At 33.4% G+C, this 91,428-nt stretch carries 72 protein-coding genes and 2 pseudogenes; 14 read left to right on the top strand and 60 right to left on the bottom strand.

Annotated elements, in window-relative coordinates; all coding sequences use genetic code 11:
- From LC457_RS23185 to LC457_RS23165, 5 genes are all read right to left on the bottom strand, one after another.
- The coding region (locus LC457_RS23185) for a DUF6443 domain-containing protein (protein ID WP_223601906.1) at nucleotides 1–1,643 on the bottom strand (1,643 nt) is incomplete at its 3' end.
- Between the two features lie 5 nt (nucleotides 1,644–1,648).
- Nucleotides 1,649–5,104 (bottom strand): hypothetical protein, encoded by a 3,456-nt coding sequence (locus tag LC457_RS23180; protein ID WP_209785005.1) that lies wholly within the window; start codon nucleotides 5,102–5,104, stop codon nucleotides 1,649–1,651.
- 2 nt (nucleotides 5,105–5,106) lie between these two features.
- Entirely contained in the window at nucleotides 5,107–6,657 is a 1,551-nt protein-coding gene (locus tag LC457_RS23175) for a T9SS type A sorting domain-containing protein (RefSeq protein WP_209785006.1), read from the bottom strand.
- A gap of 1,002 nt (nucleotides 6,658–7,659) precedes the next feature.
- Nucleotides 7,660–7,872: an alpha-ketoglutarate-dependent dioxygenase AlkB gene (locus LC457_RS23170; protein WP_223601905.1), complete on the bottom strand. Its 213-nt coding sequence runs from the start codon at nucleotides 7,870–7,872 to the stop codon at nucleotides 7,660–7,662.
- A 312-nt stretch (nucleotides 7,873–8,184) separates the two neighbouring features.
- Complete coding sequence (locus tag LC457_RS23165) at nucleotides 8,185–8,781, bottom strand: Crp/Fnr family transcriptional regulator (RefSeq protein ID WP_209785007.1); 597 nt, start codon at nucleotides 8,779–8,781, stop codon at nucleotides 8,185–8,187.
- 481 nt (nucleotides 8,782–9,262) lie between these two features.
- Between LC457_RS23165 and LC457_RS23160 the strand changes: the two genes are divergently transcribed.
- On the top strand, nucleotides 9,263–9,811 hold the full coding sequence (locus LC457_RS23160) for a hypothetical protein (RefSeq protein ID WP_209785008.1): 549 nt from the start codon (nucleotides 9,263–9,265) through the stop codon (nucleotides 9,809–9,811).
- A gap of 179 nt (nucleotides 9,812–9,990) precedes the next feature.
- Here LC457_RS23160 and LC457_RS23550 read toward each other — a convergent pair.
- The 3 genes and pseudogenes from LC457_RS23550 to LC457_RS23150 all read right to left on the bottom strand — a co-directional run.
- Nucleotides 9,991–10,265: pseudogene (locus LC457_RS23550) on the bottom strand (IS481 family transposase); the annotation flags it as partial.
- A 98-nt stretch (nucleotides 10,266–10,363) separates the two neighbouring features.
- A complete protein-coding gene (locus LC457_RS23155) occupies nucleotides 10,364–11,452 on the bottom strand; it encodes a DUF3667 domain-containing protein (RefSeq protein WP_209785009.1) in 1,089 nt (362 codons plus the stop codon).
- A gap of 150 nt (nucleotides 11,453–11,602) precedes the next feature.
- Nucleotides 11,603–13,549 (bottom strand): M1 family metallopeptidase, encoded by a 1,947-nt coding sequence (locus LC457_RS23150; RefSeq protein WP_209785010.1) that lies wholly within the window; start codon nucleotides 13,547–13,549, stop codon nucleotides 11,603–11,605.
- 905 nt (nucleotides 13,550–14,454) lie between these two features.
- Here LC457_RS23150 and LC457_RS23145 point away from each other — a divergent pair.
- On the top strand, nucleotides 14,455–14,709 hold the full coding sequence (locus tag LC457_RS23145; protein WP_209785011.1) for a hypothetical protein: 255 nt from the start codon (nucleotides 14,455–14,457) through the stop codon (nucleotides 14,707–14,709).
- A 92-nt stretch (nucleotides 14,710–14,801) separates the two neighbouring features.
- On the opposite strand, the gene LC457_RS23140 is transcribed toward LC457_RS23145, so the two are convergent.
- The 3 genes from LC457_RS23140 to LC457_RS23130 form a co-directional block, all read right to left on the bottom strand.
- Nucleotides 14,802–16,907 carry a type IA DNA topoisomerase gene (locus tag LC457_RS23140; RefSeq protein ID WP_209785012.1) on the bottom strand — a complete coding sequence of 702 codons (2,106 nt, stop codon included), beginning with the start codon at nucleotides 16,905–16,907 and terminating at the stop codon, nucleotides 14,802–14,804.
- Between the two features lie 18 nt (nucleotides 16,908–16,925).
- Nucleotides 16,926–18,386 (bottom strand): DUF3945 domain-containing protein, encoded by a 1,461-nt coding sequence (locus tag LC457_RS23135; protein ID WP_209785013.1) that lies wholly within the window; start codon nucleotides 18,384–18,386, stop codon nucleotides 16,926–16,928.
- 100 nt (nucleotides 18,387–18,486) lie between these two features.
- Nucleotides 18,487–18,768 (bottom strand): helix-turn-helix domain-containing protein, encoded by a 282-nt coding sequence (locus LC457_RS23130; protein WP_209785014.1) that lies wholly within the window; start codon nucleotides 18,766–18,768, stop codon nucleotides 18,487–18,489.
- Between the two features lie 190 nt (nucleotides 18,769–18,958).
- On the opposite strand from LC457_RS23130, the gene LC457_RS23125 reads away from it, so the two are divergent.
- On the top strand, nucleotides 18,959–19,678 hold the full coding sequence (locus tag LC457_RS23125; RefSeq protein ID WP_209785015.1) for an AAA family ATPase: 720 nt from the start codon (nucleotides 18,959–18,961) through the stop codon (nucleotides 19,676–19,678).
- Between the two features lie 331 nt (nucleotides 19,679–20,009).
- Here the strand turns inward: LC457_RS23125 and LC457_RS23120 are convergent, their stop codons facing one another.
- Nucleotides 20,010–20,666, bottom strand: a complete 657-nt coding sequence (locus LC457_RS23120; protein ID WP_209785016.1) for an FISUMP domain-containing protein — start codon at nucleotides 20,664–20,666, stop codon at nucleotides 20,010–20,012.
- A 1,157-nt stretch (nucleotides 20,667–21,823) separates the two neighbouring features.
- On the opposite strand from LC457_RS23120, the gene LC457_RS23115 reads away from it, so the two are divergent.
- Nucleotides 21,824–23,782 carry a T9SS type A sorting domain-containing protein gene (locus LC457_RS23115; RefSeq protein ID WP_209785017.1) on the top strand — a complete coding sequence of 653 codons (1,959 nt, stop codon included), beginning with the start codon at nucleotides 21,824–21,826 and terminating at the stop codon, nucleotides 23,780–23,782.
- 5 nt (nucleotides 23,783–23,787) lie between these two features.
- The gene (locus LC457_RS23110; RefSeq protein ID WP_209785018.1) at nucleotides 23,788–24,018 is read left to right on the top strand and encodes a signal peptidase; all 231 of its coding nucleotides are present in this window, start codon (nucleotides 23,788–23,790) and stop codon (nucleotides 24,016–24,018) included.
- Nucleotides 24,019–24,763: 745 nt separating this feature from the next.
- Here LC457_RS23110 and LC457_RS23105 read toward each other — a convergent pair.
- Together LC457_RS23105 and LC457_RS23100 are read right to left on the bottom strand one after the other, a co-directional pair.
- A complete protein-coding gene (locus LC457_RS23105; RefSeq protein WP_209785019.1) occupies nucleotides 24,764–25,990 on the bottom strand; it encodes an FISUMP domain-containing protein in 1,227 nt (408 codons plus the stop codon).
- Between the two features lie 547 nt (nucleotides 25,991–26,537).
- Nucleotides 26,538–30,278, bottom strand: a complete 3,741-nt coding sequence (locus LC457_RS23100) for a T9SS type B sorting domain-containing protein (RefSeq protein ID WP_209785020.1) — start codon at nucleotides 30,276–30,278, stop codon at nucleotides 26,538–26,540.
- 460 nt (nucleotides 30,279–30,738) lie between these two features.
- Between LC457_RS23100 and LC457_RS23095 the strand changes: the two genes are divergently transcribed.
- Nucleotides 30,739–31,452 carry a hypothetical protein gene (locus LC457_RS23095; protein ID WP_209785021.1) on the top strand — a complete coding sequence of 238 codons (714 nt, stop codon included), beginning with the start codon at nucleotides 30,739–30,741 and terminating at the stop codon, nucleotides 31,450–31,452.
- Nucleotides 31,453–31,977: 525 nt separating this feature from the next.
- On the opposite strand, the gene LC457_RS23090 is transcribed toward LC457_RS23095, so the two are convergent.
- The 7 genes from LC457_RS23090 to LC457_RS23060 all read right to left on the bottom strand — a co-directional run bounded on the left by LC457_RS23090 (nucleotide 31,978) and on the right by LC457_RS23060 (nucleotide 42,525).
- Nucleotides 31,978–32,772, bottom strand: a complete 795-nt coding sequence (locus tag LC457_RS23090; RefSeq protein ID WP_209785022.1) for a glycosyltransferase family 2 protein — start codon at nucleotides 32,770–32,772, stop codon at nucleotides 31,978–31,980.
- 508 nt (nucleotides 32,773–33,280) lie between these two features.
- Complete coding sequence (locus tag LC457_RS23085; protein WP_223601904.1) at nucleotides 33,281–33,913, bottom strand: histidine kinase; 633 nt, start codon at nucleotides 33,911–33,913, stop codon at nucleotides 33,281–33,283.
- A 529-nt stretch (nucleotides 33,914–34,442) separates the two neighbouring features.
- Complete coding sequence (locus LC457_RS23080; protein WP_223601903.1) at nucleotides 34,443–35,615, bottom strand: DcaP family trimeric outer membrane transporter; 1,173 nt, start codon at nucleotides 35,613–35,615, stop codon at nucleotides 34,443–34,445.
- Nucleotides 35,616–36,013: 398 nt separating this feature from the next.
- A complete protein-coding gene (locus LC457_RS23075) occupies nucleotides 36,014–36,583 on the bottom strand; it encodes a CinA family protein (protein ID WP_223601902.1) in 570 nt (189 codons plus the stop codon).
- Nucleotides 36,584–37,824: 1,241 nt separating this feature from the next.
- The gene (locus LC457_RS23070) at nucleotides 37,825–39,249 is read right to left on the bottom strand and encodes a sensor histidine kinase (protein ID WP_223601901.1); all 1,425 of its coding nucleotides are present in this window, start codon (nucleotides 39,247–39,249) and stop codon (nucleotides 37,825–37,827) included.
- Nucleotides 39,250–39,962: 713 nt separating this feature from the next.
- The gene (locus tag LC457_RS23065) at nucleotides 39,963–40,715 is read right to left on the bottom strand and encodes a LytTR family DNA-binding domain-containing protein (RefSeq protein ID WP_223601900.1); all 753 of its coding nucleotides are present in this window, start codon (nucleotides 40,713–40,715) and stop codon (nucleotides 39,963–39,965) included.
- 532 nt (nucleotides 40,716–41,247) lie between these two features.
- Nucleotides 41,248–42,525 (bottom strand): FISUMP domain-containing protein, encoded by a 1,278-nt coding sequence (locus tag LC457_RS23060; protein WP_223601899.1) that lies wholly within the window; start codon nucleotides 42,523–42,525, stop codon nucleotides 41,248–41,250.
- A 397-nt stretch (nucleotides 42,526–42,922) separates the two neighbouring features.
- On the opposite strand from LC457_RS23060, the gene LC457_RS23055 reads away from it, so the two are divergent.
- Together LC457_RS23055 and LC457_RS23050 are read left to right on the top strand one after the other, a co-directional pair.
- The gene (locus LC457_RS23055) at nucleotides 42,923–43,729 is read left to right on the top strand and encodes a hypothetical protein (protein ID WP_223601898.1); all 807 of its coding nucleotides are present in this window, start codon (nucleotides 42,923–42,925) and stop codon (nucleotides 43,727–43,729) included.
- Nucleotides 43,730–44,850: 1,121 nt separating this feature from the next.
- On the top strand, nucleotides 44,851–45,093 hold the full coding sequence (locus tag LC457_RS23050) for a hypothetical protein (RefSeq protein WP_209785029.1): 243 nt from the start codon (nucleotides 44,851–44,853) through the stop codon (nucleotides 45,091–45,093).
- 306 nt (nucleotides 45,094–45,399) lie between these two features.
- Here the strand turns inward: LC457_RS23050 and LC457_RS23045 are convergent, their stop codons facing one another.
- From LC457_RS23045 to LC457_RS22960, 18 genes are all read right to left on the bottom strand, one after another.
- Nucleotides 45,400–45,672: a hypothetical protein gene (locus tag LC457_RS23045; RefSeq protein WP_209785030.1), complete on the bottom strand. Its 273-nt coding sequence runs from the start codon at nucleotides 45,670–45,672 to the stop codon at nucleotides 45,400–45,402.
- Between the two features lie 64 nt (nucleotides 45,673–45,736).
- Nucleotides 45,737–46,216 carry a hypothetical protein gene (locus LC457_RS23040; protein WP_223601897.1) on the bottom strand — a complete coding sequence of 160 codons (480 nt, stop codon included), beginning with the start codon at nucleotides 46,214–46,216 and terminating at the stop codon, nucleotides 45,737–45,739.
- A 502-nt stretch (nucleotides 46,217–46,718) separates the two neighbouring features.
- A complete protein-coding gene (locus LC457_RS23035) occupies nucleotides 46,719–47,141 on the bottom strand; it encodes a hypothetical protein (protein ID WP_223601896.1) in 423 nt (140 codons plus the stop codon).
- Nucleotides 47,142–47,257: 116 nt separating this feature from the next.
- Entirely contained in the window at nucleotides 47,258–47,851 is a 594-nt protein-coding gene (locus tag LC457_RS23030) for a Crp/Fnr family transcriptional regulator (RefSeq protein WP_209785033.1), read from the bottom strand.
- Nucleotides 47,852–48,285: 434 nt separating this feature from the next.
- A complete protein-coding gene (locus LC457_RS23025) occupies nucleotides 48,286–48,624 on the bottom strand; it encodes a DUF4280 domain-containing protein (protein WP_209785034.1) in 339 nt (112 codons plus the stop codon).
- An 83-nt stretch (nucleotides 48,625–48,707) separates the two neighbouring features.
- The gene (locus LC457_RS23020) at nucleotides 48,708–50,777 is read right to left on the bottom strand and encodes a type VI secretion system Vgr family protein (protein ID WP_223601895.1); all 2,070 of its coding nucleotides are present in this window, start codon (nucleotides 50,775–50,777) and stop codon (nucleotides 48,708–48,710) included.
- A gap of 52 nt (nucleotides 50,778–50,829) precedes the next feature.
- Nucleotides 50,830–51,216 (bottom strand): type VI secretion system tube protein TssD, encoded by a 387-nt coding sequence (gene tssD / locus LC457_RS23015; protein WP_209785036.1) that lies wholly within the window; start codon nucleotides 51,214–51,216, stop codon nucleotides 50,830–50,832.
- 86 nt (nucleotides 51,217–51,302) lie between these two features.
- Nucleotides 51,303–51,689, bottom strand: coding sequence for a type VI secretion system tube protein TssD (gene tssD, locus LC457_RS23010; RefSeq protein ID WP_209785037.1), 387 nt, complete (start codon nucleotides 51,687–51,689; stop codon nucleotides 51,303–51,305).
- A 311-nt stretch (nucleotides 51,690–52,000) separates the two neighbouring features.
- Nucleotides 52,001–53,341 carry a DUF5458 family protein gene (locus tag LC457_RS23005; RefSeq protein WP_223601908.1) on the bottom strand — a complete coding sequence of 447 codons (1,341 nt, stop codon included), beginning with the start codon at nucleotides 53,339–53,341 and terminating at the stop codon, nucleotides 52,001–52,003.
- A gap of 29 nt (nucleotides 53,342–53,370) precedes the next feature.
- A complete protein-coding gene (locus LC457_RS23000; protein WP_209785039.1) occupies nucleotides 53,371–53,820 on the bottom strand; it encodes a hypothetical protein in 450 nt (149 codons plus the stop codon).
- A gap of 82 nt (nucleotides 53,821–53,902) precedes the next feature.
- The gene (locus LC457_RS22995; protein ID WP_209785040.1) at nucleotides 53,903–55,726 is read right to left on the bottom strand and encodes a type VI secretion system baseplate subunit TssF; all 1,824 of its coding nucleotides are present in this window, start codon (nucleotides 55,724–55,726) and stop codon (nucleotides 53,903–53,905) included.
- 5 nt (nucleotides 55,727–55,731) lie between these two features.
- A complete protein-coding gene (locus LC457_RS22990; RefSeq protein ID WP_223601894.1) occupies nucleotides 55,732–56,160 on the bottom strand; it encodes a GPW/gp25 family protein in 429 nt (142 codons plus the stop codon).
- Between the two features lie 121 nt (nucleotides 56,161–56,281).
- The gene (locus LC457_RS22985; RefSeq protein WP_209785042.1) at nucleotides 56,282–56,821 is read right to left on the bottom strand and encodes a hypothetical protein; all 540 of its coding nucleotides are present in this window, start codon (nucleotides 56,819–56,821) and stop codon (nucleotides 56,282–56,284) included.
- Nucleotides 56,821–57,333, bottom strand: coding sequence for a type VI secretion system TssO (gene tssO / locus LC457_RS22980; protein WP_209785043.1), 513 nt, complete (start codon nucleotides 57,331–57,333; stop codon nucleotides 56,821–56,823). The genes LC457_RS22985 and tssO overlap by 1 nt, the downstream gene beginning before the upstream one ends.
- 21 nt (nucleotides 57,334–57,354) lie before the next feature.
- Complete coding sequence (tssK, locus tag LC457_RS22975; protein ID WP_209785044.1) at nucleotides 57,355–58,515, bottom strand: type VI secretion system baseplate subunit TssK; 1,161 nt, start codon at nucleotides 58,513–58,515, stop codon at nucleotides 57,355–57,357.
- 14 nt (nucleotides 58,516–58,529) lie between these two features.
- Nucleotides 58,530–59,465, bottom strand: coding sequence for a TssN family type VI secretion system protein (locus tag LC457_RS22970; RefSeq protein WP_223601893.1), 936 nt, complete (start codon nucleotides 59,463–59,465; stop codon nucleotides 58,530–58,532).
- A gap of 20 nt (nucleotides 59,466–59,485) precedes the next feature.
- Nucleotides 59,486–60,421: a type VI secretion system baseplate subunit TssG gene (locus tag LC457_RS22965; RefSeq protein ID WP_209785045.1), complete on the bottom strand. Its 936-nt coding sequence runs from the start codon at nucleotides 60,419–60,421 to the stop codon at nucleotides 59,486–59,488.
- A 4-nt stretch (nucleotides 60,422–60,425) separates the two neighbouring features.
- The gene (locus LC457_RS22960; RefSeq protein ID WP_209785046.1) at nucleotides 60,426–61,076 is read right to left on the bottom strand and encodes an NlpC/P60 family protein; all 651 of its coding nucleotides are present in this window, start codon (nucleotides 61,074–61,076) and stop codon (nucleotides 60,426–60,428) included.
- Nucleotides 61,077–61,338: 262 nt separating this feature from the next.
- Here LC457_RS22960 and LC457_RS22955 point away from each other — a divergent pair, with 262 nt between their 5' ends.
- The gene (locus tag LC457_RS22955; protein ID WP_209785047.1) at nucleotides 61,339–62,394 is read left to right on the top strand and encodes a PKD domain-containing protein; all 1,056 of its coding nucleotides are present in this window, start codon (nucleotides 61,339–61,341) and stop codon (nucleotides 62,392–62,394) included.
- Nucleotides 62,395–62,531: 137 nt separating this feature from the next.
- Here the strand turns inward: LC457_RS22955 and LC457_RS22950 are convergent, their stop codons facing one another.
- The 6 genes from LC457_RS22950 to LC457_RS22925 all read right to left on the bottom strand — a co-directional run bounded on the left by LC457_RS22950 (nucleotide 62,532) and on the right by LC457_RS22925 (nucleotide 68,786).
- Nucleotides 62,532–63,335, bottom strand: coding sequence for an RsiV family protein (locus LC457_RS22950; RefSeq protein WP_209785048.1), 804 nt, complete (start codon nucleotides 63,333–63,335; stop codon nucleotides 62,532–62,534).
- Nucleotides 63,336–63,366: 31 nt separating this feature from the next.
- A complete protein-coding gene (gene hemF, locus LC457_RS22945) occupies nucleotides 63,367–64,278 on the bottom strand; it encodes an oxygen-dependent coproporphyrinogen oxidase (protein WP_245169735.1) in 912 nt (303 codons plus the stop codon).
- Between the two features lie 137 nt (nucleotides 64,279–64,415).
- Nucleotides 64,416–64,958, bottom strand: coding sequence for a CopD family protein (locus LC457_RS22940; RefSeq protein ID WP_209785049.1), 543 nt, complete (start codon nucleotides 64,956–64,958; stop codon nucleotides 64,416–64,418).
- A gap of 16 nt (nucleotides 64,959–64,974) precedes the next feature.
- Complete coding sequence (locus tag LC457_RS22935; protein ID WP_209785050.1) at nucleotides 64,975–65,616, bottom strand: porin family protein; 642 nt, start codon at nucleotides 65,614–65,616, stop codon at nucleotides 64,975–64,977.
- 21 nt (nucleotides 65,617–65,637) lie between these two features.
- A complete protein-coding gene (locus LC457_RS22930) occupies nucleotides 65,638–67,404 on the bottom strand; it encodes a M12 family metallopeptidase (RefSeq protein WP_223601892.1) in 1,767 nt (588 codons plus the stop codon).
- 956 nt (nucleotides 67,405–68,360) lie between these two features.
- Entirely contained in the window at nucleotides 68,361–68,786 is a 426-nt protein-coding gene (locus LC457_RS22925) for a hypothetical protein (RefSeq protein WP_209785052.1), read from the bottom strand.
- A gap of 753 nt (nucleotides 68,787–69,539) precedes the next feature.
- Between LC457_RS22925 and LC457_RS23545 the strand changes: the two are divergent.
- The 4 genes and pseudogenes from LC457_RS23545 to LC457_RS22905 all read left to right on the top strand — a co-directional run.
- Nucleotides 69,540–69,695 (top strand): annotated as a pseudogene (locus LC457_RS23545) (two-component regulator propeller domain-containing protein); the annotation flags it as partial.
- Between the two features lie 39 nt (nucleotides 69,696–69,734).
- Entirely contained in the window at nucleotides 69,735–72,515 is a 2,781-nt protein-coding gene (locus LC457_RS23470; protein WP_223601907.1) for a HAMP domain-containing sensor histidine kinase, read from the top strand.
- A 12-nt stretch (nucleotides 72,516–72,527) separates the two neighbouring features.
- On the top strand, nucleotides 72,528–73,160 hold the full coding sequence (locus LC457_RS22910) for a response regulator transcription factor (protein WP_209785054.1): 633 nt from the start codon (nucleotides 72,528–72,530) through the stop codon (nucleotides 73,158–73,160).
- 376 nt (nucleotides 73,161–73,536) lie between these two features.
- Nucleotides 73,537–74,769: a hypothetical protein gene (locus LC457_RS22905; protein ID WP_209785055.1), complete on the top strand. Its 1,233-nt coding sequence runs from the start codon at nucleotides 73,537–73,539 to the stop codon at nucleotides 74,767–74,769.
- A 244-nt stretch (nucleotides 74,770–75,013) separates the two neighbouring features.
- Here LC457_RS22905 and LC457_RS22900 read toward each other — a convergent pair whose 3' ends face one another.
- From LC457_RS22900 to LC457_RS22850, 11 genes are all read right to left on the bottom strand, one after another.
- The gene (locus LC457_RS22900) at nucleotides 75,014–76,903 is read right to left on the bottom strand and encodes a hypothetical protein (RefSeq protein ID WP_209785056.1); all 1,890 of its coding nucleotides are present in this window, start codon (nucleotides 76,901–76,903) and stop codon (nucleotides 75,014–75,016) included.
- A complete protein-coding gene (locus LC457_RS22895) occupies nucleotides 76,900–77,265 on the bottom strand; it encodes a hypothetical protein (protein ID WP_209785057.1) in 366 nt (121 codons plus the stop codon). Before LC457_RS22895 ends, LC457_RS22900 begins: the two co-directional genes overlap by 4 nt.
- A 340-nt stretch (nucleotides 77,266–77,605) precedes the next feature.
- On the bottom strand, nucleotides 77,606–78,586 hold the full coding sequence (locus LC457_RS22890; protein WP_209785058.1) for a glycosyltransferase family 2 protein: 981 nt from the start codon (nucleotides 78,584–78,586) through the stop codon (nucleotides 77,606–77,608).
- A gap of 154 nt (nucleotides 78,587–78,740) precedes the next feature.
- The gene (locus LC457_RS22885; protein WP_209785059.1) at nucleotides 78,741–79,673 is read right to left on the bottom strand and encodes a Dabb family protein; all 933 of its coding nucleotides are present in this window, start codon (nucleotides 79,671–79,673) and stop codon (nucleotides 78,741–78,743) included.
- Nucleotides 79,670–80,266: a DUF6759 domain-containing protein gene (locus LC457_RS22880; RefSeq protein WP_223601891.1), complete on the bottom strand. Its 597-nt coding sequence runs from the start codon at nucleotides 80,264–80,266 to the stop codon at nucleotides 79,670–79,672. Before LC457_RS22880 ends, LC457_RS22885 begins: the two co-directional genes overlap by 4 nt.
- 44 nt (nucleotides 80,267–80,310) lie before the next feature.
- Entirely contained in the window at nucleotides 80,311–80,751 is a 441-nt protein-coding gene (locus LC457_RS22875; RefSeq protein WP_209785061.1) for a transposase, read from the bottom strand.
- Between the two features lie 32 nt (nucleotides 80,752–80,783).
- Nucleotides 80,784–81,134, bottom strand: a complete 351-nt coding sequence (locus LC457_RS22870; protein WP_223601890.1) for a helix-turn-helix domain-containing protein — start codon at nucleotides 81,132–81,134, stop codon at nucleotides 80,784–80,786.
- A 17-nt stretch (nucleotides 81,135–81,151) separates the two neighbouring features.
- Nucleotides 81,152–82,570, bottom strand: a complete 1,419-nt coding sequence (locus LC457_RS22865) for a peroxiredoxin (protein ID WP_209785063.1) — start codon at nucleotides 82,568–82,570, stop codon at nucleotides 81,152–81,154.
- A gap of 440 nt (nucleotides 82,571–83,010) precedes the next feature.
- Entirely contained in the window at nucleotides 83,011–84,279 is a 1,269-nt protein-coding gene (locus LC457_RS22860) for an FISUMP domain-containing protein (protein WP_209785064.1), read from the bottom strand.
- Nucleotides 84,280–84,894: 615 nt separating this feature from the next.
- Nucleotides 84,895–85,308: a lipocalin family protein gene (locus tag LC457_RS22855; RefSeq protein WP_209785065.1), complete on the bottom strand. Its 414-nt coding sequence runs from the start codon at nucleotides 85,306–85,308 to the stop codon at nucleotides 84,895–84,897.
- Between the two features lie 696 nt (nucleotides 85,309–86,004).
- Nucleotides 86,005–86,406 (bottom strand): lipocalin family protein, encoded by a 402-nt coding sequence (locus LC457_RS22850; RefSeq protein WP_209785067.1) that lies wholly within the window; start codon nucleotides 86,404–86,406, stop codon nucleotides 86,005–86,007.
- Between the two features lie 346 nt (nucleotides 86,407–86,752).
- Between LC457_RS22850 and LC457_RS22845 the strand changes: the two genes are divergently transcribed.
- Entirely contained in the window at nucleotides 86,753–87,523 is a 771-nt protein-coding gene (locus tag LC457_RS22845; protein ID WP_223601889.1) for a YdcF family protein, read from the top strand.
- A gap of 488 nt (nucleotides 87,524–88,011) precedes the next feature.
- On the opposite strand, the gene LC457_RS22840 is transcribed toward LC457_RS22845, so the two are convergent.
- The 4 genes from LC457_RS22840 to LC457_RS22825 form a co-directional block, all read right to left on the bottom strand.
- Nucleotides 88,012–88,611, bottom strand: coding sequence for a hypothetical protein (locus LC457_RS22840; protein WP_209785069.1), 600 nt, complete (start codon nucleotides 88,609–88,611; stop codon nucleotides 88,012–88,014).
- Nucleotides 88,612–88,643: 32 nt separating this feature from the next.
- A complete protein-coding gene (locus tag LC457_RS22835) occupies nucleotides 88,644–89,681 on the bottom strand; it encodes an alpha/beta hydrolase (RefSeq protein ID WP_209785070.1) in 1,038 nt (345 codons plus the stop codon).
- A 15-nt stretch (nucleotides 89,682–89,696) separates the two neighbouring features.
- Nucleotides 89,697–90,089 (bottom strand): hypothetical protein, encoded by a 393-nt coding sequence (locus LC457_RS22830; protein ID WP_209785071.1) that lies wholly within the window; start codon nucleotides 90,087–90,089, stop codon nucleotides 89,697–89,699.
- A 377-nt stretch (nucleotides 90,090–90,466) separates the two neighbouring features.
- Nucleotides 90,467–91,428, bottom strand: a 962-nt coding sequence (locus tag LC457_RS22825) for a thioesterase domain-containing protein (protein ID WP_223601888.1), incomplete at its 5' end; no start/stop codon positions are given.

The following is a 91,428-nucleotide window of genomic DNA, read 5'->3' as shown; positions in this document are numbered from 1 at the left end:
TTAGAAGGATCATTGATCCTGGTCATCCAGCCTCTGATATTATACTTATAATCCATCTGCTGCAAAGGGGAATCCGCAGCAATCCCTCCCACTTTCTTGGATTCAACCTGAGAAAGTTCATTGTATTTATTCTGCGTAAGATATTCAACAGCATTATTATCTACCTGATGTTTATGAACCAGTAACCTGTTCTGACTGTCATATTCAAAATTTTCTGTAATAACCCTTTCAACATCGGTATCTAAACGCTTATGTCTGGTAACAGTCATTTTAGGCGTGCCTGAAAAATCAAGCTGACTTTCTGTTCCTGTATATCCTCCCAAATGGTTTACAGAATGAGTTCCTACTGCTCTTCCCCGGAAATCATAATAGAAATACGTTTTGGTCCAGTTATCATCCTCTACATTCTTTACATAAGAAGCCGTTGGCATTCCCTGGGTACTCACACTGCTCGCTGCATTAATCACAGGCTGGTCTAAAATAACAGAAGGTGGAAACTTCTTAGTATCACGAGGATAATTGTCATAATAATTAATGCTCAGAATAGTCTGGGAATCTGATAGAAAATTGTTCGTATAGTATACCATAATCCCAGGCCTGTTAAAACCGGTAGCTGTCTGCTCTTCTACAATATTCTGACTGCCGAGCTGGTTCTGCATCGTTTCACGGTCTCCACCAGATATAATCCCGGTGTAGGCAACACGTCCAAATTTGTCGTACTTGGTAAAAAGCCACTGACCTTTTCCTTCCATAACAGTATCACGAGTCAAAATTAGACGGTCTTGTTTGTCATACACCATATATTCCCAGCCTTTCCCAGGAAGCTTCTTTTGCGCAAGCCTGCCACGGCCGTCATAACGGTATTGGTAGCAAAGCTCATTAAGTAACGAATCCGTCATAGACACAGATACACCTTTTGGTGGTATAACAAAGGCTAACTGGTCATATTCATTATAAACATAATATGTATCTGCATTCAATGTTGGGCTGATGACCTTTCTTACCAGTATCACCTGACCTTTTCCATTTTTAAACTCCTGGGTCTCATTGCCGTCTTCATCCTTTACCGTATTCTTATACAGCTGCCCCGAAGGATAAGCAATAGCAGAAGCGGGGTCAAAAATGCTCTTGGTTGTTCCCTGATACCAGCTGGAAGAGATAAGATAATGGTAAACTTCGCCAGTTCCATTGGTCCCGTATTCATATTTTACAGGTTTGCCTGACCAGGCGGTTCCTACCTGAACCTGTTCCTGAATACGGTTTAAAGGAGAGCTTTCAAGTCTTTTCTCGGAATAAATCTTTTCATTCCCATAAATATCGGGATTAACAGCATTGGACAGAGGGGAAGCATAAATACCCCCATTTAAGGTCCCGCTCTGAGGGACAGGAAGATAATCATTTACCTGTCTCCCAAACGCATCATATTCAAATTTTGTTACAACATCCTTACCTGTAGGAGAAGCTTTTATATTAATTGATTGCTTAGGTCTTGAAAGTCCGTCAAAGTATTGGACACTTTCTGTTACTTTTAAGTTCGTATGGTCAAGATAGGTTTTAGTATAGATATAGTTCTCTGCCGGTGAAAGCTGACCTTGCAGTGAGCCAGCCACCAGGATTCCTATTGGAATTATGAGTTTCTTCATCAGTTTTAGTTTTTAAAATGGTATTGGTATTCTTTTAAGGTCTTATAGGATACGTTACCCGCTGCATCCCTGGTCTCCTGCTTTATCTCTTTAATTCTGTTTTCCGTATCATAAAAATAGAGTTCCTTTAATCCTGAAGGCTGTATGATACTTCTGACTCCTACCAAAGGATCATAAGTATAAGTCGTAATCAGCGCTCCAGGTACTGCCGTTTTCCTAAAAGTATCTAAAGCACTCAACAAAGTAGATTCATCATTATTCAATCCTGCTGATGCATCCATATTCGATGCATTGACAATAGTATCAATTAACGACTGCTGGATATCTGACTTTCTCACGCCTTCCAATTTGGCAATGGGCTGCGTTTTGTTGTAACCCCAGATAATCGTAACAGGGGTACCTTCTTTCAAGGTATACTCCTCCAGATTTCCTTTACTGTCATATCTATCATACTTTATCTTGGTTTCCATAACGTTGGTCAGGGTATTCAATCCAGTAACAGCATCAGGAAAAAGACTTGTGGTAGAGGGATCATAAATAACCTCTGTCTTGGCAACCGCTTTCTCTGCAACCACAGTATTTAGCTTTTGAGTTACGCCTGTTTCCAATGGAATACTGATCATATTGGCATTGATTAGTTTCTGGTTATTCTTCTCCGTTGCATACAGGTAATTGGTCTTTGTTACACTGCCATCAGCAAGAAGCTGTGTAGACAATGAAGGATAATCAAAAGAATTATACGTACTGTTTGTTGTGCTCGTTACCGAACTCTGGACTCCATTCTTATAAAAATAAGACGTCTCAACTTTCTTCGATGGTAAGGTGATACCATATTTTGTAAAATATTTGTAAGGGGTAGCTAAAATGACCTGAGGAAAATATTGCTGAAAGGCACTATAGTATTTATACTTGTATCTTTCAGGATTAATATTATTATAAAAATTATCCTTTGCCTTTACTCCTTCAAGTTTTTCAAATACGTAGCTCGCATATTCATTATTAACTTCTGAAAGTATCTTACCATCCATATCGTATTTTTTCTCAAAAACCATCTGTCCTCTAAGGTAATCATGATTCGTAATCGGCAAAATAGGCATGCTTGGTACAAACATTTCCGGGTTAGGAAAATCAATAGGTGATCTGAATTTATAAACCGTTTTACCGTTATCCGTAATGCTGTTATTACTGCCTCTCACAATCTGCTTTAAGGTTACATACTGATATCCAACATCTGAACCCTGTGTTTTTTCAGATGGAATGATATTGAAATTGGTGGTTGTATCAGATGTACAGCTATAATTTAAATAGCCATCGGAAAGAGATGGGTGATACTCATATGTAATTCCTTCTTCATATCTGAAAACAGGTTCCGGGAAAACTAAAGCTCCACTGCTTTTTTGAGGATCATTAATATCAGTATAATCATATATAAATTCCTTTGCCGGATTTGTCGAAACAGGATTATCAAAATATTTAATATTATTAACCCTTAATCCACCTCCTTTTTTGGTCAGGTAACTTGTAAAGTAATGCTCTTTCGTAGTCGCTGTATAATTGTATGAGACAGGCATCTGTGTATATCCATAACTCCCTGTGAATGATGCATAATAAGTGCCGGGTTGCAGATCCACTTCTCCATCAAACTCGGTAATTGGCTGTGAGTTCTCACCGGGATTATGGCTTGGACACTGTACATTACCATTATTTAAGCAAGACTGCCATGACATTTCCCAAAAATGTAATGAAGGAGAATAGGTGTTACTTCCGGTTTTTTGGTAAATATCAAATCTCCAGTTTGAGTATATTAAACTTCCCAGATCAAGATGCAGTTTTACCTTCTGCGGTGAAAGTATCGTAAAAAATTCTTTTTTCTGCGAGGGGCTAAATGAAGGGATATCCAATGTAAAAGTACTAACTGAATCCACCCATTCTCCTGAAATAGGCTCCATTGGCTGATTAAACCCGGCAGCATGGCTATAAATATTTTCTCCAAAATCAAAAACTACTTTGCCTTTGGTTGGATAAGTAATAGAGTTGATAACATCTTGAGTAATGTAAGTCGGTTTATAAGGTTCTGGTCCTTTGTAGTATCCCCAATTGTCTTTTCCAAAAGTTTTATCAAAACTATTATAAGCAATATTATATTCATTCAAGTTATTTCCTAAACTCGATTTTGTGATTTTTTTCAGCAAAAGTTTTTGCAAAAAACCCTGAGGAGAGGGAGGGTTATAAAAGGATGTGTTTGAATAATCGTAATCAAAAGAATACTTATCGACATATTGGCTATTACTTTGTCCTGTAATATTGCTTTGAATTGATTTTAATTTATACAAATTAGAGGCGTTCAGATAATTAGAATCGGTTCTTCCTTTCTCGTAGAAAAAGTTTACTGTTCCTTTATCTGTTATTACAATACTGGTCAGAAGTTTTGTGTTAGCAGTATTATATACAGTTTGGGCCTCTATAGCTCCAGGCATTTGAGGATCGGGATTCATTGTTGTGTTAGAATAGCTGTATGTAATATTTCCCGCTAGTCTGTTTGTTCTTGTTTCCGGATCTTTATACTCTACTTGCGAAGCCTGATCATAGTTAAATGTAAGTAATACATTACTGCTTGGATCTTTAACTTTTTCCAAATGAAATGCTGTAAAATATATTCCTCCACCAAGATTAGTGGCTATATCACTGGAACCATTAAGCAATCCCACTTTTACAGTAGATACATTTTTTGAAGAAGTTTCCATTCCCCGAAATAAATATTGATTCCCTTTATCGTCTGTAATGGTAATGGTCTGCACCTCACCTCCTGAATCATGGGTACTTGTAATTTTTAAATTATTCCGATCCAGCTTCTCAGCTATAAAATTACCATTAGGATCTTTCTTAATGATAAATCTTCCTGAATAACCCATAAAATTATACTGATACAGATCATATTCAGTGTCATATGTACCAATTCCCACATAAAATGCATATTCGTTGATATTCCAGTTGGTAAGCTGGTCAAATATCAATTTGTAGGTCGGGTTATTTTCATGTCTATAGATTCCATATTTTACTGCAGGAGGAGAAGACATAAAAGTAGATTCTATTTTGCCATCAGCAACTCCTCCCCTTACTGTTCTTGTAATGGTTCCTCCTGCTAACAAATTCCAACCAAGCCCTGTTTCTCCAGCTTTATCATCTGGTTTTGCACTTAATGGATGGTATTTTAACTGGACATTTAGATTAACGTTAGAGTTACTTGTTGGAATATTAAAAAGAGGAATACTGATATCTGGAATTCCTGTATAATAACTTACCGGCACTTCTTCAAACTTCATTAAATTATTTGAAGTAGGAGCTGCTGGAAATATTTTATTAATATTATCTACATCTTTATTAAAATCATTACCTGTTTGTGCATTTAACTGACAATAAATATTTGACAGAATAGCTACAGTTAATATTTTTCTTTTCATGGTTATTTTTTTATCAGTTTAGCATTCGCTGTTTTATTGGTATCAGTTTTTATTGTCACCAGATAAGCTCCCTGAATAAGTGCCTGAGTATTAATCTTGGTTACTCTATTCTTTGTTTTAATACTCTGAAGCTGTCTTCCGCTCATGTCATACAGCAGAATATCAGCCTCTTTAAAATCAAAACCAATTTCTACATAGGCATAATCTGATACTGGGTTTGGATAAATCTTGATATCATACTTCTCGATTAACTGATCCACCTGCTTGTCTCCAAGTTTTACTATCTTCCAATTTTCTTTCCCCAATTCTTCTGCACTGGTTCCTGCCAGAATAATCGAACCATCTCTGTTCAGCTTTAAATCAGAAAGTCTTTCTTCTTTTTGTCTGGATTCTCCTTTGACATGTTTTCTCCACTGCTCAGTACCATTCTGATCTAAATACAGCATCCAGAAAGTTTCATCATCGGTTTCTATTCTTCCTTCTGCCTGGGTATAGCCTCCCAATAAAATTCCTTTGGAAGATTTATCATCTGCTGAATGAATTACATTCATGCCCATCAGGATATCACGATTCCCAAAATTGTAGGATTTCTGCCACTGCTCTTCACCTCTTTCATTTAATGATATGAGCCAAAGGTCTGATCCTTCTTCGAGGCCTGCCGTTTTATTCCCTGATCTTTCTGACCTGGATTCTCCACCAATGATAAAGCCAGTTGAAGTTAATGCCAAGGTTCTCAAATGATCATCTCCTTTCCCTCCAAAATTCTTTTCCCATTCTACCCTTCCGTTTTTGTCAAGCTTCACAATCCAGTAGTCTCCCTCACCAAAGTTTTCAGTTTTCTTTGTTCCTCCCAGTGAACTTCTGGAATAAATTCCAAGCAATGCTCCGCCATCTTTCGTTGGAATCATCTTCTCTACTTCATCCAAACCTTTCCCTCCTAAGATTATTTGGGATAGCTCTTTTCCATCTTTATCCAGCCGAGTAATGAAGACATCTTTGGAACCATATCCTTTTGAGCCATTCTGTATATTTCCGGCAACAAAAAATCCAAGGTCTGTTGTCTGTATAACAGCTCTTGCTTCTTCATCAGAAGAACTGCCTAATGTTTTCTGCCATAATTCATCACCGAATTCATTGATCCGGATCAGCCAGATATCAGATCCTCCCTTAGAATCATCTTTCTTATCCAAACCTTTCCCTGAATAAGAAGTACCTGCTAACAAACTTCCACCATCCTGTGTAGTAACAGTTGCTGACAAATAATCATGATTAGATCCTGAGAAATACTTTTCCCAGACTTCTTCTCCCTGTTGGTTTAGCTTTACCAGATGAAAATCGTAACCGTTATTTTGCTTCTGGCCGCCAGCCGCTTGTGACTGACTTTTAGACCGTATAGAACTTCCTGTGATAAGATACTGCTGATCAATAGTTGTGGTAATCTGGCTTAAAAAATCCTGGGTAGAGGATTTGATATCTTTCTGCCATACCACCTCTTGGGCAGAAGTGCCCAGAAAAGCGCATAAGGTAAGCGCTCCGAGATAGATTTTTCTCATTCCCGTATTGTTGCTTTTTTTTGAGTTAGTGATTAGTTTTATTAAAACGTTGCAAATTTAACATTTTTTAAGAAACGACAAATATTTACATTTATTATAATTAAAATATCCACAATTAGCTTCATACCATATAATTTATATTTATTTCACAAAAATATATTGCTTAAACGACAAAACATTTCGTTTAAAAAATATTCAACTTCCTTAGCAAGTATAAATTATCTTTGTAGCTATTATCTATATTACAAAATACAGGGATGTAGAATACCACATCTAAATTCTTTTTAACTGAGTTTTTTATTTTTGTCAGTATTATCTATTTTTTTTCAATTTAGCTTATGAAACCATCTCCTGAATTTGAAGTTCGATACGTAAAGAAGTTCTTTATCATACTTTTTTAAGAGATCTGCCGGATGAAGAATTGAAGCCAATTAAAAATTATTCAATTTCTAATTATAGCCAGTTGAAAAGCTATTGACGTTTCAACGCTGGCAACCGGAAGCTATCTTCTTTCAGCAAAAACTAAAAATGGAGAAATCCTGCGTCATACATTTATCAAAAAATAAATGTAATGTAAAGAATTTTAAGAGATAACAATTCAACTGATATTGTATTACTTTAGAAAACAAGCTTTTCTTAGAGCAATAATTTTATAATACAAGTAACAAACAAGGCCTGAACGTTAAAATTCGTTAATTTCATCTACTATATAATAATTATTTGTGAGATTTGTTATGAACATAAAATATATTAGTATGAAAAATTTAAAAAAGCTTAAAAAATCAGAATTAAAAACAATCGTTGGCGGATCAGATTGTACCAGACTATGTTTTATCAATGATAAACTAACATGCGTTCCGTACAGTTCATGTGGTGGCCCTAGACTTGAGCCATAAAAAAATTAATAGCCTGTTTTTCAAATACGTATTTCTATAATATTTTCAACACTCTAGTAAACTTCTGAAAAACAGGTTATCTTATACAAAAAACATCTACATACACCTAAGAATCAAGAACTAATCTAAATGTCAGATTAATCCGCTCTTTCATGGGCACTATAGATTTAGCAATCCGATGCTCCCAGTTCTCCTGCAAATAACCTTTCATAATGAGTAGCGAACCATGCGGAAGCGGTAAGCTGTACTTGCTTGCATGATGGTCTTTTTTCCTGAAATCAAAGTTTCTGGTTTGCCCAAGGCTGATAGAGGCAATCACAGGCCGTTTACCATACTGGCTCTTTCCTTGTCTCTATGCCAGGCAACAGAATCATTATGGTTTCTGTAAAGATTCAGCAAGACTCCATTAAACTGAATACCATTTTATCATACATCTTCTGGGTACGCTGTTCCCATGGAGCGGTACTGAGCAGTGTATCTTTTAACCGGTCGGCTTCCTCCTTACTTAGAAAATGTTCCCTGAATAAAAAAAAGACCATCTCATACGAGACAGCCTTTTTTTATATTCCAAATATCTGGTTAACAGAATTATCTTTTATTCAACATGAAATATTATTATTGTAAAAATACTTTAATATAAAATCGTTCGTCCATCAAGCCTAAGAACATTATCTTCCGCCATCTTTTTAATGGTGCGTATTACTGTTTCGACCCGTAAACCCGTTAAATTGGCAATTTGCTGTCTGGTGAGCGGAACTGGATAAGAATAAGGGGTTTGTTTTAATGAACTTCCTTTATAATAATCCATTAACGATTTTATTTTCGACATCGGATCAATGGCTGAATTATTAAACAGCATTACATATTTGTAGAAAAGACGATCTGAAAGATAACGGAAAATCGTAAACATCAATTCCGTATTTGTACTCAGCATACTCAGAAAATTGGATTTTGGTAATTTCAGGATCCTGCAGTCAGTTTTTGCAACAGCATTCATGGGATAGTTTTTATTCCCAAACAGTAAAGATTCTCCAAAGCTTTGACCCTCCGAGAGGATATTCAGAGTAAACTCCTTTCCATCCTCATGGTAATTATTCAGTTCTACTGTCCCCTTAACAATCTGGAAATAATAATAGGGAATACCTCCCATTTCATAAATAAATTCCTTTGCGGGATAATCCTCGTAAACTGCTCCATTTTCGAGCAAAAGACTTTCATCGATGATCATATTATCTATATTTTATTATGGTTCCGAATGAATATCTCAGTAAAAATTGGCAATATCTTTACGTACAAATTTTAGACCATCCACATGTAAAGATGATCCTCAACTTCTTGTTCCAGCAAGCAAGTACACACCTATTCTCAACTTTAAAACTACTAGTGACCATGAAAATATAGTAGCAGAAAGAGTAAATAGTATTTTGAAATACGAATTTAGATTGGTTGATATTTTAAATATTTTAAGAACCTATTAAAGTGATTGATCAATCAATTTATTTTACAATAATTTAATACCTCTTTTTTCCTAAAATTAAAATATCCAAATTGAGATGCACATGGCTTTAAAATTAACTTTCATATATCAGATATAGCATAAATTATATAGTTTTAATCCTATAGTAAAATCTATATAAAACTATACTTATTTTATTTTTTGTTTAAGATTAGCAACTTAAATTTACAATACTAAACAAAAAATAAAAACTATGAAATCATTTTTAATTTCTTTCGCGATAATATTTTCGAATATTGTACTATGTCAAACTGGAAATGTGGGTGTTAATACCCAAACCCCTACAAGAAACCTTGATGTCAATGGTAATGTAAGAATACGAGTAATTCCCAGTTCTACTTCTTCTAGTGACAACTATATGGTAACAGATACTGATGGAAATGTTTTTTCAAGGGCAGGTAATGTACTAAAAGTAACTACACTTGCAGCAAATGGTACAACAAATATGTCTACCTATACTCCTGCACAGTTATTCGATTTTTATTTTGTAGATAAAACACATACAATAACACTCCCTCCTCCAACTTCTTCATTTAGAGGTAAATTAGTACGCTTTTATTTATATGGAGGAGTTAATCCTAATCTTATTTTAGATGGTGTCTCTTCCCTTAATAGTGGAACAACTGTGCCTTCAAATTGGGTTTACAATAATACGGTGCTTACAATTACTGGAAACAATAACAGATTCAGATTTATAGACCTGATATGCGATGGCGGTTCATGGTATGTTGATAATAGATAAAAATCAATAGTTGAGATATTTATAGTTTATAAATATAAATTGATCACTAAGAATAAGATCATATGTAATAGCTATGACTTGATTTGACAGTTATCCAATATTGTCCTTACTTCCAAAAGTAAGGATTTTTTGTTATTCCAAAAGCATTTCAAACATTTCATTTCTCTTTTGTCATAAGTTTTACTATCCAAAAACGTCTGCATTGATGTTTTACCATAACAATGTTTTCCAGTATGTATTTCTTCATTGTTATAATATAGCAGCCAGCGGTTTAGGCCAGTTGCAGTTCCTCAATGCTCCTATAAATTTTTTTCTGAAAGTTGTGGCATAAAACTCTCCCTGTATCGTCCTATAGAAAGGTTCAAAGATACCCAGTGGTTTGGGAACTTTTAGCTTTAGTTTTCGGGTGATCAATATCTTCAATTGCTAAATACTGCTCTCTTATTCCACAATATTAAGTACCTTTAATAAGGTTTTCAACGACTGGAAGTGCAAAAAAGAAAGATTGATAAGCACATTGAGAGGTTGGATTAAAATTAATTAGATTAGAAACTAGTGAAGTGTAAGAAAGCTTAAGTATATCAATATCATAAACATCAGCATCAACCCAATAGAGTTTATAATAAATAATAAAGAACCTTTCAATATACTTGTTCTTTTTTTTGTTTCATATACCCTGTAGTGTGATAAAAATAAATACACCGTCATATAGATTGCAAGTGCTAAGCATACTAAACTATACAATAAGGTAAATAAATTATTGCCTGGTAAAAAACTGGTAATCTTTTCTCCTATAATAAGTATCAACACATCCAGTAACAGGAATGAGAAATAGTGAAGAGTGAAAATCCCATGATCAAAGTACCACCATTTTTTTTTGTTGTGAAACAGCCATAAAAAGAATGTGAATATGGGAAGATATACAAAAAGTGCTTTAGGAACCGTATGAATAAGATTTTCTTTATATTTTTTCCATATCTGATGTTTAGTGAATCCCTCTCCCATTAATTCAAATATTTTTTTTGAAACTGGTCTCATTACTGTATAAATTCCTGTTTTATCTTTGGCAAGAATAGAATCATACTGTTCTATTGAATAAGCATCCATGACAGATGCTTCTTTGGTATCAGATGTGCCGTCAAAAAAATCTTTTTTTTCTTCAATATCTTTTATCTTTAACGTGTCCAGCGCTTTTTGAGTGATAGTGGTATCTTTACGAGTCTGAGCTTCTTCTTTTTGCACCTCTTGTGAGATACCTATTGAGAGTTCTCTCTGCTCTACTTTTATTTGTAGATGCGGACTGGATTTTTTTGCTTCCTCCTTGGCATGTGGTAAAATATTGGGAAGGAAGAATGTAATGAAACTTATAAAAATATATAATTTTACAGGTGCTACATATAACTGCCTTTTACCTTCCAAATATTCTTTAGTAAGTATTCCCGGACGCGTAAACAGATATTGTATGGTTTTCCAGAATTGTCCGTCATAATGTGTAAAATCCTCAATAAAATGAGTAAAGAGAAAATGAAAAGATTGTCTGTTTTCAATATTTTCTTGACCGCAGTGAGGGCAAAATCTTTCTTCAACTTGATGTCCGCAATTCAGACAGGTTCTATTGTCTCTTAATTTTTTGTCTTCCATAAATTATGTACAGGATTAACATAAATATTCAATCAAATTAGGTGATAATACTTAATAAACTGCTGAGTTTTATCTCGTAATCTTGAGCTTTAATGATTAAGTTGATGATTATAAATAGAAATGTTAATAGATTAAAATGGCTGGGCTTAATTATTTTCTAACACTTTGCTGATTAGAGTTCCATATATTGTTCTTAGGATTAATATCAGGAATTTGATCAGCAGGATCTAATTTAACCTCTTTTATTTCTTTATCTGAATTAACTTTAACTGTCCATTTTGTATTCTTCTTCCAAACTTCAATAGGAATTTTAAAAATTTGTATATTTCCCGTTTTAAATTTCACCTGGATTGTCGTTGGCATAGGTAATTGCCCCAGATTTTCAACAGTAATTAAGGCCCCATTCTTAGAGTTGCCATTTATATATTCCACTCTTTGTACAGATTGATCAATCTTCCAGTTGTTAAAAAACCAGCCTCTCCAAAACCAATTAAGTTCCTCACCGGAAACATTTTCCATGGTATGGAAAAAGTCCCATGGTGTAGGGTGTTTAAATGCCCAATATCTTATATAAGCTTTAAATGCTTTATCAAATTTTTCAGGCCCTAAAATTAACTCTCTTAATATTTTCAACCCTATTCCCGGTTTATGATAAGCCAGTATTCCAACATGATCTATATTCATATTATCTTCACCAACCATTATGGGTTCTAGTGTATCATTCATGAGTACAGTACCTGTTTGGGCAATATTTTTCCTTTTATGAGATATTTCCTTATTGAAAGTTTCTGTAAATAAATCAATTAAGTAGGTATTCAATCCCTCATCCATCCATGAAAATAATCTTTCGTTCGAACCTACAGTTATCGGGAACCAATTATGTCCAAATTCATGATTCGTAATATTCTGCAGATCTTCACCCTTAGCACCCCAACTGCAAAATACTATTCCAGGATATTCCATTCCGCCTCTGGTTGCTGCTACATTTGTTGCCGAGGGATAGACATAATCATACCATTTCTGAGAATTATATTCTATAACAGATTTCGTATATTCTACAGACTTTGCCCATCCATCTTTCCCTCCACTTTCTGAAGGGTATGCAGAAACAGCTAAGACTTTTTTACCACTGGATAAATTAATCCTGGCCGCATCTATAACAAATACAGAGGAAGAGGCCCATGCAAAATCTCTGGCATTTTCAATTTTAAATTTCCATGTTTTTGTTCCTGAAGATGTGTTTTTATCAAATTCAGCTTCGGATCGTATGTTAATCGTTTTATCACTATTTTTTGCCTGTTTCCAACGTTTAATCTCTTCTCTGGTATACATTTGTTTTTCATTAAGAAGCTCGCCGGAAGCAACAACATATTGGTCAGCCGGCACAGTAATATTGGCTCTAATACTCCCATACTCTAAATAGAATTCTGAAACCCCGAGATAAGGCAAAGTATTCCAGCCTGACACATCATCATAAACGCATATCCTGGGATACCACTGTCCAATAGCAAATATTTTTCCCTTTGCTGTTTGCTGTACTCCCATTCTGTCTAATCCAAACTTGGGACAAACAAAACTATAATCAATTTTAATATTGGCAATCCCACCATTACCTTTAAGCTGCTTTGACAAATCTATTTGCATTCTTGTATCAGAAATAACATATTCTGCATCTTTACCATCAACTTTTACAGTTTGAATTTTGTATCCCCCACCAGGCTTTTCAATGGGATCCACAGTTTCTGATGGATTTACAGCATAATACCGGGATTCTTTATTGAACACGTTCTGATCCAGCTGAAGCCACAGAAAGTTTAATTGATCAGGACTGTTATTGGTATAAGTAATCTCTGTACTGGCAATGATTTCATTCTTCTCATCATTCAACGTAGCATTTAAGATGTAATCAGCTGAATTCTGCCAGTACGCAGGTCCTGGTTGTCCATCTGCAGAACGCGTTTTAGAACTGATTTGAGGATAAAAAAAAGGCTTAAATGCTTCTGTATAATCATAGATCTTTTTCTTTTGAGCATAAGAAAGTCCAATAAAATTAGTAACTGTAATTATCCAAAAAGTAATTAAAACCTTACTGTACATCTTTTAAATATGGTATTTGATTCAATTGATTTAGATAGCTCATAGTATTCCCATCATAACATCCCAATTGGAATCGGATTTAAAGCAAACCTGTCAACCTCATACTCAATGTATTTTATAAAATCTCTCTATTATATAAAACTTAAACATTATACAATGTTTGGGATATTACTTTTCTATATGTTTTTTTTATCCTTATTTTATATACAATATCATTCCTGAAAAAAAGCGTTAAAATTGTTTTTTTTCCAAGCCAGTTCGTACTCGTATGATATTCCCATCTGTTCGCCATATAGTAATTGGCTTGATTGTTCATTTCTGTGATCATTTGCTGCTTACTCATACCAATATAATGTTGGTACTCATCTTTTTTTTTCATATTTGTCATGTATTTTTTAGCAACTTCATTAATTCAAAAAAAGATTATATCTTTTCAAATGTGGGCTGGCTGCCCTTCCCAACTTCTTTACTAATGCATTTATCTTATCTTAAACACCAAAGCTTTACAAAAATAGGATACCCACTTATCGTAAAAAACAAAAACAATGTAGTTTTATATAGCGTAACATATATGATAATCACTACAGCCAGTAGGATTCACTACAAATAATTAAAATCATATAGATTAACTACTACTATATATTATAAGCTACTAATTGCGATATTGTATTGTAGCTGTAAGCGGACAAATATTCAGTTATCAAAAAGTCTTACAAAGTGGAACTGCTGCTCATCTTCTATTAGATCTATTAACTCTCTTTCATTGTAATAATAAGAGTCCCGCTTTGTCGTTTATGGGAATCCGTAAATATTACAAAAAAGTATATCTTAAATTTGAAGGACAATTATTTAGCATAATTAAAAAGTTAGGTCCATATATTGTAAAATATCTTATAAAGTTTATTATGAAAATAAAATCTATAATACTTCAGAAATTAACGGAAATTGAAGAAGAAATTTTAGAAAATGAAAAACTTTATGAAGACAAGATTATCAATGAAAAAGAATATATAAGAAAACAATTAAAATTATTAGACGAATTAAATTTATATCAAGAAAAATTAGAAAATATTCATTTACAAAGATTTAAAAATATAGTCTATTGGTTGAGAAAGATTCTAAAAATAAAACCAAAGGCAAAAAATAATCGTAGAAAGTAAATTTCAAGTATTGTATTTGAATGTAACGTTAATAACGTTTTAGATGGATGGATTTAAATAAAAATTAGGGAATTGTATTTTATCTAACTAAACTACCTTTTAAATTCAAAAGAAATATTGTAATCATCTTTTAAAACAATACAGGCATTGAACGTTTTACCGTTTTTGCTTTTCATATTTTTAATGAGTGGAGATTTTCCTTCCGTTATTAAAGAAGTAATTTCCTGTATGTTGAGTTGTATACCACATATTGTTCTGAATAACATCCAAGAGCATTGCTCACTTGGACATTGTACGGTTTTATCTTTGATGACAAGATTGGAATGTTGACATTGGGGACATTTGAGCTCAGGACCATTTTCTTGGGGAATGGATAAAGAAAGGAGCTCGTGAGTGATTTCTTTTGTATAGTTTTGGATATTCACCATAAACTGATTGGCATTAAGTTCACCTTTCTCGATTTGGTCCAAAGCCATTTCCCATTCTGCGGTCATCCGGACATCAGCTATTTTTTTGTCTTTGACAAGTTGATATACCTGAAGTCCTTTGTCTGTGGGTTGCAGTGTTTTGTTCTTTCGAATGATATAATTTCTGCTAAGTAAAGTTTCAATGATAGAAGCTCTGGTAGCTGGGGTAGCAATACCAATGTTGGCAAGCGCTTTCTTTTTCTCCTTATTTTCTGTATGTCTGCCTGCATTTTCCATAGCTGATAAAAGATCTGCTTCGGTATACAGTTGAAGAGGCATTGCTGTCTTTTCGAGTAATCTTGTTTCCGAAATTTTAAGTTCATCACCGGTCTTAAATTCGGGAAGTTCAAATAAAGGTTCTTCAATATTATTTATGTTCTCATCGTTATTCCTGTTGTGTTTGCTATAATCTGAAAGAATACCTTGGATAGAACGCCAACCCTTGTTGATAATTGTAGATCCTTTGATATGAAATTCATAGTGATGTACTTTGATGCTAATGTCACTGACCTTTTTTGAGCATGGTTCTGAAAGTGATTCCAGTAACCTGTAGGCAATCATATTATAAATTGATTTTTCTGCAGCATTCAGCGCAGAAGGTATTTTTGTGGTGATCAGCAGCCCATGGTGATCAGTCACTTTAACATTGTTTACTATTCGTTTATTGAAATTGCCGAATTTTAAGCTTGATATAGCAAGTTTGAACTGATCGGTTGTATTGAGAATTCTTAAAAGATCCGGAATGTCTGTCCATAAATCCTCAGGAATATATTTACTTCCGGTTCGAGGATAAGTTATGAACTTTTTTTCATAAAGGTGCTGAGCGGTCTGTAAAACCTCATCTGCTGAAAGTCCGAGTTTTCTGTTGCCCTCTTTTTGAAGTTCGGTAAGATCAAAAAGCAAAGGAGACTGTTCCTGTACCATTTTGATAGAGACATCCTCTACAGTAGCTCTGCCTTGCCGATCAATGGCTTTTATGATTTGCTCAATCTGCTTTTTATCTTCCCATTTTTCTGTAGACAGACTGGTAAAATCCAGATATTCTTTTCGGTGCTTTAACTGAATCTGCCAGTATTTTTGTTTTTTAAAATTTTGATGTTCTAAAAATCTTTCACAGATTATAGCCAATGTCGGAGTCTGAACCCTGCCTAAGGAATAAATTTCTCTACAAGCAGCTATAGTTAAAGCCTGAGTAGCATTGATTCCTATCAGCCAGTCAGCCTCACTTCTCGCCTTGGCCGCGGCATATAAGTTATTGAAAGCTGCACCTGATCGCAGATTTTCAAAGCCTTCTGATATAGCTTTTCCGGTCAATGAACTGATCCAAAGTCTTTCAAATGGTTTATTGCAGTTCAGATAGTCGTAGATATATCTAAAAATAAGTTCACCTTCTCTTCCTGCGTCAGTGGCCACAATAATGCTGCTGCACCGACTGATAACATTCTTTATTACTTTGAGTTGTTTCAGCGCGGAAGGATCTTTCTGATAAGTGTTTGCTTGTTTTATTTTTCTGGAAGTCAATATAAACGGTTGGGGAAAGACGGGTAAAGAGGCTATTTCAAAGCCTCTTACCCCATAATCTTCCGGCATTCCCAGTGATATCAAATGTCCCGATGCCCATGTAATGCAATACCCATTACCCATCAGATAACCGTCCTGTTTGTCGTTGGCTTGTAATAGCTGTGCAATCTCTCTTGCCACACTAGGTTTTTCTGCAATAACTGCTTTCATTTTTGTAGTTTAGATTAATTAGATTCTGCGTCCTTTAGACCTGCTAGGCTGTTCTTTCTGATTTTTCTGCTGCTTATTGGAGGGCTGCTGCAGTTTGGGTTCCAGTGCTTTTTTAGTAGTTTTAGTTGCTTCATTGGTCTTGCCATCAGAGGTAACCGCTTTTTGAGTTTTATGATCTTGTGTAAGCTGCACTCTTTCTTTGAGTCTATTGCGACTGGTAAAAGAGAAATCAGTCTTTAAAGTTTCTGCGTTAAAAGTTATATACCCTTTATATTCTTTACCTTTTCCGTCAATCAATCCGTCAATATAAACCGTCTGCCCAGCTTTGAATTTATCATATTGTAAATCATCAAGTTCTTTGCCCCTGAATGTTCTTGGTGCTTCAACATCTTTGTTTTGGGCTTGTGCACTGACCCCGCTTTGTTGTTGGGTTAGGCTTTGAGTCTGATTTGGCATATTGTTGAATAGAAATTCAACATACCGTTTATCTGCATTGAATTGTACCGTTGCATCAAAAGACTCTCCTTTTTTGGAGGTCATACCTTCCAGGTAAAGCGGCCTTCCCTCTAACAGTGTCTGTTTTTGATGTTCATCGAGTTGTATCCCTTTGATCTCATCAGGGACCTTCATATATTCTGCTCTATAAGCCACGAGTTCATTGGTAAGCATGTCTCTGCTGATGACCGATGGAATAATTTCATTGGTCTTAGGATTGACCAGCTCAACTACCCTTCCCATATTTCCGGTTTCTTTAAGGTTCTTTTTATCCTCCTCACTGAATTCATGTCCCAAGAATTTCATATTGAGGTTTGGTTCCCGACGTATGCCATGTAGTTGAACAGTAACTTGTCCCGTATCTCCAGCCTGAAGAGATAACCTGACATCCATTTTACTGACTGCAGTTCCCAGATCAATGGTGATAGGAATAAGCGTATTAGTTTTAAAACCCCTCAGAAGAGCGTCCATCACATCCAGCTTTTCAAGCTTCTCCTGATTAACTCCAAATTTCTCCATCGTTTTCCAATCGATCTGTTCCGGCTTAAAACGGTACTCTTGAGTTTCTGTGTTGTTGTCCATTGTATTTTGATTTTTTAGGTTGTTGATGTTTCTTGGTAGCAATTCATATTCTTTAAGCTTTACTTTTTCGTCAGGAGATGCCTGATCTACATATTTCTGAAGGTCCTTTGCCGTGTTCACAGCATCATATTCAGAGACTTTAAAAAAATTGAAATGACTGGGGTTTTTAAGTTGCCGGTAAAAATTGGAAAAGAAGTTAGAAAATAGGTCACCATGTTTATCTATACGGATGAACTGATCATTCTCCTTTCTATCATCAGGAGAAAGTTTCTGAAGATTTCCATTTTTATCAATTCCCTTTACCATTTCAACTTTATTGGTATGGGTATTCAGAACAAGTAATGTTTCTTTTGCTGGTTCAGCATCTTGGTCTTCCAGAGAATCTATAGTTACATCTTTCATCACATTTTTTTATTTATTATGGTGAAGATATTTGCTGAGGACAGTTGAAATGTGAAAGTGGAATTACATTGACAACTTTGGCTGCATATGTCTTCTTTTATCAGGAGCTTAAACTTTCCCGAATGAGCTGGTGTACATCCGACAGCTTATAATACAGCTTACCGCTGATGGTATAATAAGGTAATTTTTTATCACTACGGTACCTTTGAAGAGACCGTGAGCTGATTTTTAAAAGCTGTAGAACATCCTGATTATCCAACAGCTGTTCACCGTCAATTTCCATAAACTGGGTTTGATTCTTAATCATCTGCTCCCTAAGAATATCAAACCTTTCCATGATCCTTTCCATCCAGGCAGTAAATTCTGTTCTTTCAATATTCATAATATGATTTTTATTAGTTGATGTGATAAAATTGATCAATTGAAACGGCATAAAATCACTACTTTTTCATAGTACCGAAAAAAGTTATTGCTTTTAAATCGTAAGATGGACCTCATTAAGGAAAGTTTATGCTACACTAATCTATTTTTTGCATGATTTTTGCAAACAAATGATAATCAATAATTTAACAATGTCTTATTTATCAAGAATTTATCTAAAAGATGAACGACCAAAAAAATTTCCTTTTAACCTGCCTTTTCTAAAAAATGGTTTAGACATTAAATTCAAAAAAAATGTCACGTTCTTTGTTGGTGAAAACGGTATAGGCAAATCTACCTTACTAGAAGCTATTGCCGACAAATGCGATTTTAATCTATCTGGGGGCAATCGAAATCATAACTACGCTTTTTATAAAACAGAATCAGAATTGGCAGAATATCTTACATTGTCGTGGAAAATAAAAACAGGACAAGGTTTTTTTATGAGAGCAGAAAGTTTTTTCAATTTTGCAACCTATATTGATGAAGTGGCTAGAAGTGACAGACAGGTCTTGGATGCATATGGAGGGAAATCATTACATCACAGATCTCATGGTGAAGCTTTTTTATCTTTGTTTCATAATCATTTTCAAAAGGGAATTTACATTCTTGATGAACCCGAAGCGGCCTTATCACCGCAAAGACAGCTTTCGTTATTATCCATTATTAATAAATTAGAAAGAGAAGGTAAAGCCCAATTTATTATTTCTACACATTCCCCCATTCTGATGTCCTATCCTGGTGCTGACATCTTTTTATTAGATGACAATATTAAACTCACAGATTATAAAAATACTGAGCATTATCAATTGACAAAAAGTTTTTTAGAATCACCGGAACTTTATTTCCGTCATTTATTTGATGATATTTAGACTTTTTGATAAATGCTACATTCGGCTGACAAATCAAAACCATACTAAAGCAGGAGAATCCATCTATTTACAAAGATTCCCGAAATATTGATTTTGAGGAAATAGAAGCATATTAAGGAGAGATAAATTTTAGGATATATTGATATCATCTTGCAGAAACACGTAAGCACTCTGTTATCAACTCTTTTACAAGCTATTGATAAAATATAAATCCGGAGAAAACAATTCCTCCGGATAAAAATTAATCTATATTTTTTATGTTAATTATACCTCCTACACTACAATAATTGACAAATTTATTTATTAGTAAATCAATGCAATGAGTAACATACTATTGTGAAATACATCGAATAGAATTACCAGATGTACGTACAGGAGAAGCTGCCGTATAAATTTTATCCTGGTCAAATGATAACGCCATTGCCTGAATACTATTTTTGAACGGTGCTTCAGTACTGCTCCAATAAAATCCTTTTGCAGCACGCCACAATAAAGCTCCATTATTATCATATAGACGGGTTCCTGCAGCAGGCAGAGTTATGGTATTTCCGTCACTTATATATATTTTGGCAGCAGTAAAATTCGTTGCTCCATCGTAACCATTAGGTGCCCATGTTCCAATGTTATATTTAGAGGTACTGAGCTTGTCAAATGATTCCCATTCACTATGAGTTGGTATTCTAAAACCATCAGGGCATGGGTCGTTTAGTGATTTTACGGGTGAAGCTTCAGTACCGGTGTTCCATGATTTATCAGGCGCATTAGTTGCATTCCATCCTGATATACTGCCAGCATCTGTATAGGCTGTAGCCACCGCATCAGGTCTACCCCATTGATAGTAATTTCCCATGATACCCTGTTGAGGGGAATTAGGATTCATTTCAGTATTAGCTCCAAGGTTGTATACCATCATCTGGCGGACAATACCATTGATAATAACACTTACAGTTTGTGGTGGCCCAGAAGTTTTCAGGGGATTACCTGACATACTTGTGCTCTTAGATAGTTCGGAACTTCTTTCTTTTACGACAGCTCCAACTCTATTTAAAGTCGGTTTTGAGGTATTATGATGACCTCCTGTTTGTCCATAAGACAAAATACCAAAGAAAGTTATTGGTAATAGATAAAGTTTTTTCATTTGTTATAATATTTAAATTATTGTAGATGATGAATAAATTCTGCCTACATCATACTATTATTTATTGAGTCATATAAATTAAAACCCTGAAAGATTAGTCTGTACTATAAATTATACTACTATTGCTGATGATGATGGCAATCTCTTTAGTGTATGACAATTTTGTACAACAAATTTAACTGATTAACAGGCACTACCTAACTGATTATCTGTCATTTTCAATTTAATCATGTATAGTTTTTAAACTACAATACAGAAGAATATTGACATAGAAAAATTTAATAGCACCAAAATAAAGATTGATTTCCGCGCTATAAATGTAATCCTCCAAATCTTTTTTATAAAAATCCGGTATAGCTATTACAACCATACCGGATCATGTAAAACAAATAACTCAGATTTACAAATATTCCACACCATGGAATGAAATGTCAAATAATTTTTTTGAGATTACAAATCTAAAAAGATATTTTTCAGATTGACTTGGAATATCAGTCATATTATCACTAATAAGAGTATAGTTTTTAATCGAATCTTTAATAATCTGTTAAGTTTTGATCAATAATCCATATAGTTAAAACCATTCCCTAACAGCGCTATACAATATTGATCAAGCATTATTAAAAATATAAGATCATAATTCGTATAATGCTGTACTTAATTGTACTCTTCTATAAGATTGTTTAAGCAAACAATTAATAAGACGAAAATTTCCCTTACTACTATTAGCTATTATACAGGTCACCCCTTTATAAAAGCATACATTAATCACACATCAAAAAGCATATATAATTATTAAAACTACAGTAAATAACCTATATATAGTTAAAAAACTACAATAAATTAGCGAAATAACTATACAGTTTGAAATCCAACCTATACACATACTTTCTAAATTTGTATTACAATTTATAGATCATATTTCTTTCAAGGTAAATACCTGTTATATATATGAATATATATTTTGATTATTTCAAAAAATTTGTTTAACACAAACAATCATACTAATGAAAAAAAGTTTATCAGCTATTGGTTTATTAGCAGCAATAGGTTCTGTTCAGGCGCAGAACATTCTACTACATGTAGATGACACTGCTATCACTTTCGTAAGCAAAGGCACACTGCTTTATAACGGTGGAGGTTTGCAAACAAGAGGAAATGGTACTATTGAAAACCACGGAAACGTTATCGTTTCAGGTACTGCTTCCGATTCTTTTAAAACAATCACTACTGCAGGAACGGACAAAGCTGAAGGCACTGTAACAGGTAATTTTGTTAATAAACTTAATGAACCTACGGCATATGCTTCAGCTAATGAAAACAATCCTGCTGCGACACCGGTTTATACCTATGGACAGCTTTACATTTCCGGAATCCCTCAATCCAATATTACAGGTATTGTAGATCAGGAATACAGATCAATTAAACATGGTAGTTACCAGCAAATCGGAATGCCTTTTTATGACAAAACAGCTTCTACATTAAGCACGGAGCTAGGTAAGACTTTTAATAATACAAGGTATTCACAGAATGAGATTCTTTGGTCTAATAATGTTAATACGGTTTCAACTAATTTTAGCATAAGCTCTAAACTAGGAGTCACCAATCCTGGCAGTACATACTACATGCTTGGTGGAAGTGGCTTAGACCTTGGTACCAACACAAGAATTCTTTCAGGCCGACCGTTGACTGATATTGGATCTGCGGTCACATTACAAAACGCAGCTGCCAACGTTAATTTCGGTACCAATGGTTCAGCCGTGAATATGTATAATGAACCTTATAACACCTATGTACAGGATGGTTTTGAAATTGCTTCAGGGGGTACCGCATGGCAGGGTAATTTCGGTAAAAACATCTATTCATTGGCTAATCCGTTTTTAACTAATCTAGACCTATTCAACATTGCACAAAATGAACCTGCAGCCAACGGAGATGGAGTTTATCTTAGTAACATTTATGGAATCAGGTTACAGCCTGCAACAGTAGTTACTACCGCTGGAGGTACACAAAGTACAGGTGCATTTAAATTTGTAACTTATAATTCAGGAGTACCTACTGGAGATATTGATTACCTAATGGTCAGACCATTAGAAACATTTGCAATTAAACTCAATGATAATACTGCTGCTGATCAGCTTAATTTTGCCAATCTGAGAAGATTTAATTATTACAGTAGATCAGGAAATACAGACTATAGTGTAGCAGCAAATAAAAATGGTACAGGAACCGTAAAACAGCTTGGCGTTATCGGACTTGATGTGAATGGTAATGAAATATCCAGAACATATTATGTAGTTTATCCGGAAGGGGTAACAGGACATTCTCCTAATGCCAGAACTCAGATTACCAACAGTTCTGCCAACGCTATTGGTACTTTTGAAGAAGCCCTGAATGGTGGCTATGATACCAATTATATGAATCAGTACTGGCTATATATTAATGAAGCTAACGAATTTAATTTCAAGGGAAAGAATATTAAGTTAGTGAATTATGACTTAAATAAAATTAAATCTTACAAATTCGAAATCAGAGAAAATGCACAACTGGTAAGCACTGGTACCCATGCTCTTTCAACCGGTATTGGATTCTATTATAAATCACCAAGCGGCACAGCCCAACAGGCTAAACAGGGAGACATTATTCCTGTTAATGATGCCGAGTTTGATTTATATTACGGTGAGCCTAGTAATTTGGTATTGGCTACTGATGATACGAAGCGTCCTTCAAGAACAATGGTCGTATATAATCCTCAGATTACAAATTATATTGTGAGATTTGATCCAAAATGGAAAAAAGCAGATATCGAAGTTTATGATATGAGTGGAAAACTAATAATTTCTAAAAAGGCTGTTAACACATCTACAGATTTTGTAATTGAACTGGATAAACAAGTTAAAAGTACATATGTTGTAAAAGTTGTTTCAGACAATGGAGAGGTTGTTAACACAAAAATCTTAAAATAAAATATATGAAAGCTATTAATAAATTACTTTTAACTTTTTCTCTTTTTATAGCTGCATTAGTTAGTGCAGATGTAGGGCCAGTTGGCCCGGGAGGACCTCCTACTCCAGGAGACGTAGGACCGGTTGGCCCAGGAGCTCCTGCCTCACCGATTGATATGTATGTGTATGCTTTAGGTGTCATTGCAGTATTGTTCATTGTATATTTCACAAAGAAACACTCAATTAAAAAAATATAGACTTTATTATTATTTAAAAAGCTCTCTGATTATTCAGAGAGCTTTTTTTGGATAAATATTCTACAGCTGTTTCATTTTTCCAAAGTCAAAACTACAGGATTTATCAATCGGAAAAAATACTGAAATACAATTATATTTTTTGAATAGCGTTTTTTGGCAGCGGACATCATTTATTTGTTTATATTTGATACTCCATTTATGGATAAATAAAAACCGGAGTTGATCTCCGGTTACACACACAAATAAATGACAATAAAAAGTTGTATATTCAAATGTACAATACACTGTATTCATATATCTTGCAGAAAAATTAGATTATGATATAAAACTGCAAGAAAAAACCAGAGTATTTAGTTCAGGTGAAGTAATATACTATTTGAATATTAAGCTTAATGCTTGTCATACAATTTTCTGAAAAATTTTCGATAACTATTAAAATTTTAAATATATATTCAACAGTATCTATTGCAAACTTAAAGCATATACGCTAAATCATAAACGAAACTTATATAGTTTTATATAGATTAGAGTGTAAAATAATCACTACATTAACTATATCTTTGGGAATATATTGTATACATTTACTAAAGTAAGAACCAGAATTTAGCAGAATGTTGATAATTACTTTTGAATAATAAAATGCGACAAATATTCTTTGCCGCATTGATCTAAACTCTGATAATAATTTAACAAATTATATTAATTGATCACTCTCTCTATAAAAAGTAATAAACAGGAGATTCTTTTACTCTGAAATACAGCGCACTGACATTCCAACAGCTCTATTGAAATCATATGCAGGATAAATTGCACCTCCTTCAGTAAAAGTCAAATTATAAGAATTTGTACCACTAAACTCAGTACTGCTCCAATAAGAAGCACCATAACCACGACTATCAAGAGCACCAGTACCTGAGCTATGGCGTCCTGCAGCAGGAAGAGTTATGATATTTTTATTATTGATAAATCTTTTCGCCGCACTAAAATTAGAAGCTCCATCTGATTTTGTAGTAGCCCAGATCCCAATATTAGTAACAGTACTGGCTTGAGTGAATGCAGCCCACTCATTTCGGGTAGGAATTCGGAAGCCTGATGGACAAGGATCGTTTATTGTCTTAAAAGGAGCAGCTTCTGTCCCATTATTCCAGGCTTTATCAGCAGCTCTTTCGGTGCTCCATCCGGAGATGGCAGTAGCAGGAGTATAAGGCGTAGCCACTGCATTTTTTTTTCCCCATTGAAAATAATCTCCCATAATAGCCTGAGTAGGCACATCAGGATCTAACGTAGGATTGGCTCCCAGATTTCGGGTCATCATCTGACGGGTCTGACCGTTAATCGATACATTTACTACATCATCAAATCTTGTCTTCGATTGTATCTGAGCACTGAAACTGCAGGTTTTACCCATTAGATTGATGTTAAAAGTAGCTGTACCCGTAGTGAGAGGAGTTCCCGTGATGTTAAATACTAAGAAACCACCGCCAATGCTAAGATTTCCAGGATAAAGAGTTGCGTTAAGACCTGTAATTCCCGTAGAAGGAATACTAGAAGCCTGATAGGCACCTCCATTCCCTCCGTTGTATGGTACCATAACACTTACACCGGAAGCAGGACGTGTTGCTTCCATAACGCCTACATTAGAAGAAGAAGAGCATAACAACTGTGTTAAGGCTGCTGTACCAATGCTTGTAGAAATTATCCTGATCCACCTGTTACTTGATGCGTCAAAATAATAAAACCCCTTAGCATCTATACCTTCTACCTGACCGATACGATTATCAGGATCAGGAGGAGCGGTTACATAAACCAAGATAGCATCCTTGACATTAGAATATATACCTTTTGCTTCTGAGCTGTGAAGGATATTACCCGTCAGACGAGGAATGATGATACCTTCGGAAGTATCAATGAAGGTTTGTCCGCAGACTAAAGTGCCAACAAAAATCATTGGCAAGAAATACATTTTTCTCATATATTTAATATTTGATGGTTAGTTTTATTGGTTCAATTAGTATAATTTGTTTTATTCTTCTTTAGTAAGATTTAGTAAATCACAACTACCTAATTCTCTTTATGGAATAAATTGTAAGACCGACTTTAGGAAGCCGGTTGTACAAAATGGAGATAATATATAATTATAATACTGTTAACGTAAAAATGTAATTCTACAAGGCTGCAGTTATAATTTACAGCAACTGTACAAATGAACTTTAAATAGATTACTAAATAAAATAATCCATTTACATTAAATAAAACTCAAAACTATTGTTTAAAAATTCAACATCAGATATTATCTGATGATTGCCATTGCTAGAATTATTGTGAAACACAACGCACTGAACTTCCGCGCGTTCTACCAGGTAAACAATGGAAAATGCCCGAATTGGTTATGAAGCTGATTACTGCAAGGGGGGAATAATAACAATCAATTGAGTATTCTATAATGACCAGCCACAAAGACGAGAATAGGCAAGCTATAAATAGTAGGAAAAAATTGATTGAGCCTCAATGTAAATTCATCAATTTCTATTTTTTACAAGAATCCATCCTGATCTGATAAATGGTTTCCTACTAACCGGATCTTCCCATGAAATAGTATACCAATAAGAAGCTGTGGGAACAGAACTGCTCAAATATTTTCCATCCCACACCGGATTACTTTCTGTAGCTTTAAACACTTGATGACCATATCTGTCAACGATAATTGCTGAGAAATTCCTTAGTTTTGAAATTCCTGCAAAACTGATTACATCATTAATACCATCTCCGTTTGGAGTAAAGGTATTTGGTAAGAAAAAAGTATAATATTGTACAGAAGTATCACAAAGGGTTCCCACATTTCTTACCCTGATTGCATATTCTGTATTCTTATTAACATTATAAAATATCTCAGAATTCTGCCAAAGCACTCCCCCATCAATAGAGTATTCCAGTGGAAGGGTTTCATTATTTTTTGCCCTAATTTTTAAATTATCATTTTCATAAATTACTTCCAGAATATCCGGTACCTGAGTGTAAGAAACATTAGCAGAGTATTGTTTTGAACAGACGCCATTGTTGATAGTGACGGTATAAATTCCGTCCTGAGTGACTTCGATAGTCCTGGTTGTTTCTCCTGTGTTCCATAGATAAGTGTAATTAGGACCAGATCCGGCATCCAAGAGCCCTTTTTGCCCTTTACATACTTTGATATCATGAAGAATAGACTCAATGGCAGGAACCACAGTAATTATAATACTTGCCTCGGCACTACATCCGTTAAGACCTGTTCCTTCAACAGTATAAGTCGTTGTCACAGCTGGGGAAACTGTTTGGGTATTTCCGTTTCCAGGTAACCCCGCCCATGTGTAGGTTACAGCACCAGAAGCAGTCAGAATAACAGATTCTCCTTTACAGATTATTATCTGTGTTGCACTAAGCACTACAGGAGGGGGTGTCGTATCTTGCTGCACTGTAACTGAGTTCTGCTTTATACACCCCATCGGAGTAGAACTACTGATGCTTAAGGTATAAACCCCACCTTTGTCAACCACAGGAGTTAAAGTATTTCCTCCGGAAACAATATTTCCTCCGGAGGAAGCTGCCCACAGGAAAGTTGCTCCTGGTTGGTATACAGAGCCTGTACCATCCAATGTTATAGTGTGTTCAATACAAGTGATAGTCTTTGTAGGCGGGACAATACTGACAACGATCAGGGGATCCATCTTAACGGTTACAGTCTTCTGATACTGACACCCTAAAGCAGTCGTAACTGTTACAGTATAGGTTCCAGCTGCGGTCACAGTAAGTGTATTTCCAGTAGTACCGTTAGACCAAAGAAAACTATTTCCTGTTCCGTCAGCTACAGCGGTTAATAACGTGGAATCTCCTTCACAGAATACCAGATTTCCTGTAATCAGTAGATGAGGATCCTCACCCTTAAGAATGGTAACTGCTACAGAATCACTCTTACAAGATCCGTTATCATTGACAAGCGTATATACTCCTCCTGAATTTACGGTGATGGATTGCGTAGTCTCTCCTGTAGACCAAACATTTCCCATAGGTAAACTGGAAGTGAGTACAACAGGGATATCATGACAAATTACTGTAGATGAAGCAGTGATAACAGGTACAGGTTTTGCGTTTACGATAAGCTGTAACTCTGCAATACTATAGCAGAACCCAGAAGATACACGTACATAAATTGTAGTATTTGCTGATGAATAAGCTGTAGGATTTGATAACGTATTAGCATTTCCCGCATCAGCATCCGCCAGATTTTGATAATAGGAAAAGCCAACACCTGGTTCTGAAGAAATAGTGGTTTCAGCATCTTTTAAATTAAATACTGCAGTATCTGTAACTGAACATATACTAAGTGATGCGTTTTGAGCAGCCGGTGCCTTTGAAATATTGAGGTGAAGTGTGACCTGCTCACAATCCGGGAATTCAGGATCATTTCCACAAAATTTATACACAAGAGTATCTGCGCCGTTATATCCCGGATCTGCAATATAATTGATATTCCCAGTTGAAGGATCAATAGTTGCAGTGCCATGAGATGGGGGTGTAATGACCACCACACTTCCCGGAACAAGGGTTTGTGAAGATTGGGAAAACTGTGGGACAATTTGAAGATGATCTCCACAGATAGAATCATTTTTTGTTGTTTCCTTCAAACAGCTGTTAACTTTATAAACAGGAGTAAATTTAGGCTCACAGGAACCGGCTGTTATTTTTACAGTATAATTACCTCCCTGGGCAGGCATATAGGTATTCGAAGTGGCCCCAGGAATACTATTTCCATTCAAATACCATTGATATGTATCGTAGCTGTCATCAACTTCAAGAGTAATATCCGGGGCACATTCCCCTGATTTATTCATAATGACAGGTATTGAAGAAAAACCTGCAAAATATCCACCGTACCCTGCATTAGTATATCCACCGTTAATTCCCGCAGTAACTGCTTTGTCTGAAGTAATGGTTGTGTTTCCTGTAATATTCTGTATAGAGTAAGTAACCCAGTCATTGTTTCCCTGAAGAGGATAAGGCCCCTGAACCGCTGTTGGAGCATTTCCGTTGACCGTTATATTAGCGCCAACTTGCGTAAGAATATTCAATCTTACTGATAGTGATGAAATATTAGGCATTTCATTGATTTTCCCGATTTCATCAATTTTTCTGGGTAAGAAACAGTTTAAAGGAGGAATAAGGTTATATCCACCGGTGTACCCTCCGTCCCCCACTCCTACAAGCTGATAGAGATAAACATTTTTTGAAGTTTTGACATACATATTAGAATGTCCGTTACCCTGGTTGACATAAGCATTAGCAAGAATTCTATAATATTGCCCCGCATTAATGGTTACGATAGGATTTATACTATTATTGAGAAAAATCTGTGTATTATTTTCAGTAGCGATAACAATCCCCCCATCCATATTATAAGGACTCGTAGAAACACTTTTAATCATGGCAAATTCATTTCCAAGGCGTCCTACCGGGATTGACTGGTCCATAATCAGATCGGAACCATCATTTGCTGTAGTAGCGTAAAAACCATTTGAATTGCCATTGGTCACAGTGATTGGTTTATCAGAAGTAATCTTTGCTCCAATAAATCCGTCCCTGTTAGGTATTGTATTGGTGATACCAGCAAGGGTATAAGACTGACCTTTGTTTAAAGTAACCGTCAGTACAGAAGGAGTTGAAGCGACGTTTAAAAAACTTATACTTGGATTATAACCTGAAATATTCACGGTTGTATTATCTTCAGTAGCAAGAATTCCAGTTGTAAAATTATAGTTATTGGCACTCACAGTTATCGGTGCTGCTGCTGCAAAAAATTCAGTTCCAATACCTGCTCTACCTTTAGAGGTAATGATCTCGGCATGAGCTCCTGCCGCTATTCGCATTGTTAAGAAATAAGGCTTATCCCCTATAGTATATATTCCTTTATTAGACTTTGAAGCAGCCTCAGAAGTTGCAGTCAATTTTATATAGCTGGGGTCGACAGTAAAAGTTGCTGGTGAGCCTTTACTGATAGTAACACTTCCGATCTGGTTATTATTACTATAAATTTTAACAGTAAATGGTGTAGCAGAATCTGTCGAAAAATAAAGCCCATGAATGTATGAACTTCCCATACTATCAAAGTAAGGGGCAACCCAGTGCTCCGTATCTCTTTGTCCGAAAAGTTCTGCCAGTGAAAAAAATAGGAAAAGAAAAAGTAATCTCTTTTTTACTGTAGAAAAAAGTGTTTTATATCTTATCATATCATGAAAGATGAATTCGATATACAAAGTTAACAACTAATACCCTGTAATACAGGAAGTAAAATATAGTATTATCTGGATTTTTATGTAGTTTGTTAGCGACAATGAAATTGTAAAAACAATATAGTTTACAATCTTTAAAACATACAATCCATCTTATCGTGTTCAAAATTGTAGACGATTTTTCGAATATTCTAATTTCAATTATTTAACATGCTTTATTAATGGTAGGATTTTCAGTAAGGAGATTAAAATTTTTAAAGGATTAGTAGCAAATATTTCCATTAATGTAATAGTGATAAAATTACACAACAATAGTTAAAGTACTACATACTAACAACATATAACATCATATATATATATCTAATTTTACATAAATGCAATTAACGAATTGATTAATCAAAAAAATTGCATAGCAGCTTTATTCAACTATTTATTATTTAATAACAAAAACAATACTATGAGAAAAACGCTATTTATTACATTAGTTTCGTTAGGCTTTACTTTTACTAATGGACAAGTGGGAATTAATACGACTGCACCTAAAACAACTTTAGAAATAGACATTAATACCGCAAGTACAGGTGTCGATGGACTGTTAATTCCAAGAGTAGACAGGGAAAGAGCAGAAAATATGACATCTATCCCCCTTTCAACTATGATCTATGTGAATGATATTTCCACAGGAACACAGTCCGGTGTAGGAATTAACATTGATTCAGTTGGTTTCTATTATTTTGATGGAACATCCTGGAGACCTATTAATTCAACCAATAGCCCTACACAAGGTTCAACAGTTCAAAAGCTAAGATATTTAGGAGCACCAAATGCTACTAAAACTCTTATTATTGATGGTTTTTATGAGGTTAGGTTCAGCCCTATTACTAATGGTTTCGCTCTTCAGCTTAGACTTTTAGATCCTCCTTCTGTAAACTATACGATAAGATATAATCGCATAGGGAGTACTACCGGAACCAATAATCCTTATTCAAATTCAATTGTATTTACACCCGCAAACTACAGTACATGGCAAAATTTAGATACGCCGACAGGGGCAGGAACATCCTATATGTACACTGGAGTATTTTCATCACCAAATAGGGATAAATTACATGAATACGTTTTGAATAGCTATTTAGGCGATTTTATTAATATGGCTATTAAGACTTATTAGATTGATTAAAATAATTATTTAGCTTATCAAGTGTTTAACATTATCATGGCTTTTAAGATTACAGTTTAAGATTTTTAATTATATTATATAATCAACACAATTTTTATAAGAATAAAAAGGAGAAAAAATAGTATTTTTCTCCTTTCCTATTATTTAGTTAAATGATTACGATTTCTTAATCATTCATCAGATTTTAAACATTTTTTCTACTTAATCTTTTTTAAGATTTGTGGTATTTTTTTGATTAACAAATTCTTAGATGAATTACTTTCACTCTGCGTACGCCAAGGATCAGTCTTACATCCAATAAATAAATTGACAGCAATGATTAAAAGGGTTCTGATCAATACTTTTTTTTTCTTCATAATACGTAAATCCAACATTTTATTATATAATTATATTAGGTTATTTTCTATAGAATAATGAAGTGCAAACTTATTGTAATTCTTTTTTTAAAAGCCCTGTAATCATATAGTTTTCCATAGATAAGAATGTAATATAATCACTACATATTTTTAAACCTTATTACCTGGTCAATGCTTTAAGTGTTTGGAGATTGATAAGCCAGTTTAAAAACCGATTATTACGTTCTGAGTTGTCTGTTGGAGAAACGACTTCTTTATGACAAATCCATAACACTTTACAACGGTCATGAACTCCCTGCATGGCTACAGGTGCATGTAATATTCCATAGTATAATTCCAGATAATATGAAAGAGACAGTAGAAATTCTACATCTCCCTGCATCGAATAGGAACTAAAAAGATGATGCATTTTTTCGAGCAACCTGTCTTTCCTTACTGTTAAGGTATCTATACTGAATTGATCGAACAAATCAGCTTTATTAAACCTCCCTGGAGTAAAACTTTTGGGATGGCATTCCCGAGAGCCAGGGATTAAGTTATCTTTGTACAGATGATAGTATTTATCTTTTGCTCTTTGTGAATAATAATGGATTCCAACAGCTCCATAGACACCGTCTACTTTCTGATTTTTTAATAACTCTTTTTCAGCATCAAAACGGTTAGGAAGATAATAATTGCTGGCATCAAGAAAAGAAATAAAATCACCGGAAGCATTTTCAATTCCTAAATTTCTGGTACGTATATTATCTGCCTTATATCTGCCTTGATTATGCTGAAAAAGTTTTACCCTATCATAGTCCTCCACAAGCTTTTCACATATTGCCAGCGAATGATCAGAAGAACCGTATTCTATGAGAAATACTTCGTATACTTCCTCAAACTGTAGAGCAGACTTTGCAGCATTTGCAATAAACTTTTCTGCATTGTAAACTGATATAATTACTGAAATTTTCATTTATCGGGTATTAGTTTTTGTTCGAATGTTTTAACAAAATGAATACAATCTGTAATCTTTTCAGCAAATAACAACAGCTTCTCTGAATTTGAACAACATCAATAACCCGGTCTTATATTTATTCTTGAGAATGAAGATCTGAAAAAGGAAACCATTACAGCCTTTTCTTAACAGATACTTTAATTATGGACGTACTTCTGAAACAATTTGCCTTTAACTGTACTTAAAAATATTCTTCAGAAAAAATCCGACAAAGATTTTAATCTCGGCCGGATGAAATGATAATTCAGCAAATATCTTTAAATCATTTAGAGCCTAACAAAAATACATTTATAGAAATGATTGCTTTAAAGACAACATTGTAAAAATAAAACTATCTGTTCCTTACCACAATAAATACCAGGTAGTATTTTCACTAATAATATGTAATTTTTTAACTACCAGCATACTATTCCCATCTCATACAATAGTGGAGCCAACAACTACATTATATTTTTATCATATTCCTTCAGCTGTATAAATTAATCTTTACAATAGTTTTATAGTGATTATTCCCCTCTTGTTCTGAAAAAAAATCAAACTTTTCGGGAAAGTACTTTTCCAGAATATGGATAACCGCTGTATTACTTTGTAATCCGGATTCTGCCTCATTGAAGTTCATACTATTATTGCCATTAAAATTAACTATCTCATAAAACAAGTTAATATCATCCGTTTTACAAGTTAGCTTTATAAAGCTATCTGGGTTTTCTCCAATCTGAGAACATTGAAGAGCACTTTGAAAAAGATTGAGAAAAAGTGACGAAGGAATCTCTATGCGGTCAAATACATCTTTATTCCCAACATCAACCGCAAGATTAAGGGAATGATTATATCTTAACTGATACAACGATGCTAAAGCTTCGATGGAAGATAATTCCTGACTTACGGTTATTTTTTCTTTTTCACTGTCGTATAAGAGATAATGCAGGAGCCTGCTCAACTGCAAAATGGAGTCTGAAGTTTTTGTTGAACCGCTAAAACTTGCAGTATGAATACTGTTGAGAATACTGAATAAAAAATGAGGATTAAATTTTGATTTGGGTACTATAGAATAATCAGTTTCTTTTTGTTTTTCAGAATTTGTAATTTTCTTTTCCATCAGAAATTTATCTTTTGTAATCCCGAGACATGAGGCAACTAATATAACGGCTGCATGATAGATATACACGTCATACAAGAAATTAATATAAACTGCTTCTTGGTTAAAATCCAGGGCAAATAAATCCTGCTCCCACAAGATCCTAAAAAATGAGGATAATAAAAAGCAAATGAAAGAATAAAGAATAAATACCAAGTATTTTTGAGAGAGATAAAAATTAGGAACCAGATAATAATACACCAGATAATAGATCCCGATAGTAAAAGTACTATTCAAAATGATACTCCAGATCAGTTCTGTCGTACTAAGAATATCCTTTTCTGTGAAAAAAATCATGAAAATGAAGAAAGAAAAGAAAAAGAAATGCAGAAACTTCACTATAATTTTCCAGGGAAATTTCATAAGGGATCTAAGGACTTTACTATTTAGTAAAATCCATATCATTGCAGGTATTATAATTATATTAGTTATTAAGAAAATTTTCATAACTACTGGCTACAAATTGATTAATTGATTTTTTTAGTTGCTGTTAAAGCCGGAATGAGGTAGAGGTCTGAATTTTCCAGGCATGAGCTTTCTGATTGTCAAAAGTCTGCTTTATTCCGTAATTGGCTTCAGCCCCTATCTTAAATCTTTTGTAGGGCTGGAAAATCAAGTTCAGGCTCATATGACAAAGGCTTTTTGTCATATCTACCGGAATATAATCTTTACCACCAACCCTTGAATAGCTGGCAAAAGCTACAGAGCTCCATTTTGAATTCCACCAATGCTCATAAATTCCAACGATGTTAAATAACTGAAGGGTCTCCAGAAGATTCTTATGTGCAGGATCAGGTACTGCATCATACTTCTCTCCGTTCAAGTCAGTATTATATGTGGCAATCCCATTTCCAAAAGAACTTTCAAAACTGAAGATATTGTTTTCATCATGTCTTAATTTTCCTGACATCATAGCTCCCCAGCCTACAATAGTACGGGTCTTATACTCATCTTCTATATTTTCTTTCATAGCATAGCTGATAGGCAGCAGGATAGCTCCTGCTTTGATATAGCTTTTTTCATCACCATATCTATACATAGCAGAGAATGATGGGAGTATTGCCCTTTTTCTCCACCCGGGAGAATTTGAAGGAAGCGAAATACTCGGAGTATTTGGGTCCTCCACAGATAAAGAAAGAACTTCTTTTTTAGAGATATGAGTGTAATAACTCACCTGCAGTCTACGGGAATATAGTAATCCACTAGGGCCATTGAAGTCAAAAATATTGGGGAAAATTTCAGCATCGGAAAAGTTACTTGCTGTCTGTCCGATTGTCAATCCGTTCCAGCGTAAAAACCCATGCTTGAACCTGGGGGATGTAGCTCCGTTTTTACCATAAAAATCAATTTCAAGATAGGAAGAAAAAGAATTTTCTGTAGTTGTATTTTTTTTCTTTATTTCTAATCCAATAGTGGTCTGTTTCATACTAAAATATCCTTTTAAATTATCATTCTGAGGAACTTCCATAGTTTGAGGAACAAAGCCATCTGTCGCATTCATTTTTTGAAAAGTAATTCCATAATTGGCCTGTATAAAGGGTTTCAAAGAAACCTCAAGCTCACCGTCAGTAGTTTGTGTTTTAGCTAAGGTAATTTGTGCCGGATCCTTGCCATAAATAAGCATCATAACCAGAAAGATTATAGATCTTTGTGTTTTTTTCATCGTAATATTGTGTTTCTGAATAAGTTTTCAAAAGTCTTTGTGTTTTTTTGCTTTTGCTTTAAGTGAATATTTATTTTTCGATTATTATCACTTTAAACCATATATAAAAGCAAATGTATTCTGCTATTTTTCAACAAATCATGACTGAAGTCAGTTTTTTATTAACATATTAGCAATTGATAATATCTGTACAAACCGTTCAAAGAAAAAATAGAAAAGCTTCACCCGTAGGTGAAGCTTAACAACATAAATGATCAAAAAGTCCCAATGACTGCAAGGTCAGATCATTGGGATAAAATAAATATAAAGATTAAAAAATGTGCAAAATCATGAGCTGGATCTATGTATATATCATATTGGAAATCTGCTAATCAACATAAAAAAACCCTATACTAACATTACATACTTACATTCTTTTTCTGATACTTATCGAGTTCCAATTTAAAACATCCCAGTACAAATTCGGTATAAAATAACTTGGCATTACCTGGTTTTGTTCTTGAATGCAGATCCAGCTTTTCAGATAAGATAACCTCTCCCTTATAGACAATGGCAAAATAACAATAGAGCTTTCCTTTTGATTCATTTACCGGTAAAGCATACCCGGTTATACCAATCGACCAGTCTGTTTTGTAAAGAGCTGCAACTTTTAGTGCCATTGTTTTGGCAATTTGGCGTGATACACAATTATACTTTCGGGCCTCATCTTCATTCACAGAAAGAAGGCCAACCTTTTCCCTCAATGCATAGGCGGTGATTCCACCTTTAAAGAATCGGGAAGCTTCTTTCATCTGAGAGAAAGAAAATTGTAAAAATCCCGAGGTTACACTCTCGGCAGTGGAAACTGTTTCACCAGATGAAAGAAGATATTCCCCTATGTGCTCAAATAAATTTTCCAGTTCTATCATAAAACATATCAGAGACTGTACCGGTTCTGGTTCAGAAATTTGTAAAGATTTTAAAATCATTGAATGTTTTTATTAATAATTATCTTGTTGTGTTTTAAACAGCCAAACTATCTAAATAAAAACTTGAAAATCATGATTATAATCATCTTATCTTTTTTCGACTCCATCTGGACCTATTGAACTATAATATATATCAAAATCAATAAGGAATGCAAACTTGAATGAGTCTTTTAGATAAGGAATACATAGAAAAACATAAATGTAATTTCACTGAAATATAATAATTATCCAAATTAATTTTAATAAAATTTTATAGGATATTATTTATTATCTTTTAATGTTATAGCCAGAATAAAAATGCAGAGACTATCTCTTTTTGAAATAGTCCCTGCATGCAATTTAAGCTTATATAGAGAAATATATTATTTTACTTTGCGGGGGCTCCGTACTGCTACTGAAAGTGAAATATAAATATTTTGCTCAATTCTATATTCTATTTCAATAACAATCAGTGCAGTTACGGACTGTGCTCCCTTATAATAGTCACCACTTCTTAAGACGAGGGATTAAATTCTATATAGGAACTTTGTGCTTTTAATTCAAATAAATCATGGTTGTCTTAAGTCGTTGTAACAAATTATATTTAATAGTTAAAATTAGTTATGAGATAATTTCATATATATTGATTAGCTGCTGAAGTATTGTACCATTCATGATGACATTTATTGTCAGTATACATTATTGATTTCTACCTTCTCATGATAAATTCACCAAAGAAACCAGCGATAATAATTACATTTTTTCATTTGTTAAATATTTTATTGGCTATTGAATACGTTAATGAAACCTACCTTCACTATTTGTCTAAATTTTGATATTATATACATATAATTTGTTTCCTCTTGAAAATGTTTCGCCTTACAATATTTTGTGTAAACCCTACAACCTTAATTCCTTGAGATATTCTACTCTAAATTTAACACTTCATTAGTAAATAAAACACTGAACATTAGTAATATTATCACTATTTAATTGTAGTTTTTTAACTAAAAAATATTAATAATAAAAAAAACAGCCATTACTGCGCTGCCAAAATACATTTGCGTTCAAAATAATTGATAATAACATTTAGTCTGTAAACGAATTTATAAGAACCTTTTTACTCCAGAATTCCACGATGGAAGTATATATGTAATAATGTAATAATAGGTATCTGTTTCATATATTGAGATATCATTTGACCAATAGAGATTGCTAATTATTAATGTTGATGGGTTTGCTAACCAGTAGTATCACATTGATTATATATCAAGCCAGTTTCTAAAAGTTAAAATTACTTGGGTACCTGTATCCTTATCCATATCAATAGATAAAAAAATTTGTTCATCTTTTTGCATTGTATTGATGGTATGTATTCTTTCATGAGTAAGTGCCAACCCATAGCCAGTAACAAATGTTTTAGAATTCCATGCCCCATTATCTTCTATCATTATAATCAAATCGTTTTTCTCTTCCCTGCAGGTAATAATGAGCTGCCCTTGTTCCTTGAGAGATGATACACCATGTTTCACTGCATTTTCAACCAGAGGCTGCAATAGCAGTGTGGGAATTTCTATTTCTGCAATATGTAAAACGTCTGAAACGATGATTTCCCATTGAAAGTCAAACCGAAGGGCTTCAATTCTTAAATAGATACGCATCATGTCCAACTCCTGATCAAGACTGTTGAACAAATCTTTGTTTTTAGATAGGGATTTTCTTAAAAGCATACCAAATTCCTCAAGATAAGTATTAGCCTCGCCAGTACGTCCAGTATTCATTAATCCTTGGATACTATTAAGAGCGTTAAAAGTAAAATGCGGATTTAACATGGATTGAAGTCGCATAGCTTCCTCCTCTAGTTTATTTTGCTGAGCTTCCGAACTTTTTATTTTTTTTCTGAATTTCCATGTAATAATATAAAACCCGAACGTAGTTAAGCTTAAAAAGAATATGGAATAAATAATAATTGATTGGTACCAATGCGGCTTTATCTTGATATATTTCACTCCATTAGTTTCAGGTTGCGCAAGGTAATTGTACCTTAGTTCATATTCTGTATCTGAATTTACGTTAAGCATTTCGCCTGGCTGAAGAACTCCTGAAGATATCTTTTTTTTAGTACTCAGATCAGTCAGTCGATACTCGACATCCAGTGTATCATCCATAGCTTTCTCCAATTCTACATTGGTTACATTAGATGATAAACTTATATTTGAGTGTACATCATCTGAGAAACCCAAAGTGAAATTAAATTTTAAATCATCTGTTCGTGGTGCCAGCATTTTAATTTGCGGAACAGATCTGATACGACTTATTCTATATCTCCGCAAAAGTTTATTTGTCTTTTTATCAGACAATTCAATAACATATTCGTTTCCTACATTAAGAAAAATCTGATTGCTGAAGGGCTCAGAATTTTGTCGTCTATTTTTATTACAATCAGAGATGTAATAAGCCCGGCTTCTGATATTAGATTCGTTAAAAAGTTCTGTAGTCTTTATATTGACAAGCCCACCTATAATTACGAATTCATGTTCAGGTGTATCTTTTATTAAACCGTCTCTTACTCCAATTCCTTCGATAGTAATATAATCTGTATTTTTTACCCGAGAATTTTTTGCAGAACTGATTATACTTAAAAAAAAACAGATAAATAAAAGTAAAATTTGAGTCTTCAATTTCATTTTTCGATCATTTACTTTTTTTATATATTTAGTTTTTACCGTTAAAAATTATGGGTTACCATAACATTATGCATGGCAATTTTTATCAAGAGTATCTATACAGGCTATACATTTCATAATACTTTCCATTCGGTATATCAAATTGTTCTACGAATTTTTCGATATCCAGTTTCTATTGAAATATCCGATTTCTTTGGTTCTTTTTTCTTCTTCTTAGTAATTTTAGTAATTGCATTATCATTCTTTAGACACTGAACATGTATATTGATAAAAATTACAATCAACATTCTCAATATAGTTGTAAGTTTTACATTTTCCATTTTTTAAATATTTTAATTGTTTAATTGCGTAAAAATAGATACATATGAATATAGTTAAGCATAACAATGTGCAAGCAGATAGAATCAATGTGAATCTGAATCAATTGGTAATTTGATAGAGTAACTATCCATTAGAAAACCCCTACAATTAAAATCTTATGTGTCCAAAAAAAAGATTAAAAAGACTTTTAGCATCTGCTAAAAAAAACTTCCCTGATATAGGGAAGCTTCAAATACTAATAAATCCCCATAATTATATATTCTAATCATAAGGAATAATGTAAATATAATTTCTGAAAACATAAAATAAGATCAATTTTGTATAAGTCACATCAAAAACCAAATAATAAAGTACTTAACGATTAAAAACACAAAATATCAATAGTATATGACCTAACTTTTCAATGCCTCTTTTACCAAGATCTTTCTTTGACGTGATATTGGGATCTTTTGATCTGTAAAAGCCAAAACTAAATATCCTGAATCTTGATTTAAAATGCTTATTACATGCCTTTTATTGACCAGATGTGACTGATGACATCTTATAAACCCAAAAGATCTGAACATCTCCTCATATTCATAAATAGGTTTGGAAATCACATGTACCAAACCATTTATTAAATAGAAAATAGTATAGTTATTCGATGATTCACATCGCAAAATATTTTGAACGGGGACAAGTAGAGTTTCCTTTTGGGTTGGCAGAGCTATTTTTTTATTTTCAAGAGGCAGTTTGTCTTCCAATAGTTCCATAAGGTGACGAAGCCTTATATTCTCTAATTTTTTTGCAAGCGAAAATTCAATTTTTTCTACGGTAGCCTTTAGTTCATCTATATTAATGGGTTTCAGCAAATAATCCAATGCAGAAAATTTAATCGCCTGTATTCCATAGAAGTCATAAGCTGTCACAAAAATAACATCGAATTGCAAGTGTTTGAAATATTTTAAAAGTTCAAACCCATTTTTCTTAGGCATTTCTATATCAAGAAATACAACATCAGGTCTTACAGCTTTAATAACAGAATATGCCTCATCTACACAGCCGGCTGTACCCTCAATATTTACCGATGGACAATGACATGTTAATAAGTATTGTAAATTGCAGACGTTTATTGGTTCATCATCAACTATTACTGCGGTAATCATTTATTAATCCAATTTTAAAAATTAAAATCCCATATAATGATAATTAAAATGTTGAACTAAAATATCAAATACATCATCACGTCTGTATGTGATGATTTGTTTCCATTATATTTTAGAGGATCCTAACTGCCACCAAAAGTGAAATATAAATATTTTGTACAATTCTACATTCTATCTCAATAACATTCAGTACATATACTGGTTACATATCCTAATAATGATTACCACTTCTAAAGACACAGTTACAATTATATATAGGAACCTTGTGCTTTTAATTCAAATTAATCATGGCTGTCTTAAGTAGTTGTAACAAATTATATTTAATACTTAAGAATGATTTTGAAATTAAAAATGAGAATTTAAGATAATTAATTACTGAAACAATGATCAAAAAAGCCATATTTAATATTCTCAATCAAATTTTAGTTTTTAAAGTGCGGCAAGGGAATCTTACATCTTGCCGCACGAGTTTGAATAAAGAAACAAACCCTATAATAGCCTATTAATGTGCTAATTAATACTTGTCAAAATTTTATTCCGAAATACAACGAATCCCTATTCCAGTCGGCCGAGTATTATAACCTGAGGGATTATTACTACTGCTAGTTACCGATTGGAAATACGAATAAAGAGTACCATTCTCTGTACTACTCCAATAATAACCAATATTAGCACGGTTAACCAATACTCCTGTAGTATTATCTCGCATTCCTATTATAGGAAGAGTTACAGTACTTCCATTATTACTAAATACCTTGGCAGCGCTGAAGTTGGTAGCACCATTTGTAGTTGTAGTAGCCCATGTTCCTATATTAGTTGTTGTACTCGCAGTATTAAATCCAGTCCATTCATTTCGAGTAAGAACTCTAAAACCTGAAGGACAAGGATCGTTAGCAGTCTTTACAGGAGCAGCTTCAGTACCACTATTCCAAGCCTTATTGCCCGCAGCCGATGTATTCCACCCTGAGATCGCACTGGCAGGCGTATACGCTGTAGCAACAGCATTCTTTTTTCCCCACTGGTAATAATTTCCCATGATAGCCTGAGTAGGAACATTAGGATCCTGAGTAGTATCTCCACCTAAGTTATGGGTCAACATCTGACGGGTTTGACCATTAATAATAACAGGTACTACATCTGGAAAATTGCTTGAAGGTTGAACCGTCCTGCTGAATCCACAGGTTTGACCTGCAAAATCAATATCAAAAATAGCATTACCTGCTGCTGAAGGAGTTCCAGTAATAGTATAGATTAAGGTACCACTACCATTATTTAAGGTTCCGGATGTCAAAACTGCTGTAAGACCAGTTACTCCTATTGAATTAACAATCTGTGCTGAATAAATACCTCCATTCCCCCCACTGTAAGGAATTGTTGTGCTTACTCCTGCCGCTGACTGTCCGGATTCTAATACCCCAACATCCGAAGATCCTGAACACAATAGCTGAGCGAGGGCGGCAGTACTGGTTCCACTGGAGACCATCTTCACCCAGCGATTACTACCTGCATCGAAGTAATAAAACCCTCTGGAATCCATTCCTTCAACCTGGCCTGTGCGGTTATCAGGATCAGGCGCAGCAGTAACAAAAACAAGTGCAGCATCCTGATCATCACCGTATACTGTAGAAGTTTCAGCAGCTTTAAGAGCATTACCTGTCACTCTGGGAATAATTAACCCCTCGGAAGTACTTCCGTCTGTCGTTTTACTCATAATATCCAAAGTTGACTTTGGTGTTATATTATTTACCCCTACCTGCCCGTAAGCTAGAGCACCAATTAAAAACATTGATAATAAATACATTTTTCTCATTTGTTAAATATTTTAATGATTACTTAATAATAAATACATTTAGGAAACCTAATTTTTCTTCAGCTGTATAGATCTAATCAGATACCATAGCCTGATAACATTCTATCTTTTAGAAATTCTTCCTTGTAATATTTCGTTTACATTACAATATCACTACCATTAACCATTAACTAAATAATGTACAAAAGGAAACACTACAAACTTAACAATTCATTAGTAAATAAAACACTGATCATCAGTAACATTACAACTAGCAGACTGTAGTTTTTTATCTAATAAAAACAGATTGTATACAAAAATAACAGCTGTACATTTATATCAAATTCCAAATACTACTACAAACAAGAGTATTAGACAACCTGGAATTACATTTATTTTTGTCCGATACATTTTAAAAATGAAAAACATCTTATATCTTACAGACTTTTATTATCAGGCTAAAGGAAGAGCCTATTATAAAGAGGATCTTTATATATCTTCAAAGCTGAAAGATCACTTTAATATTCTGATTGGACATCCTCATCAGGCTAATTCATATCTTGAATATGCAGATATCATCATTTTCAGAAATACTGGATCCGTCATGAATTATGAACCCTACTTTAAAGAATTTGTTGACAATGTTAAAAAGAAAAATCTCTTAACATTCAACTCATTTGACGGGAAAGGTGATCAGAAAGGAAAGGATTACTTGCTATATCTCACAAAGAATAATTTTCCTGTTATTCCTACCGTAGAAAACTTAAGTGAACTTAATACACTTGGAGTTTCTGAAAATTATATGGTTAAAATGAAAAATGGAGCAGATTCAATAGGTCAGGAAAAAATCAGCTATAGAGATGTTCACAACATAGAACTTAATGGTAAAATTATACAGCCCTATATTGACTTTAAATACGAAGTTTCTTTTATTTATCTCAATAACCAGTTTCAATACGCTGTTTATGCACCACAAAAAGATAAAAGATGGGAACTCATTGAATACGTTCCTTCAGCCAACGAAATTGAATTTGCAGATCAGTTTATTCAGTGGAACAGTCTTAAGAGAGGAATAACAAGAGTGGATGCTTGTTGTATTTCGGATAATTCTCTTCTTCTGGTTGAATTGGAAGACCTTAATCCTTATCTTTCTCTGGAAGTATTATCTGAAATCAAGCGGGAAACTTTCATTAAAAACTGGATAGAGATATTAGCTAACATCTAATAAGAATAAAATCCGGCAAAATAAGCCGGATCATAAAATAATATATCATTCAGACCTATAATAAAAAAATCCTAACGATCAAGATAATACTATCCAGGTCTGGCTGCAAATTTATAAAGAAGTTTTTTAAGTCCCCTGTTTTAAAGCAGTCATATTATTTCTAATTTATTGTAGTTATTTAACTACAATAAATTACCGTTGAAGTTAATATATTTTTGTTTTTTTAGTTATAAAGACACAATGATATAGGATTATTAAAATAATTTTTTGAAAGATTTTGGATTAGTTTTTCAGCAATTTCTGTCAAGTTTCTGCATTTTATAATATTGAAAATCACTTTTGTAAATATTCCTTTAATTTTCTTTATGAGTATTCTGAGCAATACCACCAGCATACATTCTGTAGAAATTTCGTACACTGTAATACAGTAATCTGATTCTAAAATATCTTTCATAGCTCTATACAATTGTCAGTGGAACAATCAGAAAATCATAACACAGTTTGATTGATTTACGGTTTATAGTTAACAATAAAAAAGGTAAATTTCAAGATTAGGTATAGCATTTGAAACAAAATTATTGAGTATCTCTTCACAATGGATATTGCGTTATATAATATAGTATTTTCTCTAATAATATATAGTTTTTTCATTACAATAAATAATCGTCCAGTTAATAAAACTTCTTGACATTAAATTCATTATTTCAAACTTTCTGAAATTCTTTACGCTTTACAATTTCCACATTTTAAAAATAAAGAAACACCGCTTTGAATGGCTATTTGTTATTTTTATGCCATAAAATGAAACAACTTTTTTTATGCAATAAAAAAGCATTCGCTGACTAGTATTTTTTAAAAAAAAATGGTGAAATTGCAAAAACCAACATGGGCACAAACACCTATTATTAAATACATTACATCCTGCAAGAAAACATAACACTCTTGTTTTTTGCATTTTTTTTAATTATTTTTGATAAACATTTATTACCCCAAATTTTAATCAATAGCGTTCTACCATTAAGCTGATTACATGTAATCAGCCAAGTAAACTGACGTGATCCAATAACCAATCGATTACCTATAGCTGATCATTTCTAACTTTAATTCAAAAAAAAATAATCATGAATTTTAATCAGGCATTACAGCACAAAAAAGAAATTTTAAAAAGTTTGGGAGAATTAAGAAAATTTAATGATGCAGAAATTATGATTTTACCTTTTAAAGCTGAAGACTTCCAAAGATATATGGACGAATACAGGAAAGACCCTAAAAAATTTAATGATCAATCCTGTATTAAATTTTCAACCGATAATAAATATATGGTGTATAGAATGTGTAAAGATCAGATTCTCAATTGCAGGTAAGAATAATTTTTTAAAGATATCAGAAAGCAGAAAGCTTTTCAATTTTAATAATTGATGAGATCTTTATTAAATTGCTAGAAGAAGGAGAAATAGTCCTGGTCCTGAATCCAGTAAAATAATAAATCAAATCCCTTACAATTTAAAATATACTTACCATAACCAAACATATTGCGTCTTTCAAAGATAATTTTACAGATAGTCTGCGTAAATTTCACAATAAAGTTGAGAATATGATCTTTATAAGAAGGTGGATTCCTTCTTATTTTTAGAAAAAACAGTATCATCATTAAAAACAAAAACACGGTTTTATAAATCTTCACAGGAATTAATGGACAAATGCACCAGATTACCACCGCCGGGGTAAATTGCAAAATACTTTGGGTTCCCCCGATTAGCATCGAAATAGATACTTAATCCATCCGGTTTTCGTGGATGCGGACTATTCTCAATGAAATATTGTTTACCGCCCAACTCAATGATAATCTTGTAAGTTGTTAAAATCGTTTCATTTCCTTCTCTGTCAAAAACAATAACTTTGTCAAATGGAACATTACTGACAAATTGATTTACATTTTTCATATATTAATATTTTAATTGAACATATATTAGGATAGAACCTAATATGGATAATAGATTCAGAGTATTATTTCAGAACAACCCTAAATTTTCCAACCTGGCTTCCGGAAGCCATTAAACTTTTTTCTATCACAAGATTGTAATCCCCTATCTGGGTTAGATTATATTCAAAGTCTTTTCCAAAAGGGCCATCAATGCTTCGCTGATTCAGCTCAATATTATTAAACCGGATATTATCCTGTCCCGAATCCGGAATGATACGGCCGGAAATTTTAGCCTTTATTGTGTTTCTCAGCTGTATTACCAATTTCTGGTTTTCATTAGTAAATTCTTCCTGAATTTCAACAGGAAACTGACGCATATCTACAACACGGGTAATAACTTCATTAGTGACAGTTCTATCAACCCATTGGTTTTCAATAGCTTTAAGCGTATCAGTTCCAAGAGAATTTTGCGTTGACGGATGAGACTTTCCTGTGATACATGATTTATTGGAACAAGATAAGGCCAGCAAACTCGATAGAAGAAGAATACATAGTTGTTGCATAAGATTGATTTTTACATTAATAAAATTGATGTCAATATCTCTGATTTTTTAAATCTGTGATTTTACCTTTCTTGAGTGTTTTTTTAATGCTGCAAATGCATGCTCCCCCTACGTATTAAATAACAGAAATAATATGTTTTTTATCTGATGTTCAATTAAAAAGAAAATAAAATCCGGTGATGGCTTTACCCAATACCAGATAATGAAAATAAACAGTTTGAGACTTAAATATTTCAAATATTTGAATATGATAAATGTTCTCCTAAGATTTATTACAAATCTAAAAAGATATTTTTCATATTTCATTCAATAACACTCGTATTATTATTAACAAACTGTAGTTTTTCAACTAAAAAACATAGTGTAATGGCGTAATGAAACTAAAACACTGTTTTAGTTTCATTACGCCATTACAAATAATAATAGTATAAGACTCATATCTTTTCTTGAATCTTATTGTCATCCTGATTTCAATGATCTTCAGCTACTTTTCTAAAGAGTATCAGCAGATAAACTCACCATCGCAATAGTAACAGTAATAATCCGTTTTTGAAATTTCAATCGGAAATCCAAGGATTCGCCGGCTCATACCGAAAATACCACCTAGCTTTTCAATCTGGAATATATGATGAGAACCACATCGGTTACACGACGGATTTGACACTTCAGTCTTTATATTTGCATCGCCTGCATACGCTAGCTCATCATGAGTACGATCGCTCTTTAGAATATTTATAGCATCCTCAATGTCAACATCAAAAACCTGAAGTTGTATTCCACCAACTGCCTGTAAAAGCATAGAATCAGCATTAGCGAAGTTTTCACTGGCTATAAAACCATTAATTCCGTTTTTTTCCAACAACAGCTTATCTTTTTTCGCATTGTTCATTTGTCTGTAAAATCTAATACTGATCAGTCTGGACATGTTAAAATATATATTTTATGAATATCAATAAGCCATAATGCAGATAAGACCGTTGAAAATAAAAATTTTGAAAAAAATTTCAGAAGAAACAACCTCTACATCCACAATCAAATGGTTTAGTAAAAGATTTTTCCGTTCCTGATAGTAACAATTTTATCCTTTTCCATTTTTTTTAATGTTCTGATGACTGTTTCCTCACAAAGTCCTGTTAAGCAAGCCATCTGATTTCTGGTTAACGGTATCTTGAAAGAATACAGAAACTTTTTTTTCTGGAAACTTTTTAAATAATCCAGTAATCCTCTGATTTTAACTGCAGGACTTAGTGAAGTAAGATACTTCTTAATGATGCACTCGTCATACATTCCATGAGAAAGGTTCTTTACAATAACCGATAACAACTCTGTGCTTTGTCCAACTAATTCCAAAAATGCCTGTTTGGGAAGCCTTACAATACAACTTTGAGTTACCGTCTCTGCATTCATCGGATAGGGCTTTTCAGCAAAAAGTGTATATTCCCCAAAACTCTGTCCGTCTGAAAAAATATTATGAATAAACTCTTTTCCTTCTTCTTTATAGCTATTGAGCTTTACTTTGCCATTTATTATTTGATAGTAATAAAAAGGAAATTCATCTTCACAAAAAATCAATTCATTCGGTTTATAATACCTAATTTCACCCTTTGCTAAAAGCAAATCTTCGTCTATTATCATACTACTCCTTTTAAAAAAGTTGAATAAAATTACTTAGGTTATAGTTTTAGTATCAGCTTTGATACTGAAAGAAAGCCAGTAAAATAAAGTATATGCTTGGAAAACATGTACTATTAAACAGGCAAAGGGGATCTGCTGATAAAGCAGATCTCTTTCTTATTTCAGTATTTTCGGGGATGCCGCGTATCTGGAGGAACATACAGAATGAGAATCATTGTATCAGATACCATAATACTGCAATAAAGAATTAATAATTAGATTATTAACACAACAAATGTAAACAGTTCATTTTTAAAATTCTGTTGAATCAAGGTCGTATTATCACTAAAAAAATGTAATTTTTCAACTAATCAGACTAAGAAGCAGCTGATCATTATAAAAGGGAAAAAGTCATGACAAGTCTTTTATTTTCTAAATAAAAGAAACGTATTCATTTATTCAACATCATGCTTTTCTCCATGCCCCTTATTCATAACAGAAATTTTACCACCTGTACCACAATGACATGTGCTTTTATCTGTAAGAATTTTGTGATTATTAATACATGAATCCTTCGCTGTATTCTCCCACTTGGCAATAACAGGTATGCATTTTATTTTGGTAACGGAGCACATCCCGAATGAACCAATATTGATTTCGGTCTGCTTATCCTCTTCTGTAGCAATTAGCTTACAGTCTGCATGGTAAAAGCAATTACTTGTAACCTTCAAAGATGAAGGTGCTGCTCCTTTATCACATGATAAAGTAGCTTTTTCTGTGATTATCTGTGGCATATCTCTCGGAATTTAGTTTTAATATATTGATTTGTACTTTTGATGAATTTTTAGAAATCCAATAGTACGATTACAAACTTATTCTACTTTTTTACCGTAGAATCCGTTGTTAATTTTTTATACTTGTCCACATATTCCACTCCTTTATCAACACTCGTGGGAATAATTTTGTCCAATCCAATCTCTTTTACCTTGTCCAAATCTTTTTCTTGTTTAGTTTTTTCTGGTCCTTTAGGTTTATTATCCATATTGATTTTACCACCTTTTATACCCACTGTGGATTTGCCATTGACAATAGCCTCCTTATCTGAATGCATCATTAATTTCTCTTCAGCTTTCAGTGTAAGTTCTTTAGTTTTTAGATCAAGTTTCTTTTCACCACTTGTCATAATTTCCAAGGCTGACTGTTCGATTTTTGCTATAGCTTTAGAACTGATCTGAACAGCAGTTGTTTCCAGTTTATTGGCTATCGCCTGCTCCATATTAACAGTCGCAACTGATATTTTAGCTCCGGCCACCATTTTAATTTCCGCTCCTGCCGTAAGATGAATCGTTTTAGGTGCATTTATTTCTATATTGCCTTTGCCATCCATAACAATAGTATTGTTACTGGCGTCTCTTATGGTGATACTCCCCGCTTCATCATCCATCTCAATACGATTTCCGCTCCGGGTTTGAATCACTTTTTTTGTATTATTTTCCGTCTGATACCCGCTTTTTTCTGCCCCATTATAATGGCTTCCCATAACGTAAGGTTTTTCAGCATTGTTACTCTCAAATCCTACAGAAATTTCTTCTCCTTTTTCCGGTACAAAATAAAAACCCTTTCCATCACCTCCATGAGGCTGCAACAAACGAAGCCATGGAGAAGTGGTTCCTTTGCTCTCCTGCCAAGGAAACTGAACCCTTACTCTTCCCATTCCCAAAGGATCATTATTATCTACAACCCTGGCTGATTGTTGTTCTCCAACGGGAACAGCCTCACCATCCTGATAAGGAGCAATATACAGATCCGGAGATCCACAAAATTCATTATAATAAATATTTCCATCATGATAATGAGTAATTTCAGTAATCCGGTAAGTTTCCATTGCCTTTCCATTAATATCAATTAACTGGACCCTTCCACCTATCTTTACCGCGGGGTCTTTACTTTTTCCTTTTACCCAAACCAAATTCTCTCGGGTTTCTTTCTCTTTCGTTACAGCCTCCTTAAGCTCTTTCTCAGTGACATTTCCAATACCACTATAATTGAACAACATTTGCTGTTCCTTTTTATATACTTCCTTAGAAGCATTAATAGCAATTGCCTGAAAGTAATTTTCTTTATATTGTGAACGAATGGAAGAAGATTTTGCTTTCATATTGTCCCCCTTTCTTGAATCGTACACAGTGTATTCAAACTTTTGAGGCTTGATATTTAGCTCAAATTCAACTTCAATAAGATCAATATTTTCTTCAAGAATTACAGTGGCCTGTACTTTGTTACCGAATATTAATTCTTGCCCATTATAATAAAAATATTCTCCATATCGTAGGGCAAGTCTTCTGATAAATTGATAATCTGATTCCTTATATTGTACCGTATAAGGCAAGGTATATTTAGTGTTCAGATTTTCAATAACTATTTTGATATCTGAATGTTCCTCTGTTATTTCTTTGATAATCTCATCAAGTTTTCTATTCTCAAAACTATGACAAGCTTTACCGTTTTCCAGAAGCATTGTTGGTGCACTACCAGTTATTATCAATGTACCGTACCCATTTTCTTTTCTATTTTTAATATTGGTAATAATGCCATTAAAAGACTGCCTTACATTTCCAAAACGATGAAAATAAATAGTGATGCTTTTCCCAAGGATATTTTTAGAGTTTTCCATAACATAACCATCAAAACTATCAAGTGCATCATCAGGAACAATGATGTTAAAACAATCATGATCATTAGTAACCTGATTCAGTTCCAAAGAAAAACTTGATTTATCAAGAAAAGGCTTTCCATTAAGCATTAATGTACAATATACTAAAGGACTTTCTTTTGCTTTCATGACAGAATTCAACAACTGGAAGGAAGAATTCTTTGCTGATAAGGTTTCATCTGATACATTTGATGAGTTATCAGATGATACAGGGCTGTATATATTTTTAGACATGACAAAATTGTATTGAAAATTTACTTAATACTACATATACTCAACATACTCGTTATTTCCACATTTTCTCATGGACTGCATTATTCAGATCGAATTTCCTAGCAATCATGCGCATCTCAATTTGTAAAGGCTGGCTACTGTTCGCATCAAATTTTTCTTGAAATCCGATGCAGTAAGCTTTTTCAAAAACCAATTCCTGAAGTTTACTGATAGCATCGCGACGATAATAAATAATTTTACCGTTTTTCGTCTGATCATGATCCAACATCCAGCTCAATAGTTCAGAATTTCCTGTACTCTCAATCTTAATAATAATCTCTCCACCCTGTGGTATACCTTGGGGTTTCCCCGTATTATCTGTTGCTTGGGTAAAACCATATTGACATTCAAGAATGTTATAAGTAATACCATCTAATTCTAATTTGGATAAAAATGACATAATAGATTAGCTTATGATTAAAATAATAAATGTATAGTAATAAGATAAGCAGCAGTAAACATATTACTACTGCTTATCTTCAGGGTTTATACCCATTCATTTTCATAGGCCCCCGTTCCCATTTCGATTTTTCTGGATGAAATCGTAAATGCTTCAGTCAACGGATTATCTCCCCTAGAATCAAAATCTTCATTGTGCTTTACCAGATATCCCTCTGTGAATTTCAATTCTTTGAGAGTTGCATCGCTGTCCCGCTTTGCAAATACAATACTTCCATCCTTTCTTTCAAAAGAATTGGTCATCCATTCGAAAAGATCTGTAGCACCCGTTCCTTCTATTACAATATCAATTTTTCCTCCTCTTGTAATAGTGGAAGGTCTTCCCGTTGCATCAGTTTCCTGAAATAATCCGTAGCTTACCTTAAGTATGTTATACTCTTTACCAGCTACTTTTAACTTAGCTTTAAATGACATAATGTTAAAAATTTAATGGTTAATAAATATTTGAAATACAATACTTTCCTAAACAAGCTCCTTTTGCAATAGCTTTGAAGGCCGGGAACCTTAAAGATATTTGTTGTTAAAGCAAGTTCAGGCAGTTTGTAATTTTTATTTGAGATCCAAATTACATTTGGTGTTTTGTATCAATCAGTTTAATAAATAATCTTCGGATAGAAACTCTGAAAAATCATTACTTTATAATCATGAGGCGAAAAGCTCATAATGATTACATATCATCCTACAAGACAAGTTCCGGAAGGATTCAACAATAGAAAAATGTCCTCTTAATTTTGTTTATATTCGGTATCCCATTCGTTACCCTGGTCACCTTTGTGCCCATCCATCTTGATCAAAAAGTTTTTAGCAGGGAAATAGGGCTTCATATGAATATCAAGATGAATTCTGTCCTTTTGAACCGGATCCTGTTCAAATCTCTTGATTTCAAAATTTTCTATTAATTTTCCAGGCCCGGCAATGCTGTCCAGAAAACCTACAATCTGATTCATTATCTCTTTACGGGTCACCGCTGTAAAATTTTCGAAGGCTCTTCTGTTCAAAAAATCCATCAAAACTTTAGTAACATAATCAAAAACCCGTACTACAGAATACGTTTGTAGCCCTAAATTATCTCCATTAAACAAAGTCTTTCCTGAAAAGGCCATTACCTTTCCATATTCATTGACCATAGGAATAAGACCAAGATTCTCAAGATTAGCAATTTCACTTTTCTTAAGATCAAATTTTACTCCCTCCACTTCATTAATTCCTCCGAATTTTTTCCCCGCTGTAACCTGTGACATCAGTGTTTTATAGATCTTCCCTGCTAATGCAGTAGAAGGCGGTATATACATATTTTCACGCTCCTCAATTTCTTCAAATCTTCCTCTTCCAACAAGCCAATTGCAGGTCATCAGAACATTTGATCTGAATACATCTCCTCCCGTAAGATAAGCCTGATCAAACATTTCCATTACATCATCAGGCTCATCAAGGTGTTCAAAATCAGTAACAAGCATTACTTTGTTTTCATATACCAGTTTTGCCCATTTCTCTATTACTTTGTTAGATCCCAGATACCCTGGAATAACTAAAATCCCATAATTATTTTTAAGATCAAGACGATCATAGTTATCAGTAAGCTCAGTATGTATAGTGTCGATAAAACGTGTATTATCCAGATCTTTTAATTGTTCAAGTGTTGCATTGACAATGGTAATATTTTTTACCTTAGCCGATTCCGTATTTTTGTAGAATAAGGCAACAGTCCTGTAATTAGCCTCTATTTCTCTAGTATCATCAATAGCTTTTGACAAATTATTTACCAACAGCTGTTCCGCAATTTTTTTTCTTTCTTCACAATCTGTAACCATATCGGATAAAGATTCGCTGTTAGCAAGTAAACTTTCCCATAGTTTCAGAGTTTTTTTCAAAGTCTCCCTTTCTTTTTCTTTACCTGGCTCGGTTAAAAAAATTCTTTTTCTGGCTTTTCTGTCTGGATTAATATTCTGTACTCCGTCAATGGAGATTTCCAGTAGGTCAAAACCTCCATAGCGGGCTAAGGCTGCCAGATTATCTGATACAATATATTGCTCTTTAAATCTTTCCTGACCGGTATGTTGTTGCATTTGTTGTTGCTTGTCCATAACACCTATTTTTATTTATTATTTTCCAATTCCAGAATCAACGATTGCAAAGTGCTGTATAAAGCTTTTCGGGCATCAGGATCTTCTATGGCTGCTTTTAATATTTTATTGGTTTTCAGTTGCCTGATAATCTGTTGGTATTGATTTTTTTCAGTTTCTAGTCCTGATAAGAAATCACTTTGCTTGGTAATCCCTTTTATTCCGAAATCTCCAAGATTATTAAATTTGAGCGATTCTATTTTAGAAGCGCCATTCTCATCTACAAAATCAACTTTAATTTCTGGTTTAAAATGTTCAAAGACTTTTTCTACAGTATCTAACCCTTCAACCAATTCAGGTTTAACAGGATCATGAGCTGTTAGTTTCTGAGCCAATAACGTCCTGTTCTGAGGAATTTCGAAAATGGATTCACTTACTTCTGGTGGAACTTCGTTCCCTCCAATTCCTTTGTTTAGTAACATAGTATGTATTTTTTAATTATTATATTTATAATCTTTATACAGTCACGATTAAATCTTGATCTGCCCTTCATTAACAATATCCTTAATGTTCAAAGACCCTGTAAGGAAGCATGTGAACAGAGTTGTTTTCGAGTGTGAGTAGAAAACTGTCACATAAGTATTTCCATTCATCTTCATGAATCTCTTTAAGGATGTGATTTCTAAAAAGATGAACATCAATTGTTCTGCTAAAACCTTCTTTTAAAGCAACTTCTTTTTTGGTTCCTTTCTCTATTTTAACATCTGTTATGGTATTCTTAAAATGTCTCATGGCAGATTCTTTAATATCTGCTGGAGTTACCATTCTCCCTCTACTTAGCAATGCTGTTCTGAATTCTAAAATCTTATCTTGAGGTGAGAGGCCCTTTCTTCCACCCAATGAGGTAGTAATCATAATTGAATGTCTTTCACACATCAGAGTTCCGGGTTGATCTGCAACAAACAAAGTTCCCGGCCTGATGTGATTAGCCTCTTCCGCTTGGGTATTCCAATATGAAATATTATATGAAGCTTCAGACTTTAAAGTATTGCCTGTTATGATCAGATACGGGTTATTGATGTATGAAAAATTCTTTTCCTGAGCAAGCTGATGTAAAGCCGCTATATTCTGACTGATCTGCACAAGCATCTCTCTTGCTGAATCACCTCCGATTGCTGAAAATGCAGCAGTCTCATCTTTGATTACTTCTAAAAGATATTGAAGTAGCTCCGAGGCATTACGACAGTCAAACCTGGATACTCCTCCTTTTCTAAGAACAGATGAAACACCATCCCCTTCTGAAGAATAGTTTTTTACATCAAATCTTCGCCCTGTGTCATCTGAGACATAATCCAAAGCTAAAAAATGATCTTCAGATTGAATCGGAAGAATATCAAGTCTCCCTAATGCCCTTCTGTAAGTCTTAATATTATATATGTTAATAACAGGAACACAATTAAGAATAATACTGATATTTTGAAGTACTTCATCATCAACAGCTTCCGGAAACTTAAGTCTAAGCCAAACGAGATCATCTTCCTCGGAAAGACTGCAATTAGGAAAGTATCGGGTAAAAAGCTCTTCATTCCGGTTGTTTGCTGTAGGCTTTATTTTTTGCTTTAATGTAAAAAAACGGGAATGATAATATGCATTCACATCTTGATATATATGCTCAAGCTCCAGAGAATTCTTAACAAGAATCTCTTCAAAATCAACTGCTCGATGGCCTGCATTATATCCCCTGGTAAGCTCAAATTCCTGATCACCGGAATATACCTTGACTTGTTTAATGTAATGGGAAAATAATTCTTTTTTATATTGACTGCCTATATCAATATAAAACATAAGATCTTCCAGAGGTTCCTTATCGCGGGTAAGGATGCCAATCCACATTTCACCTGCCGGAATATGTCTCTCACTTTTCTGTAATACACTCCCGGAAAAAGGATTCGTAATCTGCTTTATAACCTTACCATGAGCAATATACTTGACTCTTGCCGTAGTCAGAGTGGTTTCTATTGTAGGACAGAAATAAATATCCTTATCTGCCGTCTCATGACGGTTAGCCCCCTGTGCCCCTTTTTTATCCATTTTAAAATGATCATATAACGATATTTTAGATCCATTTTCAATAGGAAACACCTGGAGCAGAGATCTTGCAGGGACAACGCCGGAAATCTCTTCTGGAAACAACACTTCAAGGACACGTTCCGTAATACGGGCTTTTGAGCTTTCCAATTCAAACCCTAGCCTTTCAAGTTCCGAGGCCGTTGCTGATAACATGAGGCCTACAATCGGATCAAAAGAAGAATCCGATCCCAGTTCATTATATCCCCAGAGTTTTGCAGCTCTGCGAAATATTCTATCTTTTATTTTTTCTTGATTCATACGACTTAATATGAGAGAGGACCTATAAAAAATGATTTTTGAAAAAAGAAAGGTCTGTCAGTTTCTTTAACCAATCCTTTTACTGATACCATTACTTTTTTCTTTACTCTTTTTTTCTGTGTTTTTCCAATATCAGCATTCTTAACTGCTACCTCAATATCTTCCAGTAATAGCCTGTGCTCATGCTCAATAATGGATTCAGTTACAGTCCTGATGATAAATTCCTTAATGGAATTGTCACTTTTAGGAAGATCAAAGTCGACTTCAAAAATTTCAGTTCCAAACGTGTCATCAAACTTGCATCTTCCTAAAGGTGTTGTGATGATAATAAAAAGATACTGACTGATAGATTGATCAATGGATACCTTTTCAGCTCCTCTTTCATCCATTATACTGGCAAAGTCTATAGGTGTTTTATAGTAAATTCCTTTCATTGTATGATATTTTCACATGGCTTTTAAGCAATCATAAGTTTTTAGATAGCTACGTATTCATTCTACACTTTTACTAATCTGGATAATTTTTCATTCCTCTTAATAATGTTTATTCTTTAGCCTACGTTGATTTCATCTTATAGGCAGCCAAACAATGAATCTGATTATTGATATCATAATTCAAGGTGCTGCTGACTAAAAACTCATAGTTTTTTTGATAGGTATATATTTTGATGGCAGTCATTTCGTTTTCACTGATTTTCTTTATTTCTTTCTGATCAAATTTTCTCACGAATATTCCATCACAATTCACGGAATGGTCATTTTTATAACTGACTTTTTCGCCATTAGTATACTGTATCTCCAGAACCTGATCCTTCTTGATACATACATTTTCATCAATAATCCTGATATACATAAAAATATTATGGCCTCTTTTTCCCAGTTTCATCACTGCATATACTAATTCCTCATTGTTCGCCCTCAGCCTCAAATCCGGAGTACTGATGAAGTTTTTATTTTGCAGTTTTTCCTTATTCTGTATTATTTTACAATCGAATTGAGCAACTTCCGAAGTAGAATCTGTAATTGTTTGCGCGTGTAAAAAGATTTCCCCAAAAGCAATACAGAATAGGGTAAAATAGATTCTAAACCAGTCCATTACTGAGCTTTATATAATTGACGACAAACGTCTAGATCAGTTTTTACCTTATCATATTCCTGTCTCAGGATTTTATTGATTGCCTGTAAACTGTCTGCTGCCTTTCCGGTTGTAGATAGCCGTCTGATCTCTTTTTTACGGTCTATCAGATCCTTGTAACCAATAATGATATTATTGTACATCACCTCATTTTTAACACTGTCTTTCGGGATCTTTTGATACATATCTGAAAGGAGCGATAACGCCAGGTTTTCATTAAAGAAATCATTTTTCCCCGGAGCTCCTATAGAGTCAATAGCAGATTTTACCTTTTCTAATTGAAAAGAAAAGTGATCCTGAATTTCCATTTCTTTTTTAAGAGTATTATTTTCAACCTTTAACAATGAGTTCTCCTTAAATGGGAAATAAGTGTTAAAAAAAAGGCCAACAACCAAGGTAAATACAGCAACTAAAAAGAACAGGATGAAAAACAGAAATGCACGCAGTCTTTCTTTTTTATTAAGAATTTCCATAATACAATAGTCATAGGATTACTAATCTGCTAAAAATGACTGGCTCCTCTTGGAATGAACAATAGCATCACGGTTGCCTGGATTTTCAGAAATAAAAATACTGCCATCTCGTTTCTTACCGATATAATCCAACTGATTAAGGATGGAAAACATCTCTTCCACTGTTTTAATAAACCGATCTATTTTCAAAATAGCTGAACCGATTTGATTATGATTATATTCGGCATTCAGCACTTCTGAAAAAATAGATTCAAAATCCCCCTGACTTATATTGCACCATTCTGTAAGGTAATTCAATAATTCTTCTTTTCCGGAGCCCGTATAAGTTTCTATACAATTCTTTATTATCCTTCCAAAAGCAATGACTGATGAAAGCATGTACATAGGAGAAGCATAAGGGGCAGACCACCGGTAGCGGTTTATTTCCGACCCAAGATACCACAGTGCCTTGTCTGCCAGATCATCAACTATTAACGATAGCAAATTATTCTGCTTTTTAGCACGGATTTTTTGTTTGATCTGGGATGCAAAGAGTTCAATCTGACTGTAAAAGCGGTCGATTTCAACATAAAGTTTTTTTAACTTTGGGTGACTTGATACACTTAAACAAGGAGGAATATAATCATCATCCATAGTACATACACCGGCACTTGCTTTTATTCTTCCAACGGTCAGGTATTCTGCTCCAAAGCCCAATCCTCCTCTCAATTCACTTTCGGGAATAAGTTCCAAAGAATATTTTGGCTGAGTATAAGGATATCTCGGAGGATTTTCATCAGGATCAGGCTCCCCAAAAGGAATCCTGTTGAAATGGTTTACAGAAACACATACCATCAGATTGATATCTTCTTCATCATTGATCAAATAGCTCGTATCAGGGTGTAAAAGTGTATGTTCAGAAAATCCAGCATAATGAGTACCGATATCAATTCGGGAGCCATTCGGTGTGATAGCCTGACACTCTTCAAGAACAACTTTTAGTAATTTGTGCTGATCTATAGACATACTGACCATTATGGTATCACCAGATGGTAAAATACCGTAATCCACAAGTGATGTCCTAATGCATGTTGAATCACGTACAGAATCACTTATAAAATTTTGAATATCTGTGAAATGTCCTTTATTAATCTTCATCCCGTCTATCCAATGCACAGGAAAATATTTTAACTTTTCTATCATTTTATTTGTTATTTTTATTCATCGTATTCCCTTTCTTTGTATTCAAAGTCTGGGAGATCATCATTTTCATTAATATTTTCTTCAATAATCATATGCTGTGCCCGTGCACAGATTACCACGCTATTTTCTTCAATGCCATTCATATAAAGAGGTAAGTCAGCGTCAACGTATTTGGTGGACTGATACCATTTAGGTCTTAAAAAAAACACCCAATCGTAAAAACCATTTTCTCCTTCCACCTTTATCTCACTTTCAGAATTTCTTTCATTATAGTCCAATATAAAGCTGTAAAAAAGCCGGCCGAAGTCAATCCTCGTAGGACCTTTGGCTTTATAAGCGCTGTAATTTTTTGCATTCCTGTCTTTATCAATAAGTAAGGTAAAAACCACCAGGTCTTTCATTTCCTCATCTGTAACTCCTGGAAGATTTTTATAATTTTCCGGAAAATGCCAGGTTCTGTAAATATGGGGAGGAATTGCCATCGCCCTGTTAAACGTTTCATTCAGTAATGTGGGAAGAAGAAATAATACATAATGTCCTGACATTAGAAAAACAAACTGAATTCCATTGAAGAAAGTATAGATTAAAGCAAAGGGAATAATGCTGTAACCAATCATTAACAGGACAAAAAAGTATTCCAGCTCCTTTACTTCATTCCCAAATTTCATAAAAAAGGATCTGTACATATAACAATGTAAACCTCCCACAACTAAAGAACTCAACTGATAAAAAATAAACTCTAGCAGCATATGATCTGCGAAAAGTTTATTATATCCCACGAAACCAATCAATGAGCCAACAATCAAAACTCCCAAAAGATATGAATTGAATTTGGTGCCGTAAATGTTTTTAAAATCGGGTATCCTGCGTCTGAAAATTGCTGTAAGAACAATACAAACAGAAAGCAGTACAAGAATGAAAACCAAAATTTCGGGCTCCACTAAATTCATAAAATATTTCTTCAGCAGCATTATATCCTTGTGTTATATCCTAAAACAGTATCTTTTACTACATTCAGATCAAAACTTTCTGCTTCCTTTGAAAGAAGTATAGTGATCTCTATTTCAGTTTCAGCCGAAAAGAAATAACCACAAAGCAAATCCAGAAACAACTTCATTTTTCCCTCATTAAGGTAATCTGAAAAACAATTGTTTCTTAATGGGCCAACTGACAGATGGATATGGTTCATATAGTGGTCATAATTATTACCTGACACCATATCCAGGCCCAGCTTACAATCTCCCAGTAAACTATACTGCGTATCATCATAGTACTTTTTCCAACTTTTCTTGCTTATTCTGACTTCTTCCTCCAGAAGCAAAGACAACACCTCAATGGTCAAAGCAGTATTACCTACAATTTTATAAGCAAACGGCAATATCCTGATTAACCGTGAAGCCATCTCAGATGGTACATCTGTACTGATACCGAATAGTTCATAAAACAACTTGGGAAAAGTTGAACCGTGCAGCTGGCAAAAAAAGTCCTGTTCAAACGCTTCAAAACGAACCCCATAATTGAAAATTTCATTTTCAAATGGCTGAAAAAAAAGTCTTGCATTCTTTTGATCCTGCTTTTTTATCCTGTATTCCTGTATCATGACATCCACATTTTTCTCCGCAGTGTCGCTGCTGATATCATGCACTATATTTTCAGGCAACATATCGTATATGCTGTCACGGGAAAGAACAAGCTTAAAAAAAGAAGCACTTCCAAAGCTGTAATTGCTTATCCCCGAGTCAAGAATATCATAACGGTAGGCCCTTGAAAACTGCCCATCCTTTTCTATAATAAAATCTTCAGATTGCAAATCATCATTTTCCAATAAATTATTAATGATTACCTCTGCCCTTATATCATAAGGCAAAGAGTTAATCTGTCTGGCAATATTTTCAAAATGTTTCATTCTCTCAGCTTTTAGGTTTTAATCTTCCCGCAGCTATGTATCTGAGCTGGAAATACTGGTCATTAAAATCATAAATATTTAATCCACCAGCTGTACAGGCAACTATTTTGTTATTTTGAAGGTATATACCCTCATCAGAAATCGGATGCCCCTTATCATATCGGAAAAATAAAATATCCCCCTCCTGCAGAAAATTCCTGCCGGTAAATAATTCAATATCTTTTGAACGAAAGACTTTTTCAGGGATTGGAGAAATTGTCGCATGATATACCTCATTAAAAAGTAAAGATGCAAACTGAGCGCAATCTGTTCCATTTTTCTGATTAGACATTTGCTTAGCAGAAGAACCTATCCACTGATCAATAAAAGAATATAATTTATAATTAATAACTTTTTTAGGCATTACTCTCATAATAATCGAATATCTCTCCCTGATACTCATTTCTTCATCATTGAGTTTTCTGTCATCAAATTTCTCAATGGCAAAAGTAGAGTCTGTCCGTTTTTTGATCCCGTCTAATTCTTTAGTATACTGTTCCGAAGAATGCAGATAGGGAAGCTCTTCGATATACCTTCCGCTGCCACAGGACACAAGCCCTAGTATTGACAGAAGAGTTACAATAGCAATCCAATATTGTTCTAAGTACAATTTCATTTTTATTTAGGGTATTAACAAACGAGTATAGACTTCCTGTTACTGTGTAATGACACTAGACAGAAATCACCAAAATCAAAATGTTATATTATGATCTTTTTCATACTAGAGATGCACAAATGTATAGGATGAATTTTCTCATTTTCATGATTCAAATCATGAAATGGCATAGAATAAAATCTATAAAATAGCAATGTAAAATATTGATATAAAATAAGTTGCAATCACATTAATTTATATCATGCTAATAAACACAAAAACAATGAAATCTTTTTTTTCTTTCAGTCTTGATCCCAAAGTTTTTTGGAGTATCATTTTACTTTTATCGTTAGGTACAATTTTATTAGTTTATCAATACAGCCGGCATATAGATTGTGAGAATGCTAAATTTGTAGTGTACGCTAAGGAGTTTGCGACCCGGAAAGTTGTAGAATTTTATGATACTACACCCGGAGCAAAAAGCTGGGAATGGGATTTTGGAGATAGCACACAAGTGGACAAAAGACAACGTACACTGCACTCCTATAAAAAACCAGGTGATTATATTGTTACCCTAATTATTAACAAAAATTGTGTCCACCAAAAGCTGGTAACGATACACAGTACTGATGAACACAGTGAAAATCTGCCATTGATTATTGCTCCAAATGTCGTTACAGCAGGAAAAACAGTTATTTTTAATGCCATCAAAAAAGATGGTGTTTCCTGGGAATGGAATTTTGGAGAATCCAATCAGATTGATGCCGTAGGCCAGACAGCCTCGTATCAATTTAACTCAGAAGGTCCTAAAAAAATCACCCTAGTTGTTAATGGTGATGTACAGCATTCTGCAATTAAAACTATCTATGCCGCTCCCATGCCTAAACGGGAAAAGCCTAAAATTGACATCAGTTCCTATGAATTTGAAAAACCTCACTCCTCTTTTTCACTACCCATTGGGAATCCGGAGAAAGATCCACTGGTAGATGCATTAAAATATATTCCTGTCTCTCCGAAATCTACGCCTAAAAAAGATACAGTAACTTCTCACAACAAATTACCTGAAATCTCTAATGAAAAATTTCGTATATTATTGCAGCAGGTAGCTGCGGAGACAAAAACCAAAGAAGATTTCGCTTCTTATCTGTGTGGGAAGTATGATATTCCTGTTGTTGTCAACAGCAAAAAAATAATTTCATTCGAACAGCTTTGCCAGCTTATCAGTGGAAAAAAAATAAAGGTTACCCATCTGAGAATAGAAAAAGATCACCAAAACTGTATTGAACATATTACCATTGAGTTCAAAGTGAAGAAATTCATGATATGGATAAAAGAGTAAAAGAGATGATTCGAAGTAAAAAATCAGAAAAAATGGGATTCTCTGATTTTTTATTATTAAAACATAAAAAAAATAGAATAAAGAAAGCTGACAATGAAACTCATCATTTTAATTGAATTTCGCTAGTGTTATTTTCTTTAGGAAATATTCATTCTTTGTTTAAACTCGCGGTTTAAGGTTCCTTCTAATTGTTCCCAGGAAATAGGAATTACAAAATCAACAGAGGAAGAAGAAACAATTTCATAAGGATTATAATGAAAATATAATCCTTTAGTATCAAAATAAAAGTTATCTATATTGGGAATCTCGCGCAGTCCATTCATCTTAAATATCCTTTCATCAAATTCATTAATTCTTACCTCGCCGGCTACATTAAAAAAGATTTTGTACATATTCTTTTTTAAGAGTGCCAAAAGCTGTTCCTTCGATATACTGGTAATATCATTGAGAATCATTTCTTTATTATTCTTAAGATCAAACATTTTATCTTTGTACAGCCACTGTTTAATCATGTCATTCTCATTACGGATATTAACATATTGAATATGCATATACTCATGAAGTAAAAACTTCACCTGCATTTCAGTTTTATATACCCATAAACCGTTAAGTCGTTTTGTTTTATAAAGTTTATTTAACTGATCATAATGCTTCAGCATATCTTTTTCTACGGAAATTTTTAATTCTTCTTTCGAAAAATGAGTGGAATCTTCAGACCTGAAATAAATACTGTTCAACAAATCTGTATTTTGTACAAACGGGAAGTAAAGCTGCTTTGAAGAATAGATCAGAGAAAGTGAATCCGCAACTTTTATTGTATCTGCGATATTAATAGAATCAATAGCAAAAATTTCTTTCTCTACCGGAGGATGAGACTCTGCTTTTTTACACGCTGTAATGAAAAAAAAAACAATACTTGGAATAACAATTAAATTTTTCATAATAATATATTTGTGTTAAAATTCCGGTGAGTTATTCATTAACCCAGTCTCTGGGTTTAAGCCATTCTTCCAGTTGGGCTTCAGGGCTTCCAGGAACAGGATGAAAATCATATTTCCATTTTGCAATGGGAGGAAGACTAATAAGAACCGATTCCATGCGGCTATGAGTTTGCAGCCCAAATAATGTTCCCCGATCATGGATAAGATTAAATTCTACATATCGCCCACGTCGGTAAGCTTGCCAGTCTTTGTGAGCAGCAGTATATGGAGTATCTTTATTCTTAATAACCAAAGGTATATAAGCCTTCAGAAAAGCATTCCCATTAGATTGGGAAAAAGCAAAAATATCTTCAATGTTTGTTTCAGCATCCGGGCGCAGATAATCATAGAATATCCCTCCAATACCCCTTGCCTCATTATTGCGATGCTTATTGACAAAATATTCATCACATTTTCTTTTAAACAAAGGATACAGCTCCATACCAAAAGGATCACAAGCTTTCTTTAACGTACGATGGAAATATCTACCGTCACACTCTTCAAGGTAATAAGGGGTTAAATCTGCTCCTCCTCCAAACCAACAGTCTTTTAACTTTTCCTTTTTATCATAAAGTTCAAAATATCTGAAATTTGCATGTATGGTGGGAACAAACGGATTAACCGGATGAATTACGACTGAAATACCGCAAGCCATAAAATGACCTCCTGACACATCTTCCCTATCTAACATTATTTCAGGAAGCTTAGCATGAACTATTGAAGTACTTACTCCACCTTTCTCAAATACATTCCCTCCATCTATAACATGTGTACGTCCTCCACCTTCAGGATGCTTCCATACATCCTGCCTAAAAACAGCTTTTCCATCTACTGTCTCCAACACATCACAAATTTGGACCTGGAGTGACTGTATAAAATTTATAAATTCGTTTTTAATATTCATCTTTAAAATAAATTAGTATCAGGCTGTAATTTTTTCTGAAATTTATATTCAATACAGAAAAACAAGAATCAGCAGAAATGTTGCTATAGGATTTGATTCTGTAAATCATCATTAGCATCAATTAAATAAAACAGATGTTACTTTTCTTTTTTCAGCAATTTTAAAACTGCAACCAATAAAATCATTATAATAATAATACCTGTAATGATAAGTCCATAATGAAGCATTATTGTATACTTTAAAATAACACTGCATCCCAGCAAAAGCATTAGTAAAATGCCAACTTCATTAATCTGCTGTAATTTTATACGTGTGATTTTAAAATCATAACCTTGTAAGGCTTTTAAATGGCGTATTGTTTCTAAAAACCAATAATGGTAAGTACTCAGCATACAGAGAAAAATCAGTTTTAGATCAAACCACTGCATCTTAACAAGGTGCCTGTTAAAAAAAAACATAATTATGCCAGTTACAAGCATAATCAATCCACTGGGAACAACCAACATATTCCATGTCCTTTCAATGTTGAAAAGGTATTGTCTTCTTAAGATCTTCTTTTTTGCTCTGGTAAATTTTTCGGTATATTTATAATTTAAGAACAGTTGTCCCACGTAAAATATCCCAAAAAAATAAGATCCTACAGAAAGGATATGCACCAATTTGATTATTATAGCAAACATAACAGGTATTTATTCGTTAAAGGGTTACCCGATGTTTTATAATATATCCGACCATCAATTGGAAACTTCTGTTGTAAAGGTATTTTGTATTGACAACATTTTGTAACCCCAGCTCATACTGGCCCCTGATGTAAATCCCCAGAGGGGACTGGTAACCTAAACCGACACTTAATCCGTAATCAAAGCGTCGAACCTGATTAATATCCTTTCCAAATACAATATCATTTCTGTATTTTTCAACGTCCTTATCTGTACCGGTTATCGTCTTAAGAGTATGACCTCCACTGGCAAGTGCTGCATAGATACCTGTCGATACGAAAAGTCTTCCAACCTTTTCTCCACTAAAATAATAGACAACATTCACAGGTAATTCAAAATAGCTGATTACCCTTTTAGTATTTATTGTTGAGTTTTCCGTTGATATCGTCTTTTGAGCTCCTTTAGGTAAATAAAAGACTCCCGACTGAAACCATAATTTACGATTAAGTGGTATACGAGCCCAAATACCTGTACTAAATCCTGATGTATTTGAGATGCCGGTTGTTTCATTAGTATGCACATTAGAGAGTCCAAAACCTACTTCCGCTGCCAAATTGATTTTTTGAGCGGTCAATGCTGATGAAAGTATCAAAAGAGAAATGACAGATTGTTTTTTCATATAAATGTAGATTAAACTGATTTATTTTCGGATGTCTATAAACATCGTCCCTTGTGCTGCATAAGCATCAAGTTGAACATTAGCTCCTTTCCCATCGATCCCGTCAGCATCTACAGTACCATAAATATACGCGCTGTTCTGGTCTATGATTGTTGTCATATAGGGCGAAGATCCCTGATATGTTACCTCACCTGAATAGGATGATTGGCTAAAGTTGAGATCATCACTTGAACCACCATCATTGAAATCTATCTGTTTAAGCTTGCAACCACCGTAAGCAAAACCATTTGCTGTGTAATCCAGTGCAATGCTTTGTCCAGGCGCCAACGAAATTTTTTTATTGGAACAGTCTGTAAATTTCATAACGATATTACCTAGGGTAGCATAATTAATATTTCTTATTTTTAAAGTGCTGGGAGTATATTTATCAAATGAATGTATTTTTCCATCTGTACTAATATTTGAATTCCACCGTTTTAAATAGATATAGGAAGAATAGTCATCTTTTTTAGAAGCTTCCACGATTGCCTTACCACTGCCTCCATCTATACCATCTCTATTGGTGAAATGGTAATAAACCGCATTCTCCGGATGTGTATAATCTTTAACCAATATCATTGAACCATCAGTATCCATTGGGTCGGATACTTTGATAAAATACCGAATATCATTGGATCCCGACCAACTGAACTTCATATAATTGGTAACGTCATTTCCATTATTGAGTCCTACCTGCTGTACAATGTGACCTTTATAAGTATATTTATTTTTTTGAGGATCATAATACAACACAATTTCCTCTTCAGGATTTAAAGTCACAATACCGGGATCACTCCCCTCTAGCCTAATTTTTACCCTGACAACATTATAATCAACATTTCTCAAAATAAGTTTTTGGCTGTAATAATGATGAACAAGCATTATATCTTTTGTTGTTAGGCCTAAGACAGGACGTTCTACGATGCTTCCGTCCTTTTTTGTATAAAATGGAAGAGATTTACTTATTAAAAGATCTCTCAAAGCAATGTTATTTCTTGGATAGGAGCCATACATCATCGAGGATTGCATGTCAAATATAAAAGGATCTCCAAGGTTCGATCGTTCTATTTTTAAATTGTCAACGATAGTCTGATATACAGAAGAGTTATAATTGCTTTTTATAAAATTAAAAGTTTCCGGTTTCATGATAATATAATCATTTCTGCTTGTTTTTTGATGTTCATGGATTAAACCGGCGACATGACCTATTTCATGAATAATACTCTGCAAATCACATGTTGGGCTGACATCAACAGTACTCTTCCCTCCTTTTAGCGGGTACCCTACAGTAGCTCTGCAACCAGAATCAACTTTTTTGAAATAGACTTTTTCATTACCGGGAACCTGAACAAAAAGCAGATTGGTTTTGTCATTCCAGTGTTGGACAGCCTTATTTATTAGGACTAATTCTGAATTCGAAAAAGCAGGATCAACTTTGAAACTAATGGGTCCTTTTGGCCACAACGTTACATTAATGTCAAGAATCTGATCCCAATCTGCAGCAGCAAACTTATTTGATATATCCAAATTAGACACCTCTGTAACCTCATTGTTAAAAAGAATCATATCATCTCCGACAATGTAATCACCTTCATTATTTCGCCATGCGTTAAGCTTCCTGCCTCTGTAATCAACATTAACCAATCCTTCTCCTCTCTCATACAGCAGATTCTGTGTCCCGGTTTGAAAATCATCTTCTTTACAAGAAAACATAATAATACCTACAACTACTAATAGCAAGCGTTTCATATCTATTTATTTTTAAATGGTTTCTATGATAGACCATACATCATGAATTATTAATTTTCCAGTTATATCCATCATTAGATTTCCAGCAGCCATAATCTTACAGATAACACATGTTATTAAATCTGTTCAATACCCGGCATGTGGCTGTGATTATTAAGTTTTTATGAAAAAATTTAAAGCAGAAGATTGAATATGTAACTAAATGTACATAACAATATTTATGACTTTTCTTTGCGGATAAAACCATTAAATTCCGCATCACACCAATCGCTATTTGCAGCTGCTTTATTTAGTATCTAAATAAAAAAATACAGGGTCCTACATTCCAGGCCCTTGTTAAGCAACATAACTTTTAAATGTTTAGCAAAAAATTAGCGTGTAAAAAATGTTCATCACAAAAGTAGAAACAAAATTTTCACAATGCGTACAAAGTATTGTAGCATTAACTAGAATTTTACGTAGTTATTTTATGACATCATAAAAATAAAGCTAATCTCGTAGATATTTATAAACGAATGAATTTTCATCTGGGTTATATAGAAATCGTATATAAACAGATAAAAAGGAACCCAGATGTTTAAACAAACTATAATCTGAATTCCTTAATTAAATGAATTATGAAAATAAAAGTTTTTATTATAGAAAAAATACAGGGCTTTAGGTATAAAACCCTGTGAGGGAACTTGATCATTTTTCTCATCACTTTGCTAAAAATGAATTAAAATCTGTTCTACAAACATAAGAACAAAATTGTGATTGCTTTCACCAAAAGCTGTAGCATTATCTTGAATAACATATAGTTTTTTCATTACAAACGGAATTATTGTTCACAGCAAATTATAGTTTTAAATATTTTATTAAACAACTTAATATCAACATATTAAAATAAAACCATTTCCTTTTGTAAAGAAATGGCGAAACATTGATAATATAATTGTAAGTGATTGATTTAAAATCTACAAATGATTATTAAGGTTTTGCTGGACTTTTCGTAAAAACTGGTAAGCTTCTACTGAGGTTTTTGTTTCTAGTGAGAAGGAAAGAACATTTTCCTTTAGATTTCTGTAATAAATACTTTCCTTCCAATTTATAAAATGTCGTTCATTCACATTTTTGTTTAAAATAATCTGAACGCGATCTTTCTTCACCTCTATTAAACCGAAAGTCGATAGTTTATTGATAATTTCAGGCAGAAGCACACTTCGGAAGTTAATACTGACAACATGTTTTCTAAGATACTTCATATGCCTTATTTCAGGAACATACTCACCTGTTTGCCATAAACAGTACGCACTTTGCTCATAGGCGATCCAAGAAGCCCCATACTTATAAAACACTATAGTCTTCCCGTTTTCTTTTGATATAATGTTTTTAATATTCATAACTTTATCGTTGTAATTTTAAACCATAAGCCATTTCATATTAAACCTAATGTCCAGCAATTCTTTTGATTTCTGAACATATTTTTATTACATGGCTATTATTATTTTCACAATCTAAATTTACATTTATTAGAAAATTATACAATAGTATACACTATAGTTTTATCGCTATAAAAATGCAGAATTATAACTACAATACGTTTTATCTTCAATAATCTTGAATATAGTAAAGGAATAAAGCTAGCTTATAATAAAAAAACTACACTATACACATTGATATAGATCTAAATCTATACAAAATGAAACATAATACTATGCTTGTTGAAATGTAAAACTACACAACAAGATAATTCTATGACCTACATTTGTATAAATAAAGACGAGATGAGAAAATATCTACTATTCACCCTAATAACTGGAGGTGTTATACACCGTTATTCTTATCAGGAATTACAAATTATTAAATAAATCCAATCAGTAATTCAACATATTCAATTATTTTGTGAAAATTTTTAACAAAAAAAGCAATAACACTTAAAATATTCACCAAATAGAGAATTAAAATATACATAACAATATTACGAATATTATTATATTTTAATATAATATTAAGAAAATTAAATACAAATAATTTATTTTTTTAAAATATTCATAAATTCGGAGCCAAAAAATAAAATTCATCAAAAACGAATTTTATTCTACAAATACTAATAACCGCGTTAAATATTTAAATGAAAACCAAATATATTAAGTATGAAAGGTAAACTTATATTTATTTTATTACTCAATTATTTTGCCCTGTACGCTCAGACTGATCTTGTATGGCAAAACTATACTACTGAAAATGGTCTTCCACAAAATAGTGTCAAAGATATCATCACTGATAAGTATGGTTTTCTCTGGATTGCAACTGAAAACGGAATTACCCGCTTTGACGGAAGTCAATTTGTGACAACAGATGAACAATATAACAAACAGAGATATAGAAATTTTTGGGGGAATATAGAAAAAGATACTATTTTCAATGTTGACGAACAGGGAAGTACAACTTTATTAATCTCTAAACGAGTGCCTCAAGAAAAGGTCTGGTTTACAAAATACTTAAAAACCACGACCATTTATAATGGAGTAAAATATGCACTTTATAATAAAAATAATGCAATCACCCCTAGAATGGACAGAGAGTTTCTATTTATTAACATAGGTAAATATATCTACTTTATTGGGAACAATCTTATAACCATTCATGATCCATTAACCAATACTGGAAAGAAAATGAAAGCTCCCTTTAACATGAGATTATGGAAAAATATGTTCATGCATAATAACACTGTTTTTGTCTCCATTTCCGGTCAGAAAAAAATTTTAAAAATCAATAACGGGCAATTTTCACAGATTGAGTGCAGCTCTATATATACAGATCCTGAAAGTATTATCTACTGGAGCCAGGGCAATCAGAAGGTATATATCATCAATAAAGACATTATTTATAAAAGTACTTATAAAGATGATAAGCTTGGAGCGGAAAAAATTACCATAATACCTAACCTAATTAAAAAATTCAAAGCTCTCACAATCAAATCAATGGTCTATGATGAGAAAAGCCAACATTTATTCTTAGGAAGTTCAGCAAGAGGTCTTTTTGTCATTACAATTCCTCAATTCAGTTCTCCAGTCACAGAATCAGCATTTGACAGCAATGTTTTTTATTCAACGCTTCCGTTTAATAGTAACAGTGTAATGACTCCGCAAGGAAATATTTATGACAGCACATCTCAGATTATTACCCCCCGCAGACCAGATAATAAAGATATGTACCATGATTATAAAAAATATTCATTGGCGATCAATAACGCAAAAGATATATTTTTTATCAAAAATGGTATGCTTTATAAACGGCTTAGAAAATACAACTATAATAAAAGTGTAAAAGTTCCTGCACATGAGGAAATTGATGTCATATTTAACAAAGATGAACAAATATACCTTACATACATAAAAAATAACAAATACTATCTTGCTAAATACGATGATAATCTCCAAAAAACGACTCCACTCTTTTACTTTAATTATCCAATTTACGATGTGAAAAAATACAATAATCAGCAACTTCTTATTGCTGGGTTTGATGGACTTTACATAGGGGATTCATCAAAAAAAGAAATTAAAAAAATTTTAAATTATCATAGCAAAAGAATAATACAGACCTCTGATCGGAATATCTGGATTTTAACGAAAAATCATGGTTTTTATCTTCTAAGGAAAAACATGACAGTCCGTATGCCAGTAGATGAAAACTCCTATTTACTCGACCCACACACTATTTTAGAAGATCATATGCAAAATTTATGGATTTCTACAAATAATGGCCTTTTTAAAGTCAGGATTCAAAATCTCCTGCAGTTTTCTAAACACTTGAATAAGTCCGTTGGTTACTACCGATACACTGACCAAGACGGCTTACCTACTAATGAATTTAATGGAGGTGGAAATCCTAACGGGAATATTCTAAGCAATGGGCAAATGGTATTTCCATCGATGAACGGTCTTGTTTTTTTCAGACCAGACAAAGTCAAATCTTTCTACCTGAAGTCCACTGATTTTTATATTGACCGAGCTCATCTGGATGGTCATCAGATAACTATTAAAAATAATATCCTCAATATTCCCAACAACGATTTTAATGTCCTAGAGATATTTGTGGATTTTCCTTATTTCAATAATTTTAATAATGTAGATCTACATGTAGCAGTGGACAATGGTAAATGGATAGATTTGGGGGTACATAGAAAACATACAGTCGGAAAATTGACACCAGGAAACCACAAGGTCATATTTCGTTATCTGGATGCTAATAATAATTATATTTATAAGACAGTCGATGTAAAAATTGGTTTCTTTTTTTATCAAAGTCAATATTTTAAAATAGCAGTCATTGCTACTTCTCTCTTTTTAGCATTTTTAGTAGTTAAATTCAATGAAAGGCGGTTTAAATCAAAAAATGAACTTTTAGCGAAAGCCAATACAGAAATTGATGCTCAAAAAGAGGAAATTAATAGTAGTAATATCATTCGTGAGAAGCTTATAGAAGCAATCTCTCATGATATAGCAACTCCGATAAAACATCTCTCCCATCTTTCTAAAAAACTCAATGACACAGATAGTCTGGAAATCCAAAAAAAGTATTTCCATAGCATACATAAATCTTCAGAATTGCTGTATCGCTTTACCCTTGAGCTGGGTAACTATGCATTTCTCTTTACTAATACAGTAGAAGAAACTGTTTCATACCTTTTAAACGACCTCCTTATGGAGAAAAAAGTATTTTTTGAAAATATTGCACAGGACAATAATACCACTATTACATTCAACCCAAAAGATGAACTGTATATACAAACCAATAAATCGGTATTGGCGGCAATCATTCATAATATCATTGACAATGCTGTAAAAAATACCATTGACGGGCACATTCTAATTGAAATGACTTATGATAATTCATTTATTTATATTCAGATCACCGATGATGGGAACGGTATGTCACCTGAACAAATTTACTATTATAACAACCTCCATTCGATTTTGATTGAAGATGTTCAGTTACAGAAAAAAGGATCAGGCTATGGTCTTAAGTTTGTGCTTCTTTTGATTGAAAAAATTAAATCACAAATAACCTTTAACAATAATACTCCACAAGGAACTAAAATAGAAATTAAAATACCTAATTAAAAATTTGACATTATGAAAAAAAACATTCTGATAGCAGACGATCACTATGTCGTAAGAATGGGCACTGCTATAATTATTGAAGGCGTCCATCCCGATTTTAGTATTGACCATGCAGAAAGCTTTCATGAAGTTCTTGAGAAATTAAATGAAAAGGACTATGACATGTTAATTCTTGACCTCGAAATGCCAGGAAGTACTTTCGAGCATATGATAAGGGATATAAGAAAAATACAGGACGACATCAATATTCTTATTTTTACAAGTCATAAAGAAAGCCAGGCAATATCTTATCTATCTGCAGGAGCTAACGGATACTTAAATAAATCCTGTGAAGACATCAAGATTATTGAAGCAGTAAACTCTATTTTTACTTCAGGATATTACTATCCACAGGCATTACTGCATGAAGTAATAAATAATGATTTTAATCCTTCCAGCAAAGTGTCCAGACCTTTGGATATGCTTTCTGAAAGGGAAGCGGAAATCTATCATCGGCTCGTGGATGGAAACGGTATTCTCGAAATATCTAATGTTCTCAATATTCACATGTCCACGGTAAGTACCCACAAGCTAAGAATATTTAAAAAACTCAATGTCCATTCGATCGCAGAATTAGTACATCTCCACAACAAGTATTACACTTAATACAGAAAAGCCGGTTATTATTAACCGGCTTTTTTTAGAGCTCTTTTCAGATAAACTTCTATTTAATTTTAATATTAAAATGACTATATATCCGTAATAATACTACGATTAATCCGGTAAATAATAAAAAACATCTTATTACATTTGTCTACTAAATTTATATACCAATTGTAAAACATCTTCTTCTCGCCCAATTGGTGTGCTGAAAAATTTTCAGTTAAAACAAACAATAATCACAAAACTCTCTGTTTATAAGACTTCAGGTAAAAATGGAGTTTGAATTAATTGACCCTCACAGCAAGAGTCTCAATGATAACCCCTTATCCATAAACCAATAATAAAACATACATTTTCTTAAAAAGATTTAGCATTATCAATGATGAAAACATTTTTTTTATTTATCTCTTTATTTGCCTTTTTTATTACAAATGCCCAAACTGATTCAAATCAGGATATGAAATCAGTAATGTGTTATCTTAAATATAATAAGTTTGATAAGGCAGAACGTATAATAGATGAAAACTTTATTCATTCCTCTGATGACTCCAAAAAGGTGATTGGTTATATAGGATTATCCTTACATTATGACGCTTTACATCAATCGCAAGAAAGAATGGAGTTATTAAAAGATGCAAATGAAATTGCCAAAAAGACAAAAAGGTCATTAGATCTGGCATATGTAGAGTATGGTTATGCAAAATATCATCTGGGTAGAAAAGAGTTTGACTTATTTTTACAGGATTATGACAACGGTTTTGCAATTCTCAAAGGTTTAAAAAATGAAAAATTTCTGATCAGTATGTTTTATAATCTTAAAGCTAAATACTTGATCAATACTAATAGTAATGAAGGAAAGAATTTAAAAGATATAAAAGAAACCTCCATAAAAGCTGTTGAATATGCTGTAGAATCAGAAATTCCACTTTTGATTGATGTAGAAAGTGATAACAAATCACTGGAAATTTTCTATCATATTAATCAGAAAAACCAACTCATCAAAGAATTGATTGCAAAAAATAAAAGAGATATAAAACAAAAATACACCTTTCTTATTATGACCTTATTTTCTGGAGCAGGAATTCTTTTTTTGATATTTACTTTACAGTACAAGCAAAAGATTAATAGACACAATACAAATCTTCTCACTACAGAAAAGGAATACCTTAAAGAACAATATCGGATATTGACGCTACAAAGTGAAAGATTGCAAAAACAGACTATCGTAACATCGCTTCAGCTCAATTCCAAAAACGTGGTACTTAACGAGCTAAAGAATAATATAGAAAACAATAACATTCATCTTAAAAAGATATTAAAAGAAGACCAGTTGAAAGATCACGATTTCAATGAGCTTCAGCTTATGGCAAAAGAAGTTCATCCTAACTTCTTCAATAGAATTCAAAAAATTTCTAAAAATAAACTTACACATTTGGATTTGAAATATGCTGCTTATATTTATCTTAATATGAACAATTTTCAGATCTCAAATATTTTAAAAGTAGATCCTAAAACCGTAAGAGTAACAAAGTACAGGTTAAAACAAAAGATTGGTCTGAATAAAGAGGATGATCTATGTGGTTTTATTCAAAGCATAGCAGAAATAATATAAGTTATATTCAAAATACATAAGTAAATAATTAATCCTAATAGGTTCGAATTAAACAATAATTAAATAAATGTGACTCAATAGGAGTTTCTAAATCAGATATTCATTCAAGTAATTAATCAAGAGTTAGCCAGAAGAAATCGCCAATTGAAATCATAAACATTAATAAATTAAAGGGAGTAATAAAAATATTACTCCCTTTATCATTAAAATATTTATTACAGTGAAATTAATTTATTTATAATCTCTAAGGCCAATAACCTGTAAGAGGATTTCCTCCAGCTCCCCCCGGTGTTTTCGGGATGTCACTACCAAATCCAGGATCGATATTGGTCACTGAAACTGAAGTATCATAAATTCCATAGAGAACCACAGCCAGATTTGTTCCGGAATTAGCATAATCTCTTGAATTAAAAATAAAACGGTATTTAAATTTTTTATTTCCAAGACCATTAAACCATTCAGTACCTGAAGTGTTATTATTTAAAGTAAATGTTACACCTACTCCACTTACTTCAGGAAGAATTAAAGGTGAAAATGCTCCTGCATGCGCACCGATTTCGCCGGTTGTAATAGGTTTGTTTGAATTTCCCTGTAAGTAACAGTCAAGAGACCCTAAAGTTTCATTAGAGTTGATAGGTCCGTTCCACTTCTTAATCTGTCCCAAATCATCATCACTTGATCTTATAAATAATGAAGCTGACATTGCAGCACCTGAAGTATTTCTTACCCAGACTTTATAAAAGTCGGTTATACCTCCCTGGAAATTGTAGTTATCCTCAATTTCAAGTCTGATCATTCCATTATTAGCACCAGTCTTAAGTGAAGTTGGTTTCCCATGAATCATCGTTTCCCATACTTTTGGTTTTACATCTATAGTAAAAGAAGAATTTATTGTTGAACCTCCTGAAATAGTATTGCTCACATAATAAGTCGATTTCTGATTATTACTTCCATTATCTCCCATGGAAACTTCCTCTGCAGTCATTGGAAACTTACCTGTTGTAGCAGTAGCAGCCTTCAAAGTAATAGTTTGGCTTCCCGCAGCTACGGTGATTTCACCGCTGTCAAAGAAGATACCGTTCTTATCTGTTGATACCAATCTTAATTTACCCGGTTGGCTAACATTGATGGGTACACTTACTTTATTGGATGTTGTAAGGTTTGTTGCTACTGTATAAGTTCCGGAAGCAGTTGCTCCTGAACTGGTAAAAATTGCCGCACTGGCAGCAGCTGCAGGGTGAGAAATTTCAATACTGCATAATGATCCGTTAGAATTGGTCATTGGTAAACTTGTACTGGCAGTAGTAGGAGTTCCACTATAGGCAATATTAATTGAAGTTGTTGCAGATGTTGCTCCAGAAATACCCGCAAATGTGTAAGAAACCCCATTGATCGTTTGATTAATTGCAGGAATATCTTTTGTTCCTGTAACTACCACAGGTACTTTAACAACTCCCGTGCCTGATACTCCCTGGATCATAGCAGGAGTAACAGTTGCCATCGTACAATTAAAATTATAAGCATCAACAACCCCTGAGGAATTTTTAGTATAATTACATACTGATATCCCATTGCTTTTGACAATAAAATTCATTGTTGATGAAGAAGGAGATCCTGTAGCATTAGCAATGGTTACATTCTGTACCCCCGTCGAGGTAAACGTCCCCCCCGCTGAATATGCAATGCCATTATCAGAGGTAATACTTATAGCATAAGGCCCTATATGAGTCACATTGACACTCACTGTTATAGTATTTCCTGAAACAGAATTACCTACCGTATACGAATTAGTATCTGCAGCTGGAAACTGACCGCAATCTATTGTAAAATCAGCAAATGATGAGGGATCACATGAACTCTGGCACAATGATACCCATTTGTTCTGTGCAATATTCCAAAAGTTATAACATCCTGTATCGGTATTATAAATCAATAACCCATCACGACTGGCATCAATAGTTCCAGGTGAAATAGCATCTCTCTGCGCCTGAGTCATCCTTGGCAGCAGCACTCCTTTTGCAGTGGAAACAACATCTAGCATGGACTTGGCATTAGGATTTGTGGTACCAATTCCCACTTGCCCAAAGCCCATGCAACTTAACAGTAACAGAATAAAATAAACTATTTTTCTCATTGTTTTTTCTTTTTTAAATTTTTAGTTTGTTGAACAAGTTTGCCATGAGGAACCGGAATCGGAGAACCTTCCATACCACACATATGCTTCCATACATTTGACATAGCATGATAGTAATTAAAACACTTTTCATCAGTGTTATAAATTAAAAGACCGTCATCTTGCGAAGAAACAGCAATAGCATCTCTTTCCAAAGTAGTAAGCCTCGGAAATAATACACCGGCATCTTCAGACCCGACATCCAAAATTGCTTTTGAATCCGGTTGGAATGAAACATCCTTACTGATTCCCACACTTCCATTTTGTTGGGAATATGTTAACCCGGAAACAAAGCAAATAATAGCAATCAAATTTTTTTTCATTTGTAATGTATTATTGGTTAATAAAAAAATTTATATTTGAACAATTCTTAAGGCTAAGAAATGAATCAATCGAATAATTGTATAATGATTTAAATCAGTGGGCAAAGATTGGATTTTAAAAACATTTCTATCTAAATTTTGACATTACAATTAGTATACAATCAGGATATTCCGTATATACAAATCGTATACACAATAGCAAACACTTGATTTACAATATATTATAGCGTTCATTTTTTTTAAAGCAGACAATTCATCATCCAGTTCAAGAGTGTTATTAATAAAAAATCCGGTCTCAAAAGACCGGATTAATAAAAAAGACTATACACCAAAATTAGTGCTATATGAATGAAAAAAGATTGGTTATAAATATTAACAGTAAAATGAATAAAGAATCTCTGAAATTACTGTTATAAATATCTGCTCGAATTATAGTAGAATCTGTAATCATATATTTTATGATCATTCTCCACTTTTTAAAAAATGGAGCATCTCCTATACTAAAGCTATAGTACATTCTTCGGATATGTATTTTAATTTCATCGGAGATGGAGTCCTCCCTGTCAGCCCATTCATGAAGTTCCTTCCATAAAACAACCTTTTTTGAAGCAGGGTTTTCTTTATCTGGAATGATAATACTAACTCTATCAGGTTCATAAATACCCCTCATCGCTATGGGTTTGTTGATAATACCTGGATATAGATTTAGATAAAAGGAAATTCGTAGTAGGAACTCCGTATTTGCGTAAGAGGGTATCGGTTTAAAAAACTCTGTCATTTTTTTTATGAAAGGGCTTTTCCGCAAGGTAAGTGTATCAATATGCAACTTTCCAAAAAGGCTCCCTAAAGTTAACTGCCCAGCAAATACAGCCTCAGGATGACATTTTTCACAAACAGTTGTCAGGCGGTTTTGATAAAGATGATAATATTTATCTTTTGCTTTTTTTGAATGGTAATGAACCCCCAAAGCTCCATATATCCCATCTACTTTGTCATTTTTAAATATTTCTCTTTCGGCATCAAATCTGTTGGGAAGATAGTGGTCATTGGCATTCAGAAATGCTATATAATCTCCTTTTGATTTTTCAATTCCAAGATTCCGGCTCACATCTGCACCATGATTCTGCAGATCTGAATGCTGAAAAAGTTTCACTTTTTCATACTTTCGCTCAAGGTCTTTACAGACATTTAATGACTGATCGTAAGATCCATCTTCAATAAGGATAACTTCGTAAACTTCTCCAAATTGTAAAGCAGATTCAACAGCGTTTGCAATAAGTACTTCTGCATTACAGACAGGGATAATAACGGAAATTTTCATTAAATAAATTTTTAACCTCTGCTGTGTTTATCTTCAGAATAAAAACAGATCCTTTATACATTCTGTAGTTTTTATGAGGATGATAAGCAAACGGTATATATGATTAAAATAACTCCTAATTCATTAGTATAGAGCTCCTGAAAATAATGCATTGCTATTTTATAACGTTATAATCAAAAACAAGAGCTCCACCCGCCGGATCCAAATATGCTCCAACAAAACTCTTGAATTCATCATGCATAGCATCAAAATTTCCAGGATCATTCTGGAATGGTTTTCCAACATAATAATTACGGTCTTCAATGGATAGAAAACTCACGCGGAACGCTATCTCAAAATTAAGATCTGTCGCTGACGTGTTATTCTCATAGCCATATTCAATAAACTGAATATAAGGTTTACCATTTTTCGTGGAATTTTTGAGTTTTAAAAAGCGGTCGATCACCTCTTGTTTTTCGGCTTCTGTAATGGTTTTTCGAAATTTAAACAAGACCCAATGGTCCACTCTGTATCCTTTTCGGGGAAAATCACCATTCCCTTTTTCATTACTTGCAAAATCAAAACTGAATAATTCATTATTCAAATCCAGATATGGAGCAAGGGAAGATTTAAAGTTTTCATAACTAGATACAGAGATTTCAGATCCTGATAACTTTCCGTCAAAGTAATCACGGTCTTCATAAGACCTGAAAGAAATTCTAATTCCTACATCATATCCTCCTGAAAGTCCTTCTTTACTATTTTGGAAACCATATTCAACTTTTAAATAAGATCTACCTTTCCTTAAGGAACTACCTAATTCCGCGATTTTTCGAAAAAGTTTCTGTCTTTTTTCTTCAGAAAGATCTTTTTTTAATCTGATTAAAATCAATCTCTCGATTCTCTGCCTTGACTGCGGTGCTTCAAAATTCGGATCACATGACAAAGCAGAAAATGCCAGTACCGTCAAAACTCCTACACATAAAATTCTGAAAAGTTTTGAACCATTCTTATATCTGCTCATTGTATACTGGTTAATAACTTCACAATATTCCCATAGCAAATCTTCACTCTCTGTACTTATTTGTTTTTTTTGCCTTTCTATCATAATTTTAGTGTTATGTAAATACCATGATCAAGGTTTTTGATCTTTTCATATTTCGCCCCACAGATACTTCCGCTAATAGTATACTTGCCTTTTTCAAGTACAATAAAATTTTCACCATCATGGGGAACTGCAAGATCATGTTCTTCAACTCCTTCTTTAATATGCAAAATAGTATTACAGTGGCTATGATTTTTAACAAATAATATTGCATTAGGTGAATCCCGATTATTATTGAACATTTCATTCAAAAAATCTACAGTCTTATCCTTATGGTTGATCTTATCAGATTGTAAAAGTTTTTCAAATTTATCAGAATCAACATCTTCAATAAAGCTCTTTTGTACCATTACCGGTCTGGCTTCGATGGATCTTGAATCCGCAGACCTTTTCGTCCAGGCGTTATTTTTAAGCTCTATGATCCTTTTCTTTAATAAAGAATTCTTTGGATCATCCGGATGAGCCCTGTCAAGATAATTCTGAATCTCGCTAATATCATTACTTGACAAAATATTATATGCGCTTTTTGTTCCGCTGCATTGAATCGATATCACAGACAGCATAAGCAAAAGCATAGCTTTTACTATTTCTTTCATCATTGTATTTTTTATTAATAAATAAATTTTAGATGTTAAGGTAACTAACCGACGCCAGCTGTATATTTGGTAACCCACTTATGCAGGGTAGTTTTTGGAATACCATATTCTAGAGTAACCTCATTGATTGTTTTCTGCTTACTAGTCACCAGCTCAATCATAAAATCAATAACTTCTTTAGTATATATATTTTTCCTGAATTTTGGCATTGTACTCTTATGACTGGAATTATTCTGCGCAATAGTAGATGCAGGTGCATATAAAATCAGATGTTGTGAATAAATACGAAAAAAATCATATTCTAACAGTTTACTCCACAACAGCAGATATTTCGAATCTATACTTTCTTCTTTGTACATACTAGAAACCTCTACAGGGCTTAACGATAAAAAGGAACAGATTCTGGATTCACTTATAGCTAATTCAACAACCCTTTTCTTCAAAAGGTCTCCGATATGTATGTTTTTAAATATATTAGAACTCATATTTATGTATACTTATTCACTTACTTGATTATTTATAAAAACAATTTTTTCCATTTTGTCACCGTATTCCGGCTAAGCTTGAAATATGCTGCTAACTGCAGATTGCTGCACTTATACTTTTTTTGATAGTCAAGAATTTTTAAAATTGTCACAGGATCATAAGACTTATGCTTTGCATTAAAAGATATCGCTTCAACATCATCCTTCTCGGTGATGATACTACTGATTTTCAACACATCATAACTCATCAGATGATCTTTTTCAAGAAAAAATCTACATTTTTCCATCAGGTGAGGATACTTTAAAGTGATAAGGTCCGTATATATTTTCTTATAGTCAGGCATTCTGGATGCCGGAGACTTTCTTTTTTTATTATTCTTCATATTATTCTTTTGCATTTTTATTGTTGAGGTGCTACATAAGGCCTTGGAGGCCTGCGAATTTTTCTCCATAATTCTGTTGAAGGATCGGCAAGCGCTTTTAATACTAGTTCAACTGTACTTTCCCGTGTTACAATCTTTCCCTGCTGATCAATAACAAATAATGTAGGGGTTGCCTGAACACCATAGTTTATAAAATTAGAGCCTTTCATTCCCTGAAGATCACAGGATAATAAGCCTTTCCACTGCATACTTTTGGAAGTTTCTTCAAACACCTTTTGATCACTATCAGCTGATATGGCAACGATACGTATCCCACTTTTTATAAGTTCGTCCTGCTTTGTGGAAAGCTCCTTCATTACAGCATCACAATGTCCACAATCTGATACATAAAATACAACAAGAGTCTTCTTATAACCTTTATCAGTGAAGTCGAGTATTCTTCGTGACTGCTCAGAAATTTTTTGAGAACTTATTGTAAGTTCTGGTGCTTTTCCTCCAACAGTAGCTTTTTGATATACTGCCATTACACCAGCATAAGAACTAACTTTTCCTGAGTTAAGGATAATGGGTGAAAGCTTGGTAATAATATTATCATTTCCAGATTTGGTAAGATAATAAGTTACACGTTCTGCAAAGGCTGTATAGAGTTTAACATCAGAAATCCGATCTCCAATACGTTTAAAATCTTGCATGAAAATCGTACCTCCATCTTTTTTTTCTTCCAGTGCAGTAAACATTTCGATAACACTGTCCCAGTGTCCAGAAGTAAAAAGAGCATCCCAGGAAATATCTTTAGTGATCGTGCGTACGATTTCTTTTCCATTGTCTTCTTCATTTTCTTTTAAAGCAGCTCCCAATCCATTAGTAAGATTCACAATCCTGAGAAAATTGGAAGCATAATCCTCTTTTTTCAAAAGACTTTTCTGAAAATCTGAATAGTTATTTTTCTGTAAAGTAAGTTCCTGCTGATAAAGATTATAATTTTTATTATCTTTTGGATAAGCTCTTGTGACCATTGCCATAGCTGTAAATTGATCCACAATACCTTTCTGTTGTTTGTACTGAGAATCCAGCAAACTATTTTCATCATTGTCTTTGTAAATGATATTTTTATTATCAGGTACAGCAGATACACATTCAATAGAAAAGTCGTGCCCTGGAATAATCATATCAAGACCTCCCCCTTCCTGGGTATTGGTAATAAGCCAGCGGGACATTCCTTTGTAAGGAGAAAATTCTTTTGGTACATTCAGAACGAATCTTCCGTCCTCAGGTATCGTTCCTTTTTGCACTTTGGTATCTTTTCCCACAAAAGTAATGAAGTCATAGGTCTTTCCGGCAAATTGAGGAAAATACATATTAATAGACTGTCCAGAAATACCTGTGACTGTAAATGAGAATATGATAAGCCAAATAAGTTTGTTTGTGTAATACATAAGTTTTAACAAATTATAATATGTTAATAGTTTTTTAAAAAATTACTTTCAATCAATTTTCAAGTGCAGTTTTATATATTTTATTGTTAATAGTAGTGAGGTGTCGTACTGTTATTGAAGTAGAAATTAAATGCTTGTACAATTGTTCTCACTAGCAAATACGGACTATACTCCTCCTATCTTCGGTACGTCTTTAGAATAGACATCAATCTATTAGTAAACTTTATGTTTTTTAAATATAGACTAAGAACCATTGCCACAATAGGTATCTAAATTAGTTTATACATGGTTATATTTACTCACAATAATTAGTTATCAATCATTTTATAATGACTTGATAAAATGTGCAGCAATGGTATTGCACTTGCTGCACACAGTTAAGGAAATTAAGAACTCATTATTTAAAATGGAGATTTAATAATGATTTGATTATATCAAAATTATTCTGAAATACAGCGTACTGAAAAACCACTTGCACGGCTACCAATAAAATTATGTCCTGGATTAACCGAAGTATTATTAAAGAAAAGACTGTAGGCTCCCCCTGTATACTCTGTACTGCTCCAATAATACCCACTGCTGCTTCGGTAGTATAAAGCTCCTCCAGAATAACCACGATAACCTGCAGCAGGGAAAGTTATAATACTTCCGTTATTATGGAAAACTTTCGCAGTACTATAGTTATTATTTGCTCCTGACCAGCTTCCCAAGTTGGTTGTTGTACTTGCAGAATTAAATCCTTGCCATTCATATCGACTGAGAACTCTGAATCCTGCAGGACAAGGATCATTACCAGTTTTTACAGGACTGTTTTCAGTTCCGCTATTCCAAGCCATGTTTCCTCCCGAAGTCACAGTCCACCCTGAAATTGCACCTGATCCTGTATAAGCAGTAGCTACAACATTCTTTCTACCCCATTGATAATAGTTACCCATAATAGCCTGTACAGGAGTATTAGGATCTAGTGACATATCTGCTCCTAAATTGTGAGTCATGATCTGACGAGTCTCACCATTTACAATTACAGGAACTACATCAGGAAAACTACCAGCAGGTTGAATCGTACGACTAAAACCACAAGTTTGTCCACCAAAATCAATATCAAAAATAGCTGTCCCTGCTGCAGAAGGAGTACCAGTAATATTAAAGATCAATGTACCATTTCCGTTATTTAATGTTCCAGAAGCAAGAACAGCAGTAAGACCGGTTACCCCAATTGAATTAACAGTCTGCGATGAATAAATACCTCCATTACCTCCGGTATAAGGGATACTTGTACTTACTCCAGCTGCTGGAGCATTAGCAATTACAACTCCAATATCACTAGAACCAGAACATAAAAGCTGAGTAACTGCCGCAGTGCTTGTTCCACTAGAAATCATCTTTACCCAGCGGTTACTGCCGGCATCAAAATAATAAAATCCAGGTCCATCCATTCCTTCTACCTGTCCTGTACGATTACTTGGATCAGGAGCTTCAGTAACAAATACTAGTGCAGAATTCTGAGCTTCAGCATATACACCAACAGCGTCTGCTGCTTTAAGAGAATTTCCTGTCACACGGGGAACCATAAATCCTTCTGAGGCACTTCCATCAGTTGTTTTACTTGTAACATCCAAAGTAGTTTTTGGTGTTAAACTATTGATACCTACTTGCCCGTAAGATAGAGTACAAGAGAACAATATGGGTAATAAATACTTTTTTTTCATTTGATAAATATTTTAATGATTATTTCTTTTTTTGTTAGATTTTCTATATCAATTTTACTTATAGTAATTATAATTTTAAATAATCAAGAAAAGCCCCTTACACAAATTTAACATCTACCCGTCAAATAAAATACTGATTACCAGTCGTATTATCACTAATACACTCTAGTTTTTAAACTACTAAGCACTTGGAATTCTTTCTATTTAAACATGAAAAATGTGGCAAAATATATTTGCCACACAAAGGGTAAACCCAAAAAGACTAAGGATGAAAAAAAATAGTAATTAAATTACTGACTATGATGTTTAAAAAAGATATCGTAGTAGAAAAAGTCCCGGCATCTGAAACGCGAACAGTGCCGGGCACTCAGGAATAAAATAATAAGGATAGCATTATGTTTTGATATGAAAAAATATATACATCTACTGTTTTGTTATCCTGACACTATAACCGAATTTTATAAAGAAAGTTTTCTTATTTCCACGTAGTTTTATCCACAATATGGTATATAAAGGAATAGGTCTAAGAGAAAAAAGCCAAACAAACCCGAAACCAAATCTTACATAAAACAGGCATACATAGTGTCTTCTATTATTCTAATTCAAAATTTGTTTTTAATTTTCTTTATAATAAGATTCTATATCACTAACATTACCTCTAATAATAGGAGAAAGAATTAGTTCACTATCATCAACTTCTTTAATAAGGAAAGTATCAATTCCTTTGGGAACCAGATCGACAATTTCAGTACTATACCATAGATAAAGTGTATCATCAGATACATTCCATTTCTCGTACTGTAAAGTATGAATATTCACCGAAGCAGCGGTACCATTTTCCTGTAATTCAAACCCTTGAGCTTCTCTTTGCTGGCCTCCAATAGGTCGCAGCCATTTTCCAGCTAGCTTCTCCCTGTTGGGGTTAAGAACAGAGGCAGTAGATGAAAATCCAATTGCCGATTTTTTTTCGGAAGATGGACTGCACGCAGTCATTACGCCAAAAAGAGTTAATAGAATTGATTTTTTCATATTTGTGTCATTTAAATTGTAAAGAGTTATAAAAAATTCATCGCCCCCATTAAATTCTACACATTAATTTATTATTGCTTTTTGACTCAATGTTATGGTACAAATGTAAAGGCTTATTGTGAAATATAACACTGAATACGAGTCATATTATAACTAATAAATTATAGTATTTTCACTAATTACATCAATACATTAGCACAATCATCTTTACTGTCATATAATAAAAAAATGCGGCAATATCTTGCCGCACGGGGGTATTTAAACCAAAACACTAAGGATGAAAAGTTAGTATTTCTAAAATGGATATGACTGTGAAGCTCTAACAAATTATTTTTACAATTAAAACACAAAAAATTGTGTCATACTTAGTGCTTACGATTCTTTAAACCCCATGATAAATTCAACCTTATCAATTTTTTGTTATCTCAGTTTTACAATAATTTTAGTTCAAGAAATCAATAATTAAAAACCTGGCAAAAGTTGTACTCTGCCAGGTACCCAAATTTAATAATATGATAGCGTGTAAATCCTTTGCATTGTTTCTACTTATATATTTTTGTACTTTTTATATACATCTTCAATACGTCAAATGTAAGGCGATGTTTTTTCAATATGAAATCATTTAAAGTCACATTATCACTAGTGTTGAGTAGTTTTTTAACTAATGTTCAGGGTTGATTCAATTGCAATCTGGAATTATTTATCTTTAGTATATGCCTCCTCTTCAGTGCTGTTGGCTCCCGCTGGAGAAATCACTAAATTATTAATATCAAGTTTTTTGATAATTAAAGTGTCTACACCGTTTGAAACTTGTTTAACACCTTCTGTATGATACCAAAGGAAAAGAGTATCCTGCGCAACCATCCACTTATCGTACTGTAAAGTATGAATATTCAGTGAAGTAGCCACTCCGTTGTCATAAAGTTCAAAGCCTTGTTTTTCACTTTCCATACCGGGTATAGGCTGAAGCCATTTCCCTAAAAGTTTGGTTCTTTGTGAACTAAAATCTTTGGCAGAGTCTGAATTTTTATTTCCTGAAGGCGAATTACATGCAGTTAATGCAACAAGGGAAATCCATAAGATGGTTTGTTTTTTCATAACATGTTAGATTTAGAGTTTTCAAAAATGATTATTTATAAAAATGATTATTACAAAGATTATTCTTTATTATATAAATACTTTCGTATAATTTTATATATTTTATCAGAATTATGTAAAATTAAATCATATCTATTTTAGCTTGAACAAAAACAATATAGATTTATATTGAGAATAGTGTAAAATTATCACTACAATATTTTTAAATATTAGTATTTTATTGATTACCAACTAAATACACTTCAATTACAATGTGTATTTTGTATTTTCGCAACTTACAAATGATTCCATAATTACTTTGAAAATCATTTTTCCAAATTGTAAGTATTAATTTAAATAATCAAGCATGAAAATAGTATTAAATTCTCTTTTTGCAGTACTCAAAATATTAACTGATCCCTTTATTTTATTTATTGCGATGGCTGCAATTATTATTGTTTTAAGAAGAAAGGATAAATATAAGACTGCTTGGGTGGGAGTGGCTATAGCTATATCGTCTATGTTAATAATAATGACTGGTATTTTAGGAAAACTCACAGCAAGGTATCTGCAGGAGGAATATCCTACTCAACTGCCATCTGTTTCTTCTCCTTCCGTAATTGTGATTCTTGGGGGAGGTACTGTCCGATTAAACCAAATTCAGCAAAGTCATATTATCTCCTATTCCAGGCTTATTACAGTTTTTAAACTATATAAGAGTGCAAAACAAAATAAGCAGCCATGTAAAATACTGGCCTCAGGAAACGGAAATAACAATGGCGTTTCTGAGGCAGCACTTTATGCCAGGACTCTTACCGAAATGGGAATTCCAGAAACCGATATTATAAAAGAAGAAAAGAGTATGAACACGTTTGAAAATGCTAAATATACAAGTGCAATAATAAAAAAACTACCTGCTCCCAAAGTATATCTCGTAACTTCAGGTTTCCATGTCAAAAGATCTGCCATACTCTTTAAAACTTTTGGTGTAAATACCATACCCTGTCCTTCTGATTTAATGAATACGCATCTTACACCGGTTCCCAATTCATATAACTGTACAATGACTTCCTTAATGTTAAGTGAAATAGTAGGAATATGGCAGGTTCAGCTCTATAACAGCCTAGGGCTTAATTAACAATATTTAATATATTATCCTGTTCTGAATAAGAAAATAATGATATAAAAAGCCAGCCGTAATTATCAATTACGGCTGGCAAAAAAATAAGTGAAAACCAAAGCTTATCATCAAATCCTGATAAACTATCTTCCTGAAAAAAACTGAAAACCATCTACTTATAAACCAATATTATACTATTTTACTCGGAGATTCTGAGAAATCTATCTGCTGTATTTCAATTGTATGGTTATTTGATTAAAATGCCGGAGTGGAATGACTTCTCCGGCGATAACCACAAATTAATGATAATAGAATTTTAATTATGTTAAACTACGCTCATCCCGTTTTTTCACACCATACAATTAACTATAAAATAATGCTTACCAAAAAAAGTGTGAAATTCTTTATCTATGTTTTGTATTGTAAATGTACCATCTAAATCTCATATAACAGACTAATAATCTGTAGTTTTATCTATATTCAAATGTCAAAAAAACACTATATGCCTACTCCTGATATGTCCCGTTTATTTGTTTGGCAATAGCTTCAGCATTAGAGATAAAGTGTTCTGCTAAAAGCGTGTTAATGTTATTAAGCTTACTTTGCTTTTCATTTTCTGTTGATATTTCCTTCCTAAGATTAAATCTGTTTTTAATATTTCTTTCGTTGTTAAGCTGCTCTTTAAGCTGATTAATTGTTGACACTGAAAGAGCTATTTTTTTAAGCAGGCTTTGATAATCATTTCGCGTATTGGTCATTCCACCAAAAATATCCTGGAATACTATATGTTCCGCTCGGTATATTACCTGCTTGTTAGTAATCTCAATAATATTGGTATAAGAAGGAATAGTAGACTGAGAGTCATTGTAATGCACTAAGGGTAACCTCTCTTCAAACGAAAGAATACCCGATCTTTGGTCATTCTTATTCAGGGTATATTGAGAAGAATTATTCATAATCCATTTTTTCAGAATGATATAGAGATCTTTCTTCTGTTTACCACTAGTTATGGTTTTGGTATAGGTGTAATCACCATCCGTCAGTTCTAATGTCTGAGCTTGTGAAATTGAAAAAAGAACAATAAAGAGAAATGATAATTTTTTCATGGTATAATTTTTAGCTGGTTGGTTAAAATTCGTTACTTTTTAGCTCTAGAAGATAAAAAGGCTGAAACCTTTGTCAGAGCTTCTTTTCCTGCATCTGTTTTCAAATTAAACTGATATTCATGAGGTAATACCGGATTATAATCTTTGGGATAGAATAAAGAATCAACTTTGACATTCATTTGAGCCAGCTTACGCACCAACGAATGGGATTGATTCGCTAAAGGATCTCCATTTCCCACGCTGATAAATGCAGGTGGAAATGTGGGAGAAATATAGTTATAAACTGAAGCTGGAGCAATTTTTGGATCATTCATAAAATCCTCCGTGCCGGTGTACGCCCAAAGGATCGTCTTTAAAAAACCTTTATACTTCCCCTCAAAATCAACCTGATTGAGATCGTAAGCACCACAGAATAAAATTACACCTGAAAGCTGTGCTCTTGTTATGGAAGGAAATATTTTCATTTCCGTAGCATATGAAGGTTCAGAAATAATATTGGCTAGCTGTGCGGCAATATGAGCTCCACCTGAATCACCGGCAATTATGATGGAGTCAGGGTCTACATGAAGATTTTTGTTATTATTGATAAGATAGTCCAACGCCTGATTAGCCTGAATGACCGGTGTAGGATAAGTATGTTCTGGAGCTATGGAATAATTGATAGCAACCACTGTAAATCCTTTTGCTGCAAGAATTTTACAGTAATTAGAAACATTCTCCTTACTCCCGGAAACCCATCCCCCGCCATGAATCCACATAATAGTGGGTAGCACTTTACGAATTCTGATCAGAGATTGTGGATAATATACATCAAGATAAGCGTCTTTATCATCTTTTTGATATTGCAGATTGCTTATTGTAGCAATCCCGGCAGGTACAAAGGACTGAAGGGCCTTTGCTGTTTTTTTACCATTTTTGTTGAAAGCAAGACGGATCAGCATAGCTTCAGGCCATGGACTGATCTGACAAAACATAAAGGATCCACTGCCTAAAATGATAAGGCAGATAAAGAACTTGATTGCAATCAGTTTCGTTGCCTTGAAAGCTTTGTTCATAAATATTATTTCCATGGTTATTCAGAATTATTAGTAAGATACTTTTCTAAGTTCTTTTTGTCGTTTGGGTTCCGCTGTATGATGAAAAACAATCATATCAAGATTTCTATTTAAAAAAGTGATTTCCCCATTAATATCGGTGTATCTATATTCACTATTTTCAGCAGTATATTCCGGTAAATCTATACTTTTTGTAAGTTCATGAGTCTCTCCGTCCAGATGTATGGTTACCTTATTAGTAGTATTATTGATAATAACCTCCATTTCATCCTCTGCGAATTGATCGTCCAGATAAATGTTCTTAATAATATGATTAGAATGAGTCTGTTTTTCAGCCTTAAATAATTTTGTTTTTCCAGGCTGTTCACACGCTGTTACTGAATAGATCAGTATTGTTAAAAAGAAAAGTAAATTTTTTTTCATGGCAATACATTATATAATTTGTTATGGTTAGCAACAATGACAAAATATTCATGGGGCAGTTACCCCACCATTGTTGTTAACTGTAAAGCTTGCGATGAAAATGTAGTTCCCCTACTTATCTGTGTAAATTTAATACTTATGCAATATGAAAACTATGCGATAAATGTAGATTTATATAGAATCTAATGTAAAATTATCACTACCATAAGTGTGTTTTCATACTATAAATACTTTCAGACATCATTTCTATTTCGTGTTGAGAGTAAATAAGAAATAAATAACAGAACGGAATATGGTTACAATTATAATAAAAAAGCAACCAGGAATATATCCTGGTTGCCAACCTAACCAAATCAAAAACCTATAAAAAGTCTTCTTTAAAATATCGGAATCATTTTTTGGGGATTATAAATTAATCTTTTAATAATATCTATGATAAACTCCTCTTCTTTTATAATTTCCTGGTGTGATGCCTCAACCGGATAGACCATTAATAAGTCTGAATGAGCTGTCGTTTCATTCACATTATTGCAAGCCAACTGATGGATATGATCAAAAAGCAACTGGTTTTCTTTTTCTCCCTTAACCATGGCTTTTAATAATACCATTCTTGTAAATTTCAAACGAGTAGAAATTTTTTGTCCGACAATACAATGTTCAGCCAATGCAAACTTTTTTGATGCTAAAAAAAGATCACTATCGATAGGAGCTTTAAATTCCTCACTTATTTCTTCATCACTAGGCATGGAAGAGAGCTCCATCAATTTTGCATCTTCAGCTCTGAGTATAGTATCCAACATCAATATTGTAATATTTCTGTGTCCTCTGCTTTCTAAAATCGAAGCAATCTCCAGAGCAATCTGCCCACCTAAGCACCATCCTATTAAAATATACTCTTCCTGCTGACTGGCTTTCTGTATCACTTCAATATGGTTTAGATAATACATGGCCAAATCATTAAGATTGCTTATTTTTTCATCATTATATAAGTTATAGGAATCCACCCCATAGCACTGACAATAAGGTTTTAGCTTTTCAGCAAGTCCCTTATATACTTCACATCCTGCTCCACCCGGATGGATCATAAAAGCTCTGGGTTTATCAGTAACATGGTTTAAAGCAATGACCGCTTTATATTCAGGTTCATAGTGATTGATAACCCAACTTAATTTGTTAATCGTCTTTTCATTAAAAACATCGATAACCTTAGGTTGTATCCCTGTTCGCTGATAAATTTTATTGACCAGTTTAATAGCCATAATACTATTCCCTCCCAATCGGAAAAAATCATCATGGATACTGATATGATCTGCGTCTAAACCTAATACTTCTCCGTAAA

It is taken from the genome of Chryseobacterium sp. GVT01B, from assembly GCF_019970045.1.
Lineage (GTDB): Bacteria > Bacteroidota > Bacteroidia > Flavobacteriales > Weeksellaceae > Chryseobacterium.
Note: the sequence above shows the minus strand (reverse complement) of the source record. Positions and strands in the feature narration are given on the sequence as shown.

Bases quoted from the DNA above. Each gene is read 5' to 3' on its own strand.
- LC457_RS23025 (WP_209785034.1), bottom strand. From the start codon at position 48,624: ATGCCACAGATAATCACAGAAAAAGCTACTTTATCATGTGATAAAGGA.
- LC457_RS23080 (WP_223601903.1), bottom strand. From the start codon at position 35,615: ATGAAAAAAACACAAAGATCTATAATCTTTCTGGTTATGATGCTTATT.
- LC457_RS22970 (WP_223601893.1), bottom strand. From the start codon at position 59,465: ATGAATTTAGTGGAGCCCGAAATTTTGGTTTTCATTCTTGTACTGCTT.
- LC457_RS23050 (WP_209785029.1), top strand. From the start codon at position 44,851: ATGAATTTTAATCAGGCATTACAGCACAAAAAAGAAATTTTAAAAAGT.
- LC457_RS22875 (WP_209785061.1), bottom strand. From the start codon at position 80,751: ATGAGTTCTAATATATTTAAAAACATACATATCGGAGACCTTTTGAAG.
- LC457_RS23180 (WP_209785005.1), bottom strand. From the start codon at position 5,104: ATGAAAAGAAAAATATTAACTGTAGCTATTCTGTCAAATATTTATTGT.
- LC457_RS22910 (WP_209785054.1), top strand. From the start codon at position 72,528: ATGAAAAAAAACATTCTGATAGCAGACGATCACTATGTCGTAAGAATG.
- LC457_RS22960 (WP_209785046.1), bottom strand. From the start codon at position 61,076: ATGAAATTGTACTTAGAACAATATTGGATTGCTATTGTAACTCTTCTG.
- LC457_RS22965 (WP_209785045.1), bottom strand. From the start codon at position 60,421: ATGAAACATTTTGAAAATATTGCCAGACAGATTAACTCTTTGCCTTAT.
- LC457_RS22890 (WP_209785058.1), bottom strand. From the start codon at position 78,586: ATGAAAATTTCCGTTATTATCCCTGTCTGTAATGCAGAAGTACTTATT.
- LC457_RS23045 (WP_209785030.1), bottom strand. From the start codon at position 45,672: ATGAAAAATGTAAATCAATTTGTCAGTAATGTTCCATTTGACAAAGTT.
- LC457_RS23130 (WP_209785014.1), bottom strand. From the start codon at position 18,768: ATGAATATTGAAAGAACAGAATTTACTGCCTGGATGGAAAGGATCATG.
- LC457_RS22900 (WP_209785056.1), bottom strand. From the start codon at position 76,903: ATGAGAAAAATAGTTTATTTTATTCTGTTACTGTTAAGTTGCATGGGC.
- tssO (WP_209785043.1), bottom strand. From the start codon at position 57,333: ATGGAAATTCTTAATAAAAAAGAAAGACTGCGTGCATTTCTGTTTTTC.
- LC457_RS22850 (WP_209785067.1), bottom strand. From the start codon at position 86,406: ATGAAAAAACAAACCATCTTATGGATTTCCCTTGTTGCATTAACTGCA.
- LC457_RS22940 (WP_209785049.1), bottom strand. From the start codon at position 64,958: ATGTTTGCTATAATAATCAAATTGGTGCATATCCTTTCTGTAGGATCT.
- LC457_RS23115 (WP_209785017.1), top strand. From the start codon at position 21,824: ATGAAAAAAAGTTTATCAGCTATTGGTTTATTAGCAGCAATAGGTTCT.
- LC457_RS23145 (WP_209785011.1), top strand. From the start codon at position 14,455: ATGAAAATAAAATCTATAATACTTCAGAAATTAACGGAAATTGAAGAA.
- LC457_RS22840 (WP_209785069.1), bottom strand. From the start codon at position 88,611: ATGAAAAAATTATCATTTCTCTTTATTGTTCTTTTTTCAATTTCACAA.
- LC457_RS23005 (WP_223601908.1), bottom strand. From the start codon at position 53,341: ATGCAACAACATACCGGTCAGGAAAGATTTAAAGAGCAATATATTGTA.
- LC457_RS22870 (WP_223601890.1), bottom strand. From the start codon at position 81,134: ATGAAGAATAATAAAAAAAGAAAGTCTCCGGCATCCAGAATGCCTGAC.
- LC457_RS22895 (WP_209785057.1), bottom strand. From the start codon at position 77,265: ATGAAAAAAAATTTGATTGCTATTATTTGCTTTGTTTCCGGGTTAACA.
- LC457_RS23090 (WP_209785022.1), bottom strand. From the start codon at position 32,772: ATGAAAATTTCAGTAATTATATCAGTTTACAATGCAGAAAAGTTTATT.
- LC457_RS22985 (WP_209785042.1), bottom strand. From the start codon at position 56,821: ATGGACTGGTTTAGAATCTATTTTACCCTATTCTGTATTGCTTTTGGG.
- LC457_RS22955 (WP_209785047.1), top strand. From the start codon at position 61,339: ATGAAATCTTTTTTTTCTTTCAGTCTTGATCCCAAAGTTTTTTGGAGT.
- LC457_RS23020 (WP_223601895.1), bottom strand. From the start codon at position 50,777: ATGTCTAAAAATATATACAGCCCTGTATCATCTGATAACTCATCAAAT.
- LC457_RS23100 (WP_209785020.1), bottom strand. From the start codon at position 30,278: ATGATAAGATATAAAACACTTTTTTCTACAGTAAAAAAGAGATTACTT.
- LC457_RS23000 (WP_209785039.1), bottom strand. From the start codon at position 53,820: ATGTTACTAAACAAAGGAATTGGAGGGAACGAAGTTCCACCAGAAGTA.
- LC457_RS23070 (WP_223601901.1), bottom strand. From the start codon at position 39,249: ATGAAATTGAAGACTCAAATTTTACTTTTATTTATCTGTTTTTTTTTA.
- LC457_RS23150 (WP_209785010.1), bottom strand. From the start codon at position 13,549: ATGTACAGTAAGGTTTTAATTACTTTTTGGATAATTACAGTTACTAAT.
- LC457_RS22855 (WP_209785065.1), bottom strand. From the start codon at position 85,308: ATGAAAAAATCAATTCTATTAACTCTTTTTGGCGTAATGACTGCGTGC.
- LC457_RS23065 (WP_223601900.1), bottom strand. From the start codon at position 40,715: ATGATTACCGCAGTAATAGTTGATGATGAACCAATAAACGTCTGCAAT.
- LC457_RS23120 (WP_209785016.1), bottom strand. From the start codon at position 20,666: ATGTCAGGTAATCCCCTGAAAACTTCTGGGCCACCACAAACTGTAAGT.
- LC457_RS23095 (WP_209785021.1), top strand. From the start codon at position 30,739: ATGAGAAAAACGCTATTTATTACATTAGTTTCGTTAGGCTTTACTTTT.
- tssD (WP_209785036.1), bottom strand. From the start codon at position 51,216: ATGTCATTTTTATCCAAATTAGAATTAGATGGTATTACTTATAACATT.
- LC457_RS22950 (WP_209785048.1), bottom strand. From the start codon at position 63,335: ATGAAAAATTTAATTGTTATTCCAAGTATTGTTTTTTTTTTCATTACA.
- LC457_RS22925 (WP_209785052.1), bottom strand. From the start codon at position 68,786: ATGAATATTAAAAACATTATATCAAAAGAAAACGGGAAGACTATAGTG.
- LC457_RS23125 (WP_209785015.1), top strand. From the start codon at position 18,959: ATGTCTTATTTATCAAGAATTTATCTAAAAGATGAACGACCAAAAAAA.
- LC457_RS23160 (WP_209785008.1), top strand. From the start codon at position 9,263: ATGAAATCATTTTTAATTTCTTTCGCGATAATATTTTCGAATATTGTA.
- LC457_RS22995 (WP_209785040.1), bottom strand. From the start codon at position 55,726: ATGAATCAAGAAAAAATAAAAGATAGAATATTTCGCAGAGCTGCAAAA.
- LC457_RS22845 (WP_223601889.1), top strand. From the start codon at position 86,753: ATGAAAATAGTATTAAATTCTCTTTTTGCAGTACTCAAAATATTAACT.
- LC457_RS23030 (WP_209785033.1), bottom strand. From the start codon at position 47,851: ATGATAATAGACGAAGATTTGCTTTTAGCAAAGGGTGAAATTAGGTAT.
- LC457_RS22835 (WP_209785070.1), bottom strand. From the start codon at position 89,681: ATGGAAATAATATTTATGAACAAAGCTTTCAAGGCAACGAAACTGATT.
- LC457_RS22865 (WP_209785063.1), bottom strand. From the start codon at position 82,570: ATGTATTACACAAACAAACTTATTTGGCTTATCATATTCTCATTTACA.
- LC457_RS23175 (WP_209785006.1), bottom strand. From the start codon at position 6,657: ATGAGAAAAATCTATCTCGGAGCGCTTACCTTATGCGCTTTTCTGGGC.
- LC457_RS23165 (WP_209785007.1), bottom strand. From the start codon at position 8,781: ATGATCATCGATGAAAGTCTTTTGCTCGAAAATGGAGCAGTTTACGAG.
- LC457_RS23060 (WP_223601899.1), bottom strand. From the start codon at position 42,525: ATGAGAAAAATGTATTTATTATCAATGTTTTTAATTGGTGCTCTAGCT.
- LC457_RS22990 (WP_223601894.1), bottom strand. From the start codon at position 56,160: ATGAAAGGAATTTACTATAAAACACCTATAGACTTTGCCAGTATAATG.
- LC457_RS22885 (WP_209785059.1), bottom strand. From the start codon at position 79,673: ATGATAGAAAGGCAAAAAAAACAAATAAGTACAGAGAGTGAAGATTTG.
- LC457_RS23055 (WP_223601898.1), top strand. From the start codon at position 42,923: ATGAAAAACATCTTATATCTTACAGACTTTTATTATCAGGCTAAAGGA.
- LC457_RS23035 (WP_223601896.1), bottom strand. From the start codon at position 47,141: ATGTCCAGACTGATCAGTATTAGATTTTACAGACAAATGAACAATGCG.
- LC457_RS23135 (WP_209785013.1), bottom strand. From the start codon at position 18,386: ATGAAAGATGTAACTATAGATTCTCTGGAAGACCAAGATGCTGAACCA.
- tssK (WP_209785044.1), bottom strand. From the start codon at position 58,515: ATGATAGAAAAGTTAAAATATTTTCCTGTGCATTGGATAGACGGGATG.
- LC457_RS23140 (WP_209785012.1), bottom strand. From the start codon at position 16,907: ATGAAAGCAGTTATTGCAGAAAAACCTAGTGTGGCAAGAGAGATTGCA.
- LC457_RS23040 (WP_223601897.1), bottom strand. From the start codon at position 46,216: ATGCAACAACTATGTATTCTTCTTCTATCGAGTTTGCTGGCCTTATCT.
- LC457_RS23110 (WP_209785018.1), top strand. From the start codon at position 23,788: ATGAAAGCTATTAATAAATTACTTTTAACTTTTTCTCTTTTTATAGCT.
- tssD (WP_209785037.1), bottom strand. From the start codon at position 51,689: ATGTCATTTAAAGCTAAGTTAAAAGTAGCTGGTAAAGAGTATAACATA.
- LC457_RS22860 (WP_209785064.1), bottom strand. From the start codon at position 84,279: ATGAAAAAAAAGTATTTATTACCCATATTGTTCTCTTGTACTCTATCT.
- LC457_RS22905 (WP_209785055.1), top strand. From the start codon at position 73,537: ATGATGAAAACATTTTTTTTATTTATCTCTTTATTTGCCTTTTTTATT.
- hemF (WP_245169735.1), bottom strand. From the start codon at position 64,278: ATGAATATTAAAAACGAATTTATAAATTTTATACAGTCACTCCAGGTC.
- LC457_RS23155 (WP_209785009.1), bottom strand. From the start codon at position 11,452: ATGGAAGACAAAAAATTAAGAGACAATAGAACCTGTCTGAATTGCGGA.
- LC457_RS22880 (WP_223601891.1), bottom strand. From the start codon at position 80,266: ATGAAAGAAATAGTAAAAGCTATGCTTTTGCTTATGCTGTCTGTGATA.
- LC457_RS22830 (WP_209785071.1), bottom strand. From the start codon at position 90,089: ATGAAAAAAAATTTACTTTTCTTTTTAACAATACTGATCTATTCAGTA.
- LC457_RS22935 (WP_209785050.1), bottom strand. From the start codon at position 65,616: ATGAAAAAACAATCTGTCATTTCTCTTTTGATACTTTCATCAGCATTG.
- LC457_RS23085 (WP_223601904.1), bottom strand. From the start codon at position 33,913: ATGGAAAAGAAAATTACAAATTCTGAAAAACAAAAAGAAACTGATTAT.
- LC457_RS22930 (WP_223601892.1), bottom strand. From the start codon at position 67,404: ATGAAACGCTTGCTATTAGTAGTTGTAGGTATTATTATGTTTTCTTGT.
- LC457_RS23105 (WP_209785019.1), bottom strand. From the start codon at position 25,990: ATGAGAAAAATGTATTTCTTGCCAATGATTTTTGTTGGCACTTTAGTC.
- LC457_RS23075 (WP_223601902.1), bottom strand. From the start codon at position 36,583: ATGATTTTAAAATCTTTACAAATTTCTGAACCAGAACCGGTACAGTCT.